The 110,457-nt window shown below is 68.5% G+C and carries 109 protein-coding genes, 2 tRNA genes, 1 rRNA gene and 1 pseudogene; 54 read left to right on the top strand and 59 right to left on the bottom strand.

Going from position 1 to position 110,457, the window contains the following annotated elements:
• Positions 1–8: 8 nt before the first annotated feature.
• The 4 genes from ABDZ89_RS02740 to ABDZ89_RS02725 form a co-directional block, all read right to left on the bottom strand.
• Positions 9–1,130 carry a pyridoxal phosphate-dependent aminotransferase gene (locus ABDZ89_RS02740; RefSeq protein WP_343776412.1) on the bottom strand — a complete coding sequence of 374 codons (1,122 nt, stop codon included), beginning with the start codon at positions 1,128–1,130 and terminating at the stop codon, positions 9–11.
• Positions 1,131–1,226: 96 nt separating this feature from the next.
• A complete protein-coding gene (locus ABDZ89_RS02735) occupies positions 1,227–2,255 on the bottom strand; it encodes a transcriptional regulator TbsP domain-containing protein (RefSeq protein WP_343776410.1) in 1,029 nt (342 codons plus the stop codon).
• A gap of 91 nt (positions 2,256–2,346) precedes the next feature.
• On the bottom strand, positions 2,347–3,087 hold the full coding sequence (locus tag ABDZ89_RS02730) for a methyltransferase domain-containing protein (protein WP_343776409.1): 741 nt from the start codon (positions 3,085–3,087) through the stop codon (positions 2,347–2,349).
• On the bottom strand, positions 3,084–3,485 hold the full coding sequence (locus ABDZ89_RS02725) for a nascent polypeptide-associated complex protein (protein WP_343776407.1): 402 nt from the start codon (positions 3,483–3,485) through the stop codon (positions 3,084–3,086). The genes ABDZ89_RS02730 and ABDZ89_RS02725 overlap by 4 nt, the downstream gene beginning before the upstream one ends.
• Before the next feature lie 167 nt (positions 3,486–3,652).
• On the opposite strand from ABDZ89_RS02725, the gene ABDZ89_RS02720 reads away from it, so the two are divergent.
• Together ABDZ89_RS02720 and ABDZ89_RS02715 are read left to right on the top strand one after the other, a co-directional pair.
• Positions 3,653–4,441: a creatininase family protein gene (locus tag ABDZ89_RS02720; RefSeq protein ID WP_343776405.1), complete on the top strand. Its 789-nt coding sequence runs from the start codon at positions 3,653–3,655 to the stop codon at positions 4,439–4,441.
• 119 nt (positions 4,442–4,560) lie between these two features.
• On the top strand, positions 4,561–5,109 hold the full coding sequence (locus ABDZ89_RS02715; RefSeq protein ID WP_343776404.1) for a hypothetical protein: 549 nt from the start codon (positions 4,561–4,563) through the stop codon (positions 5,107–5,109).
• 148 nt (positions 5,110–5,257) lie between these two features.
• Here ABDZ89_RS02715 and ABDZ89_RS02710 read toward each other — a convergent pair whose 3' ends face one another.
• Positions 5,258–5,959, bottom strand: a complete 702-nt coding sequence (locus tag ABDZ89_RS02710) for a 6-hydroxymethylpterin diphosphokinase MptE-like protein (RefSeq protein WP_343776402.1) — start codon at positions 5,957–5,959, stop codon at positions 5,258–5,260.
• Positions 5,960–6,133: 174 nt separating this feature from the next.
• Positions 6,134–7,375, bottom strand: coding sequence for a dihydropteroate synthase (locus ABDZ89_RS02705; RefSeq protein ID WP_343776400.1), 1,242 nt, complete (start codon positions 7,373–7,375; stop codon positions 6,134–6,136).
• Positions 7,376–7,587: 212 nt separating this feature from the next.
• On the opposite strand from ABDZ89_RS02705, the gene ABDZ89_RS02700 reads away from it, so the two are divergent.
• Positions 7,588–7,818, top strand: a complete 231-nt coding sequence (locus ABDZ89_RS02700; protein ID WP_343776398.1) for a hypothetical protein — start codon at positions 7,588–7,590, stop codon at positions 7,816–7,818.
• Between the two features lie 7 nt (positions 7,819–7,825).
• Here the strand turns inward: ABDZ89_RS02700 and ABDZ89_RS02695 are convergent, their stop codons facing one another.
• Positions 7,826–8,356, bottom strand: a complete 531-nt coding sequence (locus ABDZ89_RS02695; RefSeq protein WP_343776397.1) for a DUF192 domain-containing protein — start codon at positions 8,354–8,356, stop codon at positions 7,826–7,828.
• 134 nt (positions 8,357–8,490) lie between these two features.
• Here ABDZ89_RS02695 and ABDZ89_RS02690 point away from each other — a divergent pair, with 134 nt between their 5' ends.
• Genes ABDZ89_RS02690 through ABDZ89_RS02670 form a run of 5 tightly spaced genes read left to right on the top strand, consistent with a single transcriptional unit; the run spans position 8,491 to position 11,425 of the window.
• Positions 8,491–8,889, top strand: coding sequence for a hypothetical protein (locus ABDZ89_RS02690; protein WP_343776395.1), 399 nt, complete (start codon positions 8,491–8,493; stop codon positions 8,887–8,889).
• Positions 8,890–8,947: 58 nt separating this feature from the next.
• Positions 8,948–9,541, top strand: coding sequence for a DUF8114 family protein (locus ABDZ89_RS02685; RefSeq protein WP_343776393.1), 594 nt, complete (start codon positions 8,948–8,950; stop codon positions 9,539–9,541).
• Positions 9,538–10,380, top strand: a complete 843-nt coding sequence (locus ABDZ89_RS02680) for an RNA methyltransferase (RefSeq protein ID WP_343776391.1) — start codon at positions 9,538–9,540, stop codon at positions 10,378–10,380. The genes ABDZ89_RS02685 and ABDZ89_RS02680 overlap by 4 nt, the downstream gene beginning before the upstream one ends.
• Positions 10,381–10,382: 2 nt before the next feature.
• The gene (locus ABDZ89_RS02675) at positions 10,383–11,072 is read left to right on the top strand and encodes an AzlC family ABC transporter permease (protein ID WP_343776389.1); all 690 of its coding nucleotides are present in this window, start codon (positions 10,383–10,385) and stop codon (positions 11,070–11,072) included.
• A complete protein-coding gene (locus ABDZ89_RS02670) occupies positions 11,069–11,425 on the top strand; it encodes an AzlD domain-containing protein (RefSeq protein WP_343776387.1) in 357 nt (118 codons plus the stop codon). Before ABDZ89_RS02675 ends, ABDZ89_RS02670 begins: the two co-directional genes overlap by 4 nt.
• Positions 11,426–11,640: 215 nt before the next feature.
• Here ABDZ89_RS02670 and ABDZ89_RS02665 read toward each other — a convergent pair whose 3' ends face one another.
• The 4 genes from ABDZ89_RS02665 to ABDZ89_RS02650 all read right to left on the bottom strand — a co-directional run bounded on the left by ABDZ89_RS02665 (position 11,641) and on the right by ABDZ89_RS02650 (position 14,811).
• Positions 11,641–11,868, bottom strand: coding sequence for a hypothetical protein (locus ABDZ89_RS02665; protein WP_343776385.1), 228 nt, complete (start codon positions 11,866–11,868; stop codon positions 11,641–11,643).
• Between the two features lie 193 nt (positions 11,869–12,061).
• A complete protein-coding gene (locus tag ABDZ89_RS02660) occupies positions 12,062–12,430 on the bottom strand; it encodes a DUF8147 domain-containing protein (protein WP_343776383.1) in 369 nt (122 codons plus the stop codon).
• Between the two features lie 38 nt (positions 12,431–12,468).
• The gene (locus ABDZ89_RS02655; RefSeq protein ID WP_343776381.1) at positions 12,469–12,801 is read right to left on the bottom strand and encodes a DUF8066 domain-containing protein; all 333 of its coding nucleotides are present in this window, start codon (positions 12,799–12,801) and stop codon (positions 12,469–12,471) included.
• A gap of 78 nt (positions 12,802–12,879) precedes the next feature.
• Positions 12,880–14,811 carry an aldehyde ferredoxin oxidoreductase family protein gene (locus ABDZ89_RS02650; RefSeq protein WP_343776379.1) on the bottom strand — a complete coding sequence of 644 codons (1,932 nt, stop codon included), beginning with the start codon at positions 14,809–14,811 and terminating at the stop codon, positions 12,880–12,882.
• A gap of 278 nt (positions 14,812–15,089) precedes the next feature.
• Here ABDZ89_RS02650 and ABDZ89_RS02645 point away from each other — a divergent pair, with 278 nt between their 5' ends.
• On the top strand, positions 15,090–15,536 hold the full coding sequence (locus ABDZ89_RS02645) for a hypothetical protein (RefSeq protein ID WP_343776377.1): 447 nt from the start codon (positions 15,090–15,092) through the stop codon (positions 15,534–15,536).
• A gap of 25 nt (positions 15,537–15,561) precedes the next feature.
• Here the strand turns inward: ABDZ89_RS02645 and ABDZ89_RS02640 are convergent, their stop codons facing one another.
• Positions 15,562–17,442 (bottom strand): bifunctional metallophosphatase/5'-nucleotidase, encoded by a 1,881-nt coding sequence (locus ABDZ89_RS02640; RefSeq protein ID WP_343776980.1) that lies wholly within the window; start codon positions 17,440–17,442, stop codon positions 15,562–15,564.
• Between the two features lie 264 nt (positions 17,443–17,706).
• On the opposite strand from ABDZ89_RS02640, the gene ABDZ89_RS02635 reads away from it, so the two are divergent.
• Both ABDZ89_RS02635 and ABDZ89_RS02630 read left to right on the top strand, forming a co-directional pair.
• Positions 17,707–18,801 (top strand): archaeosine biosynthesis radical SAM protein RaSEA, encoded by a 1,095-nt coding sequence (locus ABDZ89_RS02635; protein WP_343776375.1) that lies wholly within the window; start codon positions 17,707–17,709, stop codon positions 18,799–18,801.
• Between the two features lie 239 nt (positions 18,802–19,040).
• Positions 19,041–19,244, top strand: coding sequence for a DUF8106 domain-containing protein (locus ABDZ89_RS02630; RefSeq protein ID WP_343776373.1), 204 nt, complete (start codon positions 19,041–19,043; stop codon positions 19,242–19,244).
• A 52-nt stretch (positions 19,245–19,296) separates the two neighbouring features.
• Here ABDZ89_RS02630 and ABDZ89_RS02625 read toward each other — a convergent pair whose 3' ends face one another.
• A complete protein-coding gene (locus tag ABDZ89_RS02625) occupies positions 19,297–20,067 on the bottom strand; it encodes a 5-formyltetrahydrofolate cyclo-ligase (protein ID WP_343776371.1) in 771 nt (256 codons plus the stop codon).
• A 79-nt stretch (positions 20,068–20,146) separates the two neighbouring features.
• Here ABDZ89_RS02625 and engB point away from each other — a divergent pair, with 79 nt between their 5' ends.
• Positions 20,147–20,767, top strand: coding sequence for a GTP-binding protein EngB (gene engB / locus ABDZ89_RS02620; RefSeq protein WP_343776369.1), 621 nt, complete (start codon positions 20,147–20,149; stop codon positions 20,765–20,767).
• 102 nt (positions 20,768–20,869) lie between these two features.
• On the opposite strand, the gene ABDZ89_RS02615 is transcribed toward engB, so the two are convergent.
• Positions 20,870–21,916: an enolase-like domain-containing protein gene (locus tag ABDZ89_RS02615; RefSeq protein WP_343776367.1), complete on the bottom strand. Its 1,047-nt coding sequence runs from the start codon at positions 21,914–21,916 to the stop codon at positions 20,870–20,872.
• Between the two features lie 84 nt (positions 21,917–22,000).
• A complete protein-coding gene (locus ABDZ89_RS02610) occupies positions 22,001–22,708 on the bottom strand; it encodes a DUF1405 domain-containing protein (protein ID WP_343776365.1) in 708 nt (235 codons plus the stop codon).
• 179 nt (positions 22,709–22,887) lie between these two features.
• Here ABDZ89_RS02610 and ABDZ89_RS02605 point away from each other — a divergent pair, with 179 nt between their 5' ends.
• The 3 genes from ABDZ89_RS02605 to ABDZ89_RS02595 all read left to right on the top strand — a co-directional run bounded on the left by ABDZ89_RS02605 (position 22,888) and on the right by ABDZ89_RS02595 (position 25,219).
• Positions 22,888–23,508, top strand: coding sequence for an FxsA family protein (locus ABDZ89_RS02605; RefSeq protein WP_343776363.1), 621 nt, complete (start codon positions 22,888–22,890; stop codon positions 23,506–23,508).
• Positions 23,509–23,612: 104 nt separating this feature from the next.
• Positions 23,613–23,686, top strand: a tRNA-Ile gene (locus ABDZ89_RS02600).
• A 333-nt stretch (positions 23,687–24,019) separates the two neighbouring features.
• A complete protein-coding gene (locus ABDZ89_RS02595; RefSeq protein WP_343776362.1) occupies positions 24,020–25,219 on the top strand; it encodes a pyridoxal-phosphate dependent enzyme in 1,200 nt (399 codons plus the stop codon).
• A gap of 60 nt (positions 25,220–25,279) precedes the next feature.
• Here the strand turns inward: ABDZ89_RS02595 and ABDZ89_RS02590 are convergent, their stop codons facing one another.
• From ABDZ89_RS02590 to ABDZ89_RS02560, 6 genes and pseudogenes are all read right to left on the bottom strand, one after another.
• Positions 25,280–27,466 (bottom strand): type B DNA-directed DNA polymerase, encoded by a 2,187-nt coding sequence (locus ABDZ89_RS02590; RefSeq protein WP_343776360.1) that lies wholly within the window; start codon positions 27,464–27,466, stop codon positions 25,280–25,282.
• 2 nt (positions 27,467–27,468) lie between these two features.
• Entirely contained in the window at positions 27,469–27,726 is a 258-nt protein-coding gene (locus ABDZ89_RS02585; protein WP_343776358.1) for a DUF8156 family protein, read from the bottom strand.
• Complete coding sequence (locus ABDZ89_RS02580; protein WP_343776357.1) at positions 27,726–28,424, bottom strand: P-loop NTPase family protein; 699 nt, start codon at positions 28,422–28,424, stop codon at positions 27,726–27,728. Before ABDZ89_RS02580 ends, ABDZ89_RS02585 begins: the two co-directional genes overlap by 1 nt.
• Positions 28,425–28,506: 82 nt before the next feature.
• Positions 28,507–28,956 (bottom strand): DUF6653 family protein, encoded by a 450-nt coding sequence (locus tag ABDZ89_RS02575; RefSeq protein ID WP_343776355.1) that lies wholly within the window; start codon positions 28,954–28,956, stop codon positions 28,507–28,509.
• A gap of 509 nt (positions 28,957–29,465) precedes the next feature.
• Positions 29,466–31,163 carry a sugar-transfer associated ATP-grasp domain-containing protein gene (locus ABDZ89_RS02570; protein WP_343776353.1) on the bottom strand — a complete coding sequence of 566 codons (1,698 nt, stop codon included), beginning with the start codon at positions 31,161–31,163 and terminating at the stop codon, positions 29,466–29,468.
• A gap of 631 nt (positions 31,164–31,794) precedes the next feature.
• A pseudogene (locus tag ABDZ89_RS02560) lies at positions 31,795–31,962 on the bottom strand (type II toxin-antitoxin system HicB family antitoxin); the annotation flags it as partial.
• Here ABDZ89_RS02560 and ABDZ89_RS02555 point away from each other — a divergent pair.
• On the top strand, positions 31,894–32,181 hold the full coding sequence (locus ABDZ89_RS02555; RefSeq protein ID WP_343776350.1) for a DNA adenine methylase: 288 nt from the start codon (positions 31,894–31,896) through the stop codon (positions 32,179–32,181). The pseudogene ABDZ89_RS02560 and the gene ABDZ89_RS02555 overlap by 69 nt on opposite strands.
• Positions 32,178–32,354, top strand: coding sequence for a hypothetical protein (locus ABDZ89_RS02550; RefSeq protein ID WP_343776349.1), 177 nt, complete (start codon positions 32,178–32,180; stop codon positions 32,352–32,354). Before ABDZ89_RS02555 ends, ABDZ89_RS02550 begins: the two co-directional genes overlap by 4 nt.
• A 1,200-nt stretch (positions 32,355–33,554) precedes the next feature.
• Here the strand turns inward: ABDZ89_RS02550 and ABDZ89_RS02545 are convergent.
• The 3 genes from ABDZ89_RS02545 to ABDZ89_RS02535 form a co-directional block, all read right to left on the bottom strand.
• Complete coding sequence (locus ABDZ89_RS02545; protein ID WP_343776347.1) at positions 33,555–33,806, bottom strand: hypothetical protein; 252 nt, start codon at positions 33,804–33,806, stop codon at positions 33,555–33,557.
• On the bottom strand, positions 33,799–34,146 hold the full coding sequence (locus tag ABDZ89_RS02540; protein ID WP_343776345.1) for a hypothetical protein: 348 nt from the start codon (positions 34,144–34,146) through the stop codon (positions 33,799–33,801). Before ABDZ89_RS02540 ends, ABDZ89_RS02545 begins: the two co-directional genes overlap by 8 nt.
• A gap of 199 nt (positions 34,147–34,345) precedes the next feature.
• Positions 34,346–34,744 carry a PD-(D/E)XK family putative nuclease gene (locus ABDZ89_RS02535; RefSeq protein ID WP_343776343.1) on the bottom strand — a complete coding sequence of 133 codons (399 nt, stop codon included), beginning with the start codon at positions 34,742–34,744 and terminating at the stop codon, positions 34,346–34,348.
• A gap of 127 nt (positions 34,745–34,871) precedes the next feature.
• On the opposite strand from ABDZ89_RS02535, the gene ABDZ89_RS02530 reads away from it, so the two are divergent.
• Both ABDZ89_RS02530 and ABDZ89_RS02525 read left to right on the top strand, forming a co-directional pair.
• A complete protein-coding gene (locus ABDZ89_RS02530; RefSeq protein WP_343776341.1) occupies positions 34,872–36,713 on the top strand; it encodes an SLC13 family permease in 1,842 nt (613 codons plus the stop codon).
• Positions 36,714–37,001: 288 nt separating this feature from the next.
• Positions 37,002–37,304: a DUF5789 family protein gene (locus ABDZ89_RS02525; RefSeq protein ID WP_343776339.1), complete on the top strand. Its 303-nt coding sequence runs from the start codon at positions 37,002–37,004 to the stop codon at positions 37,302–37,304.
• Positions 37,305–37,777: 473 nt separating this feature from the next.
• Here the strand turns inward: ABDZ89_RS02525 and ABDZ89_RS02520 are convergent, their stop codons facing one another.
• Positions 37,778–37,963 carry a DUF7333 family protein gene (locus ABDZ89_RS02520; protein WP_343776337.1) on the bottom strand — a complete coding sequence of 62 codons (186 nt, stop codon included), beginning with the start codon at positions 37,961–37,963 and terminating at the stop codon, positions 37,778–37,780.
• 122 nt (positions 37,964–38,085) lie between these two features.
• The gene (locus tag ABDZ89_RS02515; protein WP_343776335.1) at positions 38,086–38,325 is read right to left on the bottom strand and encodes a hypothetical protein; all 240 of its coding nucleotides are present in this window, start codon (positions 38,323–38,325) and stop codon (positions 38,086–38,088) included.
• Between the two features lie 234 nt (positions 38,326–38,559).
• Here ABDZ89_RS02515 and ABDZ89_RS02510 point away from each other — a divergent pair, with 234 nt between their 5' ends.
• Positions 38,560–39,183: a hypothetical protein gene (locus ABDZ89_RS02510; protein WP_343776333.1), complete on the top strand. Its 624-nt coding sequence runs from the start codon at positions 38,560–38,562 to the stop codon at positions 39,181–39,183.
• Between the two features lie 163 nt (positions 39,184–39,346).
• On the opposite strand, the gene ABDZ89_RS02505 is transcribed toward ABDZ89_RS02510, so the two are convergent.
• Positions 39,347–39,934 (bottom strand): DUF8121 family protein, encoded by a 588-nt coding sequence (locus ABDZ89_RS02505; protein ID WP_343776331.1) that lies wholly within the window; start codon positions 39,932–39,934, stop codon positions 39,347–39,349.
• 357 nt (positions 39,935–40,291) lie between these two features.
• Here ABDZ89_RS02505 and ABDZ89_RS02500 point away from each other — a divergent pair, with 357 nt between their 5' ends.
• The 4 genes from ABDZ89_RS02500 to ABDZ89_RS02485 all read left to right on the top strand — a co-directional run bounded on the left by ABDZ89_RS02500 (position 40,292) and on the right by ABDZ89_RS02485 (position 42,852).
• Positions 40,292–40,651: a hypothetical protein gene (locus ABDZ89_RS02500; RefSeq protein WP_343776329.1), complete on the top strand. Its 360-nt coding sequence runs from the start codon at positions 40,292–40,294 to the stop codon at positions 40,649–40,651.
• Between the two features lie 76 nt (positions 40,652–40,727).
• Positions 40,728–41,726, top strand: coding sequence for a dihydroxyacetone kinase subunit DhaK (gene dhaK, locus ABDZ89_RS02495; protein ID WP_343776327.1), 999 nt, complete (start codon positions 40,728–40,730; stop codon positions 41,724–41,726).
• On the top strand, positions 41,723–42,439 hold the full coding sequence (gene dhaL, locus ABDZ89_RS02490) for a dihydroxyacetone kinase subunit DhaL (RefSeq protein WP_343776325.1): 717 nt from the start codon (positions 41,723–41,725) through the stop codon (positions 42,437–42,439). The genes dhaK and dhaL overlap by 4 nt, the downstream gene beginning before the upstream one ends.
• The gene (locus ABDZ89_RS02485; protein WP_343776323.1) at positions 42,439–42,852 is read left to right on the top strand and encodes a PTS-dependent dihydroxyacetone kinase phosphotransferase subunit DhaM; all 414 of its coding nucleotides are present in this window, start codon (positions 42,439–42,441) and stop codon (positions 42,850–42,852) included. The genes dhaL and ABDZ89_RS02485 overlap by 1 nt, the downstream gene beginning before the upstream one ends.
• 26 nt (positions 42,853–42,878) lie before the next feature.
• Here ABDZ89_RS02485 and ptsP read toward each other — a convergent pair whose 3' ends face one another.
• The 4 genes from ptsP to ABDZ89_RS02465 all read right to left on the bottom strand — a co-directional run bounded on the left by ptsP (position 42,879) and on the right by ABDZ89_RS02465 (position 46,625).
• A complete protein-coding gene (gene ptsP / locus ABDZ89_RS02480) occupies positions 42,879–44,684 on the bottom strand; it encodes a phosphoenolpyruvate--protein phosphotransferase (protein WP_343776322.1) in 1,806 nt (601 codons plus the stop codon).
• The gene (locus ABDZ89_RS02475; protein WP_343776321.1) at positions 44,681–45,010 is read right to left on the bottom strand and encodes an HPr family phosphocarrier protein; all 330 of its coding nucleotides are present in this window, start codon (positions 45,008–45,010) and stop codon (positions 44,681–44,683) included. The genes ptsP and ABDZ89_RS02475 overlap by 4 nt, the downstream gene beginning before the upstream one ends.
• Positions 45,011–45,052: 42 nt before the next feature.
• Positions 45,053–46,255, bottom strand: coding sequence for a redox-regulated ATPase YchF (locus tag ABDZ89_RS02470; RefSeq protein ID WP_343776319.1), 1,203 nt, complete (start codon positions 46,253–46,255; stop codon positions 45,053–45,055).
• A gap of 112 nt (positions 46,256–46,367) precedes the next feature.
• Positions 46,368–46,625: a DUF5789 family protein gene (locus ABDZ89_RS02465; protein WP_343776318.1), complete on the bottom strand. Its 258-nt coding sequence runs from the start codon at positions 46,623–46,625 to the stop codon at positions 46,368–46,370.
• A gap of 551 nt (positions 46,626–47,176) precedes the next feature.
• Here ABDZ89_RS02465 and ABDZ89_RS02460 point away from each other — a divergent pair.
• The 3 genes from ABDZ89_RS02460 (at position 47,177) to ABDZ89_RS02450 (ending at position 48,962) form a co-directional block, all read left to right on the top strand.
• Positions 47,177–47,593: a DUF7522 family protein gene (locus tag ABDZ89_RS02460; RefSeq protein ID WP_343776317.1), complete on the top strand. Its 417-nt coding sequence runs from the start codon at positions 47,177–47,179 to the stop codon at positions 47,591–47,593.
• 180 nt (positions 47,594–47,773) lie between these two features.
• Positions 47,774–48,292 carry a DUF21 domain-containing protein gene (locus tag ABDZ89_RS02455; protein ID WP_343776315.1) on the top strand — a complete coding sequence of 173 codons (519 nt, stop codon included), beginning with the start codon at positions 47,774–47,776 and terminating at the stop codon, positions 48,290–48,292.
• Between the two features lie 151 nt (positions 48,293–48,443).
• Positions 48,444–48,962: a universal stress protein gene (locus ABDZ89_RS02450; protein WP_343776313.1), complete on the top strand. Its 519-nt coding sequence runs from the start codon at positions 48,444–48,446 to the stop codon at positions 48,960–48,962.
• Positions 48,963–49,011: 49 nt separating this feature from the next.
• Here ABDZ89_RS02450 and ABDZ89_RS02445 read toward each other — a convergent pair whose 3' ends face one another.
• Complete coding sequence (locus tag ABDZ89_RS02445; RefSeq protein ID WP_343776311.1) at positions 49,012–49,980, bottom strand: biotin--[acetyl-CoA-carboxylase] ligase; 969 nt, start codon at positions 49,978–49,980, stop codon at positions 49,012–49,014.
• Positions 49,981–50,077: 97 nt separating this feature from the next.
• Here ABDZ89_RS02445 and ABDZ89_RS02440 point away from each other — a divergent pair, with 97 nt between their 5' ends.
• Positions 50,078–50,488: a 2Fe-2S iron-sulfur cluster-binding protein gene (locus ABDZ89_RS02440; RefSeq protein WP_343776310.1), complete on the top strand. Its 411-nt coding sequence runs from the start codon at positions 50,078–50,080 to the stop codon at positions 50,486–50,488.
• A gap of 122 nt (positions 50,489–50,610) precedes the next feature.
• Complete coding sequence (locus ABDZ89_RS02435; RefSeq protein ID WP_343776308.1) at positions 50,611–51,180, top strand: hypothetical protein; 570 nt, start codon at positions 50,611–50,613, stop codon at positions 51,178–51,180.
• Between the two features lie 12 nt (positions 51,181–51,192).
• On the opposite strand, the gene ABDZ89_RS02430 is transcribed toward ABDZ89_RS02435, so the two are convergent.
• Positions 51,193–52,128, bottom strand: a complete 936-nt coding sequence (locus ABDZ89_RS02430) for a DMT family transporter (RefSeq protein WP_343776306.1) — start codon at positions 52,126–52,128, stop codon at positions 51,193–51,195.
• Positions 52,129–52,310: 182 nt separating this feature from the next.
• On the opposite strand from ABDZ89_RS02430, the gene ABDZ89_RS02425 reads away from it, so the two are divergent.
• A complete protein-coding gene (locus tag ABDZ89_RS02425; protein ID WP_008580773.1) occupies positions 52,311–52,793 on the top strand; it encodes an Lrp/AsnC family transcriptional regulator in 483 nt (160 codons plus the stop codon).
• Positions 52,794–52,802: 9 nt separating this feature from the next.
• Here the strand turns inward: ABDZ89_RS02425 and ABDZ89_RS02420 are convergent, their stop codons facing one another.
• From ABDZ89_RS02420 to ABDZ89_RS02410, 3 genes are all read right to left on the bottom strand, one after another.
• Positions 52,803–53,333, bottom strand: coding sequence for a phosphate-starvation-inducible PsiE family protein (locus ABDZ89_RS02420; RefSeq protein ID WP_343776303.1), 531 nt, complete (start codon positions 53,331–53,333; stop codon positions 52,803–52,805).
• A 100-nt stretch (positions 53,334–53,433) separates the two neighbouring features.
• Positions 53,434–55,317, bottom strand: a complete 1,884-nt coding sequence (gatE, locus tag ABDZ89_RS02415) for a Glu-tRNA(Gln) amidotransferase subunit GatE (protein ID WP_343776301.1) — start codon at positions 55,315–55,317, stop codon at positions 53,434–53,436.
• A gap of 919 nt (positions 55,318–56,236) precedes the next feature.
• Positions 56,237–56,404: a DUF1059 domain-containing protein gene (locus ABDZ89_RS02410; protein ID WP_343776299.1), complete on the bottom strand. Its 168-nt coding sequence runs from the start codon at positions 56,402–56,404 to the stop codon at positions 56,237–56,239.
• 609 nt (positions 56,405–57,013) lie between these two features.
• Here ABDZ89_RS02410 and ABDZ89_RS02405 point away from each other — a divergent pair.
• Positions 57,014–58,141 carry a hypothetical protein gene (locus ABDZ89_RS02405; protein ID WP_343776297.1) on the top strand — a complete coding sequence of 376 codons (1,128 nt, stop codon included), beginning with the start codon at positions 57,014–57,016 and terminating at the stop codon, positions 58,139–58,141.
• Positions 58,142–59,006: 865 nt separating this feature from the next.
• Here ABDZ89_RS02405 and ABDZ89_RS02400 read toward each other — a convergent pair.
• Positions 59,007–59,091: transfer RNA gene (locus ABDZ89_RS02400), tRNA-Leu, on the bottom strand.
• A 140-nt stretch (positions 59,092–59,231) separates the two neighbouring features.
• Between ABDZ89_RS02400 and ABDZ89_RS02395 the strand changes: the two genes are divergently transcribed.
• Positions 59,232–59,792, top strand: coding sequence for a DUF420 domain-containing protein (locus ABDZ89_RS02395; RefSeq protein ID WP_343776295.1), 561 nt, complete (start codon positions 59,232–59,234; stop codon positions 59,790–59,792).
• A gap of 71 nt (positions 59,793–59,863) precedes the next feature.
• Here the strand turns inward: ABDZ89_RS02395 and ABDZ89_RS02390 are convergent, their stop codons facing one another.
• The 6 genes from ABDZ89_RS02390 to ABDZ89_RS02365 all read right to left on the bottom strand — a co-directional run bounded on the left by ABDZ89_RS02390 (position 59,864) and on the right by ABDZ89_RS02365 (position 68,670).
• On the bottom strand, positions 59,864–60,940 hold the full coding sequence (locus ABDZ89_RS02390; protein WP_343776293.1) for a halocyanin domain-containing protein: 1,077 nt from the start codon (positions 60,938–60,940) through the stop codon (positions 59,864–59,866).
• Positions 60,941–61,061: 121 nt separating this feature from the next.
• Positions 61,062–62,561 carry an amidophosphoribosyltransferase gene (gene purF, locus ABDZ89_RS02385; RefSeq protein ID WP_343776291.1) on the bottom strand — a complete coding sequence of 500 codons (1,500 nt, stop codon included), beginning with the start codon at positions 62,559–62,561 and terminating at the stop codon, positions 61,062–61,064.
• A 107-nt stretch (positions 62,562–62,668) separates the two neighbouring features.
• Positions 62,669–63,061: a DUF5820 family protein gene (locus ABDZ89_RS02380; protein WP_343776289.1), complete on the bottom strand. Its 393-nt coding sequence runs from the start codon at positions 63,059–63,061 to the stop codon at positions 62,669–62,671.
• Positions 63,062–63,136: 75 nt separating this feature from the next.
• Positions 63,137–65,323, bottom strand: coding sequence for a ribosome rescue protein RqcH (rqcH, locus tag ABDZ89_RS02375; RefSeq protein WP_343776287.1), 2,187 nt, complete (start codon positions 65,321–65,323; stop codon positions 63,137–63,139).
• Between the two features lie 90 nt (positions 65,324–65,413).
• Positions 65,414–66,742, bottom strand: a complete 1,329-nt coding sequence (locus tag ABDZ89_RS02370; protein ID WP_343776285.1) for a S8 family peptidase — start codon at positions 66,740–66,742, stop codon at positions 65,414–65,416.
• A 194-nt stretch (positions 66,743–66,936) separates the two neighbouring features.
• Positions 66,937–68,670 carry a tRNA uridine(34) 5-carboxymethylaminomethyl modification radical SAM/GNAT enzyme Elp3 gene (locus ABDZ89_RS02365; RefSeq protein ID WP_343776283.1) on the bottom strand — a complete coding sequence of 578 codons (1,734 nt, stop codon included), beginning with the start codon at positions 68,668–68,670 and terminating at the stop codon, positions 66,937–66,939.
• Positions 68,671–69,129: 459 nt separating this feature from the next.
• Between ABDZ89_RS02365 and ABDZ89_RS02360 the strand changes: the two genes are divergently transcribed.
• Complete coding sequence (locus ABDZ89_RS02360) at positions 69,130–70,647, top strand: DUF790 family protein (protein ID WP_343776282.1); 1,518 nt, start codon at positions 69,130–69,132, stop codon at positions 70,645–70,647.
• A gap of 152 nt (positions 70,648–70,799) precedes the next feature.
• Here ABDZ89_RS02360 and ABDZ89_RS02355 read toward each other — a convergent pair whose 3' ends face one another.
• The 3 genes from ABDZ89_RS02355 to ABDZ89_RS02345 form a co-directional block, all read right to left on the bottom strand.
• Positions 70,800–71,831, bottom strand: a complete 1,032-nt coding sequence (locus ABDZ89_RS02355; RefSeq protein WP_343776281.1) for a DHH family phosphoesterase — start codon at positions 71,829–71,831, stop codon at positions 70,800–70,802.
• 64 nt (positions 71,832–71,895) lie between these two features.
• Positions 71,896–72,447, bottom strand: a complete 552-nt coding sequence (locus ABDZ89_RS02350; RefSeq protein WP_343776279.1) for a DUF7122 family protein — start codon at positions 72,445–72,447, stop codon at positions 71,896–71,898.
• A complete protein-coding gene (locus ABDZ89_RS02345) occupies positions 72,444–73,391 on the bottom strand; it encodes an RsmB/NOP family class I SAM-dependent RNA methyltransferase (protein WP_343776277.1) in 948 nt (315 codons plus the stop codon). The genes ABDZ89_RS02350 and ABDZ89_RS02345 overlap by 4 nt, the downstream gene beginning before the upstream one ends.
• A gap of 102 nt (positions 73,392–73,493) precedes the next feature.
• Here ABDZ89_RS02345 and ABDZ89_RS02340 point away from each other — a divergent pair, with 102 nt between their 5' ends.
• Entirely contained in the window at positions 73,494–74,234 is a 741-nt protein-coding gene (locus ABDZ89_RS02340; protein ID WP_343776275.1) for a proteasome assembly chaperone family protein, read from the top strand.
• Positions 74,235–74,262: 28 nt separating this feature from the next.
• Here the strand turns inward: ABDZ89_RS02340 and ABDZ89_RS02335 are convergent, their stop codons facing one another.
• The gene (locus ABDZ89_RS02335; RefSeq protein WP_343776274.1) at positions 74,263–75,645 is read right to left on the bottom strand and encodes an isochorismate synthase; all 1,383 of its coding nucleotides are present in this window, start codon (positions 75,643–75,645) and stop codon (positions 74,263–74,265) included.
• A gap of 85 nt (positions 75,646–75,730) precedes the next feature.
• A complete protein-coding gene (locus ABDZ89_RS02330) occupies positions 75,731–76,345 on the bottom strand; it encodes a sulfite oxidase-like oxidoreductase (RefSeq protein ID WP_343776273.1) in 615 nt (204 codons plus the stop codon).
• Positions 76,346–76,557: 212 nt separating this feature from the next.
• Between ABDZ89_RS02330 and ABDZ89_RS02325 the strand changes: the two genes are divergently transcribed.
• The 3 genes from ABDZ89_RS02325 to ABDZ89_RS02315 all read left to right on the top strand — a co-directional run bounded on the left by ABDZ89_RS02325 (position 76,558) and on the right by ABDZ89_RS02315 (position 79,118).
• Complete coding sequence (locus ABDZ89_RS02325; RefSeq protein WP_343776271.1) at positions 76,558–76,773, top strand: DUF7120 family protein; 216 nt, start codon at positions 76,558–76,560, stop codon at positions 76,771–76,773.
• 93 nt (positions 76,774–76,866) lie between these two features.
• Positions 76,867–77,145 carry a UPF0058 family protein gene (locus ABDZ89_RS02320; RefSeq protein WP_008442749.1) on the top strand — a complete coding sequence of 93 codons (279 nt, stop codon included), beginning with the start codon at positions 76,867–76,869 and terminating at the stop codon, positions 77,143–77,145.
• Between the two features lie 74 nt (positions 77,146–77,219).
• Complete coding sequence (locus ABDZ89_RS02315; protein WP_343776267.1) at positions 77,220–79,118, top strand: rhomboid family protein; 1,899 nt, start codon at positions 77,220–77,222, stop codon at positions 79,116–79,118.
• A gap of 69 nt (positions 79,119–79,187) precedes the next feature.
• On the opposite strand, the gene ABDZ89_RS02310 is transcribed toward ABDZ89_RS02315, so the two are convergent.
• Positions 79,188–79,811, bottom strand: a complete 624-nt coding sequence (locus tag ABDZ89_RS02310; protein ID WP_343776265.1) for an METTL5 family protein — start codon at positions 79,809–79,811, stop codon at positions 79,188–79,190.
• Between the two features lie 2 nt (positions 79,812–79,813).
• Positions 79,814–80,206, bottom strand: coding sequence for a DUF7961 family protein (locus tag ABDZ89_RS02305; protein ID WP_343776263.1), 393 nt, complete (start codon positions 80,204–80,206; stop codon positions 79,814–79,816).
• A 356-nt stretch (positions 80,207–80,562) separates the two neighbouring features.
• On the opposite strand from ABDZ89_RS02305, the gene ABDZ89_RS02300 reads away from it, so the two are divergent.
• From ABDZ89_RS02300 to ABDZ89_RS02285, 4 genes are all read left to right on the top strand, one after another.
• Positions 80,563–81,516, top strand: a complete 954-nt coding sequence (locus ABDZ89_RS02300; RefSeq protein ID WP_343776261.1) for a transcription initiation factor IIB — start codon at positions 80,563–80,565, stop codon at positions 81,514–81,516.
• 254 nt (positions 81,517–81,770) lie between these two features.
• The gene (locus ABDZ89_RS02295; protein WP_343776259.1) at positions 81,771–82,205 is read left to right on the top strand and encodes a universal stress protein; all 435 of its coding nucleotides are present in this window, start codon (positions 81,771–81,773) and stop codon (positions 82,203–82,205) included.
• Between the two features lie 33 nt (positions 82,206–82,238).
• Positions 82,239–84,530: a class I adenylate-forming enzyme family protein gene (locus tag ABDZ89_RS02290; protein ID WP_343776258.1), complete on the top strand. Its 2,292-nt coding sequence runs from the start codon at positions 82,239–82,241 to the stop codon at positions 84,528–84,530.
• A 61-nt stretch (positions 84,531–84,591) separates the two neighbouring features.
• A complete protein-coding gene (locus ABDZ89_RS02285) occupies positions 84,592–85,740 on the top strand; it encodes an acyl-CoA dehydrogenase family protein (protein WP_343776257.1) in 1,149 nt (382 codons plus the stop codon).
• A 62-nt stretch (positions 85,741–85,802) separates the two neighbouring features.
• Here ABDZ89_RS02285 and ABDZ89_RS02280 read toward each other — a convergent pair whose 3' ends face one another.
• Positions 85,803–86,477: an MBL fold metallo-hydrolase gene (locus ABDZ89_RS02280; protein ID WP_343776256.1), complete on the bottom strand. Its 675-nt coding sequence runs from the start codon at positions 86,475–86,477 to the stop codon at positions 85,803–85,805.
• A 133-nt stretch (positions 86,478–86,610) separates the two neighbouring features.
• Between ABDZ89_RS02280 and ABDZ89_RS02275 the strand changes: the two genes are divergently transcribed.
• Together ABDZ89_RS02275 and ABDZ89_RS02270 are read left to right on the top strand one after the other, a co-directional pair.
• The gene (locus ABDZ89_RS02275) at positions 86,611–88,452 is read left to right on the top strand and encodes a MutS-related protein (RefSeq protein WP_343776255.1); all 1,842 of its coding nucleotides are present in this window, start codon (positions 86,611–86,613) and stop codon (positions 88,450–88,452) included.
• Positions 88,445–88,912, top strand: coding sequence for a DUF8009 family protein (locus ABDZ89_RS02270; protein WP_343776254.1), 468 nt, complete (start codon positions 88,445–88,447; stop codon positions 88,910–88,912). The genes ABDZ89_RS02275 and ABDZ89_RS02270 overlap by 8 nt, the downstream gene beginning before the upstream one ends.
• A 37-nt stretch (positions 88,913–88,949) precedes the next feature.
• On the opposite strand, the gene ABDZ89_RS02265 is transcribed toward ABDZ89_RS02270, so the two are convergent.
• Positions 88,950–93,653, bottom strand: a complete 4,704-nt coding sequence (locus tag ABDZ89_RS02265; protein WP_343776253.1) for a DUF7997 domain-containing protein — start codon at positions 93,651–93,653, stop codon at positions 88,950–88,952.
• 138 nt (positions 93,654–93,791) lie between these two features.
• Between ABDZ89_RS02265 and malA the strand changes: the two genes are divergently transcribed.
• The 3 genes from malA to ABDZ89_RS02250 all read left to right on the top strand — a co-directional run bounded on the left by malA (position 93,792) and on the right by ABDZ89_RS02250 (position 98,574).
• Positions 93,792–95,894 carry an alpha-amylase MalA gene (malA, locus tag ABDZ89_RS02260; protein WP_343776252.1) on the top strand — a complete coding sequence of 701 codons (2,103 nt, stop codon included), beginning with the start codon at positions 93,792–93,794 and terminating at the stop codon, positions 95,892–95,894.
• 156 nt (positions 95,895–96,050) lie between these two features.
• Positions 96,051–97,541, top strand: a complete 1,491-nt coding sequence (gene malQ, locus ABDZ89_RS02255; protein ID WP_343776251.1) for a 4-alpha-glucanotransferase — start codon at positions 96,051–96,053, stop codon at positions 97,539–97,541.
• A gap of 4 nt (positions 97,542–97,545) precedes the next feature.
• Positions 97,546–98,574: a sodium:calcium antiporter gene (locus tag ABDZ89_RS02250; protein ID WP_343776250.1), complete on the top strand. Its 1,029-nt coding sequence runs from the start codon at positions 97,546–97,548 to the stop codon at positions 98,572–98,574.
• A gap of 50 nt (positions 98,575–98,624) precedes the next feature.
• Here the strand turns inward: ABDZ89_RS02250 and ABDZ89_RS02245 are convergent, their stop codons facing one another.
• Entirely contained in the window at positions 98,625–98,837 is a 213-nt protein-coding gene (locus tag ABDZ89_RS02245) for a PLDc N-terminal domain-containing protein (protein ID WP_343776249.1), read from the bottom strand.
• A 95-nt stretch (positions 98,838–98,932) separates the two neighbouring features.
• Between ABDZ89_RS02245 and ABDZ89_RS02240 the strand changes: the two genes are divergently transcribed.
• The 6 genes from ABDZ89_RS02240 (at position 98,933) to ABDZ89_RS02215 (ending at position 103,835) form a co-directional block, all read left to right on the top strand.
• Complete coding sequence (locus ABDZ89_RS02240; RefSeq protein WP_343776248.1) at positions 98,933–99,265, top strand: hypothetical protein; 333 nt, start codon at positions 98,933–98,935, stop codon at positions 99,263–99,265.
• A 92-nt stretch (positions 99,266–99,357) separates the two neighbouring features.
• Complete coding sequence (locus tag ABDZ89_RS02235; protein ID WP_343776247.1) at positions 99,358–100,671, top strand: Zn-dependent hydrolase; 1,314 nt, start codon at positions 99,358–99,360, stop codon at positions 100,669–100,671.
• 97 nt (positions 100,672–100,768) lie between these two features.
• A complete protein-coding gene (locus tag ABDZ89_RS02230) occupies positions 100,769–101,725 on the top strand; it encodes a mechanosensitive ion channel family protein (protein ID WP_343776246.1) in 957 nt (318 codons plus the stop codon).
• A 288-nt stretch (positions 101,726–102,013) separates the two neighbouring features.
• Positions 102,014–103,060: a transcription initiation factor IIB gene (locus ABDZ89_RS02225; protein ID WP_343776245.1), complete on the top strand. Its 1,047-nt coding sequence runs from the start codon at positions 102,014–102,016 to the stop codon at positions 103,058–103,060.
• 103 nt (positions 103,061–103,163) lie between these two features.
• Entirely contained in the window at positions 103,164–103,343 is a 180-nt protein-coding gene (locus ABDZ89_RS02220) for a DUF7836 family putative zinc-binding protein (protein WP_343776244.1), read from the top strand.
• Positions 103,344–103,601: 258 nt separating this feature from the next.
• The gene (locus ABDZ89_RS02215) at positions 103,602–103,835 is read left to right on the top strand and encodes a UPF0058 family protein (RefSeq protein ID WP_004598519.1); all 234 of its coding nucleotides are present in this window, start codon (positions 103,602–103,604) and stop codon (positions 103,833–103,835) included.
• Between the two features lie 135 nt (positions 103,836–103,970).
• On the opposite strand, the gene ABDZ89_RS02210 is transcribed toward ABDZ89_RS02215, so the two are convergent.
• Together ABDZ89_RS02210 and ABDZ89_RS02205 are read right to left on the bottom strand one after the other, a co-directional pair.
• A complete protein-coding gene (locus tag ABDZ89_RS02210) occupies positions 103,971–104,384 on the bottom strand; it encodes a DUF555 domain-containing protein (protein WP_343776979.1) in 414 nt (137 codons plus the stop codon).
• 69 nt (positions 104,385–104,453) lie between these two features.
• Complete coding sequence (locus ABDZ89_RS02205; protein ID WP_343776243.1) at positions 104,454–105,380, bottom strand: DNA-3-methyladenine glycosylase family protein; 927 nt, start codon at positions 105,378–105,380, stop codon at positions 104,454–104,456.
• A 141-nt stretch (positions 105,381–105,521) separates the two neighbouring features.
• On the opposite strand from ABDZ89_RS02205, the gene ABDZ89_RS02200 reads away from it, so the two are divergent.
• Positions 105,522–106,022 carry an SRPBCC family protein gene (locus ABDZ89_RS02200; protein WP_343776242.1) on the top strand — a complete coding sequence of 167 codons (501 nt, stop codon included), beginning with the start codon at positions 105,522–105,524 and terminating at the stop codon, positions 106,020–106,022.
• Positions 106,023–106,055: 33 nt separating this feature from the next.
• On the opposite strand, the gene ABDZ89_RS02195 is transcribed toward ABDZ89_RS02200, so the two are convergent.
• Together ABDZ89_RS02195 and ABDZ89_RS02190 are read right to left on the bottom strand one after the other, a co-directional pair.
• Positions 106,056–107,633, bottom strand: coding sequence for a sensor histidine kinase (locus ABDZ89_RS02195; RefSeq protein ID WP_343776241.1), 1,578 nt, complete (start codon positions 107,631–107,633; stop codon positions 106,056–106,058).
• Between the two features lie 60 nt (positions 107,634–107,693).
• A complete protein-coding gene (locus ABDZ89_RS02190) occupies positions 107,694–108,581 on the bottom strand; it encodes a DMT family transporter (RefSeq protein ID WP_343776240.1) in 888 nt (295 codons plus the stop codon).
• A gap of 138 nt (positions 108,582–108,719) precedes the next feature.
• Between ABDZ89_RS02190 and ABDZ89_RS02185 the strand changes: the two genes are divergently transcribed.
• On the top strand, positions 108,720–109,022 hold the full coding sequence (locus tag ABDZ89_RS02185; RefSeq protein WP_343776239.1) for a DUF8124 family protein: 303 nt from the start codon (positions 108,720–108,722) through the stop codon (positions 109,020–109,022).
• 26 nt (positions 109,023–109,048) lie between these two features.
• On the opposite strand, the gene ABDZ89_RS02180 is transcribed toward ABDZ89_RS02185, so the two are convergent.
• A complete protein-coding gene (locus ABDZ89_RS02180; protein WP_343776238.1) occupies positions 109,049–109,903 on the bottom strand; it encodes a hypothetical protein in 855 nt (284 codons plus the stop codon).
• 268 nt (positions 109,904–110,171) lie between these two features.
• Positions 110,172–110,293 (bottom strand): 5S ribosomal RNA (rrf, locus tag ABDZ89_RS02175).
• Positions 110,294–110,457: the final 164 nt, after the last annotated feature.

Here is a 110,457-nt window from a genome sequence, read left to right as displayed (position 1 = left end):
GGACCGTCTCAGCGCGCCGCCTCGTACGCCTCGCCCATCACGTCGAGCGCTTCGCGGAGTTGCGCCTCGTCGGTCGCGTACGAGATGCGGGCGTGGCCCGCGCCGTGTTCGCCGAACGCCTCGCCGGGGACGACGACCACGCCGCGGTCGAGACACTCGTCGACGAACCCCTCCGGAACGCGGGGCATCGCGTAGAACGCCCCCTGCGGCGTCGGGCAGTCGAGGCCGATTTCGTCGAAACCGTCGAGGAGGAGGTCGCGGCGGCGCCGGAACGACGCCGTCATCTCGTCGACCACGCCGCGGTCGCCTCGCAGCGCGGCTTCGGCGGCGTACTGCGCCGGGGCGGAGGCGCAGGCCTGCGCGTACTGGTGGACGCGGAGCATGCGCTCGACGCGGTCCGCCGAGCCGTACACCCAGCCGAGCCGCCAGCCGGTCATCGAGAACAGCTTCGAGGCGGAGTTGACGACCACGACGTTGTCGGTCTCGGCGTACTCGATCGGCGAGTGGTGTTCGCCGTCGAAGACGGTGTACTCGTACACCTCGTCGGAGAGACAGAGCACGTCGTGTTCGTCGGCGATGCGGGCGAACTCGCGCACGTCGGCCTCGGAGGAGACCGCACCCGTGGGGTTGCCGGGGGAGTTGACGACGAACGCCGCGGTGTCGTCGGTAATGGCCGCCTCTATCGCCGCCGGATCGATCGTGAGGTCGTCGCGCAGCGGCACGGGGACCGGCTCGCCGCCGGTCAGCTTCGTGAGCGCGTCGTAGGAGACGAACCCGGGGTCGGGGATCAACACCTCGTCGCCGGCGTCGACGTGCGCCTCCAGCGCGATGTGGAGCGCCTCGCTGCCGCCGGCCGTCGCGACGACGTTGCTCGGGTCGAGGTCGATGCCCTGGTCGGCGCGGTGTTTCTCCGCGATCGCCTCGCGCAGCGACGGGGTGCCCTTGTTCTCGGTGTAGGCGTCGGCCTTCCCGGACTCGATGGCGTCGACCGCGGCACGGCGGGCGTGCTCGGGCGTCGGGAAGTCGGGCTGACCGAGCCCGAGGTTGATCGCGTCGTCGCCGGCCGCCTCGAACACCTCGCGGATGCCGCTGATCGAGATCCGCTCGACTCGCTCGGAGAACGTCGTCATACTCGTGTGGGCGCGCCGCCGAGAGTTAGTTCTTGTCACGTCGGATCGACCGACCGTCGGGCGAGTCGACGCGTCCGCCGGCGGCCGGCCGCGCGGTCACCACCGACGCCGCTCCCAGACGGGTCGACGGCCTTCGCGGCCGGCGTCGCGGCTGAGCCGCCCGTCCGCGTCGGTCGGCAGCGCGAACCGACCGTCGAGGACGCTCGGCACCTCCTCGGGACGAGCGCGAAGCAGTACGTCGTCGACCGCCCGGAGCCGGAGCATCGGTCGCCCCGGCCCCATCGGCACCTTGACCGACTCGATCAGCTCTCGCTCGACGAGCGCGCGCCGGTCTCGCGTGAACTCCTGCGCGGGGGCGATCCCGACGCCGTCGACGCCGACCCACCGGCGGAGGTCCCGGAACAGGTGGTCGTGTCGCGCCGCGAGCGCGACGAGGAGCGTCCGGTCCGTGGGCTCGGTGGTGCGCCCGAACTCGCCGGGCGCGAGCGACTCCAAGACGGCGGCGAGGTCGTCGGCGAAGCGGTCGTCCAGCGTCTCGCGGGCGGCCGCGAGCAACCGCGTTCGCGACGGCATCCCGACGGGAGCGGCCGCCGCCGCGTCGAACCGCGACTCGGCGGCCGCGCGGACGCCCGTGATCGCCTCTCGGGCGCCCGCCGCGGAAGCACCCCCGGAGCCGTCGTCGACCGCCGTCGTCGCGAGCGTTCGGTCACCGGGCGGACCGACGACGGCGTCGACCCGATCGGGGCTCGCGAACAGCGTGCCGCTGGTGCCGTGACCGAGGGGTTCCCCGGTTCGGAGTCGGATCGCGTCCGTCTCGACCGCTTCGGCGACCGCGCTGCCGAGTACGAGCGCGCGGGAGAGCGCGTCGACCGCGCCGGGGCGACACGCGACCCGCCACGGCGCCCCGGACGACCGCTCGCGGGCGGCCAGCACCGACGGGAGCAGGCGGAGGGGAACGCCGACCGCGACGACCGCGGAGCGTCCCGCCAGCGCGGTCTCGACCGACTCGGTGAGGGGGTCGTCGTCTCGGGGGAGGGCGTCGGCGACCTCCGGCGCGGCGCCGGAGCGACCGCTCCGGGCGTCGACGGGTGGTGCGGGTTCCGTTTCGGCCTCGTCGTCGGCCACAACGTCGCAGACAGTCGCGATCGGAAAGAGCGTTGTGCCGGATCGGCGAGGTGCTGCGGTCCGTGAAGCGGGTAGCGACCGCGGACCGCGCTCAGGGCGCTCGACCGAAGACGAGGTAGCCCGTGTGACCCACGCCCGCGGTGGAGGGACGCGAACCGCGGTCGGAGAAGTCCATCTCGCGTTGGATCGTTTCGAGCGTCTCGACCCCGGTGAAGCCGGCCTCGCGGGCGGCGAGGGCCGCCTCGCGGGTGCCCTCGACGAAGGGAGAGTACACCGCGAGGCGACCGCCGGGCGCGAGCAGTTCGTCGGCGCGCTCGACCACGGCCGGCGCGTCGCCGGTGTCGAGCGTCAGGGCGTCGAACGGCTCGCCCTCGGCGAGCGCGTCCAACTTCTCGGTGAGGTCGCCGGTCCGCACCTCGACGCGGTCGTCGACGCCCGCCGTCGCCATGTTGTCGCGAGCCACTTCCGCGAAGTCGGCGTCGACCTCGTAGGTGGTGACGTCGGCGCCCGCCCGCCCGAGGTACGCGGCGAGGATCCCCGTCCCGGTGCCGGCGTCGAGGACGCGGTCGCCGCCGGACGCGCCGGTGTGGCCCATCACGAGCCCCACGTCGCGGGGCATCATCGGTGCGCCGGTGCGTTCGAGGTGGTTGAACAGGTCCGGGCCGCGGAGCGCGCGGACCTCGAAGACGGTACCGAGGTGCGTCTCGACCTCGTCGCCGGCAGCGACGTCCTCGGGGACCTCGAGCACGCCGAGGTCAGTGCCGAACTCCTCGCCCGGCTCGAGTAAGTACTCCCGGTCCTCGTGGACGAGCAGGTACGCGGCGTCCGTCACTGGAGGTTCGAGATCGCCCGCGCGGGCTCGCCGTTGGCCGCCTCCAGCGCCTCTCTCGCGTCCGCCTTCGAGACGCCGGCCTGCTGGGCGACCAGCGCGATGTCCTCCTCGGGGATGCCCTCGTCGTCGCCGGCGTCCTCGTCGCCCTCGTCGAGGGCGGGGTCGGCCGCGTCCCCGCCGCTCACGCCGGCGTCGTCGACCTGGTTGGGCGAACCGACGATCTGGTAGGTCTCCTGGCCCTGCGCGTCCATCTTGGTGACCTGCGCGCCGTCGAAGACGAGGTCGCCGTCTGCCGTCTCGATGACGACCCGTTCGGCGTCGATGTCCTCGACGTCGATCCCCATCTGTTTCATCATCTGTTTCATCTTCCGCGGGTTCATGCCGCCGCCTCCAAACATGGTCGACGATTCGGCCGGAGGACACAAAAAGGGTGTCGACACGTGGCGCTCGACCGGCCTACCGCCGGGACGAACGAATCGCGACGCCGTCGGGACGGACGGATCGCGTTGCCGGCGAGCCGGACCGCGACGGCGGGGTTGATACGTGCCGCGCACGAGGCGAGAGTATGTACCTCGCCGACCACACGTGGCCGGAGTTGGGCGACGCGCTCTCCGATGGTTCCGTCGCGCTCGTCCCGCTCGGATCGACCGAACAGCACGGCCCGCACCTCCCGCTCGCGACCGACCACCTGATCGCCGAGGGGCTCGCGACGGCCGCCGCAGATCGGTCCGACGCGGTCCGGACGCCCACGATCAACGTCGGCGTCAGTCCGCACCACCGGCAGTTCCCGGGAACGATGTGGGTCGATCCGCCGGAGTTCAGGGACTACGTCGAGTCGTTCACGCGGAACCTCGCGTACCACGGCGTCGACCGCGTTGTGTTCGTGAACGCCCACGGGGGGAACGTCCAGCACCTCCGAGAGGTCGGCCGCCGGCTCCACGAGGACGAGGCCGTCTACGCGGTCGAGTGGATGTGGGACGAGTCGATCCCGGAGCTGGTCGACGACCTGTTCGAGCGTAACGGCCCCCACGCCGGCCCGAAGGAGACGGCGATGATCACCCACATCGCCCCCGAACTCGTCCGCGAGGACCGACTCGAAGACGCCCGCGACGGGGGGCTGGTCGACCTCGCCGACGCGGAAACGATGGTCCACGGCGCTCGGACGTTCTACGACGCGGTCGACAACTCCCCCAACGGCGCGTTCGGTGACCCGACCGACGTGACCCCGGAGAAGAGCGAACAGCTGTTCGAGGCCGCGACGGACCAGCTCGTCCAGCTGGCCGAGTGGATCGGCGACCGCGACCGCGACGACCTGTTCCCCGAACCGCGGGTCGAGCAGGAGCGCCGTCGATAGCCGAGACCGTTTCCCGGTCGAGATCACGACGGACGGAGTATCCCTCGAACGGAGACGTCTCTAAAAACGGATGTTTTACTTTCCAACGGGTTTTTGCTATTTGACACGAATCGCGGAGTATGGAACGCCGTCAGGTGCTCCGATTTAGCGGAGCCGCGCTAACCCTCCCACTCGGCGGCTGTGCGTCGATACGAGGAAGGGCGGCGGAATCGAGGTTCACCTTCACCCGGACGGGTGAACTGCCGGTCGAAAAACGCACGAGCGAGTTCGCTCGCTCGTACCCCGGCCAGGAGCCGTTTGCCGAGGTGGTTTTCGGAGCGGAGCCGAAAGGCACTGACGACGTACACGGGGTGGAGATATACAACGACTGTGAGAGTCCGGTCGAGATCTCGCTCGCGGTCGACGACGGAGGAGAACGAACGCTGGTGTTCGGGGGTGAAGGAACCATTTCAACGAACGAATACATGGTGATCGCGATTTCGCGCCCCGCGACGTACGTCAGCGAACTCGAAGTACGTGGGGACGACGTGGCCCTTCAGAAGACGTTCGACGTGCCAGAGAGCGCGTGGGAAGCGGGACCGGCCGACGATAAGGGGATTAGTCCGGAGCATAACGTCCATATCCAACGAAACGATATCGAAGTGAGGTTCGTCGGAGAAGAGCGGTGAACTCGGGAGACGTGGAAGGACGGGACCCCTCGATAGGGAGAGCACGTCGGTCCAGTTAACGGGGGCTACGAGAGGGACGCCCCGACGGAACAGCGCTTCCACCGAGAAGGGTGCCGAACAGATCGGAGTTCAACGGCGCCGAAAGTTCCTAACCGTCCCCGAGGCTCTCCCCGAGCGCCGCGTCGGCCTCTTCTCGTCGCCCGTCTAAGACCGCGAACCGCTCGCCGCGGCGGCGTTCGAGCCAGCGCAGGAGCCGGGCCGCCCAGTCGAGCTTCCGCGCCTTCATCGGGTCGACGTCGGGGTCGTCGAAGTCCCACCCCGGGAAGACGAGTTCGCCGGCGCCAAGGTGATCGGCGAGGAACGCGGCGCGGTCGCCGTCGGTGAACCCCCCGAAGTTCGCGACCACGCCGACTGGGGCCGCCTGCGTGGTCGCCAGCGTCCACTCGTCGGCGAAGCGCGGGAGCCACTCGCGGACCGCCGGGACGTTGTCGCCGTGAGCGTGTGCGGCGACGGGGACACCCTGCCGGGTCAACGCCGCCGCGGTATCCGGGTTCTTGTCGAGGTCGGTGACCATACAGTCGACCGTGACGCCGCGATCTGCGAGCACGTCGGCCGCCGTGGAGGCGGCGACGACGACGTCGGCGTCGCGGGCGGTCGCGACCTCGTCGCCGAGGCTCGGGGCCGCGCCCGCGACCGCGACGGTCTCGCCCCGCCAGTCGTCGAGCCTGTCGAGCGGGAACGGTGTCGCGAGATCGGCGGCCACGTCGCGCGCGCGCTCGTCCGCGCCCCGGTCGAAGCCGAAGTCCGCGAGGATCGACTCGTAGACCGGCTCGAAGGTCTCGAAGTTCATCGGCGGCCTCCGGCCGGCAGGGCCGCCGCAACGCCTGTCGGGGACGACGCGAGACGGCGCCGCCGCTCGTCGGTCGAGATATGGTATGGCCCGGAGTGGCACAGAGTACCCCTACCCGCGTGCCCCTCCGGCGTCCGGTCGATCGGTTGTCTACACGAGGGCATAAACTTTCTCTTAACTCACGTGGAGGTCGATTCCGTCGAGTGCGGCGTCGAGCGGCTTCGAAGCGCCGGAAACGGCCTCTCGAACCGAATCGACGGCCGCTGGCGTCCCGATCAGGAGGCCACGGCGGTCCTCGGGGGCTCCGGCGTCGGTTCCGCCGTCGGCCGCCGAGGGAGCGGTCTCGGTCGCCGCCGGATCGCCGAGCGCGAACGCGGCGCCGGTCGCGTCGCCGCCGACGGTCGCGGCGCGCAGCGCGCCGACGGCCGGGTCGTCGAGGCCGGTCAGTTCGAAGGTGTGAACGACCGCGCTGCTCGCGACGCTCCGGCCGTCGTCGGTGACCCCCGCCGCGCCGAGCCGGTCGAGGTGGCGCCGGGCTTCGGCGACGCTCGTCACGTCCAGTTCCTCGACGGCGACCCCGTCGGCGCCGCCGCCGGAGCGGTAGCGGTCCCGAGCGAACTCGGCGCCGACCAGCGCGGCGTCCCGCGTCTCGGCCACGTCGTGCGTCCGGATCACGTGGGCGCCGCGCTCGACCGCCATCGACGTGGCGGCGAGCGAGACCGGCAGCGCCGCCTCGGTGCTGCGGCCGGCGATGGTCCGGAGGAAGCTCTTGCGGTTGATCGACACGAGGAGCGGGCGACCGTAGCCGCGGAACTCACGCAGGCGGTGGAACGTCTCGCGGTCGTCCTCGTGGGTCTTCTCGACCGACCAGCCGCCGAACGCGGGGTCGAGGATCGTCTTGTCGGTGAGACCGTTCATCGACAGGGCCTCGTAGATCTCGTCGACGTCCTCGATGGCGCCCGGCCGTTCGAGGTCCGGCGGCGAGGCCATCTTCGAGACCGCCACGTCGTGTTCGCGACAGACTCGCGGCATCTCGGAGTCGGCGAAGCCGCAGATGTCGTTGACCATGTCGAAGCCGCGCGAGATCGCCTCGTCGGCGACCTCGTGGTACCGCGTCTCGATCGACCAGACGGCGTCGCCGGAGGTGGATTCGAGAGTCTCGACCGCGGTGTCGAGCCGGTCCAGTTCCTGTTCGGCCGAGAGCACGTCGAGGTCCTTGTTGGCCGACTCGAGGCCCACGTCGACGATGTCGGCGCCCTCGCCGATCAGTTCCTCGTCGACGTACGCGGCCGCCTCGCCGGGGTCGTCGTACACGCTCGGGTCGTAGGGAGACTCCTCGGAGACGTTGAGTACGCCCATGATCCGGGGCGGGTGATCGTCGCCGATTCCGAGCCCCGCGGCGTCCACATTTCGCATACGATCACCACGGGCGCGAGCGACATAAACTGGGGGAGTGACCGCCGACGTCGAGGCAGGACGACCAAGTGGTGGTCTGCGCGGAGCGGCGCCCGAGCGTCGGTCGGAGACGGACCGCAGATCCCCCCCGAAACCGTCGCGAGACGTGTCAGTGTGAGACACGACGGCAGTCGTCGGACACGTCTTAATGCCGTCGAGCACGTATCTGAAGCATGTACACGAAATCAGAGAATCGACTGCTCGGACTCGCGTTGGCCGCCCTGCTCACGACGATAGGGGCCGAACTCCTCGGGAGTCAACCCCTCGTCACGGTCGGCGTCGGCGTCTTCGCCCTCGCGGTCGTGGCGCTGTTCGCGGTCATGAGCGTCGTCCTCGCGGTGAACGTCGCCCGTGGTTCGGACCTGATAGCGCTCGACGCGGCCGCGGCCGAGCGACCCCGCTGAGACGCGATCACCGGTCGAACGACAGCGAGTCCCCGACCGACACGTCGTGCCGGTCGGTCCACTCGTAGGGGACTTCGAGCACGTACTGCCCCGATCCGGGATACCGCTGTTCCTCGCCGTCCTCGTTCGGCCCGGGTTCCGGCGCGTTGTGGATCTCGACTATCTCTCGGTCACCGTCGGCGTAGACGATGTCGATCCCGAAGCTCATCCGTCGCATCACGTAGGTGAGCGAGTCTCGGGGAGCGTCGTAGACGAACAGCATGCCACCGTCCTCGGGGAGCGACTCGGCGTCGCTGAGTCCGAGGAGCCGTTTCTTCCGGGAGTCCGCGATCGCGGCCGTCACCGCTCCGAGTTCGTCGCCCTCGGGCGTCTCCGCGGTCACGGTGGTCGTCTCGTAGTCCGCGTACGTGCCCGTCGGCCACTCGGGATCGGTCCCGTCGCCCGTTGAATCGTCGCCCGTCGAGCCGTCGCCCAGACACCCGGCCGCGGTCCCGACGGTCGCGGTCGCGGTCAGCCCGAGGAGGCGTCGCCGTCGCATGGTATCGACGAGGGGCCTCGCGTATATAAGCGACCGCGTCGTCGCGGGGATCGAGAACGACGGCCGGGGCGACGAGGCTCCGTCGCCCCGATCACCTTCGCGAGGATTATGCCCGTGGACCGACAGCTACCGACATGGCCGGTTCAAGCGACCGCGAGACGCCCCGAGGTGCCCCCGACAACGGGGCCGTCCTCGGCGGCGCGGCTATCGTCGTCGGCGGGGCCGTCTCGCTGTCTGGGCTCCTCTTGTATCAGGCGTCCGCCGCCGGCGGGAGTCACGTCTCCGGGGTCGGGCTCGCACTGCTGTTCGCCGGCGTCTTCGCGGTCGAGCGAGTCAGCGGTCGCCTCGGACTCTCGACGGAGACGCGCCACCGGGTAGCGCTCGGCTTCGGCGCGCTCGCGGTGGTCCTGAGCCTCGCGTTCCTCGTCGTCGACTACCCCGGCTTCTCCGGGGCGGTGGACCGACCGGGCAACGAGTCGGCGGCGGCCGCGATCCGGTTCTACGCCACGGGGCTAGCGCGTCTCGCCGCGTAACGGGCGTAACCGTCCGGGAAGGACGCGCTTTTATCGCCGCCGGAGCGTAGCGTGTGACATGGCGAAAGTGAGTATCGGCCTCCGCGGCTGGCGCTTCGAGGAGGACGAGATATTCAGCGACGACGGGGAGCTGAAACCCCTCGACGAGATTCCGGAGGACCCGCGAGAGCGGCTCGTACGGCTCGTCTCTCTCGTGGAGGAGCCCTGCGACGTCTGTTACCTCGAGCACGGCGAAGAGGATATCCACCGCTGTCGGGAGGCGGAGATCGTGTACGGCGAGCCCGAAGGGGAGGTGCTGCTCTGTCCCGAACACGAGCCCGACCTGATTTACTGGTTCCGCGAGGCGGGCGGCAGCGAACACAAGGGGTCGGTCGAGTTCGCCGACCGCTTCCACGAGTGGGTCGCCGCCGGCAACGAGTCGCCCGAGGGGTTCGGCTCCGTCGAACACGTCGAGGAGGACCCCGGCGGCCTGCCGGAGCTCCCCGACCAGCAGGAGGTTCAAGAGCGGATCGAAGCGGACTTCGACGGCGACCGGATCGACATCCTCGAGCTCGCGGGCCAAGAGCCCCGAGACGAGGACGAACAGCTGACGGAGTCGGACCTCGCCGACTCCGATCTCGACCTCTCGACCGACTATCCGTCCGACCGATGAGCGGCGACGAGGAGGGGACGGAGTCTCCGGGGGGCTCGGACGACGACGACGCGGAGCCGCCGAGGGAGCGGAAAAAGCCCGTCGTGGTCGTCGTCGAGCCCGAGACGCCGGGCAACGTCGGCACCATCGCGCGAGCGATGAAGAACTTCGGCCTCTCGGAGCTCAAGCTCGTGAACCCGCCGGAGATCCCGGAGGACGGCGAGGCGTACGGCTTCGCCGGCCACGCCCGCGAGGACGTGCTGCCGAACGCCGAGGAGGTCACCTTCGACGAGGTCGTGGCGAACTACCACACCGTCGGCACCACGGCCATCACCGGCGAGGACGACCGCAGCCACGAGCGGTACCCGTTCAAGACGCCCGCCGAACTACGCGAGTCGCTGAAGACCGTCGACGCTCCCACCGCCATCGTCTTCGGCCGTGAGGGCCGCGGGCTCAACAACGAGGAGCTCTCCCGGCTCGACGAGGTCTGCTCGATTCCCGCCAGCGACGACTACCCCGTCCTCAACCTCGGGCAGGCGGCGACGGTGCTGTTGTACGAACTCCGCGAGCTCTCCGTCGACGAGACGCAGCTTCCCGACACCGAGGTGACGCGTGCGCCGGAGAACGACGTGGAGCGCTTCCACGAGTTCTTCGACGAGTTCCTCGCCGCGACGGGCGCCCGCGACCACGTCCGCGAGAAGAACGCCCTGCTGATGCGCAGACTCCTCGGTCGCGCGCACCCGACCGAACGCGAGATCCACTCGCTGCTCGGCACTTTCCGGAAGGCCAACACGAAGCTGGACCACGCCGACCACCTCGCGGCGAAGTACGACGAGCCCGTCTACCCGCCGGAGGGATAGCCGTGCGCGGCTCGCTCCTCGACGACGACCTGCTCGCCGGCGTGCGCGACGTGTCGCCGCTGATGCTCGGCATCGTCCCGTTCGCGCTGGTCGCAGGCATCGCCGCCGTCGACGCCGGGCTCGGTCTCGCGGAGGCGGTCGGGATGTCGGTGATCGTGTTCGCCGGCGCCTCCCAACTGGCCGCGTTGGACCTGCTCGGTGAGAACGCGCCGCTGGCGGTCGTCGTCGGGACGGCGGTCGTGATCAACCTCCGAATGCTAATGTACTCGGCGTCGATCGCGCCGTACTTCTCGGAGTACGGCCGTCGACTGCGCGCGGGGCTCGCGTACCTGCTCACCGATCAGGCGTACGCGCTCTCGGTCGCCGAGTTCGAGGAGAACGCGTCGCGCAGCCGGTGGCGCTACTACCTCGGCGCGGCCGCGTCGCTGTGGATCGTCTGGCAGGTCGGGACCGTCGCCGGGGTCGTCCTCGGCGCCGGCGTGCCGGACTCGCTGGGGCTCACCTTCGCGGTCCCGCTCGTGTTCCTCGCGCTGCTGGTCCCGGCGATGAAGGACCGGCCCACCACCGTCGCCGGCGTCATCGGCGGTGCGGTCGCGGTCGTCGCGGCCGGGCTTCCGCTCAACCTCGGCCTGCTCGTCGGCGCCCTCAGCGGCGTCGCGGCCGGGTTAGTGACGGAGGTGACGGGACGGTGACGGGCGGTCTCGGCGCGCTCGTCGCGTCTCCGCGCGCTTGGGTCGCCATCGCCGCGATCGGCGTCCTCACGTACGCGATCCGGCTCTCCTTCATCCACCTGTTCGGGCGGATCGACGAGGTCCCGACGCGGATCCAGCGTCCGCTGCGGTACGTGCCGCCGGCGGTGTTGGCGGCGCTCGTCCTCCCGGATCTGATGACGCTGCGGCCGTCGGTCGCCGCCACCCTGCTCGACGAGCGGCTCATCGCCGGCGTCGTCGCGGGCGCCGTCGCGTGGCGGACCGAGAACGTGTTCGCGACCATCGCGACCGGCATGACGACGCTGTGGCTGTTCCGGTTCGTCCTGTTCGCGTGAGGCGCGTGGGTCGGCTCCGGGCCGCGGATCGCGTTCAGTCGCTCGGATCGTCTCGGGCGGCTTTGCTGAAATCCCCAACGTGTGAGATCCGTTCCTGATCGTGTGAGTATCGAGGGCGTAGTCGGCCGCTCACCGAGGTCCGATGTCTCGGTGAGCGGGCGAATTACCCTCTTCTCAGTTCAGACGGTGCGCGGTCGCGCGACCGGGTCCGTGAATCACAACCCGCCGAGGGTGACTCCAACTCCGAACAGCGTGATGAACGTGCCCGCGACCCTGCCGATCGTAATCGACACGACGCTCATCTCGATGTCAGCCGCCCTCCGTTTCGTTCCCCACGATTTCACGACGCGATTGAACTTGTCCACGAGGGGGTGATTTATCACGGCCAATCCACCCGTTAAGATCAGTACGAGCCCCGTCCCGACCAAGAGAAAGTCAGCCACGGAAACCGTTGAGCGCGCTTCGAATAAGTGCCTTCTTGCCGATTTCCCTTCGCTCGCAGCACCCCCGTGAGCGGTGCCGAACCTACTGATGTGCCTGTTCGTCTCCGGACGTACGCCTGACCGATACGCGCCCTCTATTCGGCACGCTGTTTGTTCCAGATTCGAGGGATTCAACGGTGTCTCTCGGTCGTACTCACTCGAATCGATCGGGTCGAAGCCTCGCGAATGCGAAGACGACGACGCCGGCGAGTCCCGCGGCGACGAGCGCTCGCTCGACGGTCACGAACCCGCGGACCGACGAGACCGCGTAGGAGGCTGCCGCGACGACGCAGAGCGCGTAGCCGACCGCAGCGACGCCGAGGAGAGCCGGCCGGGCCGTCGACGAGTTCCAGAGGCGGACCCGCGTCGCGACCGCCGCGGCCGCCCCGAAGAGGAGGCCGACGGGCAGCCCGACGAGCGCGGAGAACTCGATCGTCGGCTCGAGGAGGGCGGTGAGCGTCGCGCTCACGGCGAGGAACGCGGTCACGCCGACTCCGAGCGTCGCGACGAGTCGCCAGTTCATGCCCACCCGATCGCGGCGAGGGGGGATAAACGGTCGCGTCAGCGCTCGCGCTCGGTCGCGCGATCCGACGGCCGGTCGCGCGTCTCGCCGGCGCCGCGTTCGGTGGGACGCTCGAACCGAGAGCTGCCGTCGGCCTCGCGCTCGCGGGCGGCGGCGATCCGCTGGGCGCCGTCGGCGAGCGAGTCGAGCGCCGCGAACAGACGGTACGAGAGGTATGGACCGACGGTGAGCACGAGGACGGTCCAGACGCCGAGCAGGATCTGGCCGACGATCAGCAGTGAGTAGACGAACACGAACAGGCTCACCGCCGTGAGCGCGGTACCGGCGCGCGTGCGGAGGGCCTCGGCGGGAGAGAGCGGGTCGTGCGGCATAGGCACCGCTATCGCCGCGAGCCACTTAAAAATAAACGCGGAACCGAACGGCTCGGGCCGACCGGAACGCGGCCGTCCTCAGTCGTCTGCCGGAGCCGCGGAGTCGCCCGCGGAGACGCCGGTGCCGGGGCCGATGTCGATGCCCAGATCGGCGAGCTTCTCGTCGGGGACGACGCCGTCGACCCAGCCGCGGGTCTCGTAGTACTCGGCCTTCAGCTGGTCGAGTTCGACGAGTTCGCCCTCGCTGGCGCCCGTGCCGGGAATGGCGTCCGGGTGGCCCTCGACGAAGCGGTTCGGCAGCGTGTCCTCCGCGCCGGCGAAGCCGACGAGGTTGTTGTAGTAGCGTTCGAGGTTGTAGATGCGCTCGCCGGCCTCGAACAGCTCGTCCTCCGAGAGGTCGCGGCCGGTCATGCCGTTGTACTGGAGGACGTACTCCTCGATACCCTCGGCGAACGCGCTGAACTTACAGATGTCGAACGAGTCCGAGACCGCGTGGAGGTCCTGGAAGGTGGCGGTGAGTTCGCCCTTCCCCTCCCACTCGTACGGGTCGACCTTCTCCGGAATGCCGAGGATCTCGGCGGCCGGCGTGTACCCGCGCAGGTGGCAGGCGCCGCGGTTCGAGGTCGCGTACGCGATCGCCATTCCCTTCATACAGCGCGGGTCGTAGGCGGCCATCGTCTGGCCCTTGACGGAGAGCTTGTTGCCGTGCGCGTCCTTCGCGTCGGCGACGCGCTCCGGACCCTCCGCGAGGAGGTCGCCGAGGTCCGAGGAGCGGTGACCGATCTCGTCGAGGAGGTCGATCATCGTCTCGGAGTCGCCCCAGTCGAGGGTGCCGACGTCGTCGAGTTTGCCCTCCTCGCTCATCTCCATCGCCATCGCCATCATGTTGCCGGCCTCGATGGTGTCGATGCCGAGGTCGTTACAGCGCTGGAGCATCAGCGCGATCTCGTCGCGGTCGGAGTGACCCGAGTTCGGGCCGAGCGCCCACGCGGACTCGTACTCGTACGACTCCGTGCGGACGTTCATCTCCTGTCCCTTGTGCTCGACGTTGACCTCGACCTCCTTCTTACACGCGACCGGACAGGAGTGACAGGTCGGCTCGTCGACGAGGATGTTCTCGCGGACGTTCTCGCCGGAGACGCGCTCGGCCTCGATGTCGACGCCCTCGGCCTCGTTGTACGCCTCGGTCGATGTGTGTTTGGCGTTCTTCGTCGGGAGCCCGTCCATTTCCTCGGTCGCGTTCATCAGGACGTTCGTCCCGTACATCGAGAGCCCGCCCTCGTTGGGCGCGGTCACGTCGGACTCCCGGATGACCTCCATCGCCTGCTGATATCCCTCCTGGAACGTCTCCGGGTCGGCCGGCTTCGGCATGTCGGTCCCGCTTTTCACGACGACCGCTTTCACGTTCTTGGCGCCCATGACGGCGCCGGTGCCGCCGCGGCCCGAGGCGCGGTCGTCCTCGTTGATCACGCAGGCGTAGCGGACGCCGTTCTCGCCGCCCTGTCCGATCGCCATCACGGAGAGGTCTCGACCGACCTTCCCGTCGACCTCCTCGCCGATCTGGTCGATGGTGTCGTGGACGCCCTGTCCCCAGAGGTGCGAGGCGTCGCGTACCTCGACGTCGCCGTCCTCGACGAACAGGTAGACCGGCTCGTCGCTCTCGCCGTCGAGTAGGATCCCGTCGAGGCCGGCCCACTTGAGTCGCGCCCCGGACCAGCCGCCGTGGTGCGAGTCGGTGACCGTTCCGGTCAGCGGCGACTTCGTCACCAGCGCGATCCGGCCGCTCATCACGGTCTGCGTGCCCGTCAGCGGGCCGGTCATGAACGCCAGTCGGTTCTCCGGACCCATCGGGTCGACGTCCGGGCCCTGATCGAAGACGTACTTGACGCCGAGCCCGCGCGCGCCGATGTACTTCTCCGCGTCGTCGTCGTCGATCCCGCGGTAGCTGACCCCGCCACCGCCGAGATCGACCTGTGCCACACGGTCTCTGTAGCCGCCCATTTCAGTCATGTAATGCTCGTTCATTATAGACGGACCACAGCGTGTTAGATGTTCACCTCCGAGAGCAACCGGAAAGGGTTACGTCGCATGGTATCCCGGTCCGTCAATTTTTATAAATAAACCGCGCACGCCGCGGTGAGATAGTCGCCGACCGCGGTGCGGTGCGGACGGTTGCCACGCCCCGGCGAGCGGACGGTGCGAACGAACGGTTTCGGCCGAGATCGCGGTGCGACCGCGAGAAGTGGCGGAGTCGCAGCGCATAATTGCCGGCGAGTCGAACCCCGGGCGTGACCGACCGAGACGACCGCGAGCGAGCGGTTCGACGCGACCGGGCGGTCGGACCCGACCGGACAAAGGCAATCGCCGCCGCGCTCGCAGTGTTCGTCGGGTCGGTCGTCCCGGTCCCGGCGGGGTCGTCGACGAGTGGAGACGGCCTTCTCGACCCCGTCGTCGCGACGCTCCCGGCCGGCGTCGGTCTGACGGAACCGTTTCACTTCGCCGGGTACGCGCTCATAGCGGCCCTGCTCGTTCCGGTCGCCCCGCGAGGTCGTCGGGGAGTCGCCCTCGCGGTCGTCGGCGCGGCCGCGTTCGGGTTCGGGATCGAACTCGTTCAGGCGCCGATCCCGTGGCGGTCGTTCGCGTGGCGCGACGCCGGCGTCAACGCCGTCGGTGCGGTCGTCGGCGCGGCCGTCGGCACCGTCACCGAAGACCCGCAGGCACCGACGAGCGGCTGAGACCGATCTTGCGGCGTCGCCGTGGTCAGCGCCCCGGCGGACCCGCGCGGCCTCGCCCCCGCCGCCGCACGGTCGCCGTCAGGTCGGCGTTCAGCCGCGAGCGCTCGAAGTAGATCTGCTCGTACTCGCTCGACTCGTACTCCGCGTAGAGGTCGAGCGGGAGCTCGTCGCCGTCATCCGCGTCCTCGACAGTGTCCGCGAGGTCGCCGTCGTCGACGCGGACGACCAGCCGCTCGTCGCCCTCGTCGAATGCGACGTGTTCGGCGTCGAGGTGGTCGCCCTCGGGCGTCCACACGGTGGCGGTGTCCTCCGCGACCGACTCGACGTCGTCGGGCGCGTCGAACTGCGCGACCACCTTGCCGTTCCCGTCGACGGTGACGGCGGCGTCGGGGAGGTCGCGGTCGACGCGCTGCATCCGGCCCTCGGGCTCCGGCGCGATCGTCTCCTTCTCCTCTAGGTAGTTGACGACGGTCGTCGCCTGAAGCTCTCCCGTGTCCTCGATCACCTTGTCTTCAAGCGGGTAGCCGCTCCCGCCGTTCGCGATGTAGCTGTTGACGGCCACTTCGTACGTCTCGTCGGGGTCGAGCGGCTCGCCGCCGACGTACACGTCGCGGACCAGTTCGTCGGCGTCCTCGTGGGGGACCCACTCGAAGCGCAGGCCGCTGGTCTGCTGGGAGATCTCCTCGCCGAAGCTCTGCCCGGTTTCGCTCTCCAGCGTGATGACCTGACTCTCCAGCGTCTCGACGAGCTCCTCGCCGGTGAGCTCCAGCGAGACGACGGTGTTCGGGAACGGGAGGGTGTTGAAGATGTCACCGCCGGTGATCTCGCCGGGGCCGTACACCGAGTCGGAGCGGATGCCGCCGGCGTTCGTGATCGCGGCGTCGGCGTCGACGCGCTCGCGCATCGCGTCCGTGATCAGGTTCCCGTAGCCGGTCTCGCGGTGGTAGTTCGCTCCGAACGTGGCGTTGAGCGGCGTCTCCGTCTCCACGACCGGCGAGTCGAGGCTCACCTCCGCACGGTAGTCGTTGATGATCTGCGACGCGGTGGGGTCCTTCTCGATGTCGTCGGTGACCTCGATCAGCCGCCCGTCGAACCCGGTGACCTCGCCCCCTTCGATCGTCAGTTCGATCTCGCTGAGGAAGGCCGCGCGGGCCCGCGCCTCCGAGATGATCGACCCGTCGACCGCTTCGGGCGGATAGCGCTGCTCGTCGTCGCCGACGACCACGACGTCGATGTCGTCGTCCGCGTCGGCCTCCGCGAGGAGCTCGGCGTCGTCGATACCCGTGTGCGCGAGCGCGATGACGGCGTCGACGTCCTCCGCTTCTTTGAGCCGCTTCGCCTCGGCGGGCCCCGTCTCGGTGTAGTCCTCGATGGTGACGCCCTCCGCCTCGAAGTCGATGTTCGTCTTGCCGGTCGTCGCGCCCTGGTCGGCAAGCCCGATGAGCCCGACGCTGACGCCGCCGCGATTAACGATTTCGGAGGATTCCGTCCCGTCGAACGCATCGCCGGTCTCGCTGTCGACGAGGTTGGTCGCCAGCCAGGGGAACCCGGAGTCCGCCGTCACGTCCGAGATGGGGTCGAACCCGTAGTCGAACTCGTGGTTTCCGATCACGTCGGCGTCGGGGTCGACCTCGTTGAGCACGTCCACCGGTGCGCGCCACTGCGAGATGGGGCTGAGCGCGTGCGGGCCCACTTGGTCGCCGCCGCCGACCACGACGACCGGGCCGTCCGCCGCCGCCCGGCGCTGTTCGATGAGCGTCACCAGCCGCGGGAAGTTCTTGTCCTCCGCCGCCGCCGTCTGAATGTCGTTGTACGACAGGACTGTGAGCGTCGTCGCCCCGTCCGCGGCCGTCGCCGATCCGGAAACGAACGACCCGCCCAGTACGATTCCACCCGCTCGCAACACGTCACGCCGTCCGTAGTCACGGTCCCGTGACATCAGTTTCTTTCACTTAGCGGCGTTTCTAAAATCTTTCTATAGATTAGTATATATTTGTATTGATGAGACTTTTTACAACGCTACTCGAATGCTCGATCAGGATTCGAGGCCCGGAAGCGGCGCCGCTCCGTCTCCAACCGGCGACTGGTCCCCCGAGGCCGATCACCCTTCTGAGACCGACCGGTCGGCGATGACGACACCGCTTTACGCGCTCGTCCGCTTTCCCCGACAATGAGCCAACCGAGCCCCGACGCGTACGAGCAGGGGCGCGGGATGGACGCGCACAACGCCGTGATGCGCGACATCCGCGCCGAGCGCTCGGAGACGTACGACCCGACGGAGCCCACCCGCGTGTGGATCGACGAGGACAACACGCCAGACGGCGTGGTGAACTCCCTGACGATCATCTTAAACACCGGCGGCTGTCGGTGGGCCCGCGCGGGCGGCTGTACGATGTGCGGCTACGTCGCCGAGTCGGTCGAAGGCGGCAGCGTCGCCCACGAGGACCTCATGACGCAGATCGACGCGTGTCTCGACCACGAGGCCGAGGAGGCGGACGAGCCGGCGGAGCTGATCAAGATATACACGTCCGGCTCCTTCCTCGACGAGCGCGAGGTGCCCGCCGAGACGCGGCGCGCCATCGCCGAGACGTTCGCCGACCGGGACCGGATCGTCGTCGAGTCGCTGCCGGACTTCGTCGACCGCGAGAAGATCGCCGACTTCGCGGACCACGGCATCGCGACCGACGTGGCGGTCGGACTGGAGACCGCGACCGACCGCGTGCGCCACGACTGCGTGAACAAGTACTTCGATTTCGCCGACTTCGAGGACGCCTGCGCCGAGGCCGCCGCGGCCGACGACGACTTCGACGCGGCCGTGGGGATCAAGGCGTACCTTTTGATGAAACCGCCCTTCCTCGCGGAGCCGGAGGCCGCCGCCGACATGATCGACTCGATCCGTCGGTGCGCCGACGTCGAGGGGTGTCACACCGTCTCGATGAACCCGACGAACGTCCAGCGCTACACGATGGTGGACGAACTGTTCTTCGAGGGCGGCTACCGCCCGCCGTGGCTCTGGTCGGTCGCACACGTGTTAGAAGCGACTGCCGACGTGGACGCAATCGTCGTCTCAGACCCCGTCGGACACGGTTCCGACCGCGGGGCGCACAACTGCGGCGAGTGTGACGACCGCGTCCAGACCGCCATCAAGGACTTCGACAAACGCCAGGACCCGAGCGTCTTCGACCAGGTGTCCTGCGAGTGCGAGGCGACGTGGGAGTACGTGATGGAGGCGGAGACGAGCTACAACATGCCGTTAGCGCGGTAGCTGCGGCGCGACGAGACCGCGGCGCGACGAGACCGCGGCGCGACGAGACTACGGGGCGTCGAAGGCGAGCGGGTCTATTCCGGGACGATGGTGACAGTTCGCGATCAATACACTTCCGGTTTTAGAAATGAATGATCTGTTCTGCGGGATTTCGTGATAGACACCGTCATGTGAACCCCGATCATGCCGAACGATCAGGTCGAAAAAGACCCTTATAGCTTCGGCACCTACGGGTGTGTATGAACGCAGACGCCAGCGGTCCCCGGTCCTCCCGCGGGAAGTCGGTCCTCTTCTGTGCGGAGTGTCACTTCGAGAGCGCCCTCACGGACGGTTGGCTCGTCGTCAGCGACAGCGACGGGCGCACGATCGTTTGTCCGGAGTGCGGCCACGTCGCCGACCACCGCTCCGAGCGGTCAGCGCCGACGCCACAGCCCGCCGACTGACCGAATCGAACCGAGCCTGTCCCTCTTTCCCTCCGCTTTCGACGGAGATCCGTCAGTTCGCTTCCGGGGCCCGCTCTGCGAGCACCGGGATCGCGTCCAGTTTCTCCTCGTCGAGGGCGTCCCAGTCGACGCCGTCCGGTCGGCCGTGCGGCGTCTCGGTCCGGATGGTTCGCTCGGGCGTGACCACCACGTCGAGCGGGACGTCGTGTGCGTCGGGCTTCGGGAGCACCGTCGGTCCGTCCGCAGCCGACACGTCGCCGCCGACCGCCGACTCGGGCCCGTCGAGGACGGAGAGTTCGTGAACGGTCGTCGCGACCGTCGTGTCGCTGTCGACCGCGTCGAGTTCGCGGAGGACCGCCCACTCGAGGTCGCTGTACCCCTCGCCTTTGCCGATCCGGGCGCCGTCCGTCGCGACGCCGACGGAACCCGCGACTATCAGGTCGACGTGCGGGTGATCCTCGGGAGCGGTGGGCGTCCCGTACTCGGAGATGCCGGAGACCGTGGTCGCGTCGTCGATCTCGTCCGGCGGGATCTCCGTCGGGTCGAGCCGGAGGAAGGGATCCGGGTCGCGGAGCCGGGGCTGCGCGACGTAAACGGTCTTGCCGGCGCGGAGCGCGGCCCGACGGACCGGGAGCTGCGGCGCGTCGGGGTTGGCCTTCAGCGTCGCGGCCGACCTCCACGCCGCGGTCGCCGTGAGACGGTCCGCCGCCGCGTCGGCCCCGGCGAAGTTGGGGATGCGGTCGTGCGGCGGGAACGGGAACCGGGCCTGATCGCCCTCGTCGAAGGCGTCCCACACCGCGTCGCGGACGGCCTGTTTGTCCATGTCGACCGATGGAGAGCCGCCGGTAAGTAGTCGCCGCCGCGACGCGCCTTTTAACCCGTTCAGGCGCACAGGGGCGGACATGTTCGAAGACCGGCCGGACCGCGACGCCGAGGTCGTCCTCGTGGGGCGCTCGAACGTCGGCAAGTCCACGCTGATGCGCGAGCTGACGGGGCACGATTTCTCGACCGGGAGCAAGCCGGGCGTCACTCGACAGCCCAACCACTTCGACTGGGCCAGCGAGGGGTTCATGTTCACCGACCTGCCCGGCTTCGGGTTCATGTCCGGCGTCGAGGACGAACACCGCGAGCAGATCAAGACGGACATCGTCCGCTACCTCGAGGACAACGCGGACTCGATCCTCGCCGGCGTCGTCGTGATGGACGGGAAGGCCGCGGTCGACATCATCGACCGCCACACCGAGCGCGGGAACATCCCCCACGACGTGGAGATGTTCGGCTTCCTCGAAGACGTCGGCGTCGAGCCCATCGTGGCGGTGAACAAGACCGACAAGATCGACGACCTCGACGAACGGCTCGACGAGATCTGCGACCGCCTCGGGCTCTACCCGCCGTGGCAGCAGTGGTCGGACCGCGTGGCGCCGATGTGCGCGAAGCGCGGCGACATCGAGGCGTTAGAGGAGTGTCTCCGAACGCGGTTCCACGACCACAACCGCGACGACCTGCTGAAGTTCGTCTCGTGAGCAGCTGAACCGGAGAGCGGCGAGATTTACGAAGCCCCAGCCGCGCGCGCCGCAGTTCAGTTTGTACCCAATCGAGTCCAGAACCGTCGGGCTCGCGCCCGCTCAGAACTCGAACCCGACCGCGTCGCGGCCGGGCCGGAGCGGGCTCTCGGGGTACGGCGGCTCGGCGTCGGGGTCGTTGAACGCGCCGGGCGCCACGTCGTTCGGCGCGCCGGGGTAACAGAGGGCGGCGAGCGTCTGGATCGCGGTGCGCCCGCTGGCGAGTTCGAACTGCCCGCCGCCGTACATCTCGATCCCTTCACGCTCGCAGTATTCGATGGTCTCGAACAGCGATTCGAGCGTGCCGAACCGCGAGGGCTTGATGTTACACCACCCCGGTTCGACCGGGAGCGACTCGAGGCTCTCGACGCCGTCGATCGGGTAGTCGAACGAGAGGCGGTCGGCCTGCGGTTCGACGAGCGCGCTCGTCTGCGGGGTGAACGCCGCGTCCTCGACGACCGCGGCCGGGAACGCCGCGAACACGTCGCGGTACAGCTCCGGGTCGGGCTCGACGTCGACCTCGGTCCCCTCGTACCAGCCCTTCAGATCGAGGACGCGGACGGCCTCGGTCTTTCGGAGCGTCTCGAACGCCGCCTCGGGCCACTCCGGCGTCGGGTCGAGCTTGAACTCGAGGTCCGCGTCGAGCGCGAGCAGGTCCTCGACCCGCTCGGTCGACGGCGGGTCGCCGAGCCGCGTGGAGACGACGAAGCGGACCGGGTCGGGCTCGATCCCGAGGCACTCGCCCAACGACTCCTCGCGCTGGCGGAGCGCCAGGTCGAGCGCCGCGCTCTCGACCGCCCAGCGGCGGTAGTTGCGAGAGGTTTCCTGTTCCGGCGGCTTCTCGCGGAACAGATCGATCTCGTCGAGCCGATCCGACAGGGAGTCGATCGTCCACTCGCCCTCGATGTCGATCGGGTCCGTCCCGACGAGCGCGTCGTGGTCGGGCGTCTCGTAGGTCACGTCCTCGCCGCGGCCGACGACGCCGTCGCCGGTGAGGCGGAACTCCGTGGTCGTCCGCTCGAAGCCGCTCGTCGTGTTCGCGACGTACCGCCGGCGGCCGACGGACTCGATGGTCACCGGGAGGTCAGCGATCCGCCTGTAGTGGCTCATGGGACCACAGACGGGGCGCCGTGACTTAAATCGAAACGGCGAGGAGACCCGAGACGGCGCGACTCGAGGAGGTGGCGGCCCGGCTCAAGCGAAGGTCTCGGGCGCGGCGTTCCGAAGCGTCGCGATCCGAGTAGCGAGCATCCAGAACAGCGGGACCACGGTGAGCGCGACCGCGCCCGCCGCCGCGACCTGTAACACGGTCGTGGTGAGCCACGGCTCGGCGTCGGCGTACGGGAGCGACGTGTGGGTCACCTCGCCCGTCAAGGGGACGAAGTAGTCCATCAGCAGGTCGACGGTGTACCACGCGGCCGCGACCGCGACCGCGCGGAGCGGGAAGTCGGTGATGCGGTGGAGGACGAACGCCTGAACGACCATTCCGAGGTGGCTCACGAGGAGGAACGCGTACAGCGCCGGGCCCGAGTTCGCGAGGAACTGCGGGGAGAAGACGATCAGGACGTACGGCGTCCACAGCCCGAGCTTGACGTTGCCGAAGAAGGCGAGTGCGGCGAGCGTGTCGCTCGATCTGCCGAGCGCCCACGCGCCGAGCGCGACGGCGATGAGCAGCGTCGCGCCGGGGCTGTCCGGAATGAAGATCCACATCTCGGTCGGGAGGGCCTGAAACTGGAACCGATAGTACCAGAAGCCGAAGGCGGTGCCGACGAGGTTGATGGCGACGATGACCCACGCGAAGCGGAAGGCGACGTCCTCCAGCCACTCCGGGAGGGGCGCGACCCACCGCGGCAGCGACTCGCGGTCCGGCGGATCGCGTCCGAGCGCGCCGACGATGTCCATACCGCCGGCTCGGACCGGGCGGGCAAAGCCGTGGCGGTCGCGGCGGACGCGGCCGGGGGACCGAGCCCGAATCGGCGGCCGTGGCGGGGTGAGATCGGGTCGCGAGCCGCGCCGGCGTAGGGGGTCCGCCGGCCGCCGCGAGGAAAAGGGCTATGAGCGCCCGGCGGGAAGGCGGGGCCATGCGCCCGCGAACGCTGCTCGCGCTGCTACTCGTCGTCCCCCTCGTGGACGCGCTGTTTCTGATCGTGGTCGCGACGCGGCTCGGGTGGGCCGTGACGGTCGCGCTCGTCGTGTTGACGGCCGTCCTCGGAATGCTCCTGTTGCGCGCCGAGGGGCGCGCGACCCTCGCACGCGTCCAGCGCAAGCTGGCGCAAGGGACGCCGCCGACCGACGAACTGCTCGACGGCGGGCTGTTGATCGCCGCGGGCGCGTTCCTGCTCACCCCCGGGCTCGTCACCGACGCGGTCGGGTTCCTGCTCGCGCTGCCGCTCTCGCGGGTCCCGATCCGGATGGCCCTGAAGAAGTACGTCGTCGTCCCGTACATCGAGAAGGAGACGGACGGCTTCTTCTCGGGGAACGTGTACGTCGGCGGCTTCCCGAACGACGGCGAGGACGGCTTCTCGATGGGCGGCGCCGGCTTCCCCGGCGGCGGCCCCGGCGACGGTTCAGACGGGTTTTCGGGCGGTGACGGGGGCGGCCACGACGCCGGCGACGCGGCCGGCGGGAGTTCGGCGGCCGACGACGACGTCGTCGACGTCGACTTCAGCGTCGAGGAGGAGGAGCGGACCGGAACCGACTGACGACGCCGGCCTCCAGACGCCGCGTGAAACCGCCACACGGCGGGGCGACTCGCGAAAGGAAACCCTTAAAATCCTACCCGCGCAACGATTGAATGCGCTCACCTGGGCCAATAGCTCAGTCAGGTTGAGCGCTCGGCTGATAACCGGGAGGTCCACGGTTCAAATCCGTGTTGGCCCACCTACAACGCGCACGGTCTTCGGCCGTGCGGGATTGGTGGGCTGGGACTCCCCAGCCACCCAATTTCGTCGTTATACACCGCTAGAGGCGCTGATAGCGTGTCTTGTCCGAGCAGGAATTACCGCGGTAGTCACCACCGCCCCCCGATCCGCGGTGGCAGAGGCAATCTCGGCACGAACGGGAGCGGCTCGACATCGGCCGAGGTAGCCGTCTCACCGCGACGTTCACCGTTCGACTGAGTTCAGTCGTGAGCGCGTTTGTGGCCCGACGACCTCCTGAGCCTCGGTCGACGCTCGCAACTAACCATTTGTACACCGCCCGTGAGAGAGGGGTATGGAGCAGCTGACGTGTTACGACTGCGGGGAGACGTTCCCCTTCGGCGACGCGGCGCGCTGTCGCTGCGGCGAGCCGCTCTGGTTCGAGACCGACGCCGCGGGGTTCGACTGGCGCGACGCGAGCGGAGCGACGGCGGGCGGCGTGTCGCTCGGCCGAGACACGCTCTGGCGCTACGAGTCCGTGCTTCCCGCGACGGTGCCCGACGGGCTCGCCGCCGCCGCGGGCGGAACGCCGCTGTTCCGCGCCCCGTCGATGGAATCGCCGGACGGCCCTCGGGTTCACCTCAAGGTTGAGGGCGTCAACCCGACGGGGAGCTTCAAGGACCGGGGGACGGCCGTCGGCATCAGTCGGCTCGAGGGCCCGGTCGGAACGGTCTCCCACGGCAACATGGCGCTGAGCGTCGCCGCGCACGCGGCGGCGGTCGACCGGGAGGCGATCATCCTCGTGGCCGAGGACACACCCGACTCCCGGCTCGCGATGATCGCCCAACACGACCCGCACCTGTTTCGAGTCCGCGGCGACTACGGGCGGCTCTACGACGACACCCTCGAACGCGACCTCGGCGCCGCGTTCCTCAACTCGGACGCCCCGCTCCGTGTGGCCGGACAGAAGACGGTCGCGTACGAGATCTGCGAGGCGTTCGCCCCCGACGCGCCCGACGCGATCGTCTTGCCGGTCAGCAGCGGCGGGCAGGCGAGCGGCGTGTGGAAGGCGCTTCGGGAACTGGACGCGGCCGGACTGCTCTCGGCGGTGCCGCGGATCTACCTCGCGCAGGCCGCGCGGTGCGACCCGATCGCACAGGCGTATCGACGCGGGGCGTCGCGCGTCGAGTCCGTCGAGGGCGAACCGACCGCGGCCGTCTCGATCAACAACGCCGATCCGCCGAGCGGGAACCGGGCGCTGGCCGCCGTCGCGGAGACGGGCGGCGGCGTCGTCTCCGTCGCCGAGGAGGTGATGATCTCCGAGCGGGACCGGCTCGCGGCCGACGCCGGCGTCTCCGTCGAGCCGTCCTGCGCCGTGGCCACGGCCGCCGTCCGGGAGCTCACCGCGTCCGGCGAGTTCGGTTCCGACGACGACGTCGCCGCGATACTGACCGGATCGGGGTACAAGTACGGGACGTCCGACACCGATATCTCGTCCGTTCGGGAGGTCGACCGGACCGACGTCCCCGACGCGGTCCGCGAGGTAGTGTCCTGACGGTCGAGCGCGCCGACGTCGCTCGGGGAGGTGCTCCGCGGGACCGGCCGCGCCCCCGTGTCAGTAGCTCGCCAGCGTCTCGTTCCGGGTTCCGGAGAGGTACCGCTCGATGTCCCCGTCGCGCCACCCGACCGGAGCCAGCACGCTCTCGACGGCGCGCACGGCGGCGTCCTCGTACCACGCGGCGTCGTAGCGGTCGACGTCCTCGAACGCCAGTCGGACGCGCGCCGGACCGCGGGCGTCCGCGTCGACGACGACGTACCGGACCGTCTGCCCGGGGGCCAGTCCGGCCCCCTCGGTCTGCGCCCGTTTCAGCGCGGCCACGGTGAGGGTCTCGCGCGAGTAGTCGCCGACGGTCTTCGACACGCGGTTGTCGACGACGAGGTCGGCGTGGTCCGCATCGCCCGCGCGCAGTTCGCGGAGTCGCCGCCGGAATGCGTCGCACACCGCCTCCGGCGAGCGCGTCTCGTCGAAGACGCGGAGCGCCTCGCGCTGGACGTCCTCGACCCACGCCGGGGTCGAGCGCTGCCGGCCCTCGATCCCGCGGGTCTTGACCGCGTCGCCGAGCCCGGTCTCGGGGTACGGCGCGCCGCGTCGCCTCCCGAAGTAGCGCGTCAGCGCGCCCGACTGCGAGTTTCGGGTCGGACAGAACGCCACCCAGTCGAACGCGCACTCGTACTCCAACTCGACGCCGGCCTCCTGGCTTATCTCGTCGGCGACCGCGGTCAGGGGGCGCTGCTCGCGGCCCTCGGCGGGCGTCACCCAGATGGAGTCGACGATGCCGTGGAGGACGCGCCACCCGGCCGCCTCCAGCGCACCCTTCGCGTCGAGGAGGATCTCGCGGGCGTACGCGTTGATCGCCTCGTGACACTCGATACGGCCGAACTTCGCGTTGCTGAACCCCTGATACCCGAAACAGGAGACGAGGATCCACTTGATCGCCGACGAGGCGGCCGCCAGCCGCTCCCGCTCGTCACCGTCGGCGTCGGCCAGGTCCGCTTTGATCTCGCTCCGGGCGTCGATGAGGGGCCCCAGCACGTCCGGCAGGTAGCCGTCGCGGTCGCAGACCGAGTAGCCCAGTTCCGGGACGTCGTCGGTCTCGCAACACCCGCACCGGACGGTCTCGGGCGAGAGGTTGCGCGTCCGGATGATGTTCGGGTACAGCGACGCGAAGTCGAGCTCGTGGACGTCCTCGTGGACGCCGACCTCCGGGGCGAGCGTCGTTCCGCCGCGGTCGGCGTCGTCGAGCGTCGCAGCCGACTTGAACAGCTCCGGGCGCCACGCCCGCCAGGGGACGACCACGTCGCGGCGCCGCGCCTCGCGGATCTGCATCGCCGTCAACACCCGACCGATGGAGGCCCAGCCGAGCTCTTGGAGGGGTAATCCCGAGCGTTCGACGAGGTCGAGACACCCCTCGAGTCCCGACTCGTGGTAGAAGAAGGAGTTGGACTCGTCGACGACGACGCGCCCGGGCACCGCGTACCGCGCGGGCGAGTGGCCCACCCGCCCGTAGGAGGTGTACGTCGACTCGCCGGCGAGCTTCGCGTACCCCGGTCGGCGGCCGAGTGCGAGGTCGACGCCGACGGCGTCGGCCGCCTCGAACAGCAGCGGGACGAGGTCGGCGGTCGACGCGATCAGCACGTCCGGGTCGCGGTCGTCGAGGGCCGCCCGGACGCCCGCGACGACCTCGCCCGGCGACGACCCGACCCGCTCGCCGTCGACCGTGAGGTGCGGGAGCGACTCGACGCCCGACTCGTGGCGGGGACGTTCCAAGCGCATGGCCCGGAGATCGCGGACCTCGCGGTCGGGCGCGGCCGGCGCGTCCGTTTCGAGGCAGTACCGGAGTTCCCGCGTGAGATCGACGTCGTAGCAGGTGTACGCGTCCGGGCGGTCGAACCCGCGGACCCGCTTCGCGATCGTCCGGACGGCGTCGATCGACGCCGCGTCGACGCGGAGGAGCGGGCGGGCGGTCGTCCGGAACGTCTGGCGGTGCGACTCGACGTCGAGCGCGTCGACCGCCGCCTGCCCGTCGAGGAACGACCGGAGGTCACACAGCGCGTCAGAGAGCCCGTCGCGGGCCGGCGGCGTCGGGTCGGGGCCGCCCGCGCGCCCGTAGAGGTCGTCGACCGGGTCGCCGACGAACAGCGTCGGGCGGTAGCTCTCGCGGACCTCGCGGTCGGCGCCGTCCGACGCGAGCCGCCACTCGGCCACGCGACCGTCGTCGAGGAAGTCGACCGTGAGGACCACGGCTACGCGTCGTCGAGGGCGTCGACCCGCGACTCGAGCTCGGCGATGCGGCGCTCCTGTTCGAGCGCGACCGCCATCCACACCGGCGCCAGCGGGTCGGCGTGGTTGAGGTGGCCGGCGGCGTCCGCGCGGTCGCGGGCGTGAGCGAACAGCCGGTCGAACCGCTGCTGGTCCCCGCGGCGCAGCGCGCGGCGGAACGGCCCCCACTCGTCTTCGAGCGCGGTTAGCCGGTCCCGGTACGTCGGGGTCGTCCGGCCCATCAGCGGACCCCCGTCGCGGCGGCCGGGCGGTCGAGCGCCGCCGACTCGTGCATCCGGGCGCGGTGTTCGAGGACCTCGCGCCAGTACGCGAGCGTCGTCTGTATCCAGCCGTCGGCCCCGTGGTACACGAGGGTCTCCGCCTCGCCCGCGGCGCCCTCGAAGCGCGGGCCGAACGCCGTCGCCCGGCAGGTGAGGTGCGTCGCGGCGGCGCGGCGGAGCGGGCGCGAGAGCTCGTCGTCGCGGCAGCGCGTCACGAGGACGGGGGCGTCGTGGAGGCGGGCGACGCGCGCGACCGACGCGACGGCGCGGACGAACATCGCCTCGGCCAGCTCGCCGTCGACGTCGGCGTCGCGGTAGCGCGCGTCGAGGCCGGTCGCGAGGACGACCGACGGCGACGCCCGGGCCGCGAGCCGGCCGGCCAGCCGGTCGAGCAGCGCCGTGTGCTGGTGCGCCGTGAACCCGCGGGCCACCTCGACGCGGTCGAGGACGCGGTCGGCCGGCGCGAGCTCGCGGAGGCGCGTCGTGTTCGCTCGGTTCGCGCCGTCGACCCAGAACGCCGGGCCGTCGCTCCCGAGCACGCGGTCGAGCAGCAGCGCCTGAACGGGCGCGACGCCGAGGTCGTCGTCGACGTCGACGAGCGTGACCCCCGGCGCGAGGTCCGGGAGGTCCGCGATCGGTCGGTCGGAACGAGTGGACATGTGCGTGCCGACGGGAAGACGGTAAAAAGGGGTGAGCCATACGCGGGGAGTGAAAGTGGAAGTGGCGAGCGGCGGGTCGCGGTCAGTCCTCCCGCGGGTCGGCGTCGTCGTACCGGCGGACCAGCGCGCCGACGTACCAGAACTTCAGTGCCATCGCGAGCGCTCCGGCGAGGCCGGCCCGGAGGGGTCGGCGACGGTACGCGGCGACGAACGCGTACACCGAGACGGGAACGTTGAGCAGGTTGAGCCAGTTCGGGTACGCGCGGTCGAAGACGCCCGCCTTCCGCTCGCGCGTCCACCAGCGCTCGGCCAGCACCACGCGGGTCATCCAGGCGTCGTCGTCGTCCGGCGGGGAGAACAGGATCGGGTTCACCGCGGTGAACAGGAGCGCGGCGCCCGCGAGTCGCCATCTCCGGTGATAGACGGCGAAGAGGAGCGCCGGCAGCAGGACCGTGCGACTCCAGCCGCTCTTCGGATTGGAGTGGCGGCGCCAGAACCGCTCTTCGAAGTCGTCCGGCAGGGTGGGGGCCATGCGTGAGCGTTTCTCCGAGCGAGCAAATAGCTTCGTCTGCGTCGGGAAGTGTCGAGGCGTGTGTGGTGATTTTCGACCGTCTCGGCGAGTTCGCGGCGGCTCGCCTCCCGCCGGGAGACGCCGACGAGGACGTTGTCATGGCCGGATCTGCCACGGGCAAACCAGCGCACGAGGTCCTCGGCGTGATCGGGGCGGAATTAGGGGTCCGTTGACGACTTGTTCTAGAAGTCGGGGAGTCTCGTCCTGCGATTCCTACGTTGAATCGCTATCTCCAAAGATTCCGTAAAACTGTGCTACACGGTACACAGCGAAGGCAGTGAACACGAGAGGCATCGCTGTAAAGAAGATCAGGATTACCTCTTCGCGAGTGAGTAGACCAGTGATCGCCGTCCGAGCGACTCCGGGTAGTCCTGCGAGGACAATAGGGATGAACAGGAGGATACTGAACAGTAAGGCGGCTGTGAGCTGCGTGTACGGCCACGCGTTGTCACCGACTTCTCTCGATGACATCAGATCCCCACCTCGCTGGGAGTCTTGCGCTCTGTAGGTAGTTGCTCAACCATCCCCCAGTCCTGTTTCGCCCATTCTTGCGAGCGGAGCACGCGGTTGTACGCAGATTGGAATTGGTCCGGATCACCGTGTGCTTCGACGTAGCGAAGGCGGTGTAGCAAGCCGTCCATATTCGCGTTCTGGATCCCGAGGCCGGGACGTCGATTCACTTCAAGCACCATTGGACCATCGTCCTCATCGAAGACAATATCCACGCCAGTGAACCCTAGGCCGCTCGAGATGGCTGCCTGCGAAGCCATCGTGAGGACGTCTTCCCAGTCGGGAATGCTGAATTCGAGATCGGCTCCCGAATCAGGGTGGGAGTCAATGAATTCGTTGCGGGTCTGCTGGTACCCACCGGACGCTTCACCAGTTGCAATATCGATAGCGACGGCGACAGCGCCCGTGTGAATATTCGCAGTTCCATTGGACTCCTCGGTCGGGAGTCGAACCATCGACATCACCGGAAAGCCGAGGAGAGTAATGACTCGAAGGTCGGGGACTCCACCTGTTGTTCGGTCAGCTAGCAGTCCATCAGGTGTGATGAACCCCTCGACGAGGGCCTCTCTCCGAGCGCCATAGTCACTGACACCACCGACACAGATATTTCGCGTATGGGCCACGATTTCATCAGCCGTTAGCCGCCCACGGTTCGTGAGGAACTCGTTGGTCTCCTCGTCGCGACCACGAACAGCGAGTACGTCACGGCCACCGGAGCCATCAATCGGCTTAATAGCGAACTTGTCCTGTGTCTCGAGAAGCGTCTGAAGTTCCTGGAAATCGGACTCATCCTCAGCGATGAGATAGGTGGCAGGCGTGGGAATCGAAAGCCCGTGAAGAGTTCTCTTTACCTTGCCTTTATTGAACGTCGACATGACCGACGCGGGGTTGTATTTGCTGATGAACTCTCGATTTCTGATGCGCATCGTGAGAATATTACCGGCATTTTTTGCTCCAAGAGAGCGCCGTAACGTTCTGAATCGGAGGTATTCGCCGAGGCGAGTATCAGTGGCCGTCCCGAGGAAAATGTTGATAGCTACAAGTGCGACCCACAGCTCCGGAGAACGGATGACGAATCCGACGAGTGGCTCGTAGCTGATAATAAAGAACGCTACAGCGATACTGACAAGCGTAGCAGCGAGGCGGCGTGCCGCAGGCGGCCACCCGGTTTCGGTGAGACTCCCGACGAAGCGCTCAGCGTACCAAGTGGTCAACACCACCGGAAATAGAATAATCGCCTGAAGCGATGAGAGATCTTGGAGTTGGCCAGCGGCTTCGATTACAAATAAGCCAATAGCTGCGACGACGAGGAGTGACGCCACACGGTGGGCGGTTCCGAGATCCAAGTCACTGATTGCGACACGAGCGAGTGACGTGATGATGAAGATATAAGCGATAACGATAAACCCCCAAAACGGTCCAATAATCACCCACGAAAAGGAGAGAATTACTGGCCCGAACACGCCGAAGGTGCTCATACCGAGTTCATTCCGAAGGATCGCGATAATCGTCCCGGCGACCATCAGCTGGAACGCAAAGTCGAGATCTCGAGCTACCGGCACGAACAGATCAGAATTGGCCCGGAGAAACACTGCTACGACAGCAAGCCCGAACAGAAGCACCAAACTCGGGAGATGCTGTTTGAGATCTAGATCCACGAGTTCCCTACGAATATGTCGCAAAGTATAGTCAGATTACTCTCTTCATTCTGGGGCGATATGGTCCTCTCACGCCCATTCACGGGAACGCACCTGATGTACATTATATACCTATCAATTAGCGTAAGAATACTTAAAGTAATCTCTTCCTAATCATCGTTACTGGAGTAAAAACACCATATGCTAGTCGAGACGCCAAGCCGGTAGTCACTCAGAGCACCTGTCGGTTTCAGAAAGTGAACTCCCCTTACTGACCGATCACTCTCTCCCGTAGACCGGCCTCGGTTTGTACCTCATTCACGCCGTATTCAACACGACTGCCGAAACCAATCACCGATTGAGAGATTCACGATAACGGGATGTATAAGAAGTCGGGAAGTCGGGAATCAGCGATGCTCGTCGATCCACTCGCGCGTGGAAGTCGTCGGCGCCGCACAGGTCAGCGATCGAGTGGAGCGTCCCGGTCGGGATCTCGTCTTCCGACGCCATCGGCACAGTTACCACGCGAACCTCGTCCGTGTCCGGTAACTCGTACCGCATCCTCAGGTGGCTCTCGACTCGACCGACGCAATCCTAGCCGGAGCGTGGAGAACAGACGCGATCTCGCGTCCGAGAAACTCGTCCGAACCATTCACTTCGTGAAGTCAGGAAGCTCCTCGTCGCCGGGTTCCGAGTCGTCGAGGTCCCACTCTTCGAGATCCCCGTCGGTGACGGGCTCGCCGCCGCCCTCGTGGAGTTCGATCGCCTCCGCGAGCATCCGGAGGGCTTCCGCCTTCGTGTCGCCGAAGGAGGCGACACCGGGTACGACTGCCCGGCCGGGTTCGGGACCTCGAAGGTGTCGAGTCGGGCGCTGTCGTACGCGAACAAGGTCGACCGCCTCGACGAGTTCGCCGAGCGCTCCGGGGACGTGGTCGCCGAGAACCTCGACTGGGCCGACGTCTTCGCGAAGTACGACGGCGAGGACACCGTGTTCTACTGCGACCGCCCTACGTCGGCTACGAGGACTACTACCTCGTGAACGCGATCGACCACGAAGCGCTCGTCGACGGGATGGCGAGACTGGAGGACGACTGGGTCTGCTCGTACGAGGACCTGCCGGAGACGTTCGAGGACGTGTACGTGCTCGACCGCGACGAGAAGCGGTTCATCAACAGCGGGAAGCGTCGCTCGACGAGCGGGCGGACGGACTGATCGCGTTCTGCCAAGCGAACGGGATCCACATCGATGAGCGCGAGGCGCACCTCCGGGTCCGAATGGGGAACCTCGCGGACGAGTCCTAGTCAGGGCTGGTGACGCGGCTCAAGCGATACTGGGTCGGTGCGGGTCGCGATCCGGAGCGACTGAAAGAGGCGGTGTCGCACTACCGAGACGCGTCGGGTCCGAAGATCCGGCCGGTGCGGAGTGCGTGGGGGAAGGGGCAGACGCTCCGGTAGCGCGGCCCCTCGTGAGTGGCAACACTACCCAGATCCTGTTTTCGCCACGATCGGTCCTCTCGACCGGTTGGTTCGCGACGATCTCGACCGCAACACAAGCGCGGATCCGGACTCGACGAGCTGCTCGCCGACACCGAACCGACACCGAGGGGTCGGTTGGCGGTTAGGGGTGTGGCTAAGGCCACATAGCTAAGATACCACCCCGCTTCACCAGGGTTATTGGGCAGTTAAATAGAAATAATATAAATATGACAATAGTTGGTTGCCATCTCAAATGACTCTACAGACTTTACTGTCTATTGGGCTTCCGTCACGAGGTGAATCCTAATCGGATAGAGAATCATCATCGATTGTGGCTATGTTGTGAGACTGATGGATACTCAATTGGATGCGCTTTGACTTCCCGGCGCTTGGGTTTTTAACAATAATTCTCTCGTCGGCAGACTTGTTGTCGGGATAACCGATGACACGAACTATGAGAGTCGATAAAACGATAGATCTGGTCAGAACAGCCATTGTAATAACCGTCGGTGCTTGGGTGTTGCTCCAGATGCTGGTGATGTTGTACTAACTTTGGCCGAATAAGCCAAATGGGGTACAGCACCCCTTCTTGATCCTAGAAAAGGATCGCCACCGTCTGGAGCAGGACCCAGACGCCCACGATAATTACGATGGCTATTCGAAACGCCTCAATTGCGGTCTCAGATGTCATTGCGTACAGCCGCCGGCTTTTAGCCGGCGACAAGACGGTCGACGAGTGATACCCCATTAAAAACCCAAGCGCCGGGCTCGGCGAAAAATTGGGTCGGAAATAACACCTTGGATAATTAGGCTTATTCGACTCTGTTGAAATCCTCGATCGGAGATATATTGTTGAAGACGTGCTGAATACAGCGCGCACATGTATCAGAACGCGTAATGGGGATGGGTATAGTCTGTAAGAAGGAAATGTGCGATCTCATGACTCTGTAAGTCCCTCAATTAAGGATTGGACGGCTTCTTGATCTGCTTCCCAGTCGTCTTCAGACTCAATGACATACTTCTGTTTTCTCTTCCAACTGCCTTCCTTCTGTTTCCAGAGATAAATACTGATTTTGCGCCCACTGAATCCCTCATACAGCACCACTGCTTTCCACCAGTTACTCGACTTGTAGACAGTTCTGCCGTCAAGCTCATTCAAATCCTCGTGAATCGGAAACTGGTCAGACATCCGTTTTATCCTCTAACTTCTCGACGACACGGTTGGCGGTCAACTCCGCGATTAGGGCTGCCGATGATTCAGAGGTATCATCCGTCTCCTGTAGCAACTCTTTGAAATTGACCTGACCTTGGAGTTCTCGGGCCTGTTCCGCGAGTTCTTCTCGATCGTCATGGCTCAACGATCCCGTCTCTTCAAGCGTTGTACCCCAGCGCGGGATTCTGGGCCGCGGGTCATGATAAGCATCCAGCAAATGATGAAGAAAGCCATCCCAAGTGCTGTTGTCTGGTTTTGTGTCGCTGAGTCGCTCGTGGGTGTCCGGACTGACTTTGATGTTTTTTCTGTCTGCCATTGTATCCCACCTGTATCCCAGAGAGCAGACTACAAATAGTTTGGGATAATATTGTATCCCAAAATTGACGAGGAGAATATAAAATAGATCATCAAACTAGCTTTCTCGAATAGAACATGGCCTCTGCTGAACACAACCTCTGTATCTCGCACGCCGATCCTCACAGTTCATAAGAATTTCAACAGTGCCAGTATGTACATTACGGCCTGATTCTTCCCGGGTTGATTTGCGCCTCCCGAGAGTGACTCCGATAGTGCGTGTCCCCTGGATTCGTCCAGTTCGTGATTTCTAAGTCCCGGGCCTTCACAGTCCGCGACGACACGACAGTTATCTCTCTCCCTTCCGCTCGGTACCACACGAGCGCATACCCGCCGTCAGCGTTCGCGAGCGTCTCGTGCTGGTCCTCCCAGAACTTGAACGTCGGTCGAACTCCGTTCACCATCGACCCCTTCACGTCCCACGGACGGCCGTCCTCGTCGGCCGCGTCGAACTTGAGCCCGTCCACGACCGGATAGTCGAGCGTGAGGGGGTAGCGGTCCGTCGCCCACGGCTCGACGAGCTTCTCGTACCGACCGACGGTCGCCGGGTCGTAGCTCACCAGCAAGGTACTCTCCCCAGATTCGTAAATCCGACAGCGCTCGCGACGCTCGTCCGCGCCGACCGCCGAGTCGGTGACCGAACGAGGCGGGACAACAGTCAAGGCCGCGACCCGAGTCGGCAGGGACATGGCAGTTTTCGAGGTGACGGGCGCGACCGTGGTCTTCGCTCTCATCGCGCTGGTGCTCGTCGCGTTCGTCACCGAGGTGGTGCCCAACGACGTCACGGCCATCGGCGTCGTCGCGGCGCTCGTCGTCCTCGAACCGTGGACCGGCGTGGGTCCGCGGGCCGCCATCTCGGGGTTCGCGAACCCCGCAACGGTCACGATCATCGCGATGTACATGCTCAGCGCCGGCGTCCAGAACACGGGCGTCGTCGAACGGCTCGGGGTCTACCTCGCCGACTTCACCGCGGGCAGGGAGTTCCGCGCGCTCGTCGCGACCGTCTGTACGACCGGCCCGATCGCGGGATTCGTGAACAACACGCCCGTCGTGGCCGTCTTCATTCCGATGGTCACGGAACTCGCGGAGACGACCGAGCTCAGCCCTTCGAAGCTCCTGTTGCCGCTGTCGTACGCCGCCATCCTCGGCGGGACGCTCACGCTCATCGGCACGTCGACGAACATCCTCGCCAGCGACTTCGCTCGCCTCCTCATCGACGGCCGGGACGGGATCGGCATGTTCGAGTTCAGCGGCCTCGGGCTGGTCCTCCTGACGGTCGGGCTCGCGTACCTCCTCACCGTCGGGTGGCGACTCACGCCGGCTCGGGTTCCCGTGGACAGCGACCCGATCGCGGAGTTCGAAATCGCCGACTACCTGACCTCCATGCGGGTACGGGCGGATTCGCCCCTCGTCGGCCTCTCCGTCGAAGAGTGTGACCGCGAGTATCCGGACACCCGCGTCCTCCAGGCGCGCCGGGACGGCGCGGCGTACGCCGGTCCGCACTCCGACCGCCTCATCGAGGCCGGTGACACGCTGATCGTCCACGGGTCGCTACAGACGATCGATCAGTTCCGCAAGGAGGCGGCCCTCAACAAGCGGGTACAACAGCGAGTGACCGAGGAGACGTTCGAGTCGACTGCCACGGAGGGCACCTTAGCGAAGGCGGTCGTCTTAGAGGACTCGCCGTTCGTCGGCGAGACCGTCACCGAGACCGGACTTCACGACTATCACGAGACCAGCGTCCTCGCCATCCGCCGCGGGAGCGACCTGTTCCGAACGGACGTCGACGACCGGACGCTACAGGCCGGCGACCTGCTACTGGTGCGGACGACGCCGGCGTCCATCCGGTACTTCACGGAGACGGGGGACCTCCTCGTCGCCGACGAGCGCGCCGTGGAGCGCCTGGCCGACGCGGACGTCGACGAGATCGCGCCGCTCTCTCCGAAGGCGCCGCTCGCGATCGGGATTCTGGCCGGCGTCGTCGGCCTCGCTGCGCTCGATGTCCTCCCGATCGTCATCGCCGCGTTGATAGGGGTCGTTGCGATGGTCGTCACGGGGTGTCTGACCACCCCGGACGCGTACGACGCGGTCTCGTGGAACGTCATCTTCCTGCTGGCGGGCGTCATTCCGCTCGGTATCGCGCTCGAGGCGACCGGAGGCGCGGCCCTCATCTCTAACTTTCTCGTCGCGACGGAGGGGTCCCTCCCGCTCGTCGGTGTGCTGTTCGTTCTGTACGCCGTTTCGGGGGTGCTGGCGAGCGTCATTACGCCGGTGGCGACGGCGGTGTTGATGATTCCGGTCGGGGTCGACGCGGCGTCCCAACTGGGCGCGAACGAGTTCGCGTTCCTGCTCGCGGTGATGTTCGCTTCCGCGACGTCGTTCATGACGCCAGTCGGCTACCAGACGAACCTCATGGTGTACGGCCCCGGTGGGTACAGGTTCACCGACTTCCTTCGGGTCGGTGGCCCGCTCCAGTTGCTGCTCGCCGTCGTCGCGACGGTCGGGATCACCGTCCTTTGGGGCCTTTAATCGGCGTGTGGGCGGTCGGGTATCAGGCCGATTCGTGGTCGAAGGCTCTGTTGAAATCCTATTCTTCAGACACAAACTGAGCTGAAACAGCTGGTCGCAGAGGAATGTATGCTTACTGGTTGGTTCTGATAGGAGAGGCGTCGAATTTTCGGGTGTTCTGCGAAAGCAGATTTACGACGAGCTTCGTTCAGCGGTCATCAATACACCGAGGGTATTCTCATCGTGTTCAAGATGGGCACATCAGGGAGCGACCACACCGTTATCCGGTTCCATCGCCTACGGAGAGATATGCCAGATGACGAAGAGCGACGCGAACCAGAGCGGAAACGGGAGGAAACACGTGACCGCGATCAGGAAGACAAAGCAATGCCCGGCGACCCTGACGAGCGGCTTGGTGAACTTGATAACGAACTCGAAGCCGAAGAATATCCGACCACGACGAACGAATTGGTCGAGGCCTACGGCGACTACGGCATCGAAACCCAACACGGGACGAAAACTCTCGAAGAAGTACTTGCCTCAACGGACGACCAAACGTTCGACTCCCCTGATGACGTTCGCAGTCGAATACTGGGAATGATACACCGGTAGGGAATGCGCCCGACCATCTCCTCCTCCCGCTGGTCGCTTCCAAATAAGAAGACGTAGTCTCTACATCCTCAGTTTGGAGTCGAACTGGAACTCCTTGATGAGGAATGCATCCTCTATACTGAGCGATTGAGGATATGAAAATATCAACTAATGAGGATTTCAACAAAGCCTGCTCGAAGGGATCCGACGGGTTCCCGTCCTCTCCGGAGACCAGCTCGGCCGCTCGGCCGGTCGGTGACGGGGCGCTGTTCAGCTGAGCCGTCGTCGACGCCTCCGAGCCGTTCGCGTCGGAAAGCGCTCCGGTCGCGACGTCCCCCCGACTCACGCGCTTCGCGTTCCCGGGTAGCAAGACGCGTCCGCACGAGTGGGTGTCTCGCCGTGGCCGTTCCGCGAGTAAGCGTCACGGGCAACGTGGCGGGCACCGTCGCGCTCGGCCGCGTTGCGCGCCTCTGGTGGGCGCCCCCGACCGGAGCCTAGGGGCTCGCGCGGAACTCGCCGTGTTTCATCCCGAAGAAGAACGCGACGACCGAGAAGACGATCATCGAGGGCAGGACCATCATGAACACGGTCGAGGGCGTCATCACGCTCGTGAGCCCGATCGAGGCGACGGCGACGATCGCGGCGAGCGGGACGACTGACCGCGGGAAGTCGAATTCCATACCGGTCGTTGTGGCTGGACGGACAAAACCGTTGATAAACCACAGGCGCGGAGAGCCGATTCGCGAACGGCCGTACCAGGCGCTGTCTCCGGACGCCGAAGCGCGTCCCCCGACTCGACTCCCTACCGCTCGGCGAGTAGCTCGTCGAGCCGGTCGCTCCCGGCGTCGACGTATCTACCGTAGAAACAGAGCGTCCGCGACGCGGCGAGCGCGTCGGCGAGCACGTCCGCCCGCTCGGGCAGCCCCACGTCGAGGAGGAGCAGCCCCCGGGGCGTCTCGACGGCGACCGGGTTGAGCCGCATCTCGCGGTCGCCCGTCGAGACGTCGAGCGGAAGTCCGGACAGGCCGGGTGCGAGTTCCATGCGATCGCCACCGCCGCGACCGGAATGGAACCAGTGGCTCCGGCGGGACGGAGGCGTCACGGCTCCGCGTCTGTCGACTCGGGAGGCCGGCCGAGTCCCCAGCCGCCACCTGGCGGGGACGCCAGACCGGGCGCGCACCGAGCCCGTCGCTGAGGGATTTCGGTCGTCCGGTTCGCGAGGAGGCGACCCGATCCCGCCCACAGACGTATGGTCGTCGGCCCTGTTCGGTGACACGTGACTGACGAGACCGGCGCGGACGACGCGGGTATCGGTGCGGTGACCGAGTGGAGCGGCGGGTTCAGTTGGATCGCACACCCCGAGGAGGACGCGGAGCGAGCGAGCCACGCGCTCGCGACGGACGCCGGCGTCTGGGTGATCGACCCCGTCGACGCAGACGGGTTAGACGACGCGCTGGGGGAACTCGGCGACGTTGCCGGTGTCGCTGTCCTTCAGGACCGACACACGCGCGACGCCGCGGCGGTGGCGGACAGACACGACGTCGCGGTCTCGGTGCCGGGCTGGATGGAGCTGACTCGGGAGAAACTCGACGCGGACGCCGAGGCGACCGGAGAGACGCTCGCCGGAACGGACTACGCGGTCCGCGAACTGACCCGCTCCGACGAGTGGGAGGAGGCCGTCCTGTGGAACGGGTCGACGGCGACGCTCGTCGTGCCGGAGACGCTCGGGACGCTCCCCGCGTTCGGAGCCGAGGGCGATACGCTCGGTCTTCACCCGGCTGTCGAGGAGGCTCCGGAGCTGCTCGCCGCGTGGGAGCCCGAACACGTGCTCGTCGGGCACGGGGTGAGCGTTCACGAGGGGGCGAGCACGGCGCTCGCGGCCGTGTTCGACTCGAACTGAGTGACCGAGCGGCGGTCGCGGCGAGCGCTCCGCGCCCGGAGGAGACGCGCCGCCGGTCGGCTCATCGGCCCGGTCGTGTGGCTTGCCGACATAGCCGGACGACTCGCCGACACAGCCGGACGACCCCTCGGCCACACCGACCGAACCGGCGACCGGGCCGCAGCTACCGTTCGGCGAGCGCCGGGTACGCCAACTGAAGCTCCCCGTCGAGCGTGTAGTCGCTCCCGAGAACGCCAGACCCCGTGAGTTCGACGGTCGCGCGGATCCGCAACTCCGTGTCCTCGCTTGCGGCGGGGATGACGACGAGACCGAGCGTGCTGATCGTCTCGTCCGCGAGGTCGTCCAAGTCCGTGATCTCGACGACCGTGCCGGGCCGGCGATCGGGCGTGTACAATGAGATCGACGGCGGCGGAGAACTGTCCCCCTCGACCGGAGAGACGACCGCGACTCTCGCGGGCGATCCCGTCGCCGGATCGGGGGTCCAGACGTTCAGCCTGATCGACGAGACGCGCGTCCCCTCTCGGTGCCAGATCTCGGTCGAGAGGTCGATCCGGCCGGAGTCGACGGTCCCGTCCACGCCGACGTGGCCCACCTCCCCGTCGTCCGCCTCGAAGACGAGCGTCTTCCGCCCCGGCGAGTCCGCGTCCACGGTCGGCTCGGAGATCGTCTGCGTGTCCGAAACGGCGCTACAGCCTGCCGCCGCGGCGACGCTGGCGGTGGACACCGCCGCGAGATACGTCCGCCTGTTCATGTCGAGGACGAGGGGTACCGGTTCGAAAAGGACGGTGGTGGGTCAAACGCGCCTTTGTGCGTCGCCGACGCCGGAACGACGCACTCCGCATTCGGACGGGGAAATAGTTCTCTGGGTTATGTCGGACATTAGATGTATATTCGCGGAGAGCCGCAGGTACGACGTGACGTCTGAGGGCGTGACACTGGCCGTCGGCACGGAGTCGTATCCCGGGCGGTTCGAGGGTCGGACGAGCCGACCTCTCGACGGTCGCTGTGAGACGCCGCGATCGGCCGCGACGGGCACGGGTCGCTCGTTTCGAGATCCCGGAACGACGACGACCACAGCAGTTTAGACGCCGTTCTCCGTGGGCCGGACATGGACCTCTTCGAGAACGGCGGGACCTGTTCGAACGGGCACCGCTTCGCGTCGCCGAAGCGCGCGGGCGACGGCACCTACTACTGCCCGACCTGTAACGCGAAGAACGTCACGCCGGGCACGGACGGCGTCGAGGAGGGCGGCCGCTGTCTGAAGGGCCACCACTTCGCCGCGCCGACTGAAGTCGGGAACGGGACCTACGTCTGTCCGGCCTGCGAGTCGAGGGACCTCGACCCGACGACCGCCATCGAGTCCGGCGGCGTCTGTCAGAACGACCACCAGTTCGCGTCGCCCGACCGGACCGACGCCGGGGTCTACCGCTGTCCGGAGTGCGAGACCGTCACCGTCGAACCGAACTGACCGGCGAGCGACGGAGAGCGACGACCAGAAGCCCCCACTACGTTTAACCGGTCCGGGCGAGTCAGTTTGATCGATCATGAAGAAGCTGATCAACGATCCGGACGACGTCGTCGACGAGATGCTCGACGGGATGACCGCGGCGTATCCCGACCGCCTGCGACGCCTCGACGGAACGCAAGTGCTCGTCCGCGACGACGGGCCGGTAGACGGGAAGGTGGGGATCGTCACCGGCGGCGGCAGCGGCCACGAGCCGACCCACGCCGGGTACATCGGTGACGGGATGTTAGACGGCGCGGCGGCGGGCGACGTGTTCTCCTCGCCGACGGCCGACGAGTTCGAAGCCTTGATCGGCGCCTGCGACGCCGGCGACGGCGTCCTCGCTGTCATCAAGAACTACGAGGGCGACGTGATGAACTTCGAGACCGCCATCGAACTCGCGGAGATGGAGGGCGTCGAAGTTGAGAGCGTCGTGGTCGACGACGACGTGGCGGTCGAGGACTCGCTGTACACCTCCGGCCGGCGGGGCGTCTGCGGGACCATCCTCGTCCACAAGGCCGCGGGCGCGAAGGCCGCGCAGGGCGCAGACCTGTCCGAGGTGAAACGCGTCGCCGAGAAGGTGGTCGACAACGTCGGGACGATGGGCACCGCGCTCACCTCCTGTACCACCCCCGAGAAGGGCGAGCCCACCTTCGATCTGGGCGACGACGAGATCGAACTCGGGATCGGGATTCACGGGGAGCCGGGCACGGAACGCACCGGGACCATGAGCGCCGACGAGGTCACGGACGAACTGACCGAGGCGGTCCTCGACGACCTCGACCTCGACGAGGGACAGGAGGTGCTCACGATCGTTAACGGGATGGGCGCCACGCCGCAGATGGAGCTGTTCGTGGTCAACCGCCGGCTTCAGGAGCTGCTCGGCGAACGCGGCCTCGAAACGCACGACGCCTGGGTCGGCGACTACATGACTTCCCTCGACATGGCGGGCGCGTCGATCACGGTGTGTGCGGTCGACGAGGAGCTGAAGGAGCTGTTCGCGGCGCCGGCCGACACCCCGGCCATGTCCGTCCAATGACCGAGGACGGCGCGACGGTCGTCGCGGCGGTCGAGGCCGTCGCAGAACGCATCGAGGCGGAGCGCGACCACCTGACGGAGCTGGACTCCGCCATCGGCGACGCCGACCACGGCGGGAACATGGCGCGCGGCTGGGCCGAGGCGGCGGCGGCCGCGAGCGACCTCGACGACCCGGACGCCGAGACGGTCGCGAAGACGGTCGGCAAGACGCTGATGGCCGAGGTCGGCGGGGCCTCCGGCCCGCTGTTCGGCGGCTCGCTCGTGTTCGCGGCCGGCGACCTCGAAGACGGGATCACGGCCGAAACCGCGGTCGCGTTCGCCGAGACGTACCTAGAGAAAGTCGAGGACAGAGGCGACGCGCGCGTCGGCGACCAGACGATGGTGGACGCGCTGACGCCCGCGGTCCACACGTTCAAGAAGTCGATCGAGGTCGACGACCTCCCCCCGATCGAGGCGCTCGCGAAGGCGGTCGACGCCGCGGAGCGCGGCGTCGCGTTCACCGTCCCGCTCCGCGCCCGGAAGGGCCGCGCCTCGTATCTCGGCTGGCGCTCGGTCGGCCACCAGGACCCCGGCGCGACGAGCACGCTGTTCATCGCGGAGGAGCTCCTCGCCGTCGCCGCCGACCGACTCGGCGTCGACGTGCCGGAGACGGACGCCTCCTCGCCGACGATCCCGGACGAGGACCCCGACGAGGCGGAGCCGGAGGGAGCCTGATGGTCGGGATCGTCGTCGTCTCACACAGCGAGCGGGCGGCCGAGGGGATCGCGGAGATCGCCGCCGAGATGGCGGGCGACACCCGCATCGAGCCGGTCGGCGGCGACGGGAAAGGCGGGATCGGCACCGTCCCCGACGCGATCGAGACGGCGATCGACGCCGCGGCCGGCGGCGACGGGGGCGGCGGCGGCGGGGAGACGACGACCGACCCCGTGGTCGTCCTCGTCGACCTCGGCAGCGCGGTGATGAACGCCGACGTCGCCGTCGAACTGAGCGACGCCGAGGCGGTGATCGCCGACGCGCCCGTCCTCGAGGGCGCGGTCAACGCGGCGGTGGCGGCCACCGACCCGTCCGCGACGGTCGATTCCGTCCGGGAGCAGGCCGAGGCGGCCCGGGACATCGAGAAGCTGTAGGGCGGGGCGACGCTCTCTGTCTCGGATTATTCCGCTCGGTCGTCGAGATCGAGCACGTCCGTTACCGCTCGTCGCGTCTCGCAGGCGAGCGCGTCGTCCGCCAGCGCCGCCGCGGCGCCGCTGTCGACCGCGCGGACCCGGGCCTTCACCTCGGGCACCGTCACCGCGCTCATGCTGAGTTCGTCGAAGCCGAGCCCGACGAGCAGCTCGGTCAGCGCCGGGTCGCCGGCCATCTCGCCGCACATTCCAACCCACGCGTCGGCGTCCGCGGCGGCCGCGGTGGTGCGGTCGAGCGCGCGCAACACCGCAGGGTGGAGCGGGTCGTGGTAGTCGGCGACGGCGTCGTTGCCGCGGTCGGCGGCCATCACGTACTGAGCGAGGTCGTTCGTCCCGACGCTCAGGAAGTCGAGCCGCTCCGCGAGCGCGTCGGCGACGAACACCGCGGCCGGCGTCTCGATCATCGCCCCCAGCTCCGGGACCGCGTGGTCCACGCCCTCGGCCGCGAGGTCGGCCGCGACCGACTCGACGGTCTCGACCGCTCGCTCGACCTCCTCGACTCGGCTGACGAGGGGGAACATCACGGCGAGCCGGTCGCCGTGTTCGGTGGCGGCCGCGCGGAGCAGGGCCCGGAGCTGCGTTTCGAAGAGGGCCGCGTGCTCGCCGAGCGACAGCCGGACGCCGCGCCGACCGAGGAACGGGTTCTCCTCCTCGGGGAGATCCAGGTACGGGACCGGCTTGTCGCCGCCGATGTCGACCGTTCGGACGACGACGCGGTCGTCCGGAAACGCCGACAGCGCGGCCGTGACCGCCTCGTACTGTTCAGCCTCGGTCGGCGGTGACTCGCGGTCGATGAAGAGGAACTCGGTGCGGAACAGCCCGACCCCGTCCGCGCCGCGCTCGGCGGCCGGCCCCAGTTCGGTCTCGCCGCCGACGTTCGCCGCGACCTCGATCGGTCGCCCGTCGGCGGTCTCGACACGCGCTGTAATCGCGTCCGGACCGTCTTCCTCCGCCGCAGCACGGTGCTCCTCGTCGGGGTCGACGATCACTCGTCCGGCGTCGCCGTCGACGAGGACCGTCTCCCCGTCGGCGACCGATTCGAGCGCCTCGCCGACGCCGACCACCGCGGGGATGGCGAGCGACCGCGCGATGATCGCGGCGTGAGACGTGCGGCCCCCTTCGACCGTCGCGATCCCGGCGATGGCGTCGGGGTCGAGCGCGGCGGTGTCACTCGGCGTGAGCCGCTCCGCCAGCAGGACCGTGCCGGTCGGGAGGGCGCCGAGGTCGGCGGGGGATCGGGCGGGGCCGGAGTGGACCGGTCCGTCACCGGGGTCACCCGGTCCGTCGTCCGGTTCGGGGCGATCGGTCGCGGTCGCTCCAGACGGCTCGTCGGCTTCCGCGTCGAGGAGCGCGCGGAGCAGTCGGTCTCGCACGTCGCGGAGGTCGTCGGCCCGCTCGGCCATCCGGCCGTCCATCTCCTCGAACTGCGCGACCGCCTCGCCGAATCGGTCGTCGACGGCGTGGACCGCGGGCGTCCCGTCGCCGATCGCGCCCTCGACGTCCTCGACGATCGTCGGGTCGTCCAGAAAGCTCTCGTGCGCCTCGAACACCGCGGCCTCGTCCTCGCCGACGCGCTCGGCCGTCCGGTCGCGAGCGTCGCGGAGGGCCGCCCGAGCCGCGTCCCGAGCCGCCCCGTACCGCGCGAGTTCGGCCTCGGTGTCGACGGACTCGGGGGCGGGGCGGTCCGGGAGCGTCAGGTCGGCGTCGGGTCGGTACCAGCGCGCCGTGCCGACGCCGGAGCGGGGCGTGCTGCCGACGCCGTCGAGCCCCCTCACGACGCGTCACCCGCTTCCGGGTCGGCGTTCCCGGAGTCACCCTCCCCCTCGTCTCCGCCGTCGAGAGGCGACGCGAGAAGCTCGCAGACCGCGTCCAGCGCCGCCCCGGCGTCGGGCCCCTCGGCGACCACGCGGACCGACTCGCCGTGTCCGACGTTCAGGCCGCTCACGGCGAGTATGCTGTCGGCGCGAACGAGGCCGTCGGCGCCGTCGGCCGCGCGTCCGACCGACACCTCGGCGTCGAATCGGTTCGCCGTCTGTACCAGCTTCGAGGCGGGTCGCGCGTGGAGTCCGGCCTCGGGTTCGACCGTCACGGTGCGTTCCATGCGTTGGGAGTTGGACGCCGACGGTAATAGCTGATCGGCGTCTCAGGGCGCCGCCTGCTTCGTCGAGACCAGTTCGATCACGTCGCGGTGAGAGAGCTCGTTGTCGGTGCCGACCTGCCGGCCGCTCCGGCAGTCGGTGCCGTGGAGCAGCCCCTCGCCGATGTCGGAGTGGATGTGGTACGCGAAGTCCTCCGTGGTCGACCCTTCGGGGAGGATGAAGCAGTCGCGGAAGACGCCCTTCTCGTCTTTGCTGCCGTTCGCGGAGCCCGGGAAGACGGCGATACAGCCCAGCACGTCGAAGACGGCCGACTCGAGCGCGGCCTGAACGCCGGTGCCGTCGTAGTCCGCGACGAACTCGCCGATCTGATCGAGGCCCGCCGCCTGCTCGCCGGAGACGTCGCCGACGACGTCGAACGCGTCGTCGCCGGGCGTGTAGTCGACGACGCCGGCGTCGTCCGCGTTCTTCAGCGCCTTCTCGGCGTGGGCACTCGCGGGGACGAAGGAGAGGTGGTCGTAGTCGGGGTCGGTCGTGATCGCCTCCCAGTTGGCCTGCGCCTCGGGGGTGTCCATCTTGTTGGCGGCGATCACCATCGGCTTCGTGCGCTTGCGGATCTCGCGGGCCAGCTCGACCCGGTCCGCCTCGTCCCACGTCTCGGGGTCGAGTTCGAGCCCCTGCGCGAGGATGGTCCGTTTCATCCGGTCTTTGTCGGTCCCGAACGCGGACATCTGGTCGGCCAGTTCCGCCTCGATGGCCGCGTCTGCGCCGTGATACCGCGTCTCGAACTTCTCTAAGCCCTTCTCCAACACGTCGAGGTACCACGCGTCGAGCTCCTCTTCGAGGAAGTCGATGTCCTCGCGCGGGTCGTGGCCCTCGGTCGCCTCGCCCTCGATGTCGGTCTTCCCCGAGAAGTCGACGACGTGGATCAACACGTCGGTCTCGTTGAGGTCGGTGAGGAACTGGTTGCCGAGCCCGCGGCCCTCGTGGGCGCCCGGGACGAGCCCGGCCACGTCGACCAGCTTCACGGGGACGAACCGCGTCCCCTCGCGGCAGACGCCGACGCTCGGCGTACAGGTCTCGTCGAACTCGGGCGCGGCGCAGTCGACGCGGACGTACGCCTCGCCGACGGTCGGGTCGATTGTCGTGAACGGGTACGCGCCCTCGGGCACGTCGTTCATCGTCGCGGCGTTGAAAAAGGTCGACTTCCCCACGGAGGGCTTGCCGACGAGACCGATCCGGTAGCTCATTACCACCGGTGGGCGACGCGGCGTAAAAAGCGATGCGAGACGCGCCGTGGCGTGGGGATCGGTCACGAGGGCGCTCGACGGACGCGCAGCGAACGGCGCCCAGCTCTCGACCTCAGGCGTCGCCGTCCGACTGGCCCGGCTCGCCGACCGCCTCGACCGGTAGCACGTTCTGAAGCGCCGCGAACGCGTCGGTGGCGCTCTCGAAGCGCTCTTGATCGACGTCGTCGATCAGGCCGCCGAGGTCGGCGTCGCCGTCGGCGAAGAGCACCGTCGTGCCCGCGAACGAGTCGGCGAGCGCCTCGCGTTCGACGGGGTACGACCGTTCTTCGAGAGTCGGTTCGAGCCGGGACAGGTGGATTTCGTCGGTCATACTCTCATATCGGCGGGACGAGGCATAAACGCGCCCCTCGTCACGGTCGGGTCACCCCCGTTGAGATCCGCCGAATCGGGGACGGGTGTCACTCCGCGTCGCGCAGTCGTCGTCGTTTCGATCCCCGCGTTCGCAGCGGCGGCCGTCTCGATTCCGATGGCGGGCCTCGGTTCCTCTGCCGGTCGCGAGGGGGCAACAAAAGCGGGGTTCGACAGAACCGCACTGCGAAGGCAGAGCGCTACTCTGCCGGGTTTCTCACCGGAACGTCCGTGTGCCAGTCGATACTGGAACACCGTGGGTAGTTCCGGAACGCATCGACATTGACCGACCTAGTCATGGGGGCGAATGATACGCGGAATCGTCGCCCCGAGGACCAGCGCACCGAACACGGCGAGAACCACCGTCGGTGACGTGCCGGTCAACGCGCTCGGGAATGCCGCAAACATGGCACTACATTATTAACACGTTATTTAAGAGAAACTGTATCGCTGAGCGTGGTTGGCCCCCGCAGCATCCGGAATAGTTATTATTCTGTCACAGATATTCGGAATATGTCCCCCTCGGACGGCGCTTTCCCCTCCGGTGAGCAGACGCTCGTGCGACGCCTCCGTCACGAACTCGGCGAGTACCTGTACTTGACGCTCGTGTATCGCGACGAGACGAGCGAGCTCCTGTACGTCTCGGCCGCTGCGAAACGCGTCCTCCGGCGCTCCGATGAAAGGATAACCGAGTCGCACCCCGCAGTGGCGAAGATTCGACGATGTTGTACCGAGGGGACCGCGAGACGGACGCTCCCGTTCGGCGACCATCGATGCTCGCTGCTGCTGTACGACGAGTGGCTCCTCCTCCATTACCGAGAGCCGTCGTCCGGGGTGATCATCGGCGTCGACGCCGCGAGCGCGTCGAACCTGCGGGACTTTCTCGCCGACGTCTCGCCCGTGGTCACAGAGGTCTTGTCGGCGCGCTGATCGCCCCGCAGCGGAGTCGGTCGGAACGGCGAGAAGGGAGGAGAGGGGAAGAGGGGCGTGTCTCCGCCACGGGTCGTTCCCCGGAAACACTGGCTCCGCGGAAAGCCTCGGGTGATGGCGGACCGGTGGACGTGCGAATCTATCACAAGGGTTCAAACAGTCACAGAGTAAACGGTAGCTATGGTCTCGTACGCGATTCTGGCACCCTCGCTCGTCGCCGTCGCGATCCTGTTGTTACTGAGCGCGTTCTTTTCGAGTAGTGAGTCAGCCATCTTCTCGCTGCCGGATGAACCGACACGGACCGGTACCGAGGACGGTACGAGAGAAAGCCGCACGCTCGACGAGCTCCGCGCGAATCCGCATCGGCTCCTCGTTACCCTGCTGGTCGGTAACAACATCGTCAACATCGCCATCACCAGCATCGTCACGCTCCTCGTTGCGCGGTTCGTTCCTGCCGAACTCACCGTCGTGATAGCTACGCTCTCGGTGAGCGTTCTCATCCTCGTCTTCGCGGAGATCGTGCCGAAGTCCTACGGGCTTGGTCACGCCGAGTCGTGGAGCCTTCGCGTCGCTCGCCCGATCTCGTACGTCGAACGCGCACTGGGACCGCTCGTCGCGGTGTTCGAAGTGGTCACTCGGTGGCTGACGACGCTCATCGGGGGCGACCAACAGATCGAGAGACCGTACCTCGACGACTGAGTTTCGACGGCGCCGCCGCGTCGCTACTGACCCGTCGCGACCGAGTCACGGCGGTCGTCCGAGATCGCCGCCGACCGACTGGGAACTCCGTCGTGAAACCGGCAAGAACCGCAAAGGGTTATCAGTGGCCGAGTCCATGGTACACGTGAACATGCCACTATACGACCGGATCTCGGTCCCGACCGACGGCTCCTCGGAGGGGGAGTTGGCGGTCTGTCACGCGCTCGACCTCGCCGCGGTCCACGGGGCGTCGGTGCGAGCGATCTACGTGGTCGACACCGCCCGGTACGCCGGCATGCCGATGGAGACGACGTGGGAAGGGGTCGGCGACCTGCTCTACGACGACGCGGAGGCCGCGCTGTCGACGGTGCGAGAATTGGCCGCGGACCGCGGCGTCGACGTCGAGACCGCGGTCGTCGAGGGGACGCCGAGCCGCGAGATCATCACGGACGCCGAGGACGCCGGCTGCGACCTCGTGGTGATGGGGACCCACGGTCGCGGCGGGATCGACCGACTCCTGCTCGGCAGCGTCGCCGAGAAGGTCGTCCGCGGCTCGTCGGTCCCGGTGTTGACGGTCCGGATCGGCGACGGGGACGCCCCGAGTGCCGCCGAGTCGGCGGCCGCGAGCGGGACGGACGGACCGGCCTCCGACGCGACCGAAACGGGGTGAGGATCCGGGGCGGTCGCGCCGCGGTCGACGCCTCCTGCCGGCTCGCTTCTCACTCCGCGTCGCGGAGGTGTTCGCAGTCGCCGGCGTGGACTCGCTGCCGACCCTCCCGGGTCTCGACGACCAGCGCGCCCGGTCCCGCGATGTCGACGGCAGTCCCCTCCACCGAGCCGTTCGCGGTGTCGACGCGAACGCGCCGACCGATCGTGCTCGAACGCTCGCGCCACGCCGGCAGGATCCGGTCGAGGCCCTCGGGCGAGCCCGTCAGTTCCGCGAAACGTTCGAGCAGCGTGGCGGCGAATCGCCGTCGGTCGACGGGGGTGCCGCACTCCGCCGACAGCGACGTCGCGCCCTCGGGCAGCGTGTCGGGGTCGATGTTGGCGTTGACACCTGGCCCGACGACGAGCCAGTCGACCCGGTCGGCCTCGCCCTCCATCTCGGTGAGAATTCCCGCGAGCTTCCGCCCGCCGCGGCCGGCCGACTCGCCGTCTCCGCCGCCGACGAGCACGTCGTTCGGCCACTTGATGTGCGCGCCCACGCCGGCCTCGCGGGCGGCGTCCGTCGTCGCCACCGCGGCCGCGAGGGTGAAGAGCGGCGCCCGCGCGGTCGGCACGTCGGGACGGGTCAGTACCGACAGCCAGACGCCGCCGCTTGGCGCGACCCACTCGCGGTCGAGGCGACCGCGACTCCCGGTCTGCTCGTCGGCGATCACGGCGATGTCGGTCGCACCCTGTCCCGCGAGGTCGCGGGCGCGCTCGTTCGTCGACGCGATCCGGTCGTGGTACTCCACGGAGTAGGGGGCGTCGAGCCCGAACGCGATCCCCGGGCCCGAGTAGCCGGGGTCCGCGGGCGGGACGTACCCGCCGGCCGTCGACTCGACCGCGAAGCCATCCTCGCGGAGCCCCTCGACGGCCTTCCAGACCGCCGCCCGCGAGACCCCGAGCGATTCCGCGAGGGAGGGGCCGGAGACGGGTCCGTCGTCGGCCGCGAGGGCGTCCAGCAGCGCGCGCCGCGTGTCCATGTCCCTCGATCCGGCGGCCGCGCCGAAAGCCGTTCCGGGTCCCGAACGCTCGGTGGGGTCCCGAACGCTTTGTGCCCGGGGCGCGTACGTGTCGGCCATGGTCGAGTCCGACGACGACCGCGGGGACCGAGAGACGCGGACGGTCGGCGCCGAGGAGGCGGTCGCGCTCGTGGTCGTCGACGGCGACGAGCGATTCGAACTCGAGGTCGATCGGGGGCGAAATCTCCGGCGGGTCCTGCTCGACGCCGGCCTGTCCCCGTACGCGCGGGCGACTCGGCGCCTCAACTGCGGCGGGCGGGGAATCTGCGCCACCTGCGGCGTCCGCGTCCGCGACGGACCGCCGCCCGACCACTGGCACGACCGCCTCGCCGACCGGTTCGGCTATCCGCGGCTCTCCTGTCAGATCACGGTCGAGGGCCCGATGACAGTCTCGCTCGTGGACAAGCGCGTGTGGGGCGGCCGACGGTCCGATCCGGAGCGAGAAGCGGGATCACCGGACGGCGAGTGAGCGCCGAGCGCGTCCGGGTCGGACACCTCGTTTCCGGTGAAACGGCGGACGGTACCGTGTCACATGACATCCGGCGTCGAGCGGGGCACAAAAGCCAAGTCCGCGGGGCCGAACCGTCGGGTATGCAACCCTCCAAGGAACGCGAGTCGTCCGAGGACGACCCGATGGACGACCTCGACGACCTCCTCGACGACGACCTCGCGGGCGGCGAGGGTCAGTTCGACGCCGAGGCGGGCGGCGCCGAGACGGGCGGCGCCGCGGCCGCCGAACCGACAGCGTCGACCGCCGGGGGGACCGGGCGGGTCGGCGTCTCGGGGCGGTGGTTCTCGGCGAAGGCCTTCGCGCTCGCGCTCGTGACCGTCGCTGTCGGGGCGTTCGCCGGGAGCCTGATCCCGCTCATCGGTGGGACGATCGGGACCGCGGGCGGCGTGTTCCTCGCCGCGTTCCTCCTCGGACTCGTCGTCTCGACGCGCCGGTACGTCGAGACCGGGGTCGCCGGGGCGGCGGCGGGCGCGACGAGCGCGGTGACGAGCGTCCTCGGCGTCGGCTTCCTGCCGATCGGGATCGACTACCTCTCGCAGTGGGGGCTCCCGCTCGTCGCGGTCGGCGGAGGCGTCGGGCTGGTGCTCGCGCTGCTCGGCCACTACTTCGGCCGAGACCTCCGGGCGGGGCTAAGCCGGGACGTCGAGTGACGGCGTCGGCCGCTACCCGCTCGGCCGGTCGAAACCGACGTAGTCGGCGATCTCCCGTCGTTCCAACACGAGGAACCCGGCGAGGATCGCGACGAACCCGATCAGCGCCTCGCCGTCGATGAGCTGTCCGAGCAGGGCCCAGCTCCCGACCGCGGCGACGACGGGCTCCGCGTAGCCGACGAGGTGGAGCTGCGCCGGGCCGACGGCGTCGAGGAGCGCGAAGTACAGCAGGAAGGCGAACGCGCCAGACAGCAGCGTCAGGTACGCGAGCGACGCGATCGACGACCCGTTCCAGACGATCGCCGCGGGCGACTCGCCGATCGCGGCGGCGGCGCCGAGGAGTTGCCCCGCACCGATGAGCATCGCCCATCCCTGGAGCGCCGCGACCGGGAGGTCGGTGCGGAGCGGGCGCAACAGGACGGCGCCGAGCGAGAAGGCGACCGCCCCGGCGAACGCGAGCGCGACCCCGACGACGGCCGCGCTCCCGAGACCGGCGGCGGTCGGGTCGGCGACCACCACCACGCCGACGATTCCGAGCGCGAACCCGCCGATCTGGACCGGGCCAAGTCGCTCGTTCGGGAGCAGTGCGGCCGCGAAGACGGCCGTCAACACCGGCGAGAGGCTCACGACGACCGCGGCGACGGCGCCCGAGATCCGGAGCTCGCCGACGTAGAGGAACCCGTGGTACGCCGCGATGACGAAGGTGCCCGCGACGGCGACGCCGAGCCACTCGTCGCGACCGCTCGGGAGCCAGCGGTCCGCGGCGACCGCGGCGTAGCCGAGGACGATCGCCCCGGCGACGGCGTATCGAACGCCGGCGAACAACAGCGGCGGAAAGTAGTGGAGGCCGACTTCGATGGCGACGAACGAGGTTCCCCAAAGCGTCGCGAGGAGGATGAAGGCGGCGACGATCGATTCCGGAGTAGAGAGGAAGTTCCTGAACCTCATTGAGTATGTGTTCGAAATTCGCGGTGATAGTTAAACTACACTCTTAGATATCCGGATATTCGATATGAACAATCAGACATACGAATCTGATCCGATTCGCTCCCGAAATACGTCGATATCTTGGATTCAAATTCAAGCCTGTCGGCCGACATATACAACCGAACGGAGGTCGATCCGGTGGTATGGACGAGCGCGACGTGCGGCTGCTGAAGGCGATCGCCGACCTCGGCACGGGGAGTCCGGAGCGGCTCCACGAGGAGACGGGGATTCCGGTGTCGACGATCCACTACCGGTTGAACAACCTCCGCGAGGACGGCGTCATCGAGAACGACCTGTACGACTTCGACCACGAGGCGCTCGGACTCGGCGTCACCGTCATCGTCGAGGTGCTCGCGAGCTACGAGGGGCCCTACGAGGAGTTCGCCGACGAGCTGTTGGCTGTCGAGGGCGTCACGGAGGCGTTCTTCACCATGGGCGAGACGGACTTCGTCGTCCTCGCGCGGCTCTCGTCGTCGGACACCGTCGAGCGGCTGATCAGCGACTTCGAGGCGATCCCCGAAGTCGAGCGCACGAACTCGACGTTCACCATCGCCACCCTGCGCGACGAGTCGCGCGCGCCGGCGACGTACGACCTCGACACGCTGATCGAGGAGCTAACGGACTGATCCCGGGACTCAATCCGTATCCGGGACCAGCGAGGCACCGACCGAGCGCTCGACGTACAGGAGCGCGACGAGTCCCAAGATTACGACCCCGTAGGCGACGGCGGCGAACAGCGCGTCCTGCGTCGTCGAGTACTCCGTGGTGCGGAAGATAATCACTTTCCGAACCATGGCGATGACGCCGGTGTAGATCACCAGCCTGACGATCCGCCGCGTGTCGCTCTGCTCGATGTACGCGACGACCGTCTGGTACACCTCGACGATGATCAACAGCAGCAGGCCCGTCTCGATGAAGCTGATGACTACGTCCGGGTCCGTGATCTCTCCCGTCGGGACGGACTCCGCGATCTGGAGGGCGAGGTCGACGACGCCGATGCCGAACAGGAGCGCGAACAGCGCCGCGGCGGCGAGTTCGACGCCGTGGACGAACCGGCTCGTCGCGTCTGAAACCTTGTCGCTGCGCGTGCGCGGGGCCGACGTGTCGTCGGCCTCGTCGATGGTGAGCGAGTCGGTCGAGCGATCGGTCGCGGACGAGTCGTCCATCTAAGATGTCCCTCAGGCAGACGGACGGTCTCGCGACACCTAAAGAACGGGGGCAACTACGTCCGGATCGCGGAGCGGAACGCGGAGCCGCCCGGGACCGCTACGACCGTTTGCCGATCTCCTCGCGCAACACGTCCGAGACGACCTCGCCGTCGGCCTTCCCGCGGAGCGCGCCCATCGCCTCGCCCATCAACCCGGAGAACGCGCCCATCCCCTCGGCTTCGATCTGTTCCGCGTTCCGCTCGACGACCTCGACGACCGCCTCGCGCACTTCCGCCTCGCTCACGCCCGACAGTCCCGCTTCCTCGACGGCCTCGGCCGCCGACAGGTCGGGGTCCTCGGCGAGCGTCGTCAGCACTTCGGGGACGCCCTCCTTCGCGAGGTCGCCGGCCTCGACGAGGTCGAACAGCGCGAGGAAGTGGTCGTCTGTGAGGGCCTCCACGGGCGCGCCGTCGCGCCGGATCTCCGTCGTCGTGGATTCGAGCGTCGAGGCCGCGAAGGTGGGGTCGACGCCGCAATCGACCGCGGTCTCGAACAGCGGGAACCGCTGGCCGAACGCGACCTGCTCGGCGAGGCCGGCGTCGAGGCCGAACTCCGCGGCGTACCGCTCGGCCTTCTCGTCGAGCAGTTCGGGGGCCTCCACGTCGGAGGGGTCCGGCTCGACCGGCGGCACGTCGGTCTCGGGATACATGCGCGCGGCGCCGGGCAGCGGGCGGAGGTACCGGGTCGTCCCGTCGTCGTTGGCGCCGCGGGTCTCCTCCGGGATGCCCTCGACGGCCGTCTCCGCGCGCTCGGCGGCCGCGTCGATCGCGAGGTCAGCGGTCTCGGGGTCGGCCGCGACGATGGCGACCGCGTCCTCGTCGCCGGCTCCCACGGCGTCGCGGAGGGCGGCGACCTCGGCCTCGGTCACGCCGTACGCCGGCAGTTCGTCGGTGTGGAAGACGCCGCCGGCGCCGTGGCGCTTCGCGTGGTCGGAGAGTTCGGTGCCGAGCCGGCGGTCGGACTGGATCTCGCGGCCGACGAGGCCGTCGAAGCCGTGGAGCGGGACCGCGGTGACCTTCCCCCCGGAGTCGAGCGCGCCGCGGATGACCCCGGACTCGGTGTCGGCGAAGACGTCGGTCACGTCGTGACGGTCGCCGACGCTCGCCTCCCGCTCGACCAGTTCGTCGCGGATTTCGAGCAGTTCCGCCTGCCGACCGACCTCCCCCCGGACGATGTCCTCGATCCCCTGGAGGTCCTGGACGCCTTTCACCTCGACGCGGGCGCCGTCGGCGATGGAGACGTTCACGTCCTGGCGGATCGTACCGAGTCCGCGCTTGACCGCGCCCGTCGAGCGTAGCAGCATCCCGATCCGCTCTGCGGCCAGCCGGGCGCCCTCCGGGCTCCGGATGTCCGGGCCGGTCCCGATCTCGACGAGCGGGACGCCGAGCCGGTCCAGCGAGTAGACGACGCCGTCGTCGGTCTCCTCGACGCGCTTCGCGGACTCCTCTTCGAGCATGAGGTCGACTACCGACACCTGCCCCGCGTCCGTCTCGATGGCGCCGTCCTGCCCGAGCAGGATCGAGCGCTGGAAGCCGGAGGTGTTCGAACCGTCGATGACGAGCTTCCGCATGACGTGTGCCTGATCGACCACGGAGAGGTCGAGCAGGTCGGCGATCTGAAGCGCCACGGAGAGCGCCTCGCCGTCGACGCGCCGGGGCGGCTCGTCGTCCTCCTCGACGAGGCAGGTGGTGTCGTACGCGAGGTAGGTGAACTCGCGGTCGACGCGGCTCTCCTCCATCGCGGCGTCGTCGAGCTCGCCCAGTTCGCTCTTCGTCGGGTGGAGCTTTCGGGTGATCGACCGGTCGGCCTCGTCCGGGTCCCGCTCGACGGTCGGAGAGTCGCAGAACAGCTTCGTCTCCGTGTCGAGCTGCTGGTGGATCTCCAGCCCGGCGACGAGCCCCAGCTCCTCGTAGTCGTACTCGGGGGTCGCGTCCGTACTCATTACGCCTCACTCCGACGGCGCGCGACTAAAAGGGTGGCAGTTCGCGCGAGCGATGCGCGGCCGGAACCGGTGACGTTGTTTATAAATCCAGACGCGGTCGGCGTCGCCGGCGGCGAAGCCGCCGGTGGCCGCGAGTCACACGCGCGAGCGGCGAGGGCGGGGAGGCGTGAGGCTGCGGTGGGGTCGCGGGCGGGCGAGTCCTAAATCGGTAGCCGGTGGGCCGGCGGAGGTGACGTAAGGATCGCGAGGACCGACGCGGCTGAGGCTTCGGAGATGAAACGATCGATCCGAACGCAGCGGCCCTGTTGAAATCCCCACCCGGTGATATGTTCTCGGAGCCGTGCCGAATACAAAGCGCGTATCAACCGAGTAGAGTCGGCCGTCGACGGACCGATCGCGTGCCGCGAAAGTAGTCCCCGAACGGATTTACGTGGACGCCGCATTCGATTCGATCGTGAATCTGGGAGCACTGTTCATCGGATTCTTCGCGGCGGCAACTGGACTCGCTACGGCCCTCAGACCGCAGGGGGTGATCGACGCCACCTGTCGGGTCAGCCCGCTCTGTAGGTCCCCGAGAGAGTTGAGTCCTGCCGGACGAACGTACAATCGGTTCGTCGGTGGAGGACTCGCGTTCGTTGGCGTCCTGCTAATCGCAGGGGGTGCCGGCGGTACGTTCGGCTGAGCGTGTCGAACTCGTACGGAGAAGAGTCGTGAGCGCTTGCCGATGCCTGTCAGCCCATTCAGTTCCGGGTTGCTTGTGATGAGACACGCGTAGTCGTTCTCACGGTGGCAGATCGGGAGTACCGCCGAACCGTGCTGAATGTAGAGCGCGAATGTCGTACGAGGTGTGGCCGATCTGCGAAAACAGGTGATCGCTCAATACTGGTGACCGATACGTCGACCAGTACAGACCTTGGCTTTAGACCTGTATAATACTCGATCTGATGTTTTCGACGGTCTCATCGTCCAGTTCGAGGTCGGGGTGTGAACTGTTCGCGTGTTCTTCGGCTTGAGCCATAACCTCTTGTTCAGTCTCGGCTTCGATAGTCGCGCTACATCCGTCTATGGGGCACTCGAGTCTATTCATGGTCCAATCGTGAGATATGTGTTACCCCATAATTGGTATTAGGTCTCTAACGGAATATACGCACAGTCTACCGGGCCGACTCGGCAACCCTCAACGACAATTGGCAGGGTTACTGGCGACAGGGTGCGTACTGAACACACCCTCTGTATCGCTCAGGTCGCTACTGACAGCTGTTGAGTAGCTCGTTGATGCCGCGATACAGACAGGGCGCGAGTCAGTCTCCAAATCTCCTGTTAACAAGTAACAAATATAAGAAAACTTATGATATCGTGTACCCTCTACTGTTTGATTATGTATTCAGAGAGACGCAACAACCTCCGAAATACTGTGCCACGTACGACCGTCAGCCGTCGGTCACTACTCGCAGCGAGCGGGGTTATTGTAGTTGGGGGACTCGCTGGCTGTCTGAATCAAGTTGCGTCGTCAGTGACGGACACGGGCTCGTCGCCTGCGGCAGTGTTCGCAGGGACAGACTGGAATGATGATGACACGGAAGTCACGTTTATGATGGCTCCGGGGAGCCCGCACGTGAGTCGGTTGACTCCGACGGTCTCTGGCGGGCAGCTTGGGGATGTCGAGTTGGAGGGGTGGGTTACGTCTTCTGCGGTGATGGCTCAGGACTACAATTCGTCGCGGAGCAACAAGCGGAAGACGCGAGCGGGTGATACGGATTCAGATTCGGATGGGGATGGTGTCGGTGACGGTTCTGAGGAGGACGCTGACCTCGTCGCGTATCTGGGTGGTGAACCGATTGTCGCTGAGCGGTTCTCGGTGTGTTTGCCTGACGCGGAGGTTCCGGGTGGGAATGGGAGTCTCCGTGAGGAGGTGACGCCGGAGCGGCTCATCGCGTATCTGACGGGCGAGTCAGATGGTGAGGGTAAGGTGTACTCGTGGGGGAAGTCGGAGTATGCTGCTGGTTCGGATGATGGTGGTGATTGTGATGATACTGACTCGTCCGCTCATCCGGGGGCGGTGTGCGGGACGACGCCTCACTTCGTTTCGGAGATGACGGGGCCTGTGGCGACGGGTGGGCGTCTTGAGGTCGTTCGAGGTGGTGACGGGACGGTGACGGTCGTCAATTCGCCACCGACGGCGGAAGACAAGTCTGCGAAGGTGTGTGCTGCGGCGGATGATGACCCGTGTGGTCCGGGTGTCTGGGCTCGTACAACGGAGTCTGGGTCTGGGTTGGGTGTGTTGGTGTATCAGGTGCTGGTGCAGCCGCCGCAGTGTCCGCGTCCGTTCCCGGCGTTGTTGTACGTCCAGCGGTGTGAGAGCAACGACCAACTCGTGTACACGGGTGGATGGGTCATCGACGACGCTGCGCTGTACGAGGATTCGGTGACAGTGTTGTCGATGGCCGGTCCGACGGAGGTGGTTGGTATCGAGTGCTGTTTCGATTACTCGGCTGACGCTGATGGTGACGGGTTCGGTGACTTGGTGAAACGGTCGGTGTCTGGTGAGCGTGCTCGGCGGGGGGCGCGGTTGGATTCCGGGACGGTAGCGGAGTTGGTCGAGACGGGTGTGCTTTCGGAGTCGGGGGGTGTCGACTACACTCTTCGGAAGCGACCGGGACGAGAGGCCGGGGATGAGGTCACCTTAGAGGTGACGGGCGACGAATACGGGTTCGTGACGCACGTGGCGGTGGATGCGCCAGTGTTACACTTGGTGAACGCGGCGAGTGTGTCAGAGGAAGTGAAATTCAAGTCGGGGGCTGAACTGTCGAAGAGCGTGAACTGATTATCCGTGTGGCACCACGGTACTCCCGGTGACGACCTGAGTTCTCGAACGGTATCTCTGTGCTCAATCCATCCTCTGTATCGGTCAGGTCGCTACTGACAGCTGTCGGGGAGTTTGTGGATACCGCGCCGAACGCGGAGCGCGGGTCGGTCGCGAGTGAGCGGTGTCGGTCGACTCGGTCGATCGTCGAAGGTTTGTAATCGAATGACCGAAAGCGTTCGTCGATCGGAAGATGAGCATCTGTTTCGGTGTGTCCCGACGGGACGTTGGGGCGGGCCTCGCCACCGCCGGGTCGGCGTACGTCGCCGCCGCGCTATTTGCCCTCTTCACTCTCCTTTCGCGATCCGGGTCCCGGGGAGGCCCCATTCCGACCCCCGGGATGATCGTCACGCCGGTCGCTGCGCTGACCGTCGCGACTGTCGTCTGGCGTGTGACGATGCCGGACGAGCCGAACCCGCGCTACGGTGCCGTAGCCGGCGCCTGCTCGGGGGGCGCCTCCGTACTCGTATTCACGACTCTGATAGGCGTCACAGCCACGCTAATCGAGTCTTCCGCTGGCGCACCGCCAGACCGACGGTGTTCGAATCCATCTCGTTCGTCGCCGTGATCGTCGTCTGGGGGTCGCTGTTCACGCTTCCGCTCATCGCCCCGATAGCGGCTGCCGTGGGCTACGGATACGGACGGTACCTGCCGGCGGACAGAGCTGATCTTCCGTCAACGGTTCCCGTTCGTTCCGGCTGCCTCGTCGCGTCACCAAACAGCACCGAACGCAGTCGTCACTCGTCGCGTAGCGGTCGGAAGGAATTGTGCGTGGGTGCTGTCGTAGAGACAACACCGTGCATCGTTCGGGGGTGTACCCCTGCGATGCGTGGGACCGGATTTGAACCGGCGGACCTCTACAGGACAGCGCCCTCAACGCTGCGCCGTTGGCCTGGCTTGGCTACCCACGCTCGTGGTGTTCTGTCGCGTCTCCACCTACCTTTCCCCTGATTAAAAGCCCTTCCATTCGAGGGTGCCGTGCCGGAGTTTCCCAGACCGACGGTCGACCGCAACCGGCACGGGTTTGGGGGTCGCCTCCGAACGATCGGTCATGTCCGATTGGGCCCGCGAGAACGTCTCGGTGTTGACCGCCGTCGCCTCCGCCGTCGCGCTCGCGCTCGTCTTCGCCGCGGTCGGCGGTGTCGTCCCGAGTTCGGCGCTCCCGCGCGCGAGCGACGCCGTCCTCGCCGCGATTCCGCACTTCAACGCCGTCGTCTCGGCGACGGCCATCGCGACTATCCTGCTCGGCTGGCGAGCCATCGCGCGCAACAACGTGACGCGCCATCGTAACTTCATGGTCGCCTCGTTCGCGCTGTTCGTCGCGTTTCTCGGCGCGTACCTCTACCGGCTGATCCACGTGGGGACCACGGAGTTCCCTGGACCGGAACTCGCCTACTCGTACGTCTACCTCCCGTTTCTCGCGGTGCACATCCTGCTCGCCATCGTCTGCGTCCCGTTCGTCTTCCACGCCCTCTTCCTCGCGGCGACCCGTCCGTACGAGGACCTGTACCAGACTCGCCACTCACAGGTCGGCTTCGTCGGCGCCGTCCTCTGGCTGATCTCGTTCACCATGGGGATCGGCGTGTACCTCATGCTGTATCTCATCTACTGAGCGGCGGCCGGTCGAGACGTGGTGAAAAAGACCGATCGGAAACGGTTCTCGAACCCCTCGGCAGACCTGCGCTACGCGTTCCGGTCCGCCTTGCGGTGTGCCGCGTAGAACAGCGGGACGAGCAGCGCGCCGGCGAGACCGAAGCCGAGCGCGAGCGTTCCGATGTCGCTCGCGGAGAGGCTGCTGCCGCCGCCGGAACTCCCCTCGCCGCCGGAGCCGCCCTCGCCGCCGATGAGTTGGTCGTCGACGGCGCCGACCGCGACCGCGCCCTTCATACCGACCGCCTGGTGTGGCTCGCAGGCGTACCGGAACACGTCCCCCTCGCTCGCGTCGGCGAACGTGTGCTCGAACGTCGTTCCTTCCTCCTCGGCCGGCGACCCGCTCGAGAAGGCCTCGTTCTCCTCGACGACGTTGTGGCCACCGCCCGCGCCCGTCCACTCCCAGATCACGGTCGTTCCTTGGTCGACCAAGATCGCGGGGGGATCGAACAGCAGACCGTTCTCGCCGGCGCCAACCGAAACGGTGACCTCGCTCTGTCCGCGGAGGTCGCGGGTCCCCTCGTAGTTACCGACGTTCTCGAACCAGTCGCCGTAGCCGGCCGGACCCCCCGAACCGCCCGACCCGCTACCTCCCTCCGCCTGCGGGTCGACGAGGTCGTCGTCGACGGAGCCGACCGCGACGACTCCTTTCATCCCGACCGCCTGGTGCGGGCCGCAGTAGTAGTTGAACGTGTCCCCGTCCGCGGCGTCCGCGAACGTGTACTCGAAGGTGGTGCCCTCCTCGCCGACCGCGGACCCGCTGTCGAAGGTCCCGTCGTCCGCGACGATGTTGTGGTTGCCGCCCGCGCCCGTCCACTCCCAGACGACCGTCGCGCCCGGATCGATCAGGATCGCGGCGGGGCCGAACCGAAGCCCGTTCTCTCCGGCGCCGACCTCGACGGCGACCTCGTCCTGCCCGCGGTAGTCGTGGGTGCCGTCGTAGTTGCTGACGCCCTCCAGCCAGCCGTCGTACTGTGCGGCCGCCGTCCCGCTTCCGGCGGCGACTCCCGTCGCGACCGCCGCCCCGGCGGCCCCGGCGCGGAAGAACCCGCGGCGGCTCATCGACGCGGCGTCGTCACCCTCGGCAGCGGCGTCGGCGTTCGGTGTCATGTTCGCACGTCTCTGCGTGAGCGTATTTAAGCCCCCGATACGTCCCGCGGGGCCGGACCGCAAACGAACGTGTGCGGGTCGCGTCCATCGTCGGGAGGACGCGGAGGTCCGCGACGAGTCGTCAGTCGTCCGCCGGCGTCGGGTCCGAGACCGGTGCGTCGACCTCTCGGTCCGTCGCTTCACCCTCGACGTCGAAGGGGTACTCGCCGGTGACGCAGCCGAGACACAGGTCCGCGCGGCTCTCGCCGACCGCCTCCGCCACCGAGTCGATGGAGAGGTACGACAGCGAATCGGCGCCGACAGTCTGTCGGATCTCCTCGGTCGAGGCGTCGGCCGCGATCAGCTCCTCGCGCGTCGCCATGTCGATGCCGAAGTAGCACGGGGCGACGATGGGCGGCGCGCCGATCCGGAGGTGGACCTCCTCGGCGCCCGCCTCGCGGACCAGTTCGACGAGCTGCGTCGAGGTCGTCCCGCGGACGATGGAGTCGTCGATGATGGTGACCGACTTGCCCTCGACGGTCGATTTGATCGGGTTGAGTTTCAGCCGGACCGCGCGCTCGCGTTCGTCCTGCGTGGGCATGATGAAGGTCCGACCGACGTACCGGTTCTTCATCAGTCCCTCCGCGAACTCGACGCCCGGGTCGTCGGCCGCTCGGGACTCGCCGTCGGGCGTGGTCTCGCCGGCGGCGTCGGCGTAGCCCGAGGCGAACGCCCGCCCCGAGTCGGGGACGGGCATCACCACGTCGGACTCGATACCCGACTCCTCCCAGAGCTTCCGGCCGAGCGACCGTCGAACCTCGTAGACGAGGCTCTCGTCGATGACGGAGTCCGGGCGGGCGAAGTAGACGTGTTCGAAGAAACAGTGGGCGGTCGCCTCGCGCTCGACGAGCTGATACGTGTCGTAACCGGTCCCGTCGGGGTCGAGGACGACGAGTTCGCCGGGACGAACGTCGCGGATCAGCTCCCCGTCGAGCGTGTCGATGGCGGCGGACTCGCTGGCGAGCACGTAGCCGCCGTCGATCTTCCCGAGACACAGCGGGCGGTTCCCGAGCGGGTCGCGGACGCCCAACACGGTGTCGTCGTGGGTGATCGCGAGCGAGTAGGAGCCGTGGATGCGGTTCATCGTGTGTTTGACCGCCCGCACGAGGTCCTCTTCGAGGAGGTTGCGCGCGAGGTCGTGGGCGATCACCTCGGTGTCGCCGTCGGAGGTGAACGCGTGGCCCGCGGCGGCCAGTTCCTCGCGCACTTCGTCGGCGTTGACGAGGTTCCCGTTGTGCGAGAGCCCGAGCGAGCCGGACTTGAACGAGACCGAGAACGGCTGTGCGCAGCTCTTGTCGAGGCTCCCGGCGGTCGGGTAGCGGACGTGGCCGATCCCGGTGCCGCCGGACAGCGACGCGAGGTCCCCCTCCTCGAACGCGTCGCCGACGAGGCCGCGCTCGACGTGGCTGTGCTGTTGGAACCCGTCGTGCGTGACGATCCCCGCGGACTCCTGCCCGCGGTGTTGGAGCGCGTACAGCGCGTAGTACAGCGGTCGCGCGGCCTCCCGGTCCGCGAGCGAGACGCCGACGACGCCGCATTTCTCTCGTGGTTCGTCGCCGCCGTTGTCCCCACCGGCGTTCATGTAGGCGTCGGGAGGGCCGCAGCCGATAAAAATCCTCGTGTTCGTGGCGTATCGTCCGCAATCACCCAGCGAATTATACAAGAATATGGATACTCACGGCGCAACCGTCACTGGGCATCGTCGCCCCCGACGAACTCGTCGAGGCGCGCGAAGTAGTCCTCACGGGGCACCTGATACGCCCCGCGGTAATCCACGTCGCCGGCGACGAACCGTTCCGCGACGTCGACCGCGCCGGCCGCGCCCGCCTCCCGGCTCTCGTAGGTCTCCGTGACCGCCTCGATCTCTGGCTCCAAGAAGCAGACGACGTGCCACTCCTCGGTCGCGTACTGGCCCGAACCGGGCCGGGCGTTCCGGGCGCCGTTCGTCAGATAGATCGTCGGGAGACACTCGTCGGGGAGGTCGCCGCTCCCGAAGACGTCGGGGCGATAGACGAGGATCGCCCGTCCGCTGGGCTCCTCGTTCCACAGCCGCCACCCCTCCGGCAGCGATTCGAAGGCCATGCGCCTCCTCGGTCGCGGAGGCTTGAAAACGTCGCGCTCGGCGGAAGGGAGTCGGTCGGCGGTCGACGACGCGCCTCAGTCGACGATGTCCGACCCGCCCGGCGGCAGGAACTCCTGAAGCTGGTCCGCGCTCGCGACCTTGCGGACGAACGACTGGTCGGTGAACCGCTCTTTCAGGTTCCGGTAGGCCATCATCGCGGCGTCGTTTTGCGCGTACATTCCCGGCTCGAAGGTGACGTGCGCGGCCGCGCGGTCGACGATCGCCGACGGCGGGCCGCCGATGGCGCGGGTGACCGGCTCACACTGGACGCCGACGGCGATCCGGCAGGGTACGTCCTCGAAGTACGTGCGGTCGCCGCGGATCACGAAGCTCCCCTTCTCGATGTACTCGCCGCTCTCGGGAGTTTTCGACACCTGGTCCGGTTCGACCATGTACGCGTCGCCCGCGCCGCGGCCGTCCTTCCAGTCCGAGGAGTACGAGACCGCGAACTGGGCGGCCTCCCGCAGGGTCTGCTCGGAGAAGTCGACCGGCTCCGACGACTCGGAGGGCCCGGAGGCCTTCAGCAGCGTCACCGGTCCGCCGTGCGCCTGCGTGTGGAAGAACCGGTCGTGTTTGCTCATGTACTTCTTCACCAGTTCCTCGTTCTGGTCGGCGTTGCGCCCGCCGATGACGAGGTAGCCGGCGTCGGTGTGAAACCACCGGAACCGCTCGAACCAGTCGTCCGGGCTCCGGATCGGAATCGACGAGCGGGCGAGCCAGTCGGTCTCGTACGCCTCGTCTTCCTCGGCGTCGCCGTCGTCGCCACCGCTCCCGTCGTCGGCCGCCTGCTGTTCCTCCCACTCCTCCTTTCGTTCCTTGACGGCCTCCAGCTCCTCTCGGGTCGACTCGATCGCCGCCTGTGCGCCCGCCTTCTTCTCTTCGACCCGCTTCGCCTCCTGATAGAGGCGGTCGGCGTTGACCTCGACGCCCTCGCTCGCGTCGAGTTCGATCCGGGTCTCGGTTCCGCCGTCCTCGTCGCTCTCGTCGGCGAGTTCGACCGTCACCGTCCCCTCGCCGCCGTCGACATCGACGACGGCCTCCGCCGCCGGGATCCCGCGGTCCGCGCCGTCGGCGAGGGTCTCGCCGATCTCGTCCCACGACACCTCGTTCTCGCGGGCCTCTCGCACGGTCGATATCACCTCGTCGACGAGGTCGTAGTTCGCATACAGCAGTTCGGCGCGTTCGCGTTCCGCCTGCGCCTGCTCTTCGAACCCCTCGATCGCGCCCTCCTGCTGTTCGATGATCCGCTCCTGTTTGGCGATCTCTGCTTCGAAGTCGGGACGGGACGCGCTCGCGTCCGCGGGCGCCTCGCCCTCGTCGGTGTCCTCGCTACCGAGGCGGTGGAAGTACTCGTCGACGGCGGCGTTGAAGGAGTCGAACCCGACACTCGGCAGGCCCTCGTGTTCGGCGAGCGGGAAGGGCGTCACGTCGACGACGCGTGGGTCGGCGTCTCCGTCCCCGTCGCCGTCGACGGACTCCTCGTACACGCGCGGGTCGATGTCGCCCGACCGGAGTCGCTCGCCGATCCGGGAGAGGGCGTCGTGGAGCGCGCCGAGTTGGTCGTCGGTCGCCTCGCCGATCGGCGTCTCCTTCGGCACGCCGGCGCGGGTACACACCTCCTCGGCGTAGAGCCCGCCGAGGTTCAACTGGGTGGCGAGGGTCCGTACCACGTCGCTGTCGGACTCGCGCATGTGCCGCTCGAACCCGCCGCGGCTCACGGTGAGGGGGTTGAGCCGGGAGGCGGGGTACTCGTACTGCGAGCCGGGCGCGACGGTCCGAGACTTGAGCCGAACGGTCGAGAGCGCCCCCACCACCTCGCCCGTCTCGTCGAGCGCCGCAACGTTGCCCTGTCCGAACAGTTCGGCGACGAGCGTCGTGTTCTGGTCCTCGCGCTCGAACTCGAAGGTGAGGATGCGGTCGAACTCGTACTGCGAGACGCCGGCGAAGTCCGCGCCCGACATCCGGTTTCGCAGCATCTTCGCGAAGTTGGGCGGGCGTCCGGGCGCGTCGGCGACGTGGTCGGGGTCGGCGGCGTGCGCGCGCTTGATGTCGCCCACCTCGATCATGAGTTCGACGCGGCCGCGGTCGAAGTCGCGGAGCTTCAGCCGGAGCAGGTCGTCGTCGTAGAGGTACGCCTTGTCGACCTTCGCGCCCTCGTACCGATTGAGCTCGGTGACGAGGGCCGCGAGGTCGATGCTCGACAGCTCCCGCTTCTGGTCCATACTCCACGGAGACGGTCGGCCCGGAAAAAGGCGTGTCGTTGTGGGATTCGACGCGGGGGCCGGTTCCCCCGCCCTTCGATTCCCGCGCTTCTACTTCCCGTTCGAGAGTCGCTCGACGGTGTTCAGGGCGTTGATGATCCCGGCGCCGAACTCCGAGTCGCTCTTGCCGTTCGCGTCCTCGGCGCCCTTCTGGATCGCCTGCTCGACCCGGCTCGCGTTAGCGTCCGGTTCGAGTTCGCGGACGAGCGCGGCGAGGCCGGCGACCTGCGGCGCGGCCATGGAGGTACCGGCGATGAAGTCGTAGCCGGGGAGGTCCACGCTCGACTCGAGATCCGTGGGCCACGTTGAGAGGACGGCGTTGAGCGGGAAGGGAATGTCGTCCGGCTCTCCCGTCTCCCCGAGCGTCCGCGGGATCGTTTCGTAGTAGCCGCCGGGCGCGGCGATGTCGATGTCGCTCGTGCCGAAGTTCGAGTAGAAGGAGAGCGTGTCGGCGGGCGAGGTCGCGCTGACGGTGAACGCAGCCGGAACGCTGTTCGGAAGGGTAAAACCGCTTCCCTGGAGGCTCCCCGAGGCGTTCCCCGCGCTTCCCGTGATCACGGTCCCGCGCCGAACCGCGCTCTGGAACACGGTCTGGACCTCCGCTTTGAGCTTGTTCAGCTCCGATCCCGGCTGCTGGACGCCCGGGATCCCGAGACTGAAGTTCGCCGCGTCCGCGCCGATTTCGGCCGCGTAGTCGATGCCGGCGAGGATGTCACCGAACGCCGCGCCACCGTCCGCCGGGAACACGCGGACCGGAATTAGTTCCGTGTCCGGCGCGGTGCCGACGACGCCGGATTCGCCCGTGGCGCCGACCGTCCCCGCGACGTGTGTCCCGTGGTAGCCCGAATCGTCCGGACCGATCTCCGGGACGTCGTCGTCGACGACGAACGCCCGACCGAGATCCTCGTTGACGTTTCCGAGGTCTGGGTGGTTCAGGTCGATCCCCGTGTCGATGATGGCGACGCGCGTGTCCTCTCCGGTCGCGTACTCGTGGGCCTCGAAGACGTCGGTGACCTCCTTGTCCCACTGGAGGTCGGACAGCGCGGCGCCGTCGCTCGGCGGGGTCTCGTCGTCCGCTTCGGCGTCGACTTCCGGCTCGTCGAGCTCGAGCGTCACGTCCGGGTTCGCGTCGTTTACCCCGCCGATCGACTCGATGTCGGCGGCGGCGTCGCTCGACCCGACCACGACCAGTACGTCGCCGTCGGCGAGTTCGTGACGGACCTCGAACCCCGCGTCCGCGACGGCGTCAGCGACGCTGTTTCCGTTCGCGCCGACGAGATACTGCGTCCTCCCGTCCGCGGCCGATGCAGTTCCTGTGACCGCCGCCGTCGCGGCGAGTCCAGCGACTCCCTTCACGAACGTCCGTCGTTCGAAATTCATGTGAGTAGTCCTCGTGTGACGAGGTACCAGCTATGGGGACTTGTTGAACATAAAACTTCATGAATTAATTGTTCTGTACTTATCACGGACAGGGAGTACAAAACGATCAACGACGGCAGGCAAACGTGGGGAGGCGACGAGACGCGGACGGAAACGGAAGCGTGGAGAAAGAAGAGTTTCGACCGAAAACGGACCTACAACCGCTTCGACACGTACGGCCCGTCCTGCCGGTAGCCGAGCTTGTTCCGGTAGTACTCGCGGGCGCCGATGCCGGAGATGACCGCGACCTTATCGTAGCCCGCCTCGCGGGAGAGTTCCTCGGCGCGCTCGAGGAGCTTCGTCCCGTACCCCTTGTGCTGCCAGTCGCCGTCGCCGCCGATACCGACTTCGGTGCCGTACACGTGGAGTTCGCGCACAAGCGCTGCGTCTTCGAGCTCCGGGCGGATGGGGTCGCTCTCGGTGCCGGGCGCGCCGGGCTGGTCCGGTGCGAAGGAGGGGAACCGCAGCCGACAGAACCCGACCAGGAGGTCGCGGACCGGGTCCTCGAAGGCGATGAAGTGTTCCGTCCCGCCGCCGCCCTCGTAGGTGGTGACCGAGAGTTCGACGTCGTCCGGGTCGGGGTCGGCGTCGTTGTGACCGACCTCGCGGGCGCGGATGTCCTGCTGGACGATCCCCTTCTCCTCGGCGCGCTGGGCCGCGAGCTGGCGGAGGTTCGACTTCTGGACGCCGGCGTCGATGAAGTCCGCGGGGATGTCGCGCTGGACGCGCTGGAGCCGCGTGTACTTCGGGATGAGGTCCATCACGTCGGCGACCAGGTCCGCCGCCTCCTCGCTGGTGAGCGGGTCGAAGTCGTCGCGGCGCCAGCGGTCATAGACGCGGGTCCCCTCGACGACGAGCGTGGGATATATCTTCAGGTAGTCGGGGCGCCAGTCGGGGTTCTCGAACAGTTGCCGGAAGTCCTCCAGGCACATCTCCGGCGTCATCCCGGGCTGGCCCGGCATCATGTGGAAGCCGACCTTGAACGCGGCGTCCCGGAGGCGACGGTTGGCGTTCCGGGAAGCCTCGTTGCCGTGACCGCGGTGCATCTCGCGGTTGATCCGCTCGTAGGTGGTCTGGACGCCGACCTCGACTTTCGTGCCGCCCAGATCGAGCATGCGGTCGATCTGCTCGGGGTCACACCAGTCGGGCTTCGTCTCGAAGGTGGTCCCGATGTTGCGGATCGGGTTCGTCTCGTTTTCGGCGATCACGTCCTCGAGGTACTCGAACTCGGAGTCTTCGGGCGCCGGCGCGAAGGACTCGCCCTCGGCTGGCTCGGGCTCTTTATCGAGGTCGTAGTCGTTCATCGCCTGGAGGGCGCGCTTGACGAACCACTCCTGGTAGTCGTGCGAGCGCGCGGTCATCGTCCCGCCCATCAATATCAACTCCACCTTGTCGACCGGGTGGCCGATCTTCCGGAGCTGTTCGAGGCGGAGCGTGACCTGTCCGTAGGGGTCGTAGTCGTTCTGCTCGCCGCGGGCCGCGGCGGGCTCGTGGCCCGTGTACGACTGCGCCGAGGAGAACTCCGAGGCCGGTCCCCCGGGACAGTAGAGGCACTTCCCGTGCGGACAGAGCTTCGGCGAGGTCATGATCGCGACCGGCGAGACGCCGGAGGCGGTCCGGACCGGCTTGCGCTGGACCACCTCGATCACGTCGTCGCGGTGTTCGGCGGGCGCGTGGTCGAGTATCTCGGTGTTTTTCGGGACCTTCGGCGAGGAGAACTCCGAGCAGGCGTCGAGCTTGGCGCGTTCGAGGTCGTCGCGCTCGATCTCGCCCGCGAGGATGCGCTCGACGAGGTGCTCGCAGGTGCGGACGAACGCCTCCGAGTCGGTCTCGTCGGCGCTGCCGGCGGCGTCGTCGGACTCGGCGTCGCTCGCCGCGTCGGTACTCATTACCCTCCGATCCGCGAGTTTCGGTGTTAAGCGTGTCGCACCGATACGTCTGAGGGGTGCGTGTTTCTAAACGATCAGTCAACACGAACGCCACTGAAGCCCCAGCCGTGAGGCGGACGCACGCTCGTTGCGGTCCTCGCTCGTTCGCTTCGCTCACTCGCTGTGGTCCTTACGTCGCCTGCGTCCGCCTCACGACTGCCCCTTCGAGCCCCACCCCACCGCGGCCTCACAGCACCTCACGCCTCCCCAGCCTCGTCACCGGACTACGTCCGGTTTCAAGCGAGAGCGAAGCTCTCGCCCTGTCGCTGGCACCCTCCGCTTCGCTCCGGGGCCAGCGACTCCCTCGCACGCGCTCCTCGGCCGCGATGCGGCCTCGCAGGCGCGCGCCGATAGATAGGTGTCAGTATTCGTCGCCGCTCGGATCCCACGCTTTTAGCTTCGGCGCCTCGAATCGCACCCGTGTTACGGAAGGACCTCCTGCGCGTCTCCCGGGCCGGCGGCGGCTACCGCCCGCAGTTCACGACCCGGGAACACCGCCCGCTCGCCGCCCAGGTGCTCGGGGCGTTCCGGTCTCACGTCGGCGAGCGCAGGGGCGACCTCGACGACGCGCTGGCGGCGCTGGAGGCCGACGCCGCGGCCAGGAACGGGGACTTCAAGCTCGTTCGCGGGCTCGCGGCGCTCGTCGAGCGCGAGTGCGAGTTCGAGACGCGCGCGCCGGTGCCGCCCCGCCGCGTCCGGCGAGCCGCCTTCGAGGCCGGCGCGGCCGTGGGAGTCGCGAGCGAGGCGGACCGCGAGACCGCGATCGAGCGCGCGGCCGACGCGCTCGGGGTCGAGCCGTCGGTCGTCGACGACTCGCTGTACGCCGACCGCGACGTTGAGCAGGTGCTCGTCGACGCCGACGTGCGGTGGGACCCGGACGCGTTGCTGGCGCAGTACGACCTCTCGCTGGCACAGACAGCGCTGTTCGACGCCACCGAGGTCCGAGTGCGCTCGAACGACCCGAAGCGGCTCGTCTCGGCGGTGAAGCGCCTGCGGCTGATGTACGAGGTGGAGAAGACGGCCGACGGGCGCGAACTCGTCGTCACCGGCCCCGACACGCTGTTCTCGCGCACACGACGCTACGGGACCGCCTTCGCGCGACTGCTCCGGACGGTCGCCGAATCGGCGGAGTGGTCGCTGGAGGCGACGATCGACGACCGCGGCCGCGAGCGCACGATGCGCCTCTCGGACGGCGACGTGACCGTGCCGGACGTGGAGCCGGTCGCCGAGCCCGACTTCGACAGCGGGGTCGAGGCCGACTTCGCCGGGCGGTTCCGCGGGCTCGACCTCGACTGGACGCTCGTCCGCGAACCGGAGCCGCTCGAGACGGGGACGAGCGTCATGATCCCCGACTTCGCGTTCGACTACGAGCACGCCGACTTCCGGCTGTTCTTCGAGGTGATGGGATTCTGGACCCCCGAGTACGTCGAGAAGAAGCTCGGGCAGCTCGCGGACGTGGAGGACGTTGACCTGCTCGTCGCGGTCGACGAGAGCCTCGGCGTCGGCGAAGCGATCGCCGCGCGCGACCACCGCGTCGTCACCTACTCCGGGACGGTGCGCGTGAAGGACGTGGTCGACGTCCTCGACGAGTACGAGGCCGAGTTCGTCGCGGACGCCGCCGCCGACCTCCCCGAGTCGCTGTCGCCCGACGCCGACGCGATCGGGCTCGACGACCTCGCCGACGAACACATGGTGAGCGTCGAGGCGCTCGAGGGGAAGGCGTTTCCCGACCACGAGCTGGTCGGGCGCACCCTCGTGCGGCCCGCGGTGTTGGAGGCCGTCGCTGCCGAGATAGAGTCAGGGATGTCGCTGTCGGCCGCCGAGGCGGTTCTCGACGACCGCGGCGTCGACGACGCGAGCGCCGCGCTCTCGCGGCTCGGCTACCGCGTCGAGTGGGAGGGGCTCGGCGGCGGGACGGTCCGAGAAAAGGACGCGTAGCCGTGCGCGAGCAGAGGCGATGTGGGGCGAGATCGTAGCCGGCGTTGGAGCGTGTTCAGGGGAAATTGCGGCGGCCATCGCGAGAGGCCGCGCCTCGACGGGTGGCGGACGTGGCGACGAATTTGGTTCTTCCGGGCGGAATCACGCCCGTCTCACGTGAGTTCGGACCCGTCCGCCTCGGCGGAGAGGTTGAGCTCCGCGACGAGGCGGGTGGTGATGACCTGTTCGATGATGTCGAGTAGCTGTCCGTCGTCGGTGACGTAGTCGGCGAAGAGACCGAGCGGGATTTCACCGCCCGCCACGTCGTGATGTCCCCCGCCGCTGCCGACGTCGCCGAACGCGTTGTTCAGGACCTCGCCGACGTGGACGCGGGGGTCCGGCGATCGGGCGCTGATCTGAATGGATTCCTTGACGAGGCCGAAGACGATGGCCGTCTTGACGCCCTCTAACCGAACGAGGTAATCGACTGCCTGTGGGAGCGAGTCTCGCTCGGTGGTCCGGCCGACGTGGGAGATGAGCACTGCGCCGTTCGTCCGTCGGTTGTCTATCGCGGTCGATATCGCGTCGATCGTTCCGCCGCTGACCGACGGGCTCGAGAGCTTTCGGAGCAGTTCCGGGTCCCCGTGGTCGTGGAGGTACCCCGCCGCCTCGTATTCGACGGTGGTCGCCCCTCGGAGGAAGTCGAGGGTGTCCGAACGGATGGCGAACAGGAGTGCCGTCGCGAGGTCGCTGTCGAGGTCGACCTCGAGGGCGCGGACGTACTCGGTCAGGATCGTCGCCGCCGCGCCGAGTTCCTCGCGGTGATCGACGAACCGGGCGTCGATGTCCTCGGCGGGGTGGTGGTCGATCACGATGTCCACTGGCGTGTCGGGAGGGACCGTGTTGTTCCTGCCGGGGATCGAGTGATCGACGAAGGCGAGCAGCGAGCCGGGCGGCCGGTCTTCGACTTCGGCGGTGTCGAACGGTTTGAGATCCACGTTGAGGAGGTTGACGAAGGCCCGGTTCTGTTGGTGAGAGATGTCACCGCTGTAAAAGATGTGGCGCTCGTCGATGCCGGCGGTGGCCGCGATCCGCCCCAGGGCGAGCGCGCTCGCGAGACAGTCCGGATCGGGGTTGTTGTGACAGACGATGTTGATCTCGCTGCTCTCGCGGAGCATCGATCGGAGTTCCTGTGAGCGGCTCATACCTCCCACGTACGACCGCGACACGGTTAGTACTGTATTCCGGATCGAACGCGCGAACCGCGTCTCACTCCACGACCGGCAGGTCCGCGCGGCTCCCCTTCGGAACCACCGACCGCAGTTCGTCGTACAGGTACAGGCCGACGCCGATCGGGACCCGCTCGCCGGCGACCTCGTGGGTCGCGATCAGGTACCCCCAGTCGCCGTCCCACTCCGGGAGGTCCTGGTCCTCGCCCCTGGCGAACCGGGACGCCCGCTCGGGGTCCAACTCGATCACGTTCTTCGTCGCGCGGTGCCCGAACCGGGAGACTGCTCGCCCGGTCGGCTTCCAGTGGTCCTGTCGCGTGCGCAAGAAAGTCATCCCGATCGCCTCCACCTCGCTGGGGTCGGTCGCCTCGCCGTTGAAGATCCAGACCTTCCCCGCGCCCTTCTCCCAGAAGGAGTACGACTCGAAGGCGCTCGGCGCGATGTCGAATCGCTCCTCCCACCAGTCGAGGACCTCGGCGCGGCTCGCGCGCCCCTCGACCTCGCGGTCGGCCGGCGTCGCCGGCAGGCGGTCGAACCGCTGGCCGTCGTTGGTGGGAGCGTCGGCCTCCGCGGTCCCGGCGTCGTCGCTCACGCGCCCACCTCCGCGCCGTCGCCGGCGTCGTCGGCCGCACCGCCGACGCGGAGCTTCGCGCAGAAGAACCCGCCCGTGTCGTTGCGGTGGGGATAGACTCGTTTCGCGCGCGTCACCGTCGGGTCGTACGTCTCGCCCTCCCACTCGGTCACGCCCGTATCGGTTTCGAGCGGGAGGTCGAACTCGACGAGCTCGCAGTCCTCGTTCGCGAGGGCGTGGTCGAGGACGGCCTCGTTCTCCTCGGGCGCGAACGTACACGTCGAGTAGACGACGGTTCCGCCGGGGCGAGTCGCCTGAACGGCCCGGGAGAGGACGCCCTTCTGGATGCCGGCGACCGCGTGGACGTGGTCGAGCGTCCACTGATCGACGACGTCGGGGTTCTTGCGGCAGGTCCCCTCACAGGAGCAGGGGGCGTCGACCAGCGCGCGGTCGAACTCGTCGAACGCCAGCGGCTTCGTCGAGAAGTTCCGCGCGTCCTGGTTGGTGACGACCGTGTTCGTGATTCCGAGTCGCTCGGCGTTGTGTCGGAGCGCCGAGAGGCGCCCGAGGTTGTTGTCGTTGGCGACGACGGTGCCCTCGTCGTCCATCGCGTCCGCGATCTGAGTGGTCTTGCTGCCGGGCGCCGCGCAGGCGTCCCAGACGCGGTCGCCGGGCTGCGGATCGAGCGCGAGCCCCGGCAGCACGGACACCTCCTCCTGCCCGTGCGTCCAGCCGTGGACGTGCGGCCAGTTACCGCCGGGCTTCCCGTCCGGCAGCCGGAAGAGGCCGTCGTACCAGTCGACCGGTTCGTAGGCGACGCCCGCCTCCTCGAACGCCTCGCGGACTCGGGCCGGCGTGGCGGCGATCTCGTTCGTGCGCACGACCGAGGGGAGGGGACGGTCGCACGCCGCCCGGAACGACTCCGCGTCGTCGACGAGCGGCTCGTATCGGTCGAGCGGATTCATGGCTCTCCTTTCGCGTCGCGCCGTTAGACGGTTTCGGGACGCGGGCGGGCCGAGGTGGGTCCGCGCCGCACCTTTAGGTCGGACCCCGTCGTAGCGTCGCGCATGGCGCGCATCTCCGTCCTCGACGACGACGTCTCGCTCTCGGAGCCGACCCTGGTCGAGGGGTTCCCCGGCGTCGGCCTCGTCGGGAAGATCGCGACCGACCACCTGATCGACGCCCACGAGATGACCCACTACGCGAACGTCCACTGCGACGGGCTCCCGCCCGTGGCCGTCTACCGGGAGTCCGACGCGGCCGCGACGACGCCGGTGCGGCTGTACGCCGACCCCGAGAACGACCTCGTCGCGCTCCGCAGCGACGTGCCGGTGAAACCGGGCGCGGCGACGGAGGTGGCCGCGTGTCTCGGCTCGTGGTTCGACGAGGTCGACCTGTTCCCCGTGTTCCTGTCCGGGCTCGCGCGCGAGAAGGACGAGTCGCCCCCCGATCTGTACGGGATCGCCACCGGCGACGGCGGCGAGGCGCTGGCGCGCGCCGAGGTGACCGATCCGCCCGAGTCAGGCCTCGTCTCCGGGCCGACGGGCGCGATGCTGGCGGCCGCGCTGGAGGCCGGGAGAGACGCGGTGGGCCTCGTCGTCGAGTCGGACCCGCAGTTCCCCGATCCCGAGGCGGCCCGGCGTCTGATACTCGACGGGATCGACCCGATCGCCGGCGTCGACACCTCGACCGACGGGCTCGTCGATCAGGCGACCGAGATACGGGAGGCGAAACAGCAGCTCGCCGAGCAGATGCGACAGGCGAACGAGGACAGCTCGCGGGCCGAGCCGCTGAAGATGTTTCAGTAGCGGGCTCGTGCCGATCGGTCGACCTCGCTTAGTCCGCCGAGCCGGTCGCGGCCTCGTCCTCCAGCTCGTCGAGGATCGGGCGGTACTTCAGCTGGACCTCGTCCCACTCGCGGTCGGGGTCCGAGTCCGAGACGATACCGACGCCCGCGAACAGCGTGGCGCGCCGCCGGCTGGCGACCGCGGAGCGGATCGCGACCGCGAACGCGCCGTTGCCGGCGGCGTCGATCCAGCCCACCGGGGCGGCGTACCAGCCGCGGTCGAACGGCTCCGTCTCGCGGATCGTCGCCAGCGCCCGGTCAGGCGGGAGCCCGCCGACCGCGGGGGTCGGATGGAGGGCCTCGACGAGGTCGAGCACGTGGCGGTCCCTGTCGAGTTCGGCGGTGATCGGGGTGTGGAGGTGCTGGACGGTCGCGAGCCGGCGGACGCGGCGCTCGCCCGCGGAGATGGACGCCGCGAACGGCTCGAGTTGCTCGCGGACCGTCTCCGCGACCAGTTCGTGTTCGTGGACGTTCTTCTCGTCGTCGAGGAGTTCGCGCGCGAGCCACTCGTCCTCGGTCGGGGTCTCTCCCCGGCCGGTCGTCCCGGCGAGCGCGTCCGTCTCGACGGTCCGGCCCCGCAGCGAGACCAACCGCTCGGGAGTGGCGCCGAAGAAGGCGCTGTCGCCGCCGGGAGGCTCGAACCAGTAGCGGTGACAGTCCGGGTACTTCTCGGCGAGCCGTTCGAGCGTGGCCGCCTGCGGGAACTCGGCGGCGAGATCGGCTTCCAGCGCCTGCGCTAACACCACCTTCTGGAGGTCCCCGTCGCGGATCGTGTCGACCGCTGCGTCGACGCTCTCGCGCCACGCCTCGCGGCTCGTCGTCCGGCGGCTCTCGCGGATGCCGGGGCGGGGTGGACGCGACGACCCGGATTCGGGTGCCGACGGATCATCCGATGCGTCGAGCGCCGCGAACCGGTCGACCTCGCGCGCCAGTCGGTCCTCGACCGCGCCGGCGTCGACGTCGTCGCCGACCGCGTTGATCGTCAGCCACGCCCCGTTGTCTGCGAGCGTCAGCTGGACGCGGGGTAACACGAACCGAGCCTCCGGAAACGGCTTCCACGGCTCGCCGTCACAGGCGCCCTCGTGGAAGGCGAACCCGCCGAATACGCGGGGGCGGGCCGCCTCGGTTCCGGCGTGAACGTCGCCGGCGGCGAACAGCTCCGTCGCGGCCTCGCGGATCGACGCGAACCGGTCGCCTCCGGAAGCGGTCAGCGTCGCCGCCTCGCCGCCGCCGAGCACCAGCGCGTCGTCGGGCGCGCTCCAGGTCGTCCGCGGGGACGGAAGCGCGTCGAACGCCGCCGCGAACGCCGGCTCGTCGACCGCCGTGGTCCGGCTGACGAGGGGGGGCGACGACCGCGAGCGCGCCTGTTCCATGAGCGTGAACTCGGGGCCGCGGACCCTTTATCCTGACTATCGGGGCGGGGACGACGGGGAAAACGAGTCCGTTCGGACGGCCGTCTCAGCTGTAGCGCTCCTCGTTCCACGGGTTCGCGGTGTCGCTGTACCCGCGCTTCTCCCAGTAGCCGAGCTCCTTCTCGGTGAGGAACTCGACGCCGGAGACCCACTTCGCGCCCTTGTAGGCGTACTTGTGCGGCGTGACGACGCGGATCGGCCCGCCGTGGTCGGCCGGCAGGTCGTCGCCGTCGTAGCCGTAGGTGAGCTGGACGCCCGGTTTCAGACAGTCGTCGAGGGGGAGGTCCGTCGTGTACCCGTCGAGGGCGTGAAACATGACGTGTTCGGCGTCGTCGCGGACGCCCGCACGCTCGGCGAGTTCCGCGAAGGCGACGCCGGTGAACTCGCAGTCGAACTTGCTCCACCCCGTCACGCAGTGGAAGTCCTGTCTCTGGGAGACGGCCGGGAGGTCACGGAACTCCTCGAGCGAGAAAGAGAGCGATTCGTCTACGGCGCCCCAGACTTCGAGTTCGAACGTCTCCGGGTCCCACGCGGGGGTCCCGGTCTTCGAGAGGACGGGGAAGCCGTCGGTCTCGCGCTGTCCGGGCGGGAGCCGGTCGTCGCCGTACTCGCGGTAGAGGTCGGTGAGGTCCTCGACTGCGTCGACGCCGGATGCGGTCATGGCCTCTGTTACGGACCGGACCGACGTATGAATGTCGCTCTCGCGCGGCGCCTCGACACCGACCGATCGGCGGGAGACGGCGGTGTTCGAAATAACCCAACGCGTGTTTTACTGAATGAAAATTACCTTTTGAGCTTTCGTTTTAACTTTTCAAATACGCGGAGATGCGACGCCACTTTTATATGCTCCATCGCATAAGACCCGGACAGCAAATGCCACGAGTGGAGATAACCGTGCCGGAACATCTGGAGATGCAGATCGCCCAGATGGTCGAGGAAGGTGAGTTCCTCAACCGCGAGGAGGCGGTCGAGGAACTGCTGTCGACTGGCATCAAAGCGTACAAGACCAGCGGCCCGCGGGATGACGACGACTCAAGCGGGTTCGAGGACGAAGGGATGATGGGCCACGAAGACGAGTACGTCTTCTGACCGAAGTCGGGGTCGCGCCGCCGATACCTGCGCAGGAACCGTGCGTACCGGCCTCAACAACGCTTAAAGGGCCTACGACCCGTATCTCGCGGTATGCACAAAGACGAGCTGCTCGAACTCCACGAACAGATGGTGACGATCATGGAGCACTTCCGCGCTCAGGAGACGGTCGACGGCTCGCTGTTCGACCCGTACGACGAACTCGAAGTCGACCCCTCTCACGTCCACAAGTCCAAAAGCGAGCACAAACACGCCGTTTTCGTCCTCGGAAACGCGCTCGCGAACGCGATGAGCGAAGACGAGTTCTCGCCCGCGGGCCGCGTCGGCAAGCGGATGGAGGAGCTCGCGGACGACGCCGAGAACAAGATCTGAGTGCGGCCGCTAGCCCGTGACCGCGTTATCCGTGACCACCTTATTGATGTGCGCGCGGCCGCATCTGACGTGACATGGTCGCGGACGCGCTGACGTCGGACGTCGTTCACCTCGTCGCCGGGGGCGCAGGACTCGCCGTCGCGCTCGCCGCGGTGTACCTCGTCGACCGCCCGAGCGGCGACTGGACGCGCGCGCTCCGGTCCCGGCTCCTCCTCGGTGTTCCGTGGGGCACGCTCGTCGTGATCGCCGGGGTGACGGCGGTGTACCTCTTCGTCCAGTCGGGTATCGAGAACCCGAACCGGCCGGTCGTGATCCCGTTCCGGTCGTGGTCGTACTTCTACCCGGAGGGACTCTTCTGGTCCAGCTTCGCGCATTCGAGCCGCGGGCATATCACCGGCAACCTCCTGTCCGCGCTCGTCGCCGGCGGGCTCGCAGAGTACGCGTACGGTCACTTCCCGGCGGGGCGGTCGGTGGGCGACGGAGGCCGCCTCACCGACCGACTCCGGCGTCGACTCGGTCGGGCGCCGGCGACCGTCGGCCCCGGCCCGAAATCCCGAGGACTCGGGGAGCGTCCACAGGGGATCGCGAGTCGGCTCCGGCGCCTGCCGACCCGGATGGCCGGCGTCGACTCGCCGACCGCGAACCCCTACGTCAGGGCGTTCGTGATCGTGCCCGGCGCCGCGGTCGCGTTCGGCCTCGCCGCGTCGCTTTTCGCCTTGGGACCGGTTATCGGCTTCTCCGTCGTGGTGTTCGCGTACTGGGGGTTCGCGCTCGTCACGCGTCCCGTCACTGCCGTCGTCGCCATGGCGGGGACGACGCTCGTCGGCGTCGTCTACGACGCCCTCCGAACGCCGGTGGCGTTCGCGGAGGCGTCCCCCTCCTTCGGGGCCCCGAGCTGGGCGAACATCGCGATCCAAGGGCACGCGATCGGACTCATCGGCGGTGCGCTCGTCGCGGTCGTGCTCCTCCGCCGGCGGCGGCTCCGAGCGAGTACCGTCGGACTCGACGGCGACCTGACCCGGAGCGGAGACGCCCGCGTCGCGGGCTCGACGGGGCGATCCGGGCTCGTCGTGTTCGGCTGTCTGCTGCTGTTCGGCGCGTCGCGTCGGCTGTGGGCGGTGTACTGGTACCTGGGAAATCAGCGGTACGAGCTGTACCGCGCGGTCGGCGTCGGGCTGCTCGCCCTGCTGGCCGCCATCGTCGCCGCCGCGGCCGTGTCGCGCGACGAGCCGGTGTGGCCGGACCGGGCGGTTCCGGCGCCGGAAACGCTCCGAGAGAACGTCCGGTCGGCGACGCCGGCGGCCGTCGGACTCCTGTTGCTCGTCGCGGCGCTGGCGGCGGTCGCCGGCCCGGGGGTCGTCCCGAACCTCGTCACCGTCGACGACGGCGACCTCCCCGGGGATCCGATAGAGGTGGAGGGGTATCAGGTGACCTACGCCGAGAACGTCGAGAACGAACTCGTGAGCGTCATCGAGGTGGAGGCGCTCGGGCGCTCAACGTCGGTCAACACCTCGGGGGTGATCGTGAGCGACCCCGACCGGGAGATATGGACGACCGCCGTCTCGACCGGGAACCTCGCGTTCTGGGGGTACCGCGCCGTCGACGTGGGGGGGACCGGCTGGCGAGAGACCGTCTGGGTCCAGCGCCTCGGCTGGGTCGCCGCGAACGGCGGGCCGACCTACCGGGTGGACGCGGTCCGAAACGAGACCAGGCGGACGCTGTTCACGAGCGAGCCCGCGCGGGCCGAGCCGCGGATCGACGGCCGGAACGTGACCGTCGCAGCCACGGCCGGCGGATTCGACCTGCGGGTCGCCGGTCCCGACGGCAACGCCAGCGCCCCGATCCCGCCGGCGAACGGGTCGGTGACCCTGCGCGGCGTCGCGTTCGTCCGAGAGGGCGAAGTCGTCTTCGCGGAGCGCGGCGAGACGCGCGTGCGGATCGCACAACGGGAGCGGTACGAGGGACGGCAGTAGCGGCTCGGAATCTCAGGGTCGGAAGTTAGAGCTCGAGTCTCACCGGGCCGGAACCCCGACGCGTCGGGCTCAGGTCCACTCGATCCGGTACACTTCCGTGTCGATGTCGCGGGCGTCGTCGGTGTGGTGATCGAACTGCGCGTCGATCCGGAACTCGGCCGCGAAGGCGTGCGTCACCTCGCCGCCCTCGTCGGCGGCGAACGCCTCGACGAACTCGCGGCTCCCCGCGTTGTGGACCGAGTAGGAGACGTCGGCGAGGTCGCTCGCGGTCGCGAGGAACGCGCGGTCGGCGTTGCGGTTCCCGTCTTGCGCGCCGAAGGGCGGGTTCATCACGACAGTGGCCGGTTCGGCGACGGCGAGCGGCGGACGGGTGGCGTCGCCGCGGACCCAGTGGACCGGCGCGCTCGCGGCGATGCGACGCTCGTTGGCTCGGGCGGTCGCGAGCGCGTCGCCGTCGAGTTCGAGGCCGACGACGCGGGCGGGGCCGCGGAGGGCGGCGGCCAGCGCGAGCATTCCTGTTCCGGCGCCCAGATCGATCACGGTCCGCCCGTCGACGTCGCCGTGGAGGTCGGCGAGGTGGACGACGTGGGCGGCCAGCTCGGGCGGCGTCGGGTACTGTTCGAGGGCGGCGTCGGGACGCTCGAAGCCGGCGACGACGCCGAGCTTCGTCGCGAGCGACCGCTTCGACGCCATGGTCAGGCCGCGTCGTGAGCGTCGACGCGGACGAGTTCGACGCCCTCGCGGTCGGCTCGCTCGGAGAGCGCCGCGAGCGCGGTGCCGGCCTCGTCAGCGTCGTCGTCGACCGCGACCTCGAGGCGACCGGCGCCGAGGAACGCCGCGGCACGGACGAGCCCCCGGAGGCGGTCGGCCTCGCGCTGGCGCTCCATCGTGCTCTCCGCGTCGAACTCCGCCGACGCCGCGACCGCGGCGGGCTGGTAGCCGCGGGCTGCGAGCCCGCGCTTGAGGTCGCGGAGCTGTTCGGGGGCCGTGCTGTCGAGGTCGGCCGCGTCGATGACGACGGGGTCGACGTCTGCGGGGCGACAACCGCGAAGGGTGCGCTCGATGCCGGCTGACTGGGTCGTGCTCATACAACCGTATTGGCATAGGTAATACAAAAGTCTTTATCAATGTTTCATAGTAATATATGTCGGCGGTGACGAGACGGATCGCGACGGGATGTACGCAGCTGTCAGCACGGAGAGGGGGAGCGAACGGCCCGCCGTTCGGGTCGGATTTCGACCTCAGTCGCGGTCACGTTTCGTGGGTCACGTTCGCGGCGCGGGAGCCGCGTCGCACCCCTCGGTGATCCGGCGAGAGGTTTCCGTTTCGTGCCGCATCCGGGTCCTAACTGGTGATAACGGCCCTTCAGCAGCCGGGCAAAACGATCAGGATCGTTTATTTTGGTGGACAAGGCTTAAATGTGCGACTGACCACAAACCTTTTAATGGAACGTCCGAGTCGCCAGCGACAACAGGAGCGGGACACGGAGCAGGAAACGGACGAATCGACGGTCTCCTGTCCGGAGTGTGACTCGAAGGACATCGTCACGGACGCGGACCAGGAGCTCGTCTGCGAGGACTGCGGGCTGGTTTTGGACGAGCGGAACATCGACCGCGGGCCGGAGTGGCGCGCGTTCAACCACAACGAGCGGCAGTCGAAGTCGCGCGTCGGCGCCCCCATCACGGAGACGATGCACGACAAGGGGCTGACGACGACGATCGACTGGAAGGACAAGGACGCGTACGGCCGCTCGCTCTCCTCCGAGAAGCGGTCGCAGATGCACCGCCTGCGCAAGTGGCAAGAGCGGATCCGGACGAAAGACGCGGGCGAGCGCAACCTCCAGTTCGCGCTCTCGGAGATCGACCGGATGGCCAGCGCGCTCGGCGTTCCCCGCTCGGTCCGCGAGGTAGCGTCGGTCATCTATCGACGCGCGCTCAACGAGGACCTCATCCGCGGACGCTCGATCGAGGGCGTCTCGACCGCCGCCCTCTACGCCGCCTGCCGGCAGGAGGGGATTCCCCGCAGCCTCGACGAAGTCGCCGACGTGTCCCGGGTGCCACAGAAGGAGATCGGTCGGACGTACCGATACATCTCCCAGGAGCTCGGACTTGAGCTGAAACCGGTCGACCCGAAGCAGTTCGTCCCGCGGTTCGCGTCCTCGCTTGAGCTCTCGGAGGAAGTCCAGTCGAAGGCGACCGAGATAATCGACGTCTCCGCCGAACAGGGGCTGCTCTCCGGCAAGTCGCCGACGGGCTTCGCGGCGGCCGCCATCTACGCGGCGTCGCTGTTGTGTAACGAGAAAAAGACCCAGCGCGAGGTCGCCGACGTGGCGCAGGTGACCGAGGTCACCATCCGCAACCGGTACCAAGAGCAGATCGAAGCGATGGGATTTCGCTAAGCCGGACGGGCGCCCGGAACGGCTCGAACTGGCGGTTCCAGTCGGGAACGGCGGCGGGGTGAGTCGAGAACGGCCTCGTGCCGGGACGAGTCCCGTCGCGCTGTGTCCGGTCACGACGCCTCATTCGCGCTGTATCCGGTCACGACGACCTGTGTTCCGCTCTCGACTCGGTGGCGTCCTCGCTTTCCTTCGGTCTCCCGGTCTCGGATAGTTGGATCGGGTTTTTAATCGCACCCGCTGTAGCTCACACCGACATGTACTCGGAGATTCTCGTTCCGACCGACGGCAGTCCGGCGTCGGACGCCGCGATCGAACACGCGGTCGACCTCGCCGAGAAGTACGACGCGCGCCTCCACGCGCTGTACGTCGTCGACGGCGCCGCGTACTCCAGCCTGGAGGCCGGCGCCGAGGTCGTCGTCGAAGCGCTCGAATCCGAGGGGAAAGAGGCGACACAGCGCGTCGTGGAAGCCGCCGCTGACGGCGGCGTCGACTGCGTCACGCACGTCACGTCGGGGACCGCGTACCAGTCGATCCACGACTACGTCGACGAGCACGATATCGACGTTGTCGTGATGGGTACCCACGGTCGCCAGGGGCTCGACCGGTACCTGCTGGGGAGCGTCACGGAGCGCGTCGTCCGCACCTCTGACGTCCCCGTACTGACCGTCCGACAGTCCACAGATGCGTAACCACACCGCGCTCGGCGACCGCGGGTGACACCGATGCGGGACTGGCTGTCACACCGGGTGGTCTCGTCGCCGGACGACACCGCCCTCGTCCGCGCCGAAGACGGCGAGGCGTGGAGCTACACCGACCTCGACCGCCTCGTCTCCGAGACGGCCGGCCGACTCGTCGCGCACGGGCTCGGCGAGGGCGATCGGATCGGCGTGCTCACGCCGGCCTACGTGGGGACCGTCGGACTCGTCCACGCGACGATGCGGATCGGAGCGACGTTCGTCCCGCTCGGGCGCGAGCTGACCGTTCGCGAGATCGCCGCCCGGATCGACCGGACCGACCTCGACGCGGTCGTCTGCGCGGAACCGACCGAGACGACCGCGACCGACGCCGCCTCGCAGATCGAGGGGGTCCCCGTCTACTCGGTCGACGATCCGACGAGCGCGGGCGTGACCGGCGTCCACGAGGTCGACCCCGCGGCGCTCGACCCGCCGGCGTGGTCGTTCCCGGACCCGCTCTGTATCCTGTTCACCTCCGGAACGACCGGCGATCCCAAGCCCGTTCCCCTGACCGCGGGCAACGTGTACAGCTCCGCGGTCGCCTCCGCGTTCCGCCTCGGCGTCGAGCCGGACGACCGGTGGCTGGTGTCGCTGTCGCTCCACCACATGGGCGGGCTCGCGCCGGTGTACCGATCGGTGCTGTACGGGACCACGCTCGTCCTGCGCGAGGGGTTCGACGCGGGCGGCACCGCCGACGACATCGACGCGTACGACGTGACCGGGGTCTCGCTCGTTCCGACGATGCTCCGGCGCATGCTCGACCGGCGCGGGACCCTGTCGGACTCGCTGCGCGCGGTCCTGCTCGGCGGCGCTCCGGCCCCGGCCGAGCTCTTAGAGCGCTGTCGGGACTACTCGATCCCGGTGTACCCGACGTACGGAATGACCGAGGCCGCCTCACAGATCACGACCGCGACCCCGCGGGACACCCGCGACCGGATCGGAACGGTCGGCCGGCCGCTCTTCGGCACCGACGTGACGGTCGTCGGCGACGGCGGCGAACCGGTCGACCGCGGGGAGACCGGCGAGATAGTCGTCGACGGCCCGACGATCACGCCGGGGTACCTCGCGGGAGCGGACGACGCGTCGACCGACGACGCATCGACCGACGACGACGGGGGTGACGAGGCTGACGCCGCCGACGCTCCAGCCCCCGACGAGGTCGACCTGAACGGGATCGACCCCGCGGACCTCGACCGGTCCGATTTCGGTCCGTACGGGCTCCACACCGGCGACGTCGGCGAGTTCGACGAGTCCGGATACCTCCACGTCCTCAACCGCGTCGACGACCGGATCATCAGCGGCGGGGAGAACGTCGAACCCGGCGAGGTCGCCGACGTCCTCCGGGAGTACGACGGGGTCGAGGACGTGGCGGTGGTCGGGCTCGACGACGACGCGTGGGGCGAGCGCGTGGCGGCGCTCGTCGCCGTCGGCGACCGGCTCTCGTCCGGGTCGGCGGATGCCGCCTCCATCGACGGCGAGTCGGCCGAGGAGGGCGAGCCAGCTTCCCCCTCGGAGGGCGGGGTCGAATCCGGTGCCGCAGGGATCGAAGCGGTCGGCGCCGAGAGCGAACGCATCGGTCCCGTACCCGTCGACGAGGCGGCGTTCCTCGACTTCGCCCGCGAGCGGCTGGCCGGGTTCAAGATCCCGAAGACTGTCGCGTACGTCGAAGAGCTACCGCGGACCGTCTCGGGAACGGTCGACCGGGAGGCGACGCGAGCGGTGCTCCGAGAACGCGGCGCGGACCCCCGCGGCGACGACGACGCGGACCTCGAAACCGCGGGGTTCGAGCCGGCGACCCCGGCGGAGCCGCCGGACGAGTTGGAGTCGGGAGCGGAGTCAGAGGCACAACCCGACGCGGCGGCCGTCTCCGACGACTCGGCTCCCGAGGCAGCTCCGACCGAATCGCCCGACGAGGTCGAGACCGTTGACGGGGACACCGACGACACCGATGAGGACGGCGACACCGACGACACCGATGAGGACGGCGACACCGACGACACCGATGAGGACGGCGACACCGACGACACCGATGAGGACGGCGACACCGACGACACCGACGAAGTCACCGACATCATCGGGATGGCCGAGAGCGACGGCGACACCGATGTCGGCGATGTCGATGATTCGGACGACGGCGAGGCCGGGGACGAGTCCCCCGCGAGCGGCGACGCGGACGACGTAGTCGGGGACGGGGATGTCGTGATCGGTGAGGCGGAGGGCGCGACCGGCGGCGGGAACGGCGGGAGCGGCGGGAGCGGCGACGCGGACGAGACGGAGTAAACCCACCCGTCGTTGTTCGTTGTTCCACGAACGTTTTGACCACGGGGCACTCACGTGGTGTATGGAGTTGCTCGACGACAGCATCGTGCCGGAGCGCGCACGAGACGTCAAGCAGGAGGCCCGCGAGTTCGCCGACGAGTACATCGCCCCGAACGCCGAGGCGTACTACGATTCCGGCGACTACCCGTGGGAGGTTCTGGAAGCCGGGATGGACGCCGGACTCATCGCCCAAGACATCGGCGAGGAGTACGGCGGCAAGGGGTTCGACCTCGCTCAGGTGCTCGCCATCGCCGAGGAGTTCTACCGCGCTGACGCCGGTATCGCGCTCACGCTCCAGCTCGCCAGCTTCGGCGCGGAGATGGTCGAGGACTACGGGACGGAGGAACAGAAGGAGAAGTACCTCCGGCCGGTCGCCGAGAACGAGCAGATATCGGGACTCGCGGTCTCCGAGCCGCAGACCGGCTCCGACCTCGCGGGCATGACCACGAAGGCGGAGAAAGTCGAGGGCGGCTACGAGCTGACCGGCGAGAAGTACTGGGTCGGCAACGCGGTCGAGGCCGACTGGCTCACCGTCTACGCGAAGACCGGCGAGAGCGACGACCGGTACTCGAACTACACGCTGTTCATCGTCGAGACCGACTCGGACGGCTACGAGGCCGAGCACATCCCGGAGAAGATGGGGATGCGCGCGTCCAAACAGGGTCACATCGTCTTCGAGGACTGCTTCGTCCCCGAGGAGAACGTCGTCGGCAGCGAGGGCGGCGGCTTCTACGCGCTCGCGGACTTCTTCAACCACGGCCGGGTCATCGTCGGCGGGCACGGCCTCGGGCTCGCGGCCGCGGCCATCGAGGAGGCCGAGGCGTTCATCAGCGACCGCGAGGCGTTCGGCCGCACCATCGACGACTTCCAGGCCGTCCAGCACACCATCTCGGACATGCGGATCGGGTTCGAGTCGGCGCGCGCGCTCAACTGGCGCGCGTGCGAAAAGGTCGCAAACGGCGAGGACGCCGGCTACTGGGCCGCACTCGCGAAGACGAAGTCGACCGAGGTCGCGACGGATTGCGCCGAGATGGGCATGAAACTCCACGGCGGCCGGTCGAACTTCACCGACCGCCGCATCGCCCGCGTCTACCGCGACGTGCGCATTCCGGTGATATACGAGGGCGCCAACGACATCCAGCGCAACCTCATCTACCGGCAGTCGCGCTGAGAGCGGAACCGGACACCGTACTTTTTCGACCGGCTGCGGCCTCGTTCCGCGCAGATCAGTCCCTACAGTCGCTCCGCCAGCCGCCGCAACGCCGCTCCGCCGCCGGTCGCAATCGGGTCGCCGTGCCCCACGCAGGCGACCTCGAACGGCGGGGCGCGTGCCGCCAGTCCGCGTACGCTCGTCGCCACGGCGTCCGTGTCGTAGCTGATCACCCACCCTGACGGCGACAGTTCGCCGTCGGACTCGGAGGCGAGGTCACCGAGGAATCCGACCCCCAGTTTCTCGCTGACGTACGCGACGTGTCCGGGGGTGTGGCCCGGCGTGTGGTACGCCGTGAAGGAGCCGACGGTCTCGCCGTCCGCGATCGAAGCGACGTCGAGGTCGGCCGGATCGGTGACGAGTCCCCCGAGCCGCTGGATGAGACCTTTGTGATTGCGGAGCGGCGGCCGCCGGGCTCCCCGGAGCAACTGCGCGTCGAAGCCGTACGCGTGGACCGGCGCGTCGAGGTCGGGAGCGAGCGCCGCCAGCTTCCCGACGTGGTCGAGGTCGTAGTGGGTGAGCAGCACGCGACCGATCTCCGAGACGGCGACGCCGGCCTCCTCGAGGCCGTCGCGGATCGCCGCCTCGTCCCACGGCGTGCCCGCGTCGACGAGGGTCGGCACGTCGTCGAAGACCAGGTACGCGTTGACCCCGCGACACTCGAACCGCCAGACGTCGTCCGCGATCTCCGTCGCCATGTCGATCGGATAGGAACCGGAGCGGAATGAACGCTGTCGTGGCGGTGGCGGGCGGGGTGGACCGCGGGGGCGGGAGGGCAGCGACGAGCCCCGCCGACGAAAGCGCCAAGACGCCGGGGCGACACGACGACGTATGCGACTCCAGGACTACTGGGGGATCGGGCCCAAGACGAGCGAGCGGCTCGCCGAGGCCCTCGGGACCGAGCGTGCGACGGAGGCGATCGAGGCGGCCGACGTCCGCGCGCTCGTCGGCGCCGGTCTCCACCGCGGCCGCGCGACCCGCATCCTCCGCCGAGCGAACGGCGAGGCGGGGATGGACGTGCTCGCGACGAGCGACGCGCGCGCGGTGTACGACGACCTCCTCGCGCTCGCGGCCGACGAGGCGCTGACCGGACACGCCGCCGACCGGATCCGGGTGTTGACGCCGCTGCTCGACCGGGACGCGGTCGAGTCGCGGCTAGACCGGGTCGTGGCCGCCCGCGACGCGTGGAGCGGCCTCAACGAGTCGGACCGCGAAGCCGTCCGCGAGGCGTTCGCCGTGTACGACGAGGCGGACGGCTCGGACCTGGCCGCGGTCGAGACCGCCGTCGCGCTCCGCGAGGCCGGGGTGACTGACGGCCCCTTCGAGGACGTCGGCGCGCTGGACGGCGACCGCCTGCGAGACGCGGCCGACGCGCTCGCCGACGTGCGGGGGTCGATCGACCCCGCCGGCGGACTCGACGGGGACGACATCGCCATCGCGTCCGGCGCCGACGCGGAGTTGGACCGACTCCGCGAGCAGCTGTCGGCCGCGCGCGACCTCGCGGACTCCGCGTTCGACGTGCTCGAATCGGTCCGCGACGGGAGCCTCCGCGACTTCGAGGCCCTCGAAGCGGGGACGATCGACCACGTCGCGCGCGAGACCGGCGTCGAGCCGGCGACGGTCCGGGCAGCGGCGCCGGACGAGGCGCTCGACGCGGCCGACTTCGTCTCCGGGACGCTGCGAGCGCTCGTCGTGGAACTGGAGGCAGCCGTCGACGAGCGCGAAGCCGCAGTCGCGGCCGACATCCGCGAGCGGCTCGGCGACGACCCGGCCGCGGCGGGCGAGGGCGACGACGACGCGGCGGCCGGCGACACGACCGTCGCCCGGGCCGCGACGGCGGTCTCGGACGCCGCCTTCCTGCTCTCTCTGGGGCGGTTCGCGGCCGAACACGGCCACGTGCGGCCGACCCTCGTCGACGACGGGATCGCCGTGCGCGGGGCGCGGAACCCCTTCCTCGGCGGCGACGTTCAACCGGTGTCGTACGGCGTGGGATCCCACTCGCTGGCGGACGCAGAGGGGGTCGCGAGCGCCGACGCGCCGCCGACGGGCGACCGCGTGAGCGTCCTCACGGGAGCGAACTCCGGCGGGAAGACGACGCTCCTCGAGACGCTGTGTGCGGTGGCGCTGCTCGCGTCGATGGGGCTCCCCGTCCCCGCCGACGCGGCCGAAGTGGGGACCTTCGACCGCATCGTCTTCCACCGGCGGCACGCCTCGTTCAACGCCGGCGTGCTGGAGTCGACGCTGAAGTCGGTCGTGCCGCCCTTGGTCGCCGACGGCCGGACGCTGATGCTCGTCGACGAGTTCGAAGCGATCACCGAGCCGGGCCGCGCCGCCGACCTGTTGAACGGGCTGGTGACGCTGACGGTCGACCGCGGCGCGCTCGGCGTCTACGTCACCCACCTCGCGGAGGACCTGAGCCCGCTGCCCGACGCCGCGCGCATCGACGGCATCTTCGCGGAGGGCCTGACGAACGACCTCGACCTCCGCGTCGACTACCAGCCGCGGTTCGAGACCGTCGGAAAGTCCACGCCGGAGTTCATCGTCTCCCGACTGGTCGCGAACGCGGGCGACCGCGGCGTCCGCGCCGGCTTCGAACACCTCGCGGGCGCGGTCGGAGAGGAGGCGGTCCAGCGAACGCTCTCGGACGCCGAGTGGACCGCAAACGATGACTGAGGGGACGGGCGGCGACGGGGACGACGACCCCGCCAAGTCCGCCGACACCGGTCCCGAGCGGATCCGATCGATCGCCGTTCACCGGGACGACGTGGCGAACGCCCTCGAAGCCACGCTCCGGAGCGACCGCGAGGTCGTCCTCCGCGCGACGCCGCCGTTCTCGGGACGGATGCGCGCGCGACTCCACGCGCTCGACGCGGGCGGTAGCGGGGGCAACGGGACCGACGATCCCGAGCCGATCCACATCGATCCGCGCGATCTCGTCAGCGACGCACCGCCGTACCCCGAACCCGACGAGACGGCCGCCGAGTTCCCCGACGCCGACCTCGACGACCGACGTGACCGGCACGCCGCGGCCGTCGAAGCGTGGCGTGAACGCGTTCGCGAGCGCGTCGGCTCGTCGGTCGAGATAGCGGTCGACGGCAAGTCTCGCGCGGTCGACGTTGTCGCACTCGGATAGCGGCGGACGCCGGGAGAACCGCTCGCGGCCGAGCCGACTACAGCCGCAGTCGCTCGACCGCGGTGCCGGCGCGTTCGAACTCCGCGTCGGTCGCGGCCGCGACCACGACGGTGCCCGCCTTGGTCGCCGCGTCGAGGTCGACCTCGAAGGCGCCGTCCTCGGGCGTGACGAGACGGGACGTCTCGCGGGTGTGGACCGCCACGCGCTCGGCGTCCGTCTCGCCGGCGATCACGACCGCGTCCTCGACGAAATCGGCGGTGGCCGTCAGGTCGGGACCGTCCGGCCGGTCGCGCTCGACGTAGCGGTCGCGGACCGCGGTCGGCGTCTCGACCGGCTCGCCCGCGTCGACGCCGTGTGCCAGCCGGATGTAGCCGGCCATCGACCACGCGAGAGGGGTCGCCCCCCCGGTGCCCTCGCCGAACTCCCAGCCGTACTTCGTCGGGTGTTCGCGGTCCCACACCTGCTCGGGGAGCATCAGCCCGGAGTTACCGAAGCCGGCCATCGTCTCCAACAGCGTCTCCGGTTCGAGCGCCTCCTCGTCGGTGCCGCCGAATGCGTCCGGGCCGTCGGCGCGGGCGCGGAGCTCGTACTCGCCGCGCTCGCCGGTGAAGATCGGCCACAGACGCCCGCGGCCGTCACCGGTTCCGGCCCACGGCGCGCCGGGGTCGCCGACCGCTATCTCGCCGTACGCGTCGCCCACGTATCGGTACCAAGCGGCACCGTGAGGCGTGTCGACCCGGATCGAGTCGTCGACGACGGAGACGGAGTTACGGATCGCCTCGTCGTCGGCCGGCTTGATTCCCAGCCGGACGAGTTCGAGGAAGCCGCCGTCGACGATCTCCCGCTCGTCGTACGTCGGGCCGTCGTTGGCGATCGTGCGCGGCCGCCCGGACTCGGGGTCGCCGTCGGCCGTGATCCGGAGGTAGTACGGCGTCTCGCCGTGGCGGTCGGTGCCGGTCGCGGTCGCGGTCCACTCCTCGACGTGCGCCGCCCAGTCGTCCGCGAGGGACAGCCACGCGAGCGCGTCGGCGCGGAGCGATTCCGAGTCCTCGTCACCGGCCGCCTCAGCCCCCTCGCCAGCGAGCCGATCGGCCTCAGCGAGGGCCAGCGCGGCACCGCAGACGAGGCCCGCGATCTCGGCCGCAATGCTCGACGGCGAGTAGCCCGCCTCCTCCTCCCAGCGCTCTTGGGCGGTCTGTGGACCGTTGGCGGCGATGTAATCGAGCGAGCGGCTGACTTGGTCGTAGGTGTAGCCGGCGTCGTCCAGCGTCACGCCGTGCTCGTACAGCTGCCACGCCATCACCGAGGGGAACGCGATGTTGTCCATCTGCTCGCCGCCCCACCGGGTCCGCCCGTCGATGTAGGTGTTCTGCGGGAGGAACCCGTCGTCGTCCTGTTGGGTGTTATAGAGGTACGCGAGCGCCTCGGCGCCGCGGTCGAGCTCGCCGATCTCGACGAGCGCCGTGAACACCTGATAGAGGTCGCGCGACCAGACGAAGTTGTAGCCGTAGCCGCGGTCCTCGGCGGCGTACTCCGTCTCGCCCCACGGGACCGAGGGGCTCGCGATCCCCGCACCGTCGTGTCGTTTGTCCTCGACGGCCGCCAGCGTCATGAGCGCGAACCGGTACTGGGCCGCGAGGTCGGCGTCGCCGGCCACCGAGTCCGGAAGCTCTCGGTCCGCGAGCCACGAGCGCCACGTCTCGGCGTACGCGTTCGCGGCCTCGTCGAAGCCGCGGGAGAGCGCTCCCTCGGCCTCGCCCAGCGCCGCCGCGGTGTCCGACGACTCCGCGAACCCGAGCGCGACGGTGTCCCTGACCGCCTCGCCGCTGCCGACGAGACCGGCGAGGACGACGTTGCCGACCGCCTCCGACGACTCCGCGCCGCGCTCGCCGTCGCCGAACAGCGTGTCGACCGCCTCGCTGCCGGCCGTGAGCGCGCTCGCCCAGTCGAAGCCGTCACCGCTGGCTAACGCGAGCGCGACGTCGAACGGCTCGCCCTCGTCGTCGACGAGCTTGCCCGCGTCGCGGTCGGGATCGTCCTTTCGCGCGAGCAGGTGCGAACCCCCGTCACCGTCGACGCGCTCGGCGCGGTCGTCGGTGCCGACGTTGGCGACGGTGGCGTCCACGAGCGCGTACACGTCGTACTCGCGGCTCCCCTCGAACCGAACGTCTGCGAGGATCGCGGTCCCGTCGGTGTCGACCGCGTACTCGACCGAGAGGGTCCACGTGTGGCCGTGGCCGTCGCCCGTCTCGCGGATCGTCTGGACGTACGCGAGCGCGTCGTCGGCCGCCGGCTCGGTCGTCCGCTCGACGGTCTCCGTCGTCGTGACGTGGTCCGTCTCTTTGAAGGTGCGGACGGCGTACTCGGAGTCAGGGTCCGCGACGAGGAAATCGAAGGTCCGGACGTTCATCACGTCGATCCGGGGGAACCGCGCCTCAGTGAGCGCCCCCTCGGTGAGCGTGAACCACACCGGAACCGGGTCCTCGGCCTCGTAGTCGGCTGGCGTGCCGACGCCGAACTTCCTGCCGGTCGTCCAGTGGGGCGCCGCCTCCGGACCGGTCTCGCGGTCGTGCGGGACCGGGAGCTCCCCGTGGCTCGCGAGCGTCACCGTCGCGTCGATCCGCAGGGCGTGCGACCACGCGATGGGGGTCGCGCTGTCGAGGTCGCCGTCGTCGAACGCCTGCTCCGCGAAGAGCCCGGCCTCGTTGACGAAGTGGCCGTCGGGTTCACAGAGCGCGTACAGCTCGCGGGCGTCGGCGAACAGCGGACCGGCTGCGCCCCCCCGCTCTTCGACGACGCCGGCGAGCGTCGCCGCCGCGGTCGCGCCCCACAGCGTCGCGATAGACCACACCTTGGGGGCGCCCTGTTCGGCCGTGCGCCACTCGTCGCCGGTGAACCTGACGAGCCCCTCCACGGCGGAGGTCTCGCGCCGGAGGGCCTCGATCGACCGCCTGACGTGGGTGTTGACGCGGTCGAGGAAGCGGTCGAACTCGCTCGTCGCGACCGACTCGACCGGTCCGCGGCCCGACCCGTCGGTGGCCGCTGAGCCGCCGGGGACGTCGTCATCGAGCAGCGCGTCGTACTCGGCCGCGGCGGTCGCGAGCGCGAAGGTGCTGGCGTCGGCGCGACCGTCCTGCCCCTCGTCGCTGGCGCGCTGGAGGAACCGCTCGGTATCGGGGTTCCAGCGGCCGTCGAGGCCGGTCAGCGCCGCGTCCGCGGCGGCCGCCGCGTCGGCGCGGAGTTCCTCGTCGACCGGCGCGCGCGCGACCGCGGCGAACGCCCGAAGGTACTCTGCGCCGGTGTGGGTGAACCGTCCCAGCGCGTTCTCCCAGCAGTTCTGACAGCGACGGGGGAGCCCGTCGTCCTCCGTCGTCTCCAAGAGGAAGCCGACGGCGTCGGCGATGGTCTCGTCGATCCGGTCGCGCCACTCCGCGGGAAGGTCCGCCTCGCGGCGTAAGGTGGCGAGGTACGCGACGACCGAGGCGGGCTGATCGAGCTGGTCGTTCGGGCCGGGCGTCCCGTTCGCGCCCTCGATCCGGGCGTTCGCCCAGCCGGGAGCGACCTTGCCGGAGTCGGCCCACACGCGGTGGGGCCACGAGCCGTCCGCGTCCTGCGTCCGGCAGAAGAAGCTCGCGGTCGCGAGCAGTTCCTCGCTCGCGTCGAGGCCCAGCTCCTCGCTCGCCCCCAGCAGCGCCGTCGACACCATCGCCTCGTCGCGGAACCACGTGTAGCCGTAGCCGCCGGAGGTGGAGTAGAACGGGTCGAACTCCGGGGCGGCGATCCGAGCGCCGGACTCCGCGGTGAGCAGGTCCAGCGCGCGTAGGTCGCTCGCGACGACTGACCGGCGCGGGGTGTCCGCCGGCACGTCCGGGCCGCGGCCGTCGGCCGCCTCGCGAAGCTCGTCGGCGTCGGGGTAGGCCGTCGCGATGTTGGAGACCGCCTCGATGCGCCGCTGTCGGTCGGTTCCGTCGGTGAGCGCGTCCTTGGCGTCGTCACCGGTGTCGCGGGCCTCGCGGCGGTCGACGACGGCGCGCCCGGCGAGCGTGACGCGCTCGATGCGCCCGTCGCGCTCGAAGGGAGCGCGCACGACGACGTCCGGAGTGAGCCGCGAGTCTTCGCGGCGGTCTATCTCGCCGCGGTGCGGGAAGCCCTCGCCCCCCTCGCCGAGCAGTTCCGGGATCGTCCGCAGCCGCTGGCCGTGGGCGTTAGAGAGCCCGGTGGAGGCCGTGAGGAAGTCGTGTTCCGTGCGGTGGTACACTTCGACGACGCCGCCGCCGTCGGGACCGGCCTCCTCGTGGACCATGTTGCCGACGCGCCCTTCGACCATGTCGGGCGAGAACGCGTAGGCGGCGACGATCTCGGCGTCGGCCGGGGGCGACCCGCGGAGCTCGACGTGCGTGAGGTGCGTGTCGCTCACCACGAGGTCGAACTGGTGGATCGTGTAGCGGCCCGCGTCGTACTCGGTCTCGACGAGGGGCGTGTCGCCATCGTAGTGCTGGCGGGTCGTCTCGAGGTCGTCGAACCAGCGGACGCCCCGCCCGGCGGTGATACCCATCCGGAGTCGGTCGGCGCCGCCGACGCCGGAGAGGGAGTACGAACAGTCGTGGACGGTTCCGTCCGGCCCGACGTGGACCAGCCGGCCGTCGTCGCCGGTAAACGCACCGGCGGTCATCGAGTGTTCCGCCGGGTAGCGCTCCCCGCGCCGACGTTCGTGTTCCGTGAGGGCGGTACGCAGTCGCATACCCGCTCTGCGACTGCCGGAGTAAAAGCCTTGACGACCGCGGCGGAGACTGACCGGGAAGCGATCGGGGTGCGGATCCGTCCCGATCGGGTCGAAACAAGAGCAACACCGAAGGGGCAGGGGGGAGATAACCGTCACATGCACCACCCCGGACCCCCCCGCTTCCTCGCGACCGGTGAGACCACGGAGCTGGCACCGAGAGACCCGGACCCCGACGGCGAGTACGCGTGGCGCGTCGCGGACGCGCCGCCCGAGAGCGAGTCGACGGTCGGGGACTCGCCCGTCACGCAGTTCACCCCTGACGTCCCGGGTCGGTACCTGATCGGCCTCGACGCGCCGGACGGCGACCACCTGCTCACGGTCCGCGCGTTCGCCGCGAGCTACGCCGGCGTCGACGTCGCCGGCGGGAGCGGGACCGCGATTCGCGACCGCGACGTGACCGACGAGCCGGTCGACTACGCCGCTCGGGAGTCCCACGACGGCGTCGGTCGGCCGCGCGTTCGCGTGGACGCGGACATCGAGTTCGAAGACGGCGCCGGCGAGGAGCGCGATCACGCCGGATCGGCCGTGTTCACCGCGGACCCGACGCCGAATCCGGACTCTGAGCTCGACGCCGGCGACCTCGAGGTGACGTTCGTCGTGGACGACCGCGACGTCGAGAGCGCGGTCGCCGACGGCCGGACGAACCCCCGAGACTCGCTCCGGGTGAGCAGGGACGGCCGCGAGCTCCGCGTGGCGCTCGACGCGGTGCCGGACCGGCTTCGGGTCCACGCCGTCGCGGTCGCGCGGGACCCGGACGGCGACCCGCGGGTCAGCGTCGCGGACGCGGTCGCGGTCGAGCGGGGCGACACCGGTGAGCCGACGGTCGACGACGCCGGCGGCGAGTCGGTGTTGACGCCGGACGCTCCCGACTTCGAGACGGTGCGACTCAACGACCCGCCGGCGTGGACGGCCGACGCAGCCGTCTACGAGGTGTTCGTCCGCACCTTCGCGGACGCCGACGAGGGCGCGGCGTTCGACGCCATCGCCGAGCGGATCCCCGACATCGCGGACCTCGGCGTCGACACGCTGTGGCTCACGCCGGTCCTCGGACACGACGGGAAACCCCACGGCTACAACATCGTCGACTTCTTCGACGTGGCTCCGGACCTCGGCGACCGCGACGACTTCGAGGCGCTCGTCGAGACAGCTCACGACCACGGGATGCGGGTGCTGTTCGACTTCGTCGCCAACCACACCGCCCGCGACCACGAGTGGTTCGAGGACGCGTACCGGAACCCCGAGTCGCCGTACCGCGACCGGTACGAGTGGCAGGAGTCGGGCGAGCCGGGCACCTACTTCGACTGGGAGCTGATCGCGAACCTGAACCACGCGAACCTCGAGGTCCGCCGGTTCCTGCTCGACGTGATCGACGAGTGGGCGCCGCTCGTCGACGGGTTCCGCTGTGACATGGCGTGGGCCGTCCCCGACTCGTTCTGGCGCGAGCTGCGTGACCGCGTGAAAGACATCGACCGGCAGTTCCTCCTGATGGACGAAACGATCCCGTACATTCCCGGCTTCCACGAGGGGATGTTCGACGTCCACTTCGACGCGACGCTGTACTTCCAGCTGCGACAGGTGGGGCGGGGCGCGGAGCCCGCGGAGTCCGTCCTCGACGCGGTCGACCAGCGCTCGGATATCGGGTTCCCGGATCACGCCGAGTTCCTCCAGTACATCGAGAACCACGACGAGACGCGCTACCGCGTCGAGTGCGGCGACGCGGCGGCGGCCGCCGCGGGCGCGGCGATCATGACCCTCCCGGGCGTCCCGATGGTGTACGCCGGCCAGGAGATCGGCCAGCGCGGTCGCCGGGACGCGATCGCGTGGGACCACGCCCGCGAGGAGGTACGCGACCGCTACGAGCGCCTGCTCGCGACGCGGCGGGACCACTCCGCGCTCGGGGCGGACGGCACCGTGTCCCGCGTCGGGTACCACGTCGCGAGCGGCGATCTCTCGGAGCAACCGATCGCCGCCAGCGGCGACGTTCACCCGAACGACGTCGTGGCGTTCCGCCGGAGCGACGACGGGGAGGCGCTCGTCGTCGTCCTCAACTTCGCGCCCGCCGACGCGAGCGTCGCGGTCGACGCCGCCCACGGCGAGCGCGACCTCGTCACCGGTGAGGAGTGCGTCGTCGAGGACGGCGACGGGACCGAGCGGATCCGGGTCGACGACGTGGCGATCGTCCGCGAGACGGAGCGATGAGCTACGGGGGCGACGGCGGCCCCGTCACGCTCGAAACCGCAGACGCGATCGCGTGGCGGGCGGACCGCGACGGCGACTGAACCGAGTCCGGCTCGCACCGCGTCGCGACCCGGGCCGGACACAACGCTTGAGTCGGTGGGGGTCGCAGGTGACCGTATGCGATTCGACCGCTCCGACGGCGTCTTCTGTCACGTCACGTCGCTGCCGGGGGCGTACGGCATCGGCGACCTCGGCGAGGGCGCCCGCGAGTTCCTCTCGTTCCTCGGCGACGCCGACGTCGACCACTGGCAGATCTGTCCGATCGGTCCGACGCTCTCCGTCGCCGGGGAGTCACCGTACCAGTCGCCGTCGGCGTTCGCCGGCAACCCGCTGTTCGTCGACCCCGACGGGCTCGTCGACGACGGGTGGCTGGACCCGGCGGACCTGGAACCGGTCCCCGATTTCCCGACCGACCGCGTCGACTACGACGCGGTCCGCGAGTACAAGCAGCCGCTGTTGCGGACCGCCTTCGAGCGGTTCGAGGAGCGGGCGACGGAGGCCGACCGGGCGGCCGTCGACGAGTTCCGCGAGCACGAGCCGTGGCTCCCCGACTACGCGCTGTTCCGGGCGCTGTCGGACGCGCGCCCGGAAGACCTCTGGACCGGGTGGCCCGAGCCGCTGCGGACGCGCGATCCCGAGGCGCTCGCGGCGGCGCGCGAGGAACACGCCGAGGAGGTCCGGTTCCGCGAGTTCGTCCAGTGGACGTTCGACCGTCAGTGGCGCGACCTGCGCGCGGTCGCCGCCGAGGAGGGGGTGTCCATCGTCGGCGACGTGCCCATCTACGTCGCGCTCGACTCCGCCGACGTGTGGGCGAGCCCGGAGGCGTTCCAACTCGACGCGGAGAACCGCCCGACCGCGGTCGCGGGCGTCCCGCCGAACGCGGGCGACACCGGCCAGCGCTGGGGGAACCCGCTGTACGACTGGGAGCGACTCGCCGAGGCGGAGTACGACTGGTGGCTCGACCGGTTCCGCCGGCTGTTCGAGCTCGCGGACGTGGCGCGGCTCGACCACTTCCTCGGGTTCGCGAAGTACTGGGCGATTCCGGCCGACAGCGACGACCCCGCGGACGGCGAGTGGCGCGACGGGCCGGGGCGCGACCTGTTCGAGACGGTCGAGCGCGAGCTCGGCGAGGCGCCGTTCATCGCCGAGGACCTCGGGTTCGAGGAGCCGGAGATGGACGAGCTGATGGCGGAGTTCGGCTTCCCGGGCATGTCCGTCCCGCAGTACGCCGACTGGTGTACGGAGGGCAACGAGTACCAGCCGATGCACTACACCGAGGGCGTCGTCGGCTACACGTCGACGCACGACACGGACACGTGGGTCGGCTACTTCGACGACCTCCCGGAGCGACAGCGGGACTGCTTCCGGTACAACGTCGGCGCCGAGCCGGACGACCCGGTCGAGTGGGCGATCATCGACGACGTGTGGGCCTCGGACGCGATCATGGCGATGACGACGCTCCAGGATCTTCTCGGACTCGGCAGCGGGGCGCGGTTCAACGAGCCGGGCACGCTCGCGGGGAACTGGGAGTGGCGCGTCACGCGGGACGCGCTCGACGACGCGATCGCCGACCGGCTGTGGGAGCTGGCGGGCGATCACATCCGGTAGGCCCGTGGTCGGACCCCTCCCGGACGTGCCGGCGGTCCACGTTCTGGTCATCGCAGCGGCGACCGGGTTCATCTGGCTCGGGAGCGGCTGGTTAGAGGAGGCCGCCGATACCCTCTCGGGGTACTACGGGCTCCCGGCCGTGGTCCAGGGGTCGATCGTCGTCGCGGTCGGGTCGAGCTTCCCGGAACTGGTGAGCGTGCTCGTCACCGCGCTCACCGGCGTCTTCGACATGGGCGTGGGCGCGCTCGTCGGGTCGGCCATCTTCAACGTCCTCGTGATCCCCGCGGCGTCCGGGATCGGCGGCGACGGCGAACTGGAAGCCAATCGGACGATCGTGTACAAGGAGGCGCAGTTCTACATGCTCGCCGTCTCTGCGCTGGTCGTGACGTTCGCGCTCGCGGTGATCTACTTCCCCGTCTCGACGGACCCGATCGTCGGGAGGATGCCGCGCTCGCTCGCGGTCATCCCGCTCGGGCTGTACGGGCTGTACCTCTTCATCCAGTATCAGGACGTCGACGACGCGGGGGAAGACCGGATCCGCGACGGGGTCGACATCGGTCGCGAGTGGGCGAAGCTGGCGGCCGGACTCGGGCTCATCGTCGTCACCGTCGAACGGCTCGTCGCGTCCGTCGAGTCGCTGGGCGTCACCTTCGGAATCCCCGAGTTCCTCGCCGGCGTCACGGTCGTCGCGGCCGCGACGAGCCTGCCGGACACGCTCGTGAGCGTCCGGACGGCGCGCGAGAACCGCGGCGCGACGAGCCTCGGTAACGTCCTCGGGTCGAACACCTTCGACCTGCTCGTTGCGATCCCGCTCGGCGTGTTGATCGTCGGCGAGGTCGCCGTCAACTTCTCGACGGCGGTGCCGATGCTGGGCGTGCTAACCGCTGCGACCGTCCTCCTCTTCGTGACGCTCCGGACGAGCCTCACGCTCTCAGACCGCGAGTCGTACGCGCTGCTCGCGGCCTACGGCGTGTTCGTCGCGTGGGTCGTCGCCGAGACCGCCGGGGTAACGAGCGTTCTCAAAGGAGTGTGAACCCGAGCGGCGCCCTCGGTCGCCCGCTTAACGTCTCGGACGGAGGGCGGTCAGTACGAGTCTCGGCCGATGATGAGGTACAGCACGATACCGAGCAGCGGCGCGAAGAACACGACGAGCGCCCAGAGGACGGGCGGGTGTTCGCTTCGCTGTTGGGCGTCCGAGTAGGTCCACACGATCATCGCCAGGTGGATCACGAGGAACACGAGGCTGATCAGAAGCGCGATTCCGGCGGCCGCGCCTTGGAGGAGCAACGGGGACATCTCGGTCGACACCAGAACGTCGGCGGTGAAGTGTTTTCGGGATCGGAACGCTCCCCCGGCGAAACGGCTATTCACGACGAGTGCGAACGAATAGCATGGCCAACGCGGTGCGCGCGGTCGGCGCCGGGGTGGAGTGTCTCGGGGGCATCGGACTGCTCGCGCTGTCGCGAGCGGTGGACGGCGAGGTCCGGGCGGGGGCGCTGGCGGTCGGGTTCGCGACCGGGTACTGTTACCGACACGCGCGGGCGGCCGCGGGCTGTCGCCGGTTCCGGGGCGGGCCCGGACGGAGCCTCGGCGTGACGCTGACGTGGACCGCGCTCGGGGTCGCGGTCGACCGCTCCATCGACGACCCGGCGGCGGGCCGAGGGTTCGCAGCCGGCCTCGCCTTGGGATCGGCCGGCTACTGGCTGGCGCGACGTGACGAGTGAGTATCCTCCGGGGACGGCCCCGGGCGCGAGCGGCCTCTCGGCACCTCCGCCGGAGACCGAACCGTTTTGATCCCGCGGCGCCCGACTCCGGTATGACGCTCCCAGTCGACGCGGACCGGCTCCGCGCGGACATCGAGGAAAACGCGGCGTTCGGCCGCGTCGAGACGGAGGATCCGGAGGCACACGCGCGAACGAATCGGACGGGGACCACGGCGAACCGGGACGCGAGAGACCGACTGGTCGAGCGCCTCCGCGACGCCGGTCTCGATGTTGCGGTCGACGCCGTCGGGAACGTCCTCGGAACGTGGACCCCGGCGAGCGCCGACCCGAACGCCGCCCCCGTCGTCTCGGGCAGCCACCTCGACAGCGTCCCCGAGGGCGGCATCTTCGACGGCCCGCTCGGGGTGTACGCCGCGCTGGAGGCGGTCCGGGCGATGCGCGACGCCGGATTCGAGCCGGACCGACCGGTCGGCGTCGTCAGCTTCACCGAGGAGGAGGGCGGCACCTTCGGAAACGGACTCCTCGGCTCGACCGTCGCGACGGGCGAGACGGCGCTCGACGAGACGCTCTCGCTGACGAACGACGACGGAGCGACGCTCGATGCGGCGCTCGACCGGATCGGCTACCGAGGCGGCGACGCGGTCGACGCCGCCACGCCGACCGACGCGAGTGGCGACCCGACGACGCTCGACCCCGCCTCGTGGGACGCCTTCTACGAGCTCCACGTCGAACAGGACACGAACCTGGAGGCGGCGGGCGCGGCGGTCGGCGTCGTGACGACCATCACCGGAATCACCCACTGCGAGGTGACCGTCGGCGGAGAGGCGAACCACGCGGGCGCGACGCCGATGGACGAGCGGACCGACGCGCTGGCGGCCGCGAGCGAGTTCGTCCTGGACGTGGAGGCGGCCGCGAACGAGGTCGTCGAGACCGCGTCGCCGTCGGCGGTCGGCACCGTCGGGTCGCTGTCGGTCGAACCGAACGCGACGAACGTCGTTCCCGGCCGCGTCGAGGCCGGCGTCGACGTCCGTGACATCGAGCGCGAGTCGATGGAAACTGTCGTCGCCGCCGCGCGCGACTCGCTCGCGCAACTGGAGCGCGAGCGCGGAGTCGAGACGGAGTTCGAACGGCCCTTCGACGTCGCGCCGACGCCGATGAACGACCGCCTGCGCGACGCCGCTCACGAGGCCGCCGACGCGGCCGGACGCGACGCCCTCGACCTCCACTCGGGCGCCGCACACGACGCGATGCGGATCTCGCGCGTCACCGACTCGTCGCTCCTCTTCGCCCCCTCGCGTGACGGCGTTTCGCACAACCCTCGCGAGTGGACCGACTGGGACGACTGCGCCGCGGCGACCGAGGTGCTCGGGGGGGCGATGGCCGGTATCGCCGGCGGGAAACGGTGACCGAGGTGAACGGGAGGCTGCGGCGCTCGCTCCTTGACCGCGCCTCGGCTTCGCGCGACGGCACAACGGTTTTGCCGGTCGGCCGTGAGCGACGAGCGTGAGACGCCCGCTCGGACTCGCGTCGCTCGCGCTCGGTCTACTGGCCGGCATTGCCGGCACCGTCGCGGGGACGACGGCGGCGCTCGCGGACTGGCCGCCGATCGGCGGGTATCCGGCGGCGGTGGTCGTCGGCCGGTCGCTGCTGGTCGTCGCCGTCGCGGGCGTGGTGTACGGAAGCTACCTGTTCGCGGTTCGCGTGCTCACGCGGTCGGCGAGCAAGCGGCGAGCGCACGACGCCCGGAACCTGCTCCGGCTGACGTTCGGAGTCGTCGGGACGGTGGCGACGCTCGCGGTGGCGACGGAGAACTGGCTCGGGCTCCTGTTCTCGCTGGGCGTGATCGGGTTCGCGATCACCTTCGCGCTCCAACAGCCGCTCCTCTCGCTGATCGCGTGGGTGTACATCGCGGTCAAGCAGCCGTTCGGCGTCGGCGACCGGGTCCGGATCGACGACGCGAAAGGCGACGTGATCAGCGTCGACTTCCTCGTGACGACGCTGTGGGAGATCAACGGCGAGCTGGTGACGACGAACCAGCCCTCGGGTCGGGTTGTCACCGTACCGAACAGTGTCGTCCTCTCGTCGAACGTCGTCAACTTCGGCGGGGGCGGGTCGCCGTACGTCTGGAACGAAGTGGCGGTCCAGGTCGCGTACGAGACCGATCTGGAGTTCGCACGCGAGGTCATGACCGAGGAGGCCACCGACCTCCTCGGAAAGGACATGGCGAACGGAATCGCCGCCTACCGCGAGGCGCTCGCGGAGACGCCCGTCGAGTTGGAGGTACACGACGGCCCGACGGTCAACGTCAGCCAACGGGAGTCGTGGGTGGAGCTTCGCCTTCGGTACCTCACGCACCCGCGGCGCGGCCAGCGCGTCAAAAACCGACTGTACGAGCGGATACTCGACCGCTTCAACGAGAATCCCGACCGCGTCGCGTTCCCGGTTAGCCGGAGCCGGTAACGAGGCGCCGGCGGTGAACCGCTCCGTCCCCGAGGTCGGGGCCGGACCTCTCGCATCGAAGCTGACACGAGAGAGAAGGATATATACGAGTGAACGGTACTTCCGGGCCACGGAGGATGGAAGGAGGAACGGCCGTCTCAACAAATTCCGCCTCAAAAGGCATTCTACGTGTTTTCTAGCCCAACAGATAGCGACACCTTTATATACTCTCAAGACTAACTATACGTTAACAGCTGGCGATTCGCGGACCTCGCTGTATTTTCGCCGGGGGATCGTCGGAGCACACCCATGACAGAGACGAACACCTACAGCGACGGCGGCACCGAGCGGGAACGACTTCCTGAGGCCGGCGACGCCTCCGCGAAGGACGAGCACTCCCGACTCAGGTCGGCGGAGTCGCTCGACGACGAGGAGACGACGGAGACGACGACCGAGCAGACCACGGTCTGCCCCGAGTGCGAAGGGCGACTCGCGACCGACACGGAGCACGGTGAGACGGTCTGTAGCGACTGCGGGCTCGTCGTCGAGGAGAGTTCGGTCGACCGCGGCCCGGAGTGGCGCGCGTTCAACTCCGGCGAGCGCGACAGCAAGTCCCGCGTCGGTGCGCCGACGACGAACATGATGCACGACAAGGGGCTCTCGACGAACATCGGCTGGCAGGACAAAGACGCCTACGGCAAGTCGCTATCGGGGCGACAGCGACGACGGATGCAGCGGCTGCGGACTTGGAACGAGCGGTTCCGCACCCGCGACTCCAAGGAGCGCAACCTCAAGCAGGCGCTCGGCGAGATCGACCGCATGGCCAGCGCGCTCGGTCTCCCGGACAACGTCCGCGAGACGGCCTCGGTCATCTACCGCCGCGCGCTGTCCGAGAACCTCCTCCCCGGCCGTTCGATCGAAGGCGTCGCGACCGCGGCGCTGTACGCCGCCGCCCGGCAGGTGGGGAATCCGCGAAGCCTCGACGAGTTCACCGCGGTCTCGCGCGTCGAGAAGATGGAGCTCACGCGCACGTACCGCTACGTCATCCGCGAACTCGGGTTACGCGTCCAGCCCGCCGACCCGACGAGCTACGTTCCGCGGTTCACCTCGCGGCTCGACCTCTCGGACGAGAGCGAGCGCCGCGCCCGCGAACTGCTCGAAGATGCCGCGGACGCAGGGATCACGAGCGGAAAGTCCCCCGTGGGGCTCGCCGCCGCCGCGGTTTACGCCGCCGCGTTGCTCACGAACGAGAAGGTGACACAGAGTCAGGTCTCCGACGTCGCCGACGTCTCCGAGGTCACGATCCGGAATCGGTACAAGGAGCTGCTCGAAGCGAGCGGCGCCGTGAGCGCCTGAGACGCGCGATGGGGTGCCATCGAACTCGCGGCGCGCTCGACCGAGACGCGCGACCGATCGACCGCCACCTACGTTTTTAACGCGGCCGGCTGTACACGGGGACATGGTTGACGCGTTCGTTAGGCTCGTCTGTCCGGAGTGCGGCAAGGAGTGGCAGGAAAACCCCGCTGATCTTCAGGACCTCCGGTCCAATTTCAGCTGTTCGGCGTGTCATGCGACGCGACGCCTGACCGAGTTCATGCGAACGGAACGCGACCTCGAGGCGGTCAAACAGTTCCAGTGATGCCGGTGACACGGGCCGTTTCGGCCTGACCGCCTCGCTCGCCCTGGCTCGGCACGTCCACGCCTCTTTCCATTCGGTACGTCGGTCTCACTGGCGCCGTCGCTCGCGTCACGAGTCCCGCGTAGTTGTGCGTATAACGATCCTGAAGGATCATCGAGAAAGCTTGTTTCGCGGCCGCTACTCGCAAAATACGCGAGGCGTGTGGTAACGTGACTCAAGATAATAATATAAACCTCCGGTAGCAAAGGACTGGTACTCATGAAGAAGCAGGAACTCATCCATCTTCACGGTCTCCTCGCGGAGGTACGAAAACAGTGCGAGTTCTGGGACGACGACGTTGATCTCGAAGCGTACGAAGAACTCGGCGTCAAACCGACATCGATTCACAAGTCGAAGACCGACCACAAAGCGGCCGTTTTCAAGCTGACAGAGGGAATCACTGAGCCGATGGAGTCGTCCGAATCGGAGCCGCTGGCTCCGACGGCCGACTGAAACGTCTACTGCGTACTACTCCTCGCCGCCCGTACCGAACGCTCCGTAGCGTAGCCGCTATTTTCCGGACGGCCGGTGGCGTCCCGGTCGGCCTCGACGCCGCCACGTTCAGTGTCAGGCGTCGCCTCTGCCGGCTCACCGCTCCGGATCGTTTCCGGCGCCGGACGACGCCGCTCCATCTTCGACGGCAGTCGCGTCGGCATCGCTCTCGTCGGTATCGATCTCGGAGACCGACAACACTTCGAGCGGGATGTTACGGAGGCGCTTCCCGATCTCCTTGCGCGCGACACGGCTCGCGTGTTCGCCGCGGTCGACGTTGAACACGTCCATCTGGAGCTCCAAGGCGACGAGCGCCTCGTCGGCCACGACGAACGCCGGGTCGAGTCGCTCTCCGCTCGGGGACGTTCGCGTTCCGGCGTCGATCTCGACGTAGTTGAGATCGGGGTTGAGCATCTCACCGGTCTTCGAGATGGCGATCCGGACCGCCTCGTCGGCGGTTTCCACGTCGTACACCGGAACCGCGGCCTCGACGACGACTCGACAGTCCATCACGTGTCAGTTTACCACACGAACGAGTATCAAACTTCGGCCCGGGCCGACTCACAGAGATCCGCCCGATCACTCGCCGCCGGCGCGGAGGTAGTAGAAGACGTACGTCTGCGCGTATCCCGCGAACTCGCCGCCGAACCGCTCGCGGATCGCGCGCGAGGTCTCGGTGTATCCCCCCTGATCGCACTCGGGGTAGTACTCCTCGATGGTGGTTCGAATCCAGGTGTCGAGCGGCACGGCCTCCAAGAAGCCGAGCGAGAACAGCAGCACGCAGTCGGCGACCTTGTCCCCGACTCCGACGAATCTGGTGAGCGATTCGCGGGCCTCCTCGTACGGCAATTCGGCGGTCTCCCGGGGATGGGCCTCGCCGCTCGCGACCATCTCCGCCGTCCGCTGGACGTACGGGGCTCGATATCCCAGAGAGAGGTCACGGAGTTCGTCTTCCGTGCGCGCGGCCAACTGCTCCGGCGTCGGAAAGGCGCGATACGTCCCGCCGTCGAGCGGAACCGCGTCGCCGTACGTCTCACGGAGTCGCCGCTGCATCCCGTGAATGCGAGCGACGCGCATCTGCGCCGAGCAGATGAAAGAGATAAGACAGGGGAACACCGGGTCGCGGGTCAGCCGCAGTCCCTCGTAGGCGTCGTAGGCGCGCCGTAACAGGGGCAGATCTGGGGTGGCGTCGAGGATCGCGTCGAGGTCGTCGTCGAGCCGGAGGAGGTGGGTCAACAGCGGCTCTGCGTCCGTCGACGCCTCCCACTGGAGCACGCCGTCGTGGACGCCGCCCTCCTGTCGGACCCGGACCGCGGCGCGCTCGTCCGTCACGCCGGGAATCTCGTCGACGACGGTCTCGTACCACGCGTCGCCGCCGTGGGCGTGGAGCTCCGCGTACGTGTCGCCGTCCGCACGGTTCCAGAGGTAGCTCTGGCCGCTCTCAAGTGTCGCCTGGAGGTCGAACGGTCCAGCCAGATCGCCGATGTCGATCGCCCCACGTTCCATCGTGATCCGTCACGGTGCGCGGGGGCATGCCGGTTTCGGTCCGCGCGACCCGGAGACCGGGCCGGTCGGCTGCCACCCGGGGAATCGGTCCCGGACCGCCGCCGTGGACGGCCTTTTATCCGCCCGACTCGTATCGGGGGTATGCCGACGTACCGCCGGACGACTCGGGTACCGGCCCCGATCGACGACGTGTGGGATTTCCACTCAACGATCGACGGACTGCGGGCGCTCACCCCCGACTGGATGTACCTCCGTATCGATGGGGTCGAGGGGCCGGACGGCTCGCCCGATCCCGACGTTCTCCTCACCGGGTCGACGATACAGATGTCGATCCGCCCGTTCGGCGTCGGGCCGAGACAGCGGTGGACCTCGCGGATCACCGAGCGGGAGCCGGAGGGAGAGGCGTCGCCCGAGCGCTCCGCCCGGTTCGTCGACGAGATGGAGGACGGCCCGTTCCGCCGCTGGGAACACACGCACGCCTTCTACGCCGACGGCGACGAGACGCTGCTCGTCGACACGGTCGCGTATCGGCTTCCCCTCGGACCGCTCGGCGATATCGCCGGCCCGGCCGCGAAGGTCGGGTTCGAAGGAATGTTCCGCGACCGACACCGGCGAACCGTCGAGCGGTTCTCTGAGAACTGAACGCGCCGCGACGCCGGCCACGAAGAGAGACCCCTACGGTGACGCGACACGAGTCGCGTCGGCGCCGAACGTGAGTTCGAAGACGGCCCCGTCGTCGTTTCTCGCCTCGATGTCCCACTCGTGTGCCTCGACGATCCGGTCGACGATGGCCAGCCCGATACCGGAGCTGTCGGCCGAAGAGACGCCCGAATCGAAGACCGTATCGACGAGGTCGACCGGGATCCCGGGACCGTCGTCCGCGACGTACACCCCGTCGACGCCGCCGTCGGTGGTGGTCGGACCGATCTCGATCGAGACGTTTCGTCCCCCGTGATCGATCGCGTTCCGGAAGAGGTTCTCGAACGCCTGTCGAAGCCGACTCGGGTCCGCCTCGACGCGGCCGACTCCCTCGGCGATCGTGAGCGTCGCGTCGGGCGCGCGCACCGACCGCCACGCGTCCTCCGCGATGGCCTCGACGGGAACCGGTTCGGTCTCGCCGATCGCTTCGCCGCGCCGCGCGAGCATGAGGAGGTCGTCGATCAGGGTCTCCATGCGGTCGACCGCGCCGCTCATGGCGTCGTATCGCGCGGGCGCGAGTTCGTCTTCGGACAGGGAGAGATAGCCGGCGATGACGTTGAGCGGGTTCCGGAGGTCGTGTGAGACGACCGCGCTGAACTGTTCGAGTTGGTCCGCCTGTCGTCGGAGTGCCTCTCGGCGGTCGTTGCGCGCGAGCGTGTGTGCGATGAGGTCACCGACGGTGCGGTACAGGTCGACTTCTCCGTCCGTCCAGACCCGACCGTCGTCCGACTCGAACGCGACGATACCGTTCAGTTCCCAGTCCGATACGAGCGGTACGTGGACCGTTGCCGGCGGTCCGTCGACCCTGCCCTCTCCGAGCCCGTCGTCGGAGGCCGCGACAGGAGCGGACGAACGCGCGACGTTGCCGAACGTCGAAAGCTGCTCCGGCTCCGGGAAGTCCTCGAACGGCCTCGACACCGGGTCGAATCCGTCCGGACACCAACTGTACGTCGGTACGAACCGGTCGTCGCCCTCGCGGTAGCAGACGATTCGATCGAGTTCGGCGTGCTCGCCGACGTTTTTCATCGTCCACTCGATCTTCGTGTCGACCTCATCGGTGCGCGTACTCATCAGCGTCGTTCCGGCGTCGAGAAGTACCTCGGAGAGGCGAGCGACATCCTCGTCACCGAGCCGAACCCGATCGGGGTCCACCGCGGCCGCGAGACGCTCGGCGATGGGGTCCGAAGAGTCGACGGTCCCGGGGGTCGAGCCCCAGCCAGTAACGTCGACGACGTCGTCGACGCCGGTCGATAACAGGGCCCGGACGGTCGACATCGTCGCGTCCTCGACGAGCGCGATCACCGGAACGTTCGACGGTAACATGTCGAGACGCTCCTTCACGGCACCGTCTGTCGCCGCCGCTCCGGTGACGACGACGCCACACGTCGCGTCGAGCGCTCCGTCGCTTTCGTCGCCCGCGTCGAAGTCGGCCGGTGAGAACGCGCGGAACGTCGGTCCGTCCGGCCCTTCCCACGCGGCGTCCACCGCGCGGGACACGCGCTCGCCGGCGTTTTCGTTGTCGCCTACGAACGCGACGACGGTTCGCCGGTCCATACCCCACCCAGCCCTCCGATGGGCTTCAACGTTTACCCCAAAATATCGACGTTGAAAACGTTATACCCGGTCGACAGTCGCCGTGACGTAGATTCCCACGAGGACGACGCACCCGCCCGCGACGGTGGACGGCGTCGGCGTCTCCGACAGCAACGCGAAGGCGAGCAGCGTCGCACCGACCGGTTCCCCGAGCAGCGAGACGGAGACGACGCTCGACTCCAAGTGTGCGAGCGCCCAGTTGAGGACCGTGTGACCGAGCAGCCCCGGCCCCGCAGCGAGTCCAGCGAAGAGGAGCCATTCCCGGGGCGGATATCCGGTGAGCGGGTGTCCCGCCGCGAGGACGAACGCGAACAACACGAGGGCACAGACCCCGTACACGACGGTGACGTAAGGGATCAAAGCGATCCGTTGGCGCAGCGACCGCCCGGCCAACACGTATGCCGCGGCGGAGACCGCACCCGCCAGCGCCAGCGCGTTTCCGTAGAGGGGTCGAGGACCGATCGCCGTGCCGCTGAGGAAGTCGCCGAGCGACATCGACGCCATCCCGGCCACTGCGACCGCGATCCCCACGGCCATGCGACCGGTGACGCGTTCGCGCAACAGCAGCCACGCTCCCAGCGCGACGAACACCGGTTGCGCCTGAACGAGCGTGACGCTCGCGGCCACGCTCGTCCACCGAAGGCTCTCGAACCACGCCGCGAAGTGGATCGCGAGCGCGATACCGGACAAGGTCGCGAACGCGAGGTCCCGAGATCGTATCCGGGCGAACTCCCCGCGGTACCGCCACGCCGCGACCGAGGCCAACGGGAGCGTGGTGAACAACACGCGGTAGAAGGCTGCGACCGAACTCGGGGCCTCACTCAACCGGACGAGGATCGCGCCCGCACTCACCGCAGCGACTGCGGCCGCTAGCCCCACTTTCGGCGATACGACCGGCTTCGAACTCATCCAATCTCGCTATCGTTCACGGGGCGGACGCTTAGCGGTTTCGAGGGGCCACGCCCCCTTCCCTGACGAGGCGCCATCGTTCTGCGTTCGACGCGCGACGGCGACGGAGATTTCACTCCCGGGCGCGAACGCCGTCCCATGTGTGCGGACACGTTCGGCGTCGGCATCCGCGTCGCCGAGTCTGAACTGCGGGTCGTCGTGGGCGTCCCGTCCGACATCGACGCCGGCTGGACGGACCCTGAGTCGTTTCAGTCGCTCGTCGCGGAGACCGTCTGGGAGCAGCTCGACCGACGCCAGACGTTGGAGGCGATTGCCGCGCGGTACGACACGGGTGAGACCGCCTCCCTCGGGACTGTAACGCTCGAACCAGACGGTACCGTCGTAGAAACTGACCTCAAACGCATCGCGACGGTCGACGACCGAGACAGTACCGAGGACTGATTGGCGGGGACCGGTGTGGTCCGAACTCAGTCGTCAGCCGTGTCCGCTTCGAGCGCGGTCCCGATAGCCGTGGTCCATTCGGGCCGGTACGCGGTGAGATCATACCGGGTCGGCCCCACTGTTTCACCCCACGTATCGAGCGCATCGAGCGTCACGAGTCCCGACAGCGCCGCCCCGAGAGTTCGCGGTGTCGTCTCCGGCTCGGTCAGCGCGGCGTGGACTTGCTTCGACTGAGGGTAATTACGATCGCACGACTCGATCCCTCGCTTGGCCTCGGCCCAGTGTCGACGAACGTACCCGAACGTCGTCGGGTCGTCTCGCGCGAGTCGCTCGATCGCCGCCGTCGCCTCCGCGTCGGCCCCGACGACGGACTCTACGTGGGAACTCAGTTGGGAGACTAGTTCTCCTGAACCATCGTGAGAACAGCCGACGTCGACCCGGTTCACCCGCCTCCCGAACCGCTCGCGGAGCCGACCCACGAAGGTGACGACCGATGCGACGTCCGCCCGGTGAGCAAGGGGCGCAAGGTCGTCGATCACCACGTCCACCGTCCCCGTAGGGGCGCCGTCGACGTGCTTCCCCAGGGCGTCGAGTACGCGCTCGTTCTCGGCGGTACGACCGAGCACCGTGTACGCGAGTCCGTCTCGGGGCATGACCTGTGTCGACGCGGCTGCACCACTCCGGACGACGTCGTTCACGTCGATCACCGCCTCCCGATTCGGCGGCCCCTGAGGCGTTCGATTCCATCCGCTCCGCCACGCCTCGACATCCGTCCCAAACAACACGGACACGACGCGGTTCGAGACGACTCCGTCGCGAACCGACGGGGGATCGCCACAGCACAGTCTCACCACGGTGTCCGTGTCGTTCGGTACGTCCATGATACGTTAGCTTCAGCGACAAAAGTGATAAACTTACGGTTAGAACTATCAGTACTGATATGACTCGCGGCGGGCGACAGGTCCGAGATGCCTCGCGAGCAGTCCGCTACTGCCTTCGATAAAAACACTGCCCGCTACTGATTACGGCCGGACAGAGTTGGACGTACTTTCGAACGGATACAGTCGCTAGTGGAGTAGATGTCTGGCGAGCGCTCTCGCTCGCCGAACGAAATGATACGGTGGGAGCGGTATTGCTCCCGTATGAATGGGTAGGCGGCGACTCGTGGTTCCCAGAGGATCGCTCACTCCAGTACTTCACGATACGCTGGCGGGCTTAACTTCCGTGTTCGGAATGGGTACGGGTGTTTCCCCACCGCTCTGGCCGCCTTCATGCCAACTCTCGGGCTCGAACCGAGACTTCCTGTCTGCCAGGAAGACGCCTGTGTTGGTCTGGTTCGATACCAACCGTGTAATACGTGCGATCCAGATACCGCCTGAACTCATGCGAGTCGTGGCGCGTCAGCGCCAATGAATGTGGCTCGGTCTGTTAGTGC

The organism is Halorubrum ejinorense (genome assembly GCF_039522565.1).
GTDB classification, from domain to species: domain Archaea; phylum Halobacteriota; class Halobacteria; order Halobacteriales; family Haloferacaceae; genus Halorubrum; species Halorubrum ejinorense.
This window is presented reverse-complemented; position numbering and strand designations above follow the sequence as displayed.

Bases quoted from the DNA above. Each gene is read 5' to 3' on its own strand.
- ABDZ89_RS02740 (WP_343776412.1), bottom strand. From the start codon at position 1,130: ATGACGACGTTCTCCGAGCGAGTCGAGCGGATCTCGATCAGCGGCATC.
- ABDZ89_RS02725 (WP_343776407.1), bottom strand. From the start codon at position 3,485: ATGTTTGGAGGCGGCGGCATGAACCCGCGGAAGATGAAACAGATGATG.
- ABDZ89_RS02720 (WP_343776405.1), top strand. From the start codon at position 3,653: ATGTACCTCGCCGACCACACGTGGCCGGAGTTGGGCGACGCGCTCTCC.
- ABDZ89_RS02715 (WP_343776404.1), top strand. From the start codon at position 4,561: ATGGAACGCCGTCAGGTGCTCCGATTTAGCGGAGCCGCGCTAACCCTC.
- ABDZ89_RS02710 (WP_343776402.1), bottom strand. From the start codon at position 5,959: ATGAACTTCGAGACCTTCGAGCCGGTCTACGAGTCGATCCTCGCGGAC.
- ABDZ89_RS02705 (WP_343776400.1), bottom strand. From the start codon at position 7,375: ATGCGAAATGTGGACGCCGCGGGGCTCGGAATCGGCGACGATCACCCG.
- ABDZ89_RS02700 (WP_343776398.1), top strand. From the start codon at position 7,588: ATGTACACGAAATCAGAGAATCGACTGCTCGGACTCGCGTTGGCCGCC.
- ABDZ89_RS02695 (WP_343776397.1), bottom strand. From the start codon at position 8,356: ATGCGACGGCGACGCCTCCTCGGGCTGACCGCGACCGCGACCGTCGGG.
- ABDZ89_RS02690 (WP_343776395.1), top strand. From the start codon at position 8,491: ATGGCCGGTTCAAGCGACCGCGAGACGCCCCGAGGTGCCCCCGACAAC.
- ABDZ89_RS02685 (WP_343776393.1), top strand. From the start codon at position 8,948: ATGGCGAAAGTGAGTATCGGCCTCCGCGGCTGGCGCTTCGAGGAGGAC.
- ABDZ89_RS02680 (WP_343776391.1), top strand. From the start codon at position 9,538: ATGAGCGGCGACGAGGAGGGGACGGAGTCTCCGGGGGGCTCGGACGAC.
- ABDZ89_RS02660 (WP_343776383.1), bottom strand. From the start codon at position 12,430: ATGAACTGGCGACTCGTCGCGACGCTCGGAGTCGGCGTGACCGCGTTC.
- ABDZ89_RS02655 (WP_343776381.1), bottom strand. From the start codon at position 12,801: ATGCCGCACGACCCGCTCTCTCCCGCCGAGGCCCTCCGCACGCGCGCC.
- ABDZ89_RS02650 (WP_343776379.1), bottom strand. From the start codon at position 14,811: ATGACTGAAATGGGCGGCTACAGAGACCGTGTGGCACAGGTCGATCTC.
- ABDZ89_RS02635 (WP_343776375.1), top strand. From the start codon at position 17,707: ATGAGCCAACCGAGCCCCGACGCGTACGAGCAGGGGCGCGGGATGGAC.
- ABDZ89_RS02630 (WP_343776373.1), top strand. From the start codon at position 19,041: ATGAACGCAGACGCCAGCGGTCCCCGGTCCTCCCGCGGGAAGTCGGTC.
- ABDZ89_RS02625 (WP_343776371.1), bottom strand. From the start codon at position 20,067: ATGGACAAACAGGCCGTCCGCGACGCGGTGTGGGACGCCTTCGACGAG.
- engB (WP_343776369.1), top strand. From the start codon at position 20,147: ATGTTCGAAGACCGGCCGGACCGCGACGCCGAGGTCGTCCTCGTGGGG.
- ABDZ89_RS02615 (WP_343776367.1), bottom strand. From the start codon at position 21,916: ATGAGCCACTACAGGCGGATCGCTGACCTCCCGGTGACCATCGAGTCC.
- ABDZ89_RS02610 (WP_343776365.1), bottom strand. From the start codon at position 22,708: ATGGACATCGTCGGCGCGCTCGGACGCGATCCGCCGGACCGCGAGTCG.
- ABDZ89_RS02605 (WP_343776363.1), top strand. From the start codon at position 22,888: ATGCGCCCGCGAACGCTGCTCGCGCTGCTACTCGTCGTCCCCCTCGTG.
- ABDZ89_RS02595 (WP_343776362.1), top strand. From the start codon at position 24,020: ATGGAGCAGCTGACGTGTTACGACTGCGGGGAGACGTTCCCCTTCGGC.
- ABDZ89_RS02585 (WP_343776358.1), bottom strand. From the start codon at position 27,726: ATGGGCCGGACGACCCCGACGTACCGGGACCGGCTAACCGCGCTCGAA.
- ABDZ89_RS02580 (WP_343776357.1), bottom strand. From the start codon at position 28,424: ATGTCCACTCGTTCCGACCGACCGATCGCGGACCTCCCGGACCTCGCG.
- ABDZ89_RS02575 (WP_343776355.1), bottom strand. From the start codon at position 28,956: ATGGCCCCCACCCTGCCGGACGACTTCGAAGAGCGGTTCTGGCGCCGC.
- ABDZ89_RS02545 (WP_343776347.1), bottom strand. From the start codon at position 33,806: ATGTCTGACCAGTTTCCGATTCACGAGGATTTGAATGAGCTTGACGGC.
- ABDZ89_RS02540 (WP_343776345.1), bottom strand. From the start codon at position 34,146: ATGGCAGACAGAAAAAACATCAAAGTCAGTCCGGACACCCACGAGCGA.
- ABDZ89_RS02530 (WP_343776341.1), top strand. From the start codon at position 34,872: ATGGCAGTTTTCGAGGTGACGGGCGCGACCGTGGTCTTCGCTCTCATC.
- ABDZ89_RS02525 (WP_343776339.1), top strand. From the start codon at position 37,002: ATGCCAGATGACGAAGAGCGACGCGAACCAGAGCGGAAACGGGAGGAA.
- ABDZ89_RS02520 (WP_343776337.1), bottom strand. From the start codon at position 37,963: ATGGAATTCGACTTCCCGCGGTCAGTCGTCCCGCTCGCCGCGATCGTC.
- ABDZ89_RS02515 (WP_343776335.1), bottom strand. From the start codon at position 38,325: ATGGAACTCGCACCCGGCCTGTCCGGACTTCCGCTCGACGTCTCGACG.
- ABDZ89_RS02505 (WP_343776331.1), bottom strand. From the start codon at position 39,934: ATGAACAGGCGGACGTATCTCGCGGCGGTGTCCACCGCCAGCGTCGCC.
- ABDZ89_RS02500 (WP_343776329.1), top strand. From the start codon at position 40,292: ATGGACCTCTTCGAGAACGGCGGGACCTGTTCGAACGGGCACCGCTTC.
- dhaK (WP_343776327.1), top strand. From the start codon at position 40,728: ATGAAGAAGCTGATCAACGATCCGGACGACGTCGTCGACGAGATGCTC.
- dhaL (WP_343776325.1), top strand. From the start codon at position 41,723: ATGACCGAGGACGGCGCGACGGTCGTCGCGGCGGTCGAGGCCGTCGCA.
- ABDZ89_RS02485 (WP_343776323.1), top strand. From the start codon at position 42,439: ATGGTCGGGATCGTCGTCGTCTCACACAGCGAGCGGGCGGCCGAGGGG.
- ABDZ89_RS02475 (WP_343776321.1), bottom strand. From the start codon at position 45,010: ATGGAACGCACCGTGACGGTCGAACCCGAGGCCGGACTCCACGCGCGA.
- ABDZ89_RS02470 (WP_343776319.1), bottom strand. From the start codon at position 46,255: ATGAGCTACCGGATCGGTCTCGTCGGCAAGCCCTCCGTGGGGAAGTCG.
- ABDZ89_RS02465 (WP_343776318.1), bottom strand. From the start codon at position 46,625: ATGACCGACGAAATCCACCTGTCCCGGCTCGAACCGACTCTCGAAGAA.
- ABDZ89_RS02460 (WP_343776317.1), top strand. From the start codon at position 47,177: ATGTCCCCCTCGGACGGCGCTTTCCCCTCCGGTGAGCAGACGCTCGTG.
- ABDZ89_RS02455 (WP_343776315.1), top strand. From the start codon at position 47,774: ATGGTCTCGTACGCGATTCTGGCACCCTCGCTCGTCGCCGTCGCGATC.
- ABDZ89_RS02450 (WP_343776313.1), top strand. From the start codon at position 48,444: ATGCCACTATACGACCGGATCTCGGTCCCGACCGACGGCTCCTCGGAG.
- ABDZ89_RS02445 (WP_343776311.1), bottom strand. From the start codon at position 49,980: ATGGACACGCGGCGCGCGCTGCTGGACGCCCTCGCGGCCGACGACGGA.
- ABDZ89_RS02440 (WP_343776310.1), top strand. From the start codon at position 50,078: ATGGTCGAGTCCGACGACGACCGCGGGGACCGAGAGACGCGGACGGTC.
- ABDZ89_RS02435 (WP_343776308.1), top strand. From the start codon at position 50,611: ATGCAACCCTCCAAGGAACGCGAGTCGTCCGAGGACGACCCGATGGAC.
- ABDZ89_RS02430 (WP_343776306.1), bottom strand. From the start codon at position 52,128: ATGAGGTTCAGGAACTTCCTCTCTACTCCGGAATCGATCGTCGCCGCC.
- ABDZ89_RS02425 (WP_008580773.1), top strand. From the start codon at position 52,311: ATGGACGAGCGCGACGTGCGGCTGCTGAAGGCGATCGCCGACCTCGGC.
- ABDZ89_RS02420 (WP_343776303.1), bottom strand. From the start codon at position 53,333: ATGGACGACTCGTCCGCGACCGATCGCTCGACCGACTCGCTCACCATC.
- gatE (WP_343776301.1), bottom strand. From the start codon at position 55,317: ATGAGTACGGACGCGACCCCCGAGTACGACTACGAGGAGCTGGGGCTC.
- ABDZ89_RS02410 (WP_343776299.1), bottom strand. From the start codon at position 56,404: ATGAATAGACTCGAGTGCCCCATAGACGGATGTAGCGCGACTATCGAA.
- ABDZ89_RS02405 (WP_343776297.1), top strand. From the start codon at position 57,014: ATGGCTCAGGACTACAATTCGTCGCGGAGCAACAAGCGGAAGACGCGA.
- ABDZ89_RS02395 (WP_343776295.1), top strand. From the start codon at position 59,232: ATGTCCGATTGGGCCCGCGAGAACGTCTCGGTGTTGACCGCCGTCGCC.
- ABDZ89_RS02390 (WP_343776293.1), bottom strand. From the start codon at position 60,940: ATGACACCGAACGCCGACGCCGCTGCCGAGGGTGACGACGCCGCGTCG.
- purF (WP_343776291.1), bottom strand. From the start codon at position 62,561: ATGAACGCCGGTGGGGACAACGGCGGCGACGAACCACGAGAGAAATGC.
- ABDZ89_RS02380 (WP_343776289.1), bottom strand. From the start codon at position 63,061: ATGGCCTTCGAATCGCTGCCGGAGGGGTGGCGGCTGTGGAACGAGGAG.
- rqcH (WP_343776287.1), bottom strand. From the start codon at position 65,323: ATGGACCAGAAGCGGGAGCTGTCGAGCATCGACCTCGCGGCCCTCGTC.
- ABDZ89_RS02370 (WP_343776285.1), bottom strand. From the start codon at position 66,742: ATGAATTTCGAACGACGGACGTTCGTGAAGGGAGTCGCTGGACTCGCC.
- ABDZ89_RS02365 (WP_343776283.1), bottom strand. From the start codon at position 68,670: ATGAGTACCGACGCGGCGAGCGACGCCGAGTCCGACGACGCCGCCGGC.
- ABDZ89_RS02355 (WP_343776281.1), bottom strand. From the start codon at position 71,831: ATGAGCCGCTCACAGGAACTCCGATCGATGCTCCGCGAGAGCAGCGAG.
- ABDZ89_RS02345 (WP_343776277.1), bottom strand. From the start codon at position 73,391: ATGAATCCGCTCGACCGATACGAGCCGCTCGTCGACGACGCGGAGTCG.
- ABDZ89_RS02340 (WP_343776275.1), top strand. From the start codon at position 73,494: ATGGCGCGCATCTCCGTCCTCGACGACGACGTCTCGCTCTCGGAGCCG.
- ABDZ89_RS02335 (WP_343776274.1), bottom strand. From the start codon at position 75,645: ATGGAACAGGCGCGCTCGCGGTCGTCGCCCCCCCTCGTCAGCCGGACC.
- ABDZ89_RS02330 (WP_343776273.1), bottom strand. From the start codon at position 76,345: ATGACCGCATCCGGCGTCGACGCAGTCGAGGACCTCACCGACCTCTAC.
- ABDZ89_RS02325 (WP_343776271.1), top strand. From the start codon at position 76,558: ATGCCACGAGTGGAGATAACCGTGCCGGAACATCTGGAGATGCAGATC.
- ABDZ89_RS02320 (WP_008442749.1), top strand. From the start codon at position 76,867: ATGCACAAAGACGAGCTGCTCGAACTCCACGAACAGATGGTGACGATC.
- ABDZ89_RS02315 (WP_343776267.1), top strand. From the start codon at position 77,220: ATGGTCGCGGACGCGCTGACGTCGGACGTCGTTCACCTCGTCGCCGGG.
- ABDZ89_RS02310 (WP_343776265.1), bottom strand. From the start codon at position 79,811: ATGGCGTCGAAGCGGTCGCTCGCGACGAAGCTCGGCGTCGTCGCCGGC.
- ABDZ89_RS02305 (WP_343776263.1), bottom strand. From the start codon at position 80,206: ATGAGCACGACCCAGTCAGCCGGCATCGAGCGCACCCTTCGCGGTTGT.
- ABDZ89_RS02300 (WP_343776261.1), top strand. From the start codon at position 80,563: ATGGAACGTCCGAGTCGCCAGCGACAACAGGAGCGGGACACGGAGCAG.
- ABDZ89_RS02295 (WP_343776259.1), top strand. From the start codon at position 81,771: ATGTACTCGGAGATTCTCGTTCCGACCGACGGCAGTCCGGCGTCGGAC.
- ABDZ89_RS02290 (WP_343776258.1), top strand. From the start codon at position 82,239: ATGCGGGACTGGCTGTCACACCGGGTGGTCTCGTCGCCGGACGACACC.
- ABDZ89_RS02285 (WP_343776257.1), top strand. From the start codon at position 84,592: ATGGAGTTGCTCGACGACAGCATCGTGCCGGAGCGCGCACGAGACGTC.
- ABDZ89_RS02280 (WP_343776256.1), bottom strand. From the start codon at position 86,477: ATGGCGACGGAGATCGCGGACGACGTCTGGCGGTTCGAGTGTCGCGGG.
- ABDZ89_RS02275 (WP_343776255.1), top strand. From the start codon at position 86,611: ATGCGACTCCAGGACTACTGGGGGATCGGGCCCAAGACGAGCGAGCGG.
- ABDZ89_RS02270 (WP_343776254.1), top strand. From the start codon at position 88,445: ATGACTGAGGGGACGGGCGGCGACGGGGACGACGACCCCGCCAAGTCC.
- ABDZ89_RS02265 (WP_343776253.1), bottom strand. From the start codon at position 93,653: ATGCGACTGCGTACCGCCCTCACGGAACACGAACGTCGGCGCGGGGAG.
- malA (WP_343776252.1), top strand. From the start codon at position 93,792: ATGCACCACCCCGGACCCCCCCGCTTCCTCGCGACCGGTGAGACCACG.
- malQ (WP_343776251.1), top strand. From the start codon at position 96,051: ATGCGATTCGACCGCTCCGACGGCGTCTTCTGTCACGTCACGTCGCTG.
- ABDZ89_RS02245 (WP_343776249.1), bottom strand. From the start codon at position 98,837: ATGTCCCCGTTGCTCCTCCAAGGCGCGGCCGCCGGAATCGCGCTTCTG.
- ABDZ89_RS02240 (WP_343776248.1), top strand. From the start codon at position 98,933: ATGGCCAACGCGGTGCGCGCGGTCGGCGCCGGGGTGGAGTGTCTCGGG.
- ABDZ89_RS02235 (WP_343776247.1), top strand. From the start codon at position 99,358: ATGACGCTCCCAGTCGACGCGGACCGGCTCCGCGCGGACATCGAGGAA.
- ABDZ89_RS02225 (WP_343776245.1), top strand. From the start codon at position 102,014: ATGACAGAGACGAACACCTACAGCGACGGCGGCACCGAGCGGGAACGA.
- ABDZ89_RS02220 (WP_343776244.1), top strand. From the start codon at position 103,164: ATGGTTGACGCGTTCGTTAGGCTCGTCTGTCCGGAGTGCGGCAAGGAG.
- ABDZ89_RS02215 (WP_004598519.1), top strand. From the start codon at position 103,602: ATGAAGAAGCAGGAACTCATCCATCTTCACGGTCTCCTCGCGGAGGTA.
- ABDZ89_RS02210 (WP_343776979.1), bottom strand. From the start codon at position 104,384: ATGGACTGTCGAGTCGTCGTCGAGGCCGCGGTTCCGGTGTACGACGTG.
- ABDZ89_RS02205 (WP_343776243.1), bottom strand. From the start codon at position 105,380: ATGGAACGTGGGGCGATCGACATCGGCGATCTGGCTGGACCGTTCGAC.
- ABDZ89_RS02200 (WP_343776242.1), top strand. From the start codon at position 105,522: ATGCCGACGTACCGCCGGACGACTCGGGTACCGGCCCCGATCGACGAC.
- ABDZ89_RS02195 (WP_343776241.1), bottom strand. From the start codon at position 107,633: ATGGACCGGCGAACCGTCGTCGCGTTCGTAGGCGACAACGAAAACGCC.
- ABDZ89_RS02190 (WP_343776240.1), bottom strand. From the start codon at position 108,581: ATGAGTTCGAAGCCGGTCGTATCGCCGAAAGTGGGGCTAGCGGCCGCA.
- ABDZ89_RS02185 (WP_343776239.1), top strand. From the start codon at position 108,720: ATGTGTGCGGACACGTTCGGCGTCGGCATCCGCGTCGCCGAGTCTGAA.
- ABDZ89_RS02180 (WP_343776238.1), bottom strand. From the start codon at position 109,903: ATGGACGTACCGAACGACACGGACACCGTGGTGAGACTGTGCTGTGGC.